We start from the raw sequence: 114,536 nt of genomic DNA on the forward strand, positions 1-114,536 counted from the left end.
GTTCGACATAGTGCCAGGGGGGTATGACAATTTAGAAGCGTCAAGCCTTGACTTATCTAAGCCGAGCCTTAAATATGCAGGTCATGCAGGTTTTCGACGTCCTCGGCGACCCGGTCCGCCGCCGCCTGCTGGAGCTGCTGGCCGACGGCGAGCGGACCTCCGGCGAGCTCACCTCGGTGATCCGGGGCGAGTTCGGCATCTCCCAGCCGGCCGTCTCGCAGCACCTGCGCGTGCTCCGGGAGAACGGCTTCGCCCGCGTCCGGCCCGAGGGCACCCGCCGGCTCTACAGCGTCGACGACCGGGGACCGCGCGAGGCGGCCGGGTGGCTGGAGCGGATCGGCGGCCGGTACGGGTGACGGGGTGCGGTTCGGCAGATCGTGGTTTCGACCCACTCCCCGGTGGCAACCCTGGGCTTCATGAGTAACACCCTGTGGGACGAATTCCACCAAGTAGTGAATATGACTTCCCACGAGCTCGAAGACTGGCTGCGCACCCGCTCGGCGGACGAGGAGTCCGAGACCCTCCCCGACCAGGCCGGCACCCCCACCGGCCAGGACGTGCTCCGGGTGTTGCGCAAGCGGCGGACCGACCTGACCACCGAGGACGTCCGGGTGATGCGCAAGGTGGTGGAACGGGTCCAAGCCCAGCGCCGGGACGACCTGGAGCCCACCGCCGGCGAGGCCCACTGGCGGCACCGGCTGATGTCCATCGGGCACGACCCGTTGAAGCCCGCCTGATCCGCCGCGCCGACGCACCGCGCCGACCTACCGCTTCACGCCCACCCGGCGTCCGCAGTGAGGACGTCGGCTTTGTCGCGTGCGCGGAGCGCCGGTCGTGCACACCGGGCCTCAGTCGTGCTTGGCGGCTCCCGCGTCCACCCGGTCCGCGTCCCCGAGCCGCACGCCCGCCGCCGGGACCAGGCCGAACTGCACGACCTGCCGCCGGGTGAGCAGCCCGGTCAGCCAGTCCGCCGCCACCCGCACCCGGTTGCCCGGCATCGCCAGCAGGTGGTAACCCCGGGCCACGACCTTCGCGGGCCACCCGGTCAGCGGCACGTGCAGCGGGTTCGCCACCGCCTGGCCACCGGCCAGGTCGACCACGAACCCCAGGTCGCGGTGCCGGTACTCGGCGGGGTGGCCGTGCCCGAGCGACGCGGCCAGGTTGCGGGCGGCCAGCTTGCCCTGCCGCTGCGCGTGCTGCGCGGTCATCGGCGTCGGATCACCGCCGTGGAACACGTCCGGCACGGCCGCCATGTCCCCCGCCGCGAACATGTCCGGCCGACCGGGCACGGCGAGGTCCGTGCCGACCGCGAGCCGGCCCTTCACCGTCGGCAGGTTGAACGACTCGACCAGCGGGTCGGGCCGCACGCCGACGCACCACACGGCGGTCCGGGTCGGGATCTCGGTGCCGTCGGTCAGCTTGGCGCAGGTCGGCGTGACCTCCGCCACGCTCGTCTCCAGCCGGACGTCCACCCCGCGCCGCCGCAGCACCTTCAGCGCGGGTCCGGAGAGCCGCTCGTCCAGGCCCGGCAGCACCCGGGGTGCCAGGTCGACCAGCACCCAGCGGATGGGCGGGACCTTCCGGCCGCGCGCCGCCGCCAGGGCCATCTGCTGCCCCTGGGCGACGAGTTCGGTGCCGGTGTACCCCGCGCCGACCACGACGAACGTGGTGCGCGCGGGGTCGCCGTCCTGCTCCGCGAGCTCGATCTGGCGCAGCACGTGGTCGCGCAGGTAGATCGCCTCGGCCACGGACTTGAACCCGAGCGCGTGCTCGGCCACGCCCGGCACGGACATCAGCCGGGTCACGCTGCCCGCGGTGAGCACGATCCGGTCCCAGTCGATCACCTGGGAGCGGCCTTCCACGTCGATTGCCGTGCACGTGCGGGCGTCCGGGTCCACGCTGGTCGCATGGGCCAGCACGAGCCGCGTCCGGGGCAGCGCGGGCCGCAGCGGTACGGCGACCCTGCGCGGGTCCAGGCTGCCCCCGGCCACCTCCGGCAGCAGCGGAACGTAGAGCATGTAGTCGGTGGGGTTGACCGCGACCAGGTCCGCCGCACCCGGCGGCAACGCCTTCTCCAGCGCGCGCAGGCAGTGGAAGCCCGCGAAGCCCGTCCCGACCACCAGTACCCGTGGCCTGCCCATGGTGCGACCACCTCCCGGATCTCCGGGTACCCCACGACGCGAACGGGTAGACACCGATCATGAACCTCGGTTTGCCGGACGGGATCACCGCCTGTCTCTTCGACCTGGACGGGGTGCTGACCAGCACCGCCGTCCTGCACCGCCGCGCGTGGCGGCGCACCTTCGACGACTTCCTCACCCCGCGCGGCGAGCCGCCGTTCACCGAGGAGGACTACGTCCGGTACGTGGACGGCCGGCCGCGCTACGACGGCGTGCGGTCGTTCCTGGCGTCGCGGGGCATCACGCTGCCCGAGGGCGCGCCGGCCGACCCGCCGGACGCGGACACCGTGCACGGCGTCGGCAACCGCAAGAACGAGCTGATCGACGCGATCATCCGGGACGAGGGCGTCTCCCCCTACCCCGGCTCGGTCCGCTACCTGGAGGCCGCCGCCCAGCGGCTCCGGATCGGCGTGGTGACGTCGTCGGCGAACGCCACCCGCGTGCTCGACGCCGCCGGGCTGACCCGGTTCGTGGAGGCCCTGGTGGACGGGGTGGTGATCAGCCGGGACGGGCTGCGCGGCAAGCCCGCGCCGGACTCGTTCACGGCGGGCGCGCGGCTGCTGGGCGTGGAGCCCGCGCGGGCTGCGGTGTTCGAGGACGCGCTGTCGGGGGTCCAGGCGGGCCGTGCGGGCGGGTTCGGGCACGTGGTGGGCGTGGACCGGGCCGGTCAGGCGGCGGCGCTGCGGGAGAACGGGGCCGACGTGGTGGTCGAGGACTTGGCGGAACTGCTGTGACGGGATACGACATCGGGCCCTGGTCGCTGCGGTGGCGCGGCATGTCCGTACCGGACCTGCGGCGGACGGAGTCGACCTTCGCGCTGTCCAACGGGCACATCGGGATGCGCGGCACGCTGGACGAGGGCGAGCCGCGCGGCTTGCCGGGCACGTACCTCAACGGGTTCTACGAGGAGCACTCGCTCCCCTACGGCGAGGCCGGTTACGGCTACCCCGAGGCCGGTCAGACGGTGGTGAACGTGACCGACGGCAAGGTGATCCGCCTGCTGGTGGAGGACGAGCCGCTGGACATGCGCTACGGCCGGGCTCTCGAACACGAGCGCGAGCTGGACTTCCGGACCGGCACGCTGCGCCGCCGCACGGTGTGGGAGTCGCCCACCGGCCGGAAGATCACGGTGACCAGCGAGCGGCTGGTGTCGTTCACCCAGCGCGCCGTCGCCGCGATCCACTACGTCGTGGAGCCCGAGGACGACCTCCAGCTCGTGGTGCAGTCCGACCTGCTGGCGAACGAGCCGGTGGAGGAGCGGTCGGGCGACCCCCGGGTCGCGGCGGCCCTGGACTCGCCGCTGGTGGCCGAGTACTCGTGGGCGGAGGGGAAGCGGGCGGTGCTGGCGCACCACACCCGGCACTCGGGGCTGCGGGTGGCCGCCGCGATGGACCACGAGCTGACCGTGGCCGACGGTCTGCGCGCCCACATCCACGCCGAGGACGACCTGGCCCGGTTCACCGCCGCGGCGGACGTGCCGGCCGGGGACTCGCTGCGGATGACCAAGTACCTGGGCTACGGGTGGTCGGCGCAGCGGTCCGTGCCGGCGCTGCGGGCGCAGGTCGAGGCGGCGCTGGCGGGCGCGCGGCAGACCGGGTGGGAGGGCCTGCTGGCCGAGCAGCGGGCGTTCCTCGACGACTTCTGGGAGGTCGCCGACATCGAGGTGGACGGCGACGACGAGTTGCAGCAGGCGATGCGGTTCGCGCTGTTCCACATCCTCCAGGCCGGGGCGCGCGGGGAGACCCGGGCCGTCCCCGGCAAGGGGCTGACCGGGCCCGGCTACGACGGGCACGCGTTCTGGGACAGCGAGATGTTCGTGCTGCCGGTGCTCACCTACACCGTGCCGGACGCCGCGCGGGACGCCCTGCGCTGGCGGCACTCCACCGTCGACAAGGCGCGGGAGCGGGCGCAGGTGCTGGGGCAGCGCGGGGCGGCGTTCCCGTGGCGGTCCATCAACGGCGCGGAGTGCTCGGCGTACTGGCCGGCCGGCACGGCGGCGTTCCACGTGTCCGGCGGCATCGCGCACGCCGTCGCGCAGTACCAGGCCGCGACCGGCGACGAGGAGTTCGACCGGGAGTGCGGCACCGAACTGCTGGTGGAGACCGCCCGGCTGTGGATGTCGTTGGGGCACCACGACAAGCACGGCGGGTTCCGCATCGACGGGGTCACCGGGCCGGACGAGTACTCGGCGATCGTGGACAACAACGTCTACACCAACCTGATCGCGCAGAAGAACCTGCGGGAGGCGGCCGAGGCGTGCGCGCGCAACCCCGCCACGGCGACCGCGCTGGAGGTGCACGCGGACGAGCGCACGGCCTGGCAGGAGGCCGCGATGCGGATGCGGATACCGTTCGACGCGCTGCTGGGCGTGCACCAGCAGGCCGAGGGGTTCACCGCGCACGCCGAGTGGGACTTCCCGGGCACCGCGCGCGAGGACTACCCGCTGCTGCTGAGCAAGCCGTACTTCGACCTGTACCGCAAGCAGGTGATCAAGCAGGCGGACCTGGTGCTGGCCATGCACATCCGGGGCGACGCGTTCACCGCCGCCGAGAAGGCCGCGAACTTCGCCTACTACGAGGCGCGGACCGTGCGCGACTCGTCACTGTCCGCCGGCACGCAGTCCGTGCTGGCGGCGGAGGTCGGGGCGCTCCAGCTCGCCTACGACTACCTGGGCGAGGCGGCGTTCACCGACCTGCACGACCTGCACGACAACGTCCACAACGGACTGCACATGGCGTCGCTGGCGGGTGCGTGGATCGGTGTGGTGGCCGGGTTCGGCGGGATGCGCGACCACAGCGGGCTCACCTTCGCGCCGCGCCTCCCGCCGGGTCTGGACCGGCTGGCGTTCCGGATGTCCTACCAGGGCACCAGGTTCTCGGTCGCGATCACCCGCGGCGAGGCGACCTACCAGATCGTCTCCGGCGGGCCGCTGCGCACCGCGCACCACGGGGAGACCGTCGTGGTCGAGCGCGGCGTGCCGGTGACCCTGCCCGTGCCGGACCCGCCGACACCGCCGGAGGTCCGCCAGCCGGCGAACCGGGAGCCCGTGCGGCGGGTGCCGGGGTGACGTCGTGCGTGACCTCTCACCCGGTGAACCTTCCCGCCGCCCAACGAGTTCCCGGCGCGGCGGCCCGGATGTCCACAACGGTCTGAGGTGAGGGGTGCCCGGTCGGGGCTCCAGGGGGGAGTGGAGCTCCGACCGGGACTTCGCAGGCGGCCTCGGGGGGCGATGGCCGCCTACGCCATCATCGTGCGGACGGGGACCCCCGTTACGGAATGACCGGAGGACGGTTCGCCGTCCCGCGCCGTTCCACTGTGGTCAGGTCGGCGGTCGGGTCGGCCGGTCAATCAGCGGTCGGGTCGGCGGTCGACCCGGTCCGGCGGGTTCTCGACCGGCCCACCGACTCCGGCCGGCGGGGGCCCGGCGGGCCCGCAGCGGGTCCGGGAACCGGCCCGAGCACCTCGGCCGGCGACCGTGCGGGGGTGATCGTCTCCGCGAATGTGCGGCCCCGGGCCGTCGAGGGGTAACCCACACAGGTGAGCCGGGCAGCGCCGGAGCCCTCTGCCGGACAGTATCCCCGAACGTGAGTTCAACACCGATCTACGACGAGCTGGCGGCCACGTACCTCGTCGACGTCGCACCGCCGGGCCCCGCGCGCCCCGACGCCGGGGGCGAGCGGCAAGACCACCCGCCCGCCGCGCCGCCCGCGCCCGACGCCCGGCCGGGCGATCGGACGACGGTCCGATCTTGACACCCCGTCCCGCACCGGGGTAGGACGGCGTGACGTCCGATTGACGAGGCCGCCGCCTGGGTCGAAAGGTGCGGCATGAGTGTGCGGGCACTGCTCACGGCGGTCCTCCTGCTGGCCGTCGCGGCGTGCGGCGGCGGTGGCGGTCCTGAACCGGGCGGCAAGGTGACGCTGACCTGGTGGGACTACCTGGACCACTCCCCCATGGCCGACCAGGCGGTCGGCTACCTGGTCAAGCGCTACCAAGACGCCCACCCCGAGGTGGAGATCCGGCGGACCGCGATACCGCGGGCCGAGTTCGACGCCGAGCTGGCGCGGGCCGTCGCGGCGGGCACGTTCCCCGACATCGCCGCCGTGGACGTCTCGGCGCTGCCGCGACTGGCCGAGCAGGACGTGCTGGCGGACCTGACGCCCCGGTACTCGTCGTGGGAGGTGGAGGGCCACTTCCTGGAGCCGGTCCGGCAGAGCGTCCGGCACCGGGACAGGTTCTACGGCGTGCCGCTGCGCACCAGCACCACCGCCCTGCTCTACAACCGGGACCTGTTCGCGGCCGGCGGCGTCGCGCAGCCGCCCCGGACGTGGGAGGAGCTGCGCACCACCGCCCGAGCCCTGACCACCGCCGGGCGGTGGGGGCTGTGCTTCGCCGCCGGCGAGGGCGACCGGTCGACCGCGAACTTCCTGCCGTTCCTGTGGCAGGCGGGCGGGGACCTCCGGTCCGTCGGGGGTGATCCGTCCGTCCGGGCTTTGTCCTTTGTGGACGGCGTGCTCAACGTGGACCGCAGCGCACCGCCGGACGTGGTGCGGTGGAATGACTCCGACGTCGAGCGCGAGTTCGCGGCCGGGCGGTGCGCGATGATGGTCAACGGGCCGTGGACCGCGCCGGCGTTGAACTCCGCCGGGCTGGACTGGGGTTCCGCGCCGCTGCCCGCCGGGTCCGCCGGGTCCGGCGCGCTGCTGGGCGGCGAGGCGTGGGTGCTCGGGAAGTCCGGGCAGCACGCCGACCGGGCGTGGGACGTGCTGCGGTGGCTGGCCGAGGAGCGCGACAACGTGACCGAGTTCGGCGCGGCGCTCAACGCCCTGCCCAACCGGGCGGACACCGTCGACGAGCTCGCGTGGCGGTGGGACCCGAACGTGCCGGGGTTCGTCGGGCAGCTCGCCGGGGCGCGGGTGCCGTACGGGGCCCGGTACCCGGAGGTGTCGGCCGCGATCTCGACCATGGTGCGCCAGGTGCTCGGCCGCGAGCGCACGCCGGAGCAGGCGGCGCAGGACGGCCGGGCGGCGCTCGAACCGCTCCTGCGCTGACGGCACCTCCCACCACGCCCGCACCTGGATCTGTCCGAGCGCCGACCTGTCCGAGCCCCGACCTGTCCGAGCCCGACCGTGCCACGCAGTCGCGGCGACCACCCGGTCGGGGCGGGCCGGTCGGCCCTTCGCCGTACGGCCGGAAAGCCGCTCGGACCCGCTACCCGGCCCGGCCCCCGGCCACACCACCCGATGGGGCGCACGACCGGACCCCCTCAGGGGGAAGTTCCTGGTCCGGGCGTGCGGCGGCGGTGCGCCGGGGTATCCGGGAGCATGGAAGAACAGGCGACGGTGGACGACACCGCGCCGGCCGACGCCGAAGCGCGACCGAGCCGGGCACAACTGCTGGCACTCGCGGTGGGCACGCTCCAGGTCGTGGTGGCGCTGGTTCCCGTGCTGCCGCTGGGCACCGCCGACCAGGCTCTGCACGTGTGCACCGGCCTGCTCGGCGTTTTGCTCGCGTGCCGGCACGAGTACGCCCGCCTCTACGGCATCGCCCTCCTCCTGGTCTACGGCAAGCTCCTGGTCGGCGACATGGCCTCGTCGACCCGGTGGCTTCAGCTCCCCACGCTGGAGACCGTCGCGTACGGACGGGCCGAGCTCGCGGGTCTGGTCATCACGTTCGTGCCCGCCTTCGCCCGGCGGTAGTCGCCGGCGGTCATCGTGCCGTCGGGGTGGAACCTCAGCTTGGGGCTGGCGCTGCGGGCGATGGACTCGAACATGGACACGTCCGCCGGCGTGGTCGGTCGCCAGTACATGTGGGCCCCGTGGGTGACGCCCATGTCCAGGTCCATCATCGTGGCGACCGCCCGGTCGTAGCGGCCGGTGGTGAGCGGACGCCCGCCGGAGGCCCGGATGTCGAACACGTCGTGGTCCCCGGTCAGCGGTCGCAGTCGGCCGCGACGGTCGTACCCGAGCACCACGCCGTCCCGCACCAGGTACTCGTCGCGGCGTTCCAGCAGCGCCATCTTCGCGCCGAGCGCGTCGAACTCGTCGCACCGCTGGGTGAACCGGCTCCACAGCCGTTCGGTGACACCGTGGCGCGGTAACAACGGCCGGAAGAAGCCGACCAGGCCGCGATGCCGCGACCGCGCGCCCAACCGGACGTCGAGGTCGTCGATCGTCTTGGCCTTCACCGGCTCGGGTTTGGGCAACGCGCCGTCGCGCAGCCACGACACCGCGTGCGGGTTGGTGCCCCGCACGTCGATGACGAGGTCCTGCTCCGCGGCCACCTGCTGGAACTTGCGGGCGTGCTCGGTGGGCATGCCGAAAACGGGCTCCACCGACGCCGGGGGGAAGAGGTGATCAGTGCGCACGGGTATTAAGGTCCGCCCCTGACGGGCGGGCAACGGAAGGCCGGGTTCGGTCGGCTCTACCCGTGACCCCGGACGCGCTGATCGGGTTGCTCGCGGACCCCGTGCGACCACGTGTCGCGTCCGCCTCGGGCCCGGGTGCCCGCAGCCCCGGGGAAACCGCCGAGAAGGCCGGAGTGGACGTCCACCGGGTGGCGTCGCGCGGGCCGCGCGGGGCGGGCCCGGTCGTCGGCCCACGCGGCGGGATGGTGGTGCGGCAGGAGCTGGTCGACCGGCCCGCCCGCGTGGAGTGCCCGCCGCCGGGTCCGTTCGCGGGGGACGGTCGGCTGCTCAGGCCGCCGGGCCGGCGGCGCGCGGTGCGGGGGCTGGTGTGCACCGCGTTCGAACCGGGACGCGGCTATCCCGGGCGCGCGGTGGACGAAGGGCTGCCGGGCCGGCGGCCCGTGGCGGCGCGCCGGCGGCCCGGTCGAGGTGTGGAGACGCGGAGTGGACGCGGAGTGGACGCGGCCCGGTGCTAGGCGAACTCGTCCGGGTGCGGCCCGACCCGCTCGCCCGTCTCCAGGGTGGCGATGCGGTCCAGGTCGGCCCGGCCGAGCTCGAAGTCGGTCACCGCGAAGTTCTCCGCGATCCGGCTCGGCGTGACGGACTTGGGGATCACCACGTTGCCGAGCTGGAGGTGCCAGCGCAGCACCACCTGCGCCGGGGTGCGGCCGTGCTCGTCCGCGATGGCCGTGATCACCTCGTCGCGCAGCAGGTCCCCGCCTTGCGCGAGCGGGCTCCACGCCTCGGTGGCGATGCCGTGTCCGGCGTGGAATCGGCGCAGCTCCTCCTGCTGGAGCCGGGGGTGCAGCTCGATCTGGTTGACCGCCGGCACGGTGCCGGTCTCCTCGATCACCCGTTCGAGATGGGGCACCTGGAAGTTCGACACGCCGATCGCGCGCACCCGGCCGTCCGCGAGCAGCTTGCCCAGCGCGCGCCAGCTCTCCACGTACCGGTCACGGGCGGCGGCGGGCCAGTGGATCAGGTACAGGTCGAGCCGCTCCAGGCCGAGCTTGCCCAGGCTGGTGTCGAACGCGCGCAGCGCCTCGTCGTAGCCCTGATCGGTGTTCCACAGCTTGGTGGTGACGAACAGGTCCTCGCGCGGCACGCCGGAGGCGGCGACGGCCCGGCCCACGGGCTCCTCGTTGCCGTAGATCGCCGCGGTGTCGATGCTGCGGTAGCCCACCCGCAGCGCCTCGGCGACCGCGTCCTCCGTGTCCTGTGTGGACACCTGGAACACCCCGAAACCGAGCTGCGGCATGGTGACGCCGTTGTTGAGCGTGATGGTCGTCATGGGGCCATCATGCCCCGTGTCAACGGCTCCCACTTCCTGGACGGCGTTGACGCCCCTCCCGCGCGACTGCTGCGATCTCCCGGTGGCCGTCGTGAAGGCAATCCCCGGTGTGACGACCGTCGACGTGACGGTCCTCATCCGCCTCAGCGCGCCGACCGCCCGGGTGGTGGACACCGCGACGCGGCTCGCCGAGGCGTTGCGGGCCGTGCTGGACCTGCCCGAGGCGGACGTGGTGGTGGACCTGCCGGTCCCGCGCTCCGAACCCGAGCTGCGCATCCTGGCGGACTCCCGCCGGGTGCTGCACCGGGGGGTGAACGTGGAGCTGACCAGGTTGGAGTTCGACCTGTTGCTCCACCTGTGCGTCCACCCCCGGCAGGTGCACCGCCGCACCGCGCTGATGAACAGCGTGTGGGGCTCGACCAGTTTCGTGGACACCCGGACGGTGGACGTGCACGTGCGCCGGATCCGCCGGAAGCTGGGCGACGCGGCGGCCTTGATCGTCACCGTGCGCGGTGTCGGCTACCGGGTGGACAACCCCTTCGCGGTCTCCGTCGAGCACGACGCGCTCGCCGGCTGACGACCCACCGGGGAGGCGCGCTCCCGCCTCCCCGGTGCCACGGTGGACCCGGCCCCGGGCGGGCGGGGCGCGTGCCGGTCCGACCGGGGCCGCGTGAGGACGTGCCCGGCTACGTCCGCGCGTCCCACCGGAAGAACCGCACCGCCAGCGCGCAGCCGACCAGGGTCCACCCGAGCAGCGACAGCGCCGCCAGTTCCGGCCGCCCGGCACCGCCCCAGGCCACCCGCACCAGGTCCGCCACCCCGCCGCCGGGCAGCACCAGGCCGCGCACGTCGGAGGACGTCGCCGCCCACAGCCCGCCGGCGAACAGGACCAGGAAGAACGGCCCGGTGGTGATCTGGGCGAGCTCGGCGGTCGAGGTGACGCCGCTGGTCGCGACGCCCGCCGCCGCGCTCATCACGACACCGCCGACGACGGCGAGGACCAGCAGCTCCGGCCGGTCCGGGAACGGCGCGCCGGCGACCAGGCTCACGCCCAGCAGCAGCACCACCTGCACCAGCGCGAGCAGCACGGGCGGCAGCACGACGCCGGTCAGCACCACGGCGTCCGAGGCCGTGCCGGTGCGCAGCCGCTTGAGGTAGAGGTCCTGGCGGCGGGACGTGAGCGAGGTCGTGATCGTCACGTACGCGGTGAACCCCATGGTGCCCAGCAGTTGCAGCGTGATGGCCACCGGCCAGGCGTCGTCGCCCAGCGTCGCGGCGAAGTACAGGCCGGTCGCCAGCGGCATCGCGAACGCCAGCACGGCGGCGGTCCGGTTGCGCGACAACATCTTCAGCTCGGCCACGCCCAGTGCCGCGATCATGCCGCCGACTCCTGCCTCGCCGAGTGGAAGACGTCCTCCAGGGACGCGTGGTGCGCCCGCAGCCGGGCCAGCGCCAGGCCGTCCCGGCGCGCCCACCCCAGCAGCGCGTCCAGGTCGTCCTGGAGGTGCCGGGTGCGCACGTCCACCCGCCCGGACGGTACGTGCACGACGTCCCCGGCCAGCATCGGCAGCGCGGTCACGTCGAGCCCGACCGGCAGGTCGAACGAGATCCGGGCGGGCTGCGCGGCCAGCACGTCCACCAGCGCGCCGGACACCGCCACCTCGCCCCGGTGCAGGATCGCCAGCCGGTGCGCGAGCGACTCGGCCTCTTCCAGGTAGTGGGTGGTCAGCACCACGGTCGTGCCCTCCGCGAGCAGGCCGCGCACCACCTCCCAGGTGCGCTGCCGCGACTCCGGGTCCAGCCCGGTGGTGGGCTCGTCCAGGAACAGCAGCTCGGGCCGGCCGGACACGGCCAGCACCAGGTCCAGCCGCCGCCGCTCGCCGCCGGAGAGCTGCTTGATCCGCACGTCCCGCCGGTGGGCGAGGTCGAGTCGGGCCAGCGCGTCCCCGCGGTCGCCGCCGCGCCGCCACAGCCGCACCACCTCGCCCACCGTGAGGTCGGCAGGGAAGCCGCTCTCCTGGAGCACGATCCCGGTCCGCGCCCGGATCGACGCCCGGTCCCGCCGGGGGTCCAGGCCCAGCACCCGCACCCGGCCCGCGCTCGGCGCGCGCAACCCCTCCAAGGTCTCCACCAGGGTGGTCTTGCCCGCCCCGTTCGTGCCGAGCAGGGCGAACAGCTCGCCCCGCGCCACCTGGAGGTCGACCCCGCGCACCGCCTCGAAGTCCCCGTACCGGCAGCGCAGCCCCGTCACCTCGATCACCGGATTCCGCATGGCTGTAGATGCTCGCGGCGGGCCGGGCGCGGCGTCAGTGCCGCCGCGCACCGGTTCACGTGACAGATGTCAGCAGACACCGGGTGATCCACCTCGTAGATTCGGGGCGTGACGACGATGGGCTCGCTGCGCCGCTGGACCTGGTGGTCCGTCCTCGGTGCGGGGGCGATGGTCGCCGCGGTGACCGCCCTGGACCTGGCCTCCGGCCGCTACGGGCCCCTGGGGACGCCCCTGCTGGCGGTGGCGGTGGTCGTGGTGTGCGGGCAGCACGCGCGGTACCTGCGCCAGGCCATGGGCGGCCTGGGGCGGGGCGAGTGGCGCACGGCCGAGCACCTGGCGACGTTCGCGGTGGCCCTGGCGGCGCTGACCTACGCCGGCTTCCACACCGAGGTCCCGATGGCCTGGTACCTGCTCCCCGGTGCCGTGATCGCGCACGTGGTGGCCAACCGGCCACCGGGTTCGCGGCTGCTGGTCCTGCTCGGCGGCACGGCGGCGGCGGTCCTCGCGGGTGGCGTGCTGCGCTCGTCGGACCTGGTGGGCTCGCTGCTGATGCCGGTCCTGCTCCTGGTCCTGTTCGCGGTGACCGACCTGGCGCAGTTGTGGATCTGGGACGCCGTGCTCAAGATGGACCGGGGGCGGGAGGCGTCGGAGGCGCTGGTGGTGGCCGAGGAGCGGTTGCGGTTCGCGGCGGACCTGCACGACGTGCAGGGCCACCACCTCCAGGCGATCGCGCTCAAGGGCGAGCTGACCTCGCGGTTGATCGGCCGCGACGACGAGGCGGCCCGCCGGCACGCGGACGAGGTCGCGGAACTGGCCCGGACCGCGCTGCGGGACACCCGGGGGGTCGTGCTCGGCTACCGGCGGGCCAGCCTGGGCACGGAGGTCGCCAACGCGGTGGGCGTGCTGCGGGCCGCCGGGATCGAGACGGCGGTGTCCGGTGACGCCTCGGACGTGCCGCCGCCGTTGCAGCCGCTGTTCGGCGCGCTGGTCCGCGAGGGCACCACGAACGTGCTGCGGCACAGCCGGGCGCGGCACTGCGACGTGGCCATCCGGGTCGAGGACGGGCAGGTCAGCGTCCGGTTGCGCAACGACGGGGTGCGTCCGGACGAGCAGCCCGGCGACGACGGGTCGGGGCTCGCCGGGCTGCGCGAGCGGTTCGCCGCGGTGGGCGGCCGGGTCGAGGTCGGCTCGGCCGAGGACGCGTTCGAGCTGACCGGGTCGGTGCGGTCGTGATCCGGGTGGTGCTGGCCGACGACGAGGACCTGATCCGGGGCGCGCTGGCCGCCCTGCTGGAGCTGGAGGACGACCTGTCGGTGGTGGCGCAGGCCAGCGACGGCGACGAGGCCGTCGCGGCGGTCCGCGCGCACCGGCCGGACATCGCCGTGTTCGACCTGGAGATGCCGGGGCGCGACGGCGTGCGGGCAGCCGAGGCGGTGCGCGGGCTGGCCGGCGTCGCGGTGGTCGTCGTCACCCGGCACGCGCGGCCGGGCGTGCTGCGGCGGGCGTTGAGCGCCGGCGTGCGGGGGTTCGTGCCGAAGACCACCCCGGCCGCGAAGCTCGCGTCGATCCTGCGCGACGTGCACGCCGGCCGCCGGTACGTGGACTCCGAGATCGCCGCCGCCGCGCTGACCGAGGACGCCTGCCCGCTGACCGCGCGGGAGCTGGACGTGCTGCGGCACGCGCTGCACGGCGGCACGGTCACCGCCATCGCGGGCGAAGCGCACCTGGCCGCCGGGACGGTGCGCAACTACCTGTCGTCGGCGATGACCAAGCTCGGCGTGAGCACCCGCTACGAAGCCGCCCGCCGGGCGTGGGACGAGGGCTGGATCTGAGCATGTCCCCCGCCCACCCGGGGTACCCCTCCGGTACGGAGAGGAGGCGTCATGCCCGGAAGCAGGGAGTTGCCCGGCACGCTCGCACGGTCGCCCAAGAAGGCGCAGCGCACGTGGATCAAGGCCCACGACGCGGCGGTGGCCGAGTACGGCGAGGGCGAGCGCGCCCACCGCACCGCGTTCGCGGCGGTGAAGCGCGGGTTCGAGAAGGTCGGCGACCGCTGGGAACCGAAGAGCCACAAGGGACCGTCCGACCCGGGACCGACCCGCCGCTCCCCCCGGCGCGGGCGCACCGCGGGCGGGGTGAACGCCACCGCGACCAAGGCCCACCTGTACTCGGTCGCGCGCCGGCTCGACGTGCCCGGCCGGTCCACGATGACCAAGGACGAACTGGTCGACGCCATCGACCGCGCCAACCAGAGCCGCACGCGGGCGGCCGGCCGGTACTCGGCGGGGTTCTGACCCCGGGCGCGATCGCGGGTCAGCGGTCCCGCGCCCGCCACGGCAGCAGGAACCACAGGATGCCGAAGAACACCGCCGCCACCACACCCAGGACGATCGCCGGCCAGCCGCCCACCACGACCTCGGCGAGCAGCAGGATCGTCCCGGTCATCGCGAGCGCCAGACACACCAGGCCGAGCACCGCGAACCGGTTGGCCACCTCGATGACGTGTTCCCGCCGGCCCTGCCGGAACAGGATGCGGTGCCACGCGGCGGGTGCGGTCAACAACGCGACCGCGCCCGCCGCGAACAGGACCGTCACCAGGTGCGTGACCCGGATGTAGGCGTCGGCCGACGCGTAGCGCTCGGTGAACGCGATGGACAGCAGGAATCCGAAGAGGATCTGCACGCCACCCTGGGCGACCCGCAACTCCTGGAGCAACTCGCTCAGGTTGCGCGCCAAACGGCGCTCGTGGGAGGTCTCGGGTTCGCTCATCCGGAGAAGATAACCCGGCGCTCGGCCGGTGATCGAGGTGTGGGACCGGATTCGCGGGGGTAACCCGGTGTCGTACTCGAGATGAGGAAAGAGGTTGTTTTAGTGACGACGATCGAAAAGTCCGTAGACGTCGACGTGCCGGTCACCACCGCGTACAACCAGTGGACCCAGTTCGAGTCGTTCCCCCGCTTCATGGAAGGCGTCGAGAGCATCACCCAGCTCACGCCGACCCGTACCCACTGGGTGACGAAGATCGCCGGTGTGCAGCGGGAGTTCGACGCCGACATCACCGAGCAGCACCCGGACGAGCGGGTCGCCTGGCACTCCGTGGACGGCCCGTCGCAGGCCGGTGTGGTCACCTTCCACCGCCTCGACGACCGGACCACGCGGGTCCACCTCCAGATGGAGTTCGACCCGAGCACGCTGACCGAGAAGGCGGGCGCGGCGCTGGGCGTCGTCGACCACCGCATCTCCGGTGACATGAAGAGGTTCAAGGAGTTCATCGAAAGCCGCGGCGTCGAGACCGGCGCGTGGCGCGAGGACGTGAACCGTCCTCCGCAGGCCCGGTAACCCCCCGCTCCACCCACCGCGCCCGTCGCGACGATCCCTCGTCGCGGCGGGCGCGGTGGCGTGCACGGGCGTGTCCGGCGGCGGCACCACGCCACCGGTGCGCCGATCCGGTGCCGGGCGTTTCCAGTCCACAATGGACGCAGAGCGGACGTCCGGTCCCCGGCCGACCGGGCCGGTGTCGACCCCGGCCCGGGTGTCCGCCGATCCGACCCGCGCCGGGGTCGGCCGGCCTGGAAATCCACCGGACGACTCGAACGCGGAGCGGCCGGGGAGGCACACTGGTGGTCCTCGGGCGGGCGGAACCGGATCGGGCGCGGGCACACCGGCAGGTGGCCCAGGACCCGTTCACCCGGATGCGCGCACCCGGAGCGGCCGGAACCGAGATCGGGTCTGAAAGCCTGGACGGCACCCCGGACGCTGCGGAGAATCGGGGAACATCGTGGTCAGGGGGTGGAGCAGGTGCCGCGCGGAGAACGCCCGCTGGACGTCGGGGACGGCCCGCTGTTGAGGTTCGCGGCCGACCTCAGGTCGTTGCGCGACAAAGCGGGCGGGTACAGCTACCGGCAGCTCGGCGCTCGCGCGCACTACTCGGCGACGACCCTGTCCGACGCCGCCGGCGGCCGGAAGCTGCCCAGCCTCGCGGTGACCCTCGCCTACGTGCGCGCCTGCGAGGGCGACGTGGACGAGTGGGAGGACCGCTGGCACCAGGTGGCGGCCGAGGTCCTGCCGACCCCGGCGGCCTGCCCGAACGAGGCCCACCCGCCGTACGCGGGCCTGGCGGCGTACGGGACCGGGGACGCCGAGTGGTTCTTCGGCCGGGACCGCATCCTGGAGGACCTGGCGCACCGGATCGCCGACGGCCGCTTCGTGGCCGTGTTCGGAGCCTCCGGGGCCGGCAAGTCCTCGCTGCTCAAGGCTGGTCTGGTCCCCCGGCTGCCCGGTCCGGCCGTGCTCACCACGCCCGGCGAGGTGGACGTCCGGGCGGACGGCCTGGACCTCACCCGGGACCTGATCATCGTCGACCAGTTCGAGGAGGTCTTCACCCTCTGCCAGGACCAGGCGCGGCAGGCGGAGTTCATCGACGCCCTGCTGGACGCGGACTGCCGGGTCGTGCTGGGCGTGCGGGCCGACTTCTACAGCCACTGCGCGCAGCACCCGAAACTGGTCGAGGCGCTGACCGACGGGCAGCTCCTGCTGGGTCCGATGGGCCCGGAGGAACTGCGCCAGGTGATCATGCAGCCCGCCGTCAAGGCTTCCTGCACGGTGGAAACGGCCCTGGTCAGCAGGTTGATCGCGGACGCGACCGGCCAGGCGGGCGTCCTGCCGCTGATGTCGCACGCCCTGCTCGAAACGTGGCGGCGCAGGCGCGGCACCACCATGACGCTGGCCGGCTACGAAGCGGCGGGCGGGATCCAGCACGCCATCGCCCAGACCGCGGAGCGCACCTTCACCTCGCTGGAGAAGCAGCAGCGCACCCTGGCCCGCCAGGTGTTCCTCCGGCTGACCGCCCTGGGCGACGGCATCGAGGACACCAAGCGCCGGCTGCCCCGGGCGGAGCTCGACGAGGACGTCGACGTCGACGTGGTGCTGGACCGCCTGGCCCACGCCCGCCTGCTCACCCTCGACCGCGACACCGTGGAGATCGCCCACGAGGCCCTGATCCGCTCCTGGCCCCGGCTGCGCAACTGGCTGGCCACCGACCGCGACGGCCTGCGCACCATGCGCCGGCTCACCGAGGCCGCCGCCACCTGGGACTCCCTGGGCCGGGACCCCGACGCGCTCTACCGCGGCACCCGGCTGGACACCGCCGTCGAGTGGACCCGCCGCGACGGTGCGCGGACCAGCGCCCTTGAGCGCGAGTTCCTGGCCGAGGGCGAGGCCGCCCGGGACCGGGAACGCCACCTCGCCCACCGGCGCACCCGCCGGCTGCGCCAGCTCGTGGCCCTGCTGCTCGTGCTGCTGGTCCTGGCGTCGGGCGCGGTGGTGCTCGCCATCGGCGCGCAGAAGCAGGCGGCCACCGAGCGGAACCTGTCGGTGGCCCGCTACGTGGCCAACGAGGCGCAGAACCGCCGGACCGCGGGCGACCGCGTGCTGGCCAACCAGATGATCATCGCCGCCTACCGGCTGAGCGGTACGGACGACCTGCGCGACCTGGTGCTCAGCGCCCACGCCTCGACGGCCGAGGACATGGTGAGCCGCTCGGTCCTGTCCAACGGCTCCGCCCTGAGCCCGGACGGCACCCAGATCCCGACCGCCCGCGTCCCCTACAGCGCGGACGACCGCGTCTACAAGCGCCTCGGCGGCCTGCTGACCCCGCGCAACACCGTCACGTCCTTCGCGGTCACGCCCGCCGAACGCGCCTACGCCACCACGGCGGAAACCCCGGACGCCAAGATCTGGGACGTCACCGACGCCCGCGAGCCGGTGCCCACCTACACGTTCTCCGGTCCGGTCACCCGGATCGCCTTCGCGCCGACCGGCGGTCGGCTCCTGGTGACCGTGGAGGGCGCGTCGGAGGCCAAGATCTGGGACGCCTCCAACCCCCGGGAGCCCAAGGTGCTGGGCGTGCTGACCGGTCACCCGAGGTGGATCACCGACATCGCGTTCAGCCCGGACGGCCAGATCCTGGCCACCATCGACAACCAGAGCACGGTCCGGCTCTGGAGCCTGGCGGACCCCCGGGAACCGCGCCAGGTCGGCGAGCTGAAGGACGGCGAGGACGTCTCCACGCTGGCCCTGTCGCCGAACGCCAAGACCATCGCCGTCGCCGGCGCGAACGGCGCGATCCGCCTCTGGGACCTGGCCGACCCGTGGGTCCCGACCCGCCTCGCGCGCGTGGCCGGCCACTCGGACAAGGTCCTCGCCCTGGCCTTCCGCCGCGACGGCAAAGCCCTGGCCAGCACCGGCAAGGACGACACGGTCCGGATGTGGGACCTGGCCGACCACCACCGGCCGAGCCAGCGCGCCCGGGTCAGCGGTCCCACCGACGGCGTCTACGCCCTCGCCTTCGGCGACACCCCGAACTGGGTGGTCACCTCGAACGCGGACGGCACCACCCGGCCGTGGGAGTTCGACGTGGGCATCGCCATCGCCAAGATGTGCGAGTCGGTCGACCAGCCGATCACCCAGGAGGAGTGGCACCGCAACTTCGAGGGGATCGACTACCACCCGCCGTGCGCCTGATCCCGTAGCGGTCCCGCCACGGGATTCCTCGCCCGGTCGAGTGGCACCCAGGCCACCGGGGACCGATAATCACGGCGTGACCACTCCCCGTGACGAGGACCGCACCAGAGCGACTCCCGCAGCCCCGCTCCCGGACGGTCCGACCGGCACGTCGATCGATCCCCACCCCACCCCGACGACCCCGCCCGCGCCGACGACCCCGAAGACCCCGGCCGGCAAACCCCGCAAGGCCAGGCCCACCAGGATCAGCGGCACCTGGGTGGCCGTCCTGGCGTCGATCGTCGTCCTGATCTTCCTGCTGATCTTCATCCTGCAAAACCTGACCGACGCGACGATCCACTTCCTCGGCATCGCCAGCACGCTCCCCCTGGGCGTGGCCCTGCTCTTCTCCGCGATCGGCGGTGCGGTGACGGTCGCCCTGGTGGGCGCGGCGCGCATCCTCCAGCTACGCCGCCAGGCCAAGAGGGGTGGTCTTACGCGCTGACCCGGGTGACCATCGAGGTGGGCAGCAGCAGGAACGGCGGGAGGTTCTCCTCGCCCGCCAGTTCCGACATGAGCCGCCGGGTCATCGTCCGCCCCAGCCGTTCCACGTCCTGCCGCACGGTGGTCAGCGGCGGCACCGCCGTGGCGGCGATCACCAGGTCGTCGAACCCCACCACGGCCACGTCCTCCGGGACCCGCTTCCCGCGCGCGTGCAGCACCTGCAACGCGCCCAGCGCCATGATGTCGGCCGCGACGAAGACCGCGTCCAACGACGGGTCCAGCGCCAGCAGCTCCGCCATCGCCGCCGCCCCGCTCTCCGGCGTGAAGTCCCCGTGGGCCACCAGGTCCGCGGGAACCCGGGCCTGGCCCATCCCCCGCTTCCAGCCGGCCAGCCGGTCCATCCCGACCGCCATGTCGCGCGGCCCGGCGATGGTGCCGATCCGCCGACGCCCCGACGTGACGAGGTGCCGGGCCGCCTCCAGCGCGCCGGTGAAGTTGTCGGAGTCCACGTAGGGCACTCCGGCGGCACCCAGCGGCCGGCCGCCGACGACCGTCGGCAGCCCCGCGTCGGCGAGCACCCTCGGCAACGGGTCCTGGCCGTGCAGGCTGATCACCAGCACGCCGTCGACGTGCCCGCCGCACAGGTAGTTCACCAGGTCCTGCTCGTCGCCCTCCTTGCTCATCATCAGCACGAGCTGCACCCGCCGCCCGGCGAGTTCCGCGTGCACGCCGCGCAGCACCCCGGCGAAGAACGGGTCCGCGAGCACCCGGCTGCCCGGCTCGGACACCACCAGCGCGACGCAGTTGGCCCGGCTGCCCGCCAGCGTCCGCGCCGCCTGGTTGGGCGAGTACCCCAGGCGCGTGATGGCCTGGCCGACCGCCTCGCGCGCCCTGGTGCTGACGTAGGGCTCGCCGTTGATCACCCGGGACACGGTCGACTTGGACACCCCGGCAGCGCGGGCGACCTCTTCGAGGCGGGTCGTGGCCCGACGTGGCCTGGGCCGGTCGACGGCGTCGGTCACGGCGCGACCGTCGCGACGAGCGCGTTGCCCCGGGCAACCTGGGAGTACCACATGGCGTTCATCTTAGGAGTCCGCACCCGCGTGCCGAAGCCGATGTGCACGATCCCGAACCTCGTGGCGCGGCCCTCGGCCCACGCGAAGTCGTCCACCGACGACCAGGCGGTGCCCGGCCGCTCGCCGCTCCCCGAAGACCCCGGCGGATCGCTCCGCCGGGGTCGTGATGTCGAGCGGCCTAGCGGCCGTCCTCCAGGTCGCCCTCGGTCTGGAGGTACACCGCGCGCAGCGCGTCCAGCGTCGCCGCTTCGGGGTGCTCCCACATCCCCCGGTCCGCCGCCTCCAGCAGCCGCTCGGAGATCCCGTGCAACGCCCACGGGTTCGACTCGGTGAGGAACTTCTGGTTCTCCGGGTCCAGCACGTAGCTCGCCGCCAACTGCTCGTACATCCAGTCCGCGACCACGCCGGTCGTGGCGTCGTAGCCGAACAGGTAGTCGACCGTCGCCGCGAGCTCGAACGCGCCCTTGTAGCCGTGCCTGCGCATCGCGGCCAGCCAGCGCGGGTTCACCACGCGGGCGCGGAAGATCCGGTTCGTCTCCTCGTGCAGCGTCCGCGTGCGCACGGCGTCGGGCCGGGTGCTGTCGCCGACGTACGCGGCGGGTGCCTTGCCGGTCAACGCCCGCACGGTCGCGATCATGCCGCCGTGGTACTGGAAGTAGTCGTCCGAGTCGGCGATGTCGTGCTCGCGGGTGTCGATGTTCTTCGCCGCGACGGCGATCCGCCGGTAGGCGCTCTCCATGTCCTGGCGCGCCTCGACACCGTCGAGCTCGCGCCCGTACGCGTAGCCGCCCCACACCGCGTAGACCTCGGCCAGGTCGGCGTCGTCGCGCCAGTTCCGGCTGTCGATCAGCGGCAGCAGGCCCGCGCCGTACGCGCCCGGCTTGGAGCCGAAGATCCGCAGCGTCGCCCGCCGCCGGTCGCCGTGCGCCGCCAGCTCGACCTCCGCGTGCGCCCGCACGAAGTTGTCCTCGGCCGACTCGTCCAGCCCGGCCACGAGCCGCACCGCGTCGTCCAGCAACGCCACCACGTGCGGGAAGGCGTCCCGGAAGAAACCGGAGATCCGCACCGTCACGTCGATGCGCGGCCGGCCGAGCTCGGCGAGCGGCACGACCTCCAGGCCGGTCACCCGGCGCGACTGGTCGTCCCACACCGGCCGGACGCCCAGCAGCGCCAGCACTTCCGCGATGTCGTCGCCGGAGGTGCGCATCGCCGAGGTGCCCCACACCGACAGGCCCACCGACGGTGGCCACTCGCCGGTGTCCGCGCGGTAGCGCTCCAGCAGCGAGTCGGCCATCGCCTGACCGGTCTCCCAGGCCAGCTTCGACGGCACCGCCTTCGGGTCCACCGAGTAGAAGTTGCGGCCGGTCGGCAGCACGTTCACCAAGCCCCGCAACGGAGATCCGCTCGGGCCCGCCGGCACGTACCCGCCGTTCAAGGCGTGCAGCACGTTGGTCATCTCGTCGGTGGTGCGGGCCAGGCGCGGCACCACCTCCAGCGCGCCGAACTCCAGGATGCGCGCGACGTCCTCGTCGTCGGTCACCGTCCGGGCGACCGCCGGGTCCCAGTCCGCCGCCTCCATGGCCTCCACGAGTTCCCGCGCCCGCGCCTCGACGGCGTCGGTGGCGGTGCGGGTGTTGTCCTTGAGCCCCAGCGCTTCCCGCAGACCGGGCAGCGCGGCCACCTGGCCGGCCCACACCTGCTTGGCCTGGAGGATGGCCAGCACCAGGTTGACCCGGGCGGCCCCGGTCGGTGCCTCGCCGAGGACGTGCAGGCCGTCCCGGATCTGGACGTCCTTCACCTCGCACAGCCAGCCGTCCACGTGCAGGATCAGCTCGTCGAACTCGGCGTCGTGCGGCCGGTCGGCCAACCCGAGGTCGTGGTCCAGCTTCGCGGCCTGGATCAGGGTCCAGATCTGCGCGCGGATCGCGGGCAGCTTGGCCGGGTCCATCGCGGCGATGTTGCCGTGCTCGTCGAGGAGCTGCTCCAGGCGCGCGATGTCGCCGTAGCTGTCCGCGCGGGCCATCGGCGGCACCAGGTGGTCGACCAGGGTCGCGTGCGCGCGGCGCTTGGCCTGCGTGCCCTCGCCCGGGTCGTTGACCAGGAACGGGTAGATCAGCGGCAGGTCGCCCAGCGCGGCGTCCGGCCCGCAGCCGGCGGACATGCCGACCGTCTTGCCGGGCAGCCACTCCAGGTTGCCGTGCTTGCCGACGTGCACCACGGCGTCCGCGCCGAATTCGGCCTCCAGCCAGCGGTACGCGGCCAGGTAGTGGTGGCTCGGCGGCAGGTCCGGGTCGTGGTAGATGGCGATCGGGTTCTCGCCGAACCCGCGCGGCGGCTGGACCATCACCACCACGTTGCCCGACCGCAGGCCGGCCAGCACGATCTCGCCCTCGCGGTCCTTCGAGCGGTCCACGAACAGCTCGCCGGGCGCTTCGCCCCAGTGCCGCTCCATGTCCGCGCGGGTGTCGGCGGGCAGCGTCGCGTACCACTCGCGGTAGCGCCCGGCGGGCAGCCGCACCGGGTTGCCCTGGAGCTGCTCCTCGGTCAGCCAGTCGGCGTCCTGGCCGCCGGCCGCGATGAGCGCGTGGATCAGCGCGTCGCCGTCGAGGTCGGCCACGCCCGGCAGCCCGGTGCCGATGTCGTAGCCGTTGTCCCGCAACGCGGCCAGCAGCCGGACCGTGCTGGCGGGGGTGTCCAGGCCGACCGCGTTGCCGATCCGCGAGTGCTTCGTCGGGTACGCCGAGAGCATGACCACGATCTTGCGCTCGGCCGGCGGGATGTGCCGCAGCCGCCCGTGCCGCACCGCGATCCCGGCGACGCGCAGCGCGCGTTCCGGGTCGGCCACGTACACGGTCAGGCCGTCCTCGTCGATCTCCTTGAAGGAGAAGGGGACGGTGATGATCCGGCCGTCGAACTCGGGGATCGCCACCTGCGTCGCGGTGTCCAGGGGGGACAGCCCGTCGTCGTTGCCGTCCCACGCCGCGCGGCTGCTGGTCAGGCAGAGCCCTTGCAGGACCGGGACGTCCAGCTCCGCCAGCGCGCCCACGTCCCAGGCGTCGTCGTCACCGCCGGCCGACGCGGTGGCGGGCTTCGTGCCGCCCGCCGCCAGCACGGTGACCACCAGCGCGTCGGCCTTGCGCAGCTCGGCCAGCAACGCCGGTTCGGCGGTGCGCAGCGACGCGCAGTACACCGGCAGCGCCCGGCCGCCCTTCTCCTCGACCGCGTCGCACAGGGCGTGCACGAAGGCGGTGTTCCCGGCCACGTGGTGCGCCCGGTAGTACAGGACCGCGACCACCGGCCCGTCGCCCTCGACCGCCGGCCGCTCCAGCACGCCCCAGTTCGGCGCGGCCTCCGGCGGGTCGAAGCCGAACCCGGTCAGCAGGACCGTGTCGGACAGGAACTTGTGCAGCTCGGCGAGGTTCACCGGGCCGCCGTGCGCCAGGTAGGCGTGCGCCTCGGCGCAGACGCCGCCGGGCACCGTGGACAGCTCCATCAGCGGCGCGTCCGGGTTCTGCTCACCGCCCAGCACCACGACCGGGCGGGGACCGGCCAGCAGCCGGTCCAGGCCCTCCTCCCACATCCGCCGACCGCCCAGGATGCGCACCACCACCAGGTCGACGCCCTCCACCAGGGCGGGCAGGTCGTCCGGGGTCAGCCGGGCGGGGTTGCCCAGTCGGAAGTCGGCACCGCTGGAGCGGGCGGACAGCAGGTCCGTGTCGGAGGTCGACAGCAGCAGGATCACGTGCGGGCTCCATCCCTCGGGGGTCCTCGCCCCGGTCGTAGGGGACGGCGGGCGGAGTTCCTGACTCCCGGGCTCGCGCCCGGTCACAGTGGCGGGACCGCGCCGGATTCACACCGGCTTCCTCCTGTTGCTTCGCCGTTCGGAGGTCACCCTAACGGGCGGTTAGCATCCAGCCCATGCCCCAGGACCGCGAGCGCCCCGACGCCTGCCCCGGCGCGGTCGACGTGCACCGGGCCGCCGACGGCGGGCTGGCGCGGGTGCGGCTGCCCGGCGGCACGCTGACCGCCGCCCGGTTCGACGTCCTCCGGCGGGCCGCGCTGGAGCTGGGCGACGGCGGGATCGAGCTCACCTCGCGGGCGAACGTGCAGATCAGGGGCCTGGCCCCGGGTGCGGAGCACGAGCTGGGCGCACGCCTGCGCGCCGCCGGGCTGCTGCCCTCGCCGACCCACGAGCGGATGCGCAACATCATCGCCGCGCCGCTGGAGGACAACCAGGACCTGGTGGACGCGGTGGACGCCGCGCTGTGCCGGGTGCCCGGCCTGGCCGACCTGCCCGGCCGCTTCCTGGTCACGATCGGTGCGGCGGTGAGCGGTCTGGGCGGGGACATCGGCCTGGTGGGTGACGCGCTGTTCCTGGCCGGCCGCGACTCGGGACTGCGCGTGACGGACCCGGTGGCGTCCGTGGTCGCCGCCGCGCGCGAGTTCCAGGCGATCCGGGGCACCGCGTGGCGCTTGTCCGAAGTGGACGGCGGTGTGCGGCGGATCACCGCCGCGCTGGGCGTCCCGGGGCCAGCGGTCGTCGCGCCCGCTGTGATTCCGGTCGCACCCGGCCCGCACGGCGACCGGGTGGTGGCGGGTGTGCCGCTGGGCCGGTTGGACGCCCGGCTGCTGGCCGGCACGCCGGTCCGGGTCACCCCGTGGCGCAGCGTCGTGGTGCCGCCGGGGACGGACACGTCGGGCCTGTTCACCGACCCCGCGTCGCCGTGGCACGGGGTGTCCGCGTGCACCGGCCGGCCGGGCTGCGCGAAATCCCTGACCGACGTGCGGGCGGACGCGAGCCGCTGGATCGGCACCCCGCACCGGGGCTCGGTGCACTGGTCGGGCTGCGCCCGGCGGTGCGGCCGGCCGGCGGGCGACGTGGTGGAGTTCGTCGCGACCGGCGACGGGTACGAGGAGATCAGGTGACCAGCTACATCAGAGACGGCGCGGAGATCTACCGCCGGTCGTTCGCCACCATCCGGGCCGAGGCCGACCTGTCGGGTCTGCCGGCGGACGTCGCGCGGGTCGCGGTGCGGATGATCCACGCGTGCGGCATGGTCGACCTGGTCGACGACATCGGCCACTCCCCCGGCGTGGTCGCCGCCGCGCGGGGTGCGCTGCTGGCCGGCGCGCCGGTGCTGTGCGACGCGCGGATGGTCGCGTCCGGCGTGACCCGGGGCAGGCTGCCCGCCGACAACGAGGTGCTGTGCCTGCTCGGCGACGCACGGGTGCCCGCGCTGGCGCGGGAGATCGGCAACACCCGCAGCGCGGCGGCGCTGGAGCTGTGGGGCGACCGGCTCGACGGCGCGGTGGTCGCCATCGGCAACGCGCCCACCGCCCTGTTCCACCTGCTCGACCTCATCGCCGCGGGCGCTCCCCGGCCCGCCGCCGTGCTGGGCATCCCGGTCGGGTTCATCGGGGCCGCCGAGTCCAAGCAGGCCCTCGCGGAGAGCGGTCTGGAGCACCTGGTCGTGCGCGGTCGGCGCGGTGGCAGCGCGATGACCGCGGCGGCCGTCAACGCGATCGCGAGCGAGGACGAATGACCGGCAGGCTCTACGGCGTCGGGGTCGGTCCCGGCGACCCGGAACTGGTGACCGTGAAGGCCGCCCGGCTGATCGGCGAAGCCGACGTCGTGGTGTTCCACAGCGCCCGGCACGGCCGCAGCGTCGCGCGCCGGATCGCCGAACCGTACCTGCGCGGTGACCAGATCGAGGAGCAGCTCGTCTACCCGGTCACCACCGAGGACTCCGACGACTACCAGGGCGAGATCGACGCGTTCTACGCCGAGTGCGCCGCGCGGCTGGCCGCGCACCTGGACGCCGGGCGGACCGTCGTGGTGCTGGCCGCCGGCGACCCGTTCTTCTACGGGTCCTACATGCACCTGCACAAGCGGCTCGCGGACAGGTACCCGGCCGAGGTGGTCCCCGGCGTCACGTCGGTCAGCGCCGGTTCGGCGGTGATCGGCCGGCCGCTGGTGGAGCGGGACGAGGTGCTGACCGTGCTGCCGGGCACGCTGCCCGTGGACGCGCTGACCGCGCACCTCGCGACGGGCGACCCGGTGGCGGTGGTGAAGCTGGGCCGCACGTTCCCGCGCGTGCGGGAGGCGCTGGAGCGCGCCGGGCGGCTGGACGAGGCGTGGTACGTGGAGCGCGCGACGACCGGCGGCCAGCGCACCGCGCCGCTGGCCGAGGTCGACCCGGACGGCGTGCCGTACTTCTCCCTGGCCCTGCTGCCCAGCAAACCCGCACCCGCCGAAGCCGCACCCGCCGGGCACCCGCCCGCCGAAGCCGCACCCGCCGAGTCCGCTCCCGCCGAGTCCGCTCCCGCCGGGCACCCGTCGACCGGGCGCGGGCAGGTCGTCGTGGTGGGGCTGGGCCCGGCGGGTCCGGAGTGGCTCACGCCCGAGGCGCGGCAGGCGCTGGCCGAGGCCGAGGACCTCGTCGGGTACGTCACCTACCTCGACCGGGTGGCCGACGTCGCGGGGCAGCGCAAGCACGCCTCGGACAACCGGGTCGAGTCCGAGCGCGCCGCGTTCGCGCTGGACCTGGCGAAGCGCGGCCGGAAGGTCGCGGTGGTCTCCTCCGGCGACCCGGGCGTGTTCGCGATGGCCGGCGCGGTGCTGGAGGTGGCCGCCGAGGAGGAGTTCGCGGACGTCCCGGTCCGGGTGCTGCCCGGCGTGACCGCCGCGCACGCCGTGGCGAGCCGGGCCGGCGCGCCGCTGGGCCACGACTACTGCGTGCTCTCGCTGTCCGACCGGCTCAAGCCGTGGGAGGTCATCGCCGAGCGGCTGGAGGCCGCCGCGCGGGCCGACCTGGTGATCGCGATCTACAACCCGGCTTCGCGCAGCCGCCGCCGGCAGGTCGAGGCGGCGCGCGAGCTGCTGCTCCGGCACCGCTCGCCGGACACGCCGGTGGTGATCGGCCGGGACGTCGGCGGGCCCGAGGAGGACGTGCGGGTCGTGCGGCTGGCCGACCTCGACCCGGCGGCGATCGACATGCGGTGCCTGCTGATCATCGGCTCCTCGCAGACCCTGCGCACCGGGCGCGGCGTGGTGTTCACGCCCCGGCGCTACCCGTCCTGAGCGCCGCCGGCACCCGATCCGAGCCACGTCAGCGCCGCGTCGACCGTCGCCACGGTCGGCGCGGCGGGCGCGGGCGGGCGGCGGACCACCACCACCGGCAGCCCGAGGGCGCGCGCGGCGACCAGCTTGGCCGCCGTCATGTCGCCGCCGCTGTCCTTGGTGACCAGGACTTCCACGGCGTGGCGGCGCATCAGCGCGAGCTCACCGTCCACGTCGTACGGACCGCGAGCCAGCACGACCTCCAGCGCGGTGGGCCCGGCCGGCGGGTCGACGGTCCGCGCCACGCCGGCGGCGAACGCGCCCAGCCCGTCCCGCCCGGTGGTCACGAACGCCCGCCGGCCGCCGACCACCCGCGCCGCCTCCGCGACCGAGTCGACCCACGTCCAGCGGTCGCCCGCCCGCTCCGCCCAGCCCGGTCGGCGCAGCACCAGCAGCGGCACACCCGCCTCGGCGGTCGCGGCGAGCGCGTTGGCCGTGATGCGGTCCGCGAACGGATGGGTGGCGTCGACCACGGCGGCCACCCGCTCGGCCCGCAGGTAGGCGACCAGCCCGGCCACGCCGCCGAACCCGCCGACCCGCACCTCCCCCTCCGGCAACCGGGGCGAGGCCACCCGACCGGCCAGCGACGACACCACCCGGGCCAGGGGTGCGGCGCGCCGGGCGAGTTCCCGCGCCTCGCCCGTGCCGCCGAGCACCAGGACCGTCCGCGCCGGCTCCGCGAGCCGGTCCCCGCCGGACGTCACGGGCGGCAGCGGGCGGTGGAGTACAGGTGGCTGTCCGGGAAGCCCTCGGCGGCCAGCACCGCGCCCACGACGATGACCGCCGTCCGCTTCACCCCGGCGTCGGCCACCTGCCCGGCGATGGTGGCGAGCGTGCCGCGCAGCACGAGTTCCCCGGCCCGGCTCGCGTGCGCCACGACCGCCGCCGGGCAGCGCGGCCCGTAGGAGGGCAGCAGCTCGGCGACCACCTCGGCGATCCGCTGCACGGCCAGGTGCAGGACCATCGTGGCCCGCGACGCCCCGAGCGTCGCCAGGTCCTCGCCCGGCGGCATCGGGGTGGCGCGCGCGGACGTGCGGGTCAGGATCACGGTCTGGCCGACGCCGGGCACGGTCAGCTCGCGCTTCAGCGTGGCCGCCGCCGCCGCGAACGCCGGCACGCCGGGCGTCACGTCGTACGGGACGCCCAGGACGTCCAGCCGCCGCATCTGCTCGGCCATCGCGCTGTACACCGACGGGTCGCCCGAGTGCAGCCGCGCCACGTCCAGGCCCGCGCCGTGCGCCGCCGCCAGCTCCTCGGTGATCCGGTCCAGGTCGAGGTGCGCGGTGTCGACCAGCCGGGCGTCCGGCGGGCAGTGCGCGAGCACCTCGACCGGCACCAGCGCGCCCGCGTACAGGCACACCGGGGAGGACCCCAGCAGCCGCACGGCGCGCAGCGTGAGCAGGTCGGCCGCACCGGGCCCCGCGCCGATGAAGTGGACGGTCACCGGACCTCCTTCGTCATGCTCCAGACGGTCACCGGCATCTGCGGTCGCCACCCGGTGAAGCCGCCCACGGGGGTGTCCCGGCCGACCGCGAGCCTGGTCAGCGCCCCGCCGAGGGTGGCGTGGCACCGCGCGAGCACCACCTCGGACTCCAGCGTGACGGCGTTGGCCACCAGTCGCCCGCCGGGCCGCAACGCCGCCAGGCACCGCTCCACGACACCGGGCGCGGTCAGCCCGCCGCCGACGAACACCGCGTTCGGCGGCGGGAGGTCCAGCGCCGCCGGGCTCTCCCCCACCACCACCCGCACACCGGGCACGCCCAGCGCGGCGGCGTTGCGGGTGATCCGCGCGGCGCGCACCGGGTCGCGCTCCACGGCGACCGCCCGGCACGCCGGGTGGGTCCGGGACCACTCGACGGCGATGCTGCCCGAGCCCGCGCCGACGTCCCACAGCAGCTCGCCGGGGCGGGGCGCGAGCAGCGCCAGCACCACCGCCCGCACCTCGCGCTTGGTGAGCTGCCCGTCGTGCTCGTAGGCGTCGTCCGGCAGTCCCGGGACCAGCGCGAACCCGCCGCCGGCGCACTCGATCGCGAGCACGTTCAGCGGGTCGGCGGCGGTCAGGTCGTGGTGCACCCGCTCGGCCGGCCCGCCGAGCTGCTCCAGCACGGTGACCCGGGCGTCGCCGACCAGCGCGGACACCTCGACCGGGTCGCCGCCCAGCACCAGCACCCGCCGGCCGGGGTGCAGGTGGGGCACCAGCAGGTCGACGGGTCTGCCGACCAGGCTCACCACGGCCACCGAGTCCAGCGCCCACCCCAGGCGGGCGCACGCCAGCGAGACCGACGACGGGTGCGGCAGGACGCGCACGGCGTCCGCGCCGAGCAGCCGGACCAGCGTGGTGCCGATGCCGTGGAACATCGGATCGCCGCTGGCCAGCACGCACACCCGGCGGTCCCGGTGGTCCTCCAGCAACCCGGGCAGCGCGGGCAGCAGCGGTGCCGGCCACGCCACCCGCTCGGCGGTGACCGGGGCGGCGTCCGCGCCCGGCGGGCCGGCGGGCACCAGGTCGAGCTGCCGGGAGCTGCCCAGGAGCACCTCGGCGGAGGTGATCGCGCGGCGCGACGCGGGCGGCAGGCCCTCCCAGCCGTCCGCGCCGATGCCGACGACGGTGATCACACCGAACCCAGCGCGCGGGTCACCGCGATCTCGATCACGACCCGTTCGGGGTTGGGGCGCGGCTGCCGGTAGCGCTCGGCGTACCGGCGCACGGCCTCCGCGACCTCCTCGGCCGACTGCCGCACCACCGCGCGCCCTTCCAGCGTCGACCAGCGCCCACCGTCCACTTGGCACACCGCGACCAGCGCGCCCGCGTCGCCGGCGGCGAGCACGTTGCGCACCTTGCGCGAGCCGCGCGAGGCGATGACCCGGGCGGTCGCGGTGGCGAGGTCGAGCGTGACGCCGACGGGCACCACGTGCGGCGTGCCGTTCGGGCGCGGGGTGGTCAGGGTGCTCAGGTGGTACTCCGTCCAGAACGTCCGGAAGTCCTCGCCCTTGGTCGACAACATGGGTGCATCATGCGGCACGGGCCGCTGTGGTCGAAAACGTGACGCGTCGGTCCAGCCGCTCCCGGCCGTCACCCGTGACGCCCGCTACACGACCGAAGGCCGGATACCGCGCAAGGGAATTTCGGACATCCGGTTGCCGGCGTCCGACGATCGCGCGGGACGTGTCCCTCGCGGGTCGCGACGGCGGTGCTCAGTGACCGCGCACGCGTTCCGGGTGGAAGACCAGCGGCACGCTGTAGAGCTCGGAGAACTTCTCGTGCGAGCCGAACGCGTCGGCGGCGAGCTCGCCGTACTTCGCGGTGAACGCCTCGTGCAGGTGCGCGGGCGCGATGCCGTCCTCGCGGGTGAGCGTGCCGGTCAGCACCAGGACCTCCTTGCCCAGCCCCTCGTCGTTGAGGTTCAGGGAGGTGCGCGGGTTGGCCTTGAGGCGGTCCAACCGCTTGGCGTCGGGCCGGCTGTAGAACAGCGCGGTGTCGTTTTCCCACAGGAACCACACCGGCGCGGGCTGCGGCGTGCCCGCGCGGTCCACGGAGGTGACCCAGGCGATCATGTCCTCGCGCAGCTCGCGGGCGACTCGCGCGCCGAACTCCGTCGACGGGTCGGGCAGGGTGAACGTCATGCGGTCGTCTCCGCTCGTCGGGTGATCGACTCCTGGCAACGCGGTGGCGCACGCCACTATTCCGGCGTCACCGCGCCGACTGCGGTCGAGGTCGACCACCGCGACCACGGCGCGCGTCGGTGGTCCGTAGCGGGCGAAGACGAGGTACCCGACCGGTTCACGGCATTCCACCAGGTAACTCCCGGGAACGTCCGCGCCGCCGCGCCCGCGACTCCGCGACGACCCCCGCACCGCGTGGTTGGATGGAATTCACGGCGTGTCGCCTTCGTTGGACCGGGTAACCGAGGGCGGCAACGCCCATGCAGAGCGAGGAGAACCCATGACCACGGTGGAGCTGACCACGGAGAACTTCGACGAGGTGGTCGGCGGATCCGACATGGTCCTGGTCGACTTCTGGGCGGCGTGGTGCGGACCCTGCCGGCAGTTCGCGCCGACCTACGAGAAGACCGCCGAGAAGCACCCCGACATCGTCTTCGGCAAGGTCGACACCGAGGACCAGCAGCAGCTCGCGGCGGCCTTCGAGATCCGCTCGATCCCCACGCTGATGATCGTGCGGGACGGCGTCGTGCTCTACGCCCAGCCCGGCGCGCTGCCCGAGTCGGCCCTGGAGGACCTGATCGAGCAGGCGCGCAAGGTCGACATGGAGGAAGTGCGCAAGCAGGTGGCCGAGCAGCAGGCCTGACGCGCGAGAGCTCGCGGAGGGGCGGAGCGATCCGCCCCTCCCGCGCGTCCGGCTGACCGGTCGGGACTCATCCGTCCGGGGGCAGGGAGTCCGGCAGCCCGAACCGCCGGAAGTGCTCCGCGCCCTGGAACGACGTGACCCCGGCGATCAGCCCGTCGTGCAGGGTCAGGACGTTCACCGACCAGGCCGCGTACGGGCCCGTCCCGTCACCCGCCAGGTAGCACGCCACCGCCGGCTGCGCGTTCGCGACGGTCGTCAGGTGCCGCCACGACCCGCACCGGAACGGCACGGCGGTCACGAAGCCCATCACCGCCGACCGGCCCGCGTACCAGGCCGGCAGCGGCGGCATGGACCAGGTCACGTCCTCGGTGAGCAGCGCGACCAGGGCGTCCGCGTCGCCGCGTGCCAACGCCGTCGCGAAACCCTCGACGACCTCCCGCAGCCGCACGTCGTCCATCATCCGCAAGGTCCGCTGCTGGGTGGCCGGCGGCACCTTCTCCGCGACGATCCGCCGCGCCCGCGCCAGCGCCGAGTTCACCGACGTGGTGGACGTGCCCATGATCCCGGCGATCTCCGCGACCGGGAACCCCAGCACCTCGAACAGCACCAGCGCGGCCCGCTGGTTGCCGGGCAGGTGCTGCAACGCGGCGACGAAGGCGAGTTCCACCGCCTCGCGCTGCTCGTACCGCGCGCCCGGCCCGTCCAGCCCGGTGTCCGGGTACGGCCCGAGCCACGCCACGCCGGTCAGCGCCGCGTCCCCGACCACGACCCGGTCGCTGGACGGCCCGAGGTCCACCGGCAGCGCCCGCCGGCCCCGGTGCTCCACGACGTCCAGGCACGTCCGGGTCGCCACGCTGTACAGCCAGGACCGCAGCGAGCCGCGCCCCTCGAACCGGGCCAGCCCCCGCCACGCCCGCAGCAGGGCGTCCTGGAGGGCGTCGTCGGCGTCGTGCGCCGAGCCCAGCATCCGGTAGCAGTGCGCGTGCAGCTCACGACGCAGCGGTTCCACCAGCCGGGTGAACGCGTCGTCGTCGCCCGCGCGCGCCCGGTCCAGCTCCGCCGATGGGGGAAGAACTTCGCTCACGAGCGACGATTCTGCACCTCGGGGAGAGTCACCTACCTCCGAACGGACGAGAACCGACACCGGGAGGACCCCCATGACGACCACCACAGGCTCGCTCCGGGTCGACGACGCGGACCTGCACTACGAGCTGCGCGGCCACGGCCCGCTGGTGGTGCTGGTCGGCGCGCCGATGGACGCGCGGGCGTTCGAGCCGCTGGCCGACCTGCTGGCCACCGACCACACCGTGCTCACCACCGACCCGCGCGGCATCAACCGCAGCCGGGTGGACGACCGGGAGCGCGACTCCACCCCGGAGCTGCGCGCCGACGACCTGCACCGGCTGATCCGGCACGTCGACGCGGGGCCGGCCGCCGTGCTCGGCTCCAGCGGTGGCGCGGTGAGCGCGCTGGCGCTGGTGCAGGCCCACCCGGAGGTGGTGCGCACCGCGATCGCCCACGAACCGCCGCTGAACGAGCTGCTGGAGGACCGCGCGGAGCTGCGCGTGAAGACCGACGAGATCATCGCCATCCACCGGACGGGTGACCCGGTGGCCGCGTTCCGCAAGTTCTTGGAGGTGGCGGACATCGTCCTGCCCGACGAGGTGGTCGAGCAGATGCTGGGCGGTGAGCGCCCCGCCCAGGACGTCGCCGACGACGAGTACCAGCACAACCGGATGCTGCGGCCCACCACGCGCTGGCTGCCCGACCTGGACGCCCTGCGCGGCTCCCCGACCAGGGTCCTGGTCGGGCTCGGCGAGGACTCGACCGGCCAGTTGTGCGAGCGCACGTCCCGCGCGCTCGCCGCCGCGCTGGGCACCGGGCCGACCCCGTTCCCCGGTGGCCACATCGGGTTCGCGGAGGACCCGGTGGCGTTCGAGCCCCGCTTGCGCGCGGTGCTCGGGGGCTGAGCGTGAAGGGGGCCGCCGGCGGCAGGCGGGTCCACCCGTTCTCTGCTTCCGGCGTCACGGCGGTCACCGTGCCGGTGAAACCCGGTGCGACCTGCTCTCAACTACGGGTAGGCCGGCGGCCCCTCGCACCGAGGTTTCCCCGGCGGAAGCCGGACACACATCCATCGCCCGATTCGGCGATTTTTCGTCGACCCGACGCCGGAACCACCGGGAGAACAGCGACCACGCCACACGGACGGGGGCCGGCGCAGTGCCCGCACTGCACCGCGCCCGGCCCGGGGAGGGGTCGGGTTCCGGTTCGGGTGCCCGGAGCGCCGCACGTACGCGCTCGGCGAGTCCCCGGCGCGGGAGCGACCCCGCGCCGACCCCCGGAACGACGGCAGCCGGCCGCACCGTCAGAAGCGCGGCGAGCGCTTCTCCAGGAACGCCGCGACGCCTTCCGCGTACTCGGGGCTGTGCACGGCCTCGTCGTAGAGCGCCCGCACCGCGTCGTCGTCCTCGTGCTGCCCGTCGGTGATCCGCTCCACGATCGACTTCGCCCCGCGCACGCTCACCTGCGCCCGTGACGCGATCACCTCCGACAGCTCCTTCACCCGGGTGTCCACGTCGGCGTGCACCTCGTTGACCAGCCCGATCCGCAGCGCCGTCGCCGCGTCGATGATCTCCCCGCTGAACAGGATCTGCTTGGCCCAGGCGGGTCCGACGACGTCGACCAGCCGTTTGGTGGACCTCAGGTCGTAGACGATGCCGAGGTTCGCGGGCGTGATGCCGAACCGGGCACCGTCCGACGCGATCCGCAGGTCGCACGCCAGCGCGACCTCGCACCCGCCGCCGATGCAGAACCCGGTGATCGCGGCGATGGTCGGCTTGCCGAGCGTGGCGATCGCGCGCTCCCCGCCGTGCACCGCCTCGTGGTAGCGGGCCGCGCCGTCCGCGCCGCTGCGCAGGGTCGAGAACTCGCCGATGTCCGCGCCCGCCGAGAAGTGCTCGCCGCCCCGGACCACCAGCACCCGCACGTCGTCGGCGGCCTGGACCCGGGCCAGCAACCCCGGCAGCGCCGACCACATGGCGTAGCTCAGGGCGTTGCGCTTGGCGGGCCGGTCGATGGTCAGGGTGGCCACCGGTCCGGCCGTGTCCAGTCGAAGCGTCATATCACCGGAGGGTAAGGCGGACCCGGGTGGCGCGGGCCGTGAGCACCCTCACGCCAGCCACCAGAACGACAGACCGCCCACCACGAACCCCAGGACGGCACCGCCGACCACCTGTCCCACCGTGTGGTCCCGCAACGCCACCCGCGACCACCCGACCAGCGCCACGGCCGGCGCGAACACCAGCGTCCACAGCCCGAAGGTCACCACCGTCACCGCCAGCGCGCCGGACGCGGCCGAGGTGTGCACGGAGATCTTCCAGCCCCGCCCGCCGGGCACCGGCGCGGCGAACGTGATCGCGATGCTGACCACCAGGCTCAGGAACATCGCCAGCGCGAGCGCGACCATCCGGTCCGGCGCGTCGCCCAGCACCAGCGCCGCGATGCCCGCGCCCAGCGACAGCACGCAGGTGAGCAGCGGGACCCGGCGGCCTTCCCGGTCGGTCACGTGGTGGCTGCGCCACCGGCCGCGCCGCGCGCCCCGGACCACGACGAGCATCGGGATCACCGACCCGGTCACCGCGACCACCAGCCCCCACACCACGGTCGGCACGACGCTGCGCGTCGCGTGCCACGCCACCAGCACCGGCAGGAACGACACCAGGACCCACGGCGCGAAGACCTCCGTCACCACGCGGGCGAGTAACGGCGGCGTCTGAGTGGCCATGGCGGGAGCGTAGATCGAGATGGTCGCGGACGAGGTGGTGTTCCGCCCGTGACCACCGATTGGTGTGACGCCGTCCCACGTGGTGCGCCGGCCCCGCCGGCCCGCACGGACCGCCGACCGCGTCAAGGCGGCATCCGGGTTCCCCCGGACCCGGACACCGGACCCGACGGGCGGATTCCGGTGGACCGGCGCTAGCGGTAGGCGTTGCGGGTGTAGGTCAGGCTGAAGTCGCCCCGGTTCGCGAAGTACACCGACACCAGGTAGGCCGGGTCCATGGCGGGCAGGCCGCGCGGGAGGTCGGCACCGTCGTCGTCGTCGTCCCAGCCCCACGCGGTGTTGGCGGCGTCGTCCTTCCCGTTGTCGCCGCGCAACGTGCCCCAGCCCGCGAACGTCGCCGGGTCCGACCGGCGGGCCCACAGGCCGCCCGGTGCGAACGCGTCGACCAGGCGGTAGGCCACCGACCGGTCGTTGCCGCCCGACGGGACCTCGCCGGTCGGACCCGGCACGTAGACCACGCCGTCACCGCCCGGGAACTCCGCGCCGTCCCACGCGTAGAGCCCGTGCCCCTTGGCCTCCTGGCGCGTGGTGGGGCGCTGGTCCTGGACCAGCAGGGTGCCGTCGACGCCCTGCCGGCCGCCGGTGAACGTGCCGCCGGCGGGCACGTAGGAGTGGAAGTCCCGGTGCGCCACCGTGATCACGGCGTCGAGCCGGCCGAAGGAGGTGCCGTCCTTGCGGACCGCCGCCAGCAGTCCCTCCATGTCGTTCTCGTGCGTGAACAGGCCGAACGGGTCGGGGAAGTCCTCCCAGTCGCGCGGGTGGTAGAAGCTGTAGGTGATGAACCAGTGGGTCGAGGTCTCCACCACCGAGTAGTAGGCCGCGCCGGTCAGCCGGGCCGGGGCGTCGTCCTGGGCCTCCCAGTTGTTCCGGGTGTCCCAGTCGCCGTCGAAGTCCACAGTGGACAGGTAGTCCGCGTCGTAGTCGGAGGAATCGGTGTCCTGGTGGTGGATCGGTGCCCAGCGCGCCGCCAGCTCGGCATCGGTGGCGGCCGACGCCGGGGTCGCCGTGACGACCGCCAGCGCGCCGGCCGCGACCAGGGCCGCGACCGCTCGGCGGGCGGGGGACAGCCGTGCGGGGAACAGCATCGTGCTCCACCTTCCGTCGGGGGACGTGGCCCGCCGGTCGAGCCGACGGCCACGCGCCACCCTGGAGGTGACGGCGCGGCGCGCACAAGGTGCGTACCGGACCACGTGCCGCGAGTGGCTTCGGAACCCCGGATCAACCGGTGGGGAACATCCGGGCCATGCCCGGCGGCGGGGTGAACGGCGACCACTCGCCGGCGGGCTGCGCGAGCCGGTCGGCGACGACCCACCACACCGTCGAGTTGTAGCCGTAGCCGAGGTGGCTGGACGCGACCGCCACGTTCTCCCGGCGCGGACCGGGCTCCGAGACGCACGTCCGCCACGCCACGATGCCGTCGGACTTCGAGTACACCGAGGTGGCCGGGACCGGCATCGGCGGCCGGGTGTGCTCGGGCGGCGGCAGGTCCGCGCCGGCCACGTAGAACCGGGCCAGCAGCCGGTACACCGGGTTCACCCGGGTCTGCCGCAGGTCCGTCATCGCGTAGGGGCTGCCCAGCGTGACGACCTGGCGGACCAGGTAGGGGTGCTCACGCGCGAGTTCCCGGGCGAAGATGCCGCCCAGGCTCCAGCCGACCAGGCTGACCGGCCCGGCCCCGGCCAGGTCGCGCAGCAGCGCCCGCATCCCGTGCACGACCGCGACCGACGGCCCGATGTTGCGCCCCAGCCCCCACCCGCGCACGTCGTACCCGAGGCCGTGCAGGAACTTGCGCAGCATCGCGGTGGTCCCGTCCCCGCCGCCGAGACCGGGCAGCACGAGCACGGTGTGCCCGTCACCGCTGGGTGCCGCGCGCAGCAGGGACCGCGCCGCCGCGAACTGCCCGATGTCCACGACCGCGCGGGTCGGCTCGGTCAGGTACCAGAGCAGGCCCGGGGCCGCACCGGGCACCGGGTCCACGTGGTCCGCCGATGGGACGTCCGGTGGTGCCGACATGACCCCTCCCCGGCTCGTCGTCGAGCGCTCCTCCCCACCCATGATGTTTCCCCGGGACCGGTCGCACCAGTCCCGGACACGCCTCGACGTCCGCGAAGGCGCACAACTACCGTCGTCGGATGGACCGCATGAGCGCGATCGACGCCGGCTTCTACTTCGTGGAGGACGAGAACGCCCCGATGCACGTCGGCTCGGTCCTGGTCTTCGAGGGCCCCGTGCCGTCGTACGGGGACGTGGTGCGCCGGTTCGTGGCGAAGCTCGGCGAAGTCCCCCGCTACCGCCAGCGGGTGCGGGCGCTGCCGCTGCACCTGGGCCGCCCGGTGTGGGTGGACGACGAGCACTTCCAGATCCTCTACCACGTCCGGCACACCGCGGTCCCGTCGCCGGGCACCGACGACCAGCTCCGCAACCTGGCCGGTCGCCTGTTCGCGCAAGGTCTGGACCTGGCCAAACCCCTCTGGGAGGTCTGGCTGGTGGAGGGCCTGGCAGCCGGCCGCTGGGCGATCATCTCCAAGGTCCACCACTGCGTGGTCGACGGCATCGCGGGCACGGACCTGATGCGGGTGCTGCTGGACCGGCGGGCCGACACCGTCCTGCCCGCCCCCGAACCCTGGTCGCCGGCCCCGGCCCCGTCGACCCTGGACCTGGTGGTGGACGGGGTTCGCGACGCCGTGCGCACGCCGGTCGAGCGCCTGGCGGCGATCCCGGCGCTGGCCCGACGCCTGCGCAGCGGCGCGGAGCTCGGGGACGTCGGCCGGGCGGTGCTGGGCAGCCTCCCCGACACCGCCCGCCGGCTCGCGGTCGGCACGCCGAGGTCGTTGAACGGCCGCATCGGCCCGCACCGGCGGTGGCTGTGGGCCGATGCGGGCCTGCCGGAGGTGAAGAAGATCCGCAAGGTCACCGGCGGCACCGTCAACGACGTCATCCTGGCGGCCGTGACCAGGGGTTTCCGCGACCTCCTCGACAGCCGCGACGAGCTGGTGGCCGGTCGGGTGGTCCGCACGATGGTCCCGGTCTCGGTGCGCTCGCCGGCGGAGCGGGGCCGGCTGACCAACCGGGTCGGCGCGGTCCTGGTCAACCTCCCGGTGGCCGACCCGGACCCGCTCCGCCGCCTGGCGACGCTGCGGGCCCAGATGGACGACCTGAAGCGCAGCCGCCAGGCCACCGGCGCGGACGTCCTGACCAGCCTGGGCGACTTCGCCGCCCCGTCCCTGCTGGCGCTCGGCTCCCGGACCGCCTTCCGGTTCCCGCAACAGCTCCTCCAGACGGTGACCACGAACGTCCCCGGCCCGCGCGTCCCGCTCTACCTGCTGGGCCGCGAGCTGGTCGCGATCCACCCGTACGTGCCGATCGCCGGCACGGTCCGGACCAGCATCGGGATCTTCTCCTACCGGGACCGGATCACGTTCGGCGTGACGGCGGACTTCGACGGCGTCCCGGACGCCCAGGTCCTCGCGGACGGCATCGGCGCGGGCTTCGACGAGCTGACCGCCGCCACCGCCCGCTGACGGCCGGGCGGGTGCGGCAGCGCCAAGCCCGCGCACCCGGCCAGGCCGGGCGCGATGCGCGTCGACCGCACGCGAGCAGTCCACTGTGGACGAGCGGCTCCGATCGGCCGGTGCGCGGCGGTCGCGGATCGGGGTGGGTCCGGCGGCGGCGGCCGGCACGCCGCCTGACCCGCGCGTTTCCGCCCCTGACCCCTCGCGCCGGGTGCGTGCGGGCACAATGCCCGGGTGACCACAGCCATCCACCAGAGGATCGCCGACGAGCTGGGCGTGCGCGCCGGGCAGGTCGGGGCCGCCGTCGAGCTGCTCGACGGGGGCTCCACCGTGCCGTTCATCGCCCGTTACCGCAAGGAGGCGACCGGCGCGCTGGACGACACCCAGCTCCGCACACTGGAAGAGCGGCTTGGCTACCTGCGCGAGCTGGAGGAGCGCCGGGCCGCGGTGCTGGAGTCGATCCGGTCGCAGGGCAAGCTGGACGACGCGCTGGAAGCCTCGATCCTGGCCGCCGACTCCAAGGCGCGCCTCGAAGACCTCTACCTGCCCCACAAGCCGAAGCGCCGCACCAAGGCGCAGATCGCGCGCGAGCAGGGGCTCGAACCCCTCGCCGACGGCTTGCTGGGCGATCCGACGACCGACCCGCAGGAGGCCGCGCGGGCCTACCTGACCGAGGAGGTCGCGGACGTGGCCGCCGCGCTCCAGGGTGCCCGCTCGATCCTGGTCGAGCGGTTCGGCGAGGACGGCGACCTGATCGGCGACCTGCGCGAGCGCATGTGGGGCCAGGGGCGGGTCGCCGCCAAGGTCCGCGAGGGCAAGGAGGAGGACGGGGCCAAGTTCGCCGACTACTTCGACTTCTCCGAGCCGTTCACGAAACTCCCCTCGCACCGCATCCTCGCGCTGTTCCGCGGGGAGAAGGAAGAGGTCCTCGACCTCCAGTTCGAGGACGGCGACGACGAGCAGCCCACCGGCTACGAGGCGCGCATCGCGTCCCGGTTCGGCGTCGACGACCGGGGCCGCCCGGCCGACCGGTGGCTGTCCGACACCGTGCGCTGGGCCTGGCGCACCCGCATCCTCGTCCACCTGGGCATCGACCTGCGCTCCCGGCTGCGCCAGTTCGCCGAGGACGAGGCGGTCCGGGTGTTCGCGTCCAACCTGCGCGACCTGCTGCTGGCCGCGCCCGCCGGCACCCGCGCCACGATGGGCCTGGACCCCGGTTTCCGCACCGGCGTGAAGGTGGCCGTGGTGGACGCGACCGGCAAGGTCGTCGCCACCGACACGATCTTCCCGCACGTGCCCGCGAACCGGTGGGACGAGTCGATCGCCAAGCTCGCCGCGCTCGCGACCGCGCACGACGTCGAGCTGATCGCGATCGGCAACGGCACCGCGTCGCGGGAGACCGACAAGCTCGCCGGCGACCTGCTCAAGCGGCACCCCGACCTCGACCTCACGAAGGTGGTGGTGTCCGAGGCGGGCGCGTCGGTGTACTCCGCGTCGGCGTTCGCCTCGGCCGAGCTGCCCGGCCTGGACGTGACGCTGCGCGGTGCGGTCAGCATCGCCCGCCGCCTCCAGGACCCGCTGGCCGAGCTGGTCAAGATCGACCCGAAGTCCATCGGCGTCGGCCAGTACCAGCACGACCTGTCCGAGGCGAAGCTCTCCCGCTCGCTCGACGCCGTGGTCGAGGACTGCGTGAACGCGGTCGGCGTCGACCTCAACACCGCGTCCGCGCCGCTGCTGACCCGCGTTTCCGGGATCACCGCCGGTCTCGCGGAGAACATCGTGCACCACCGGGACTCCCACGGCCCGTTCCGGTCGCGCAGGGCGCTCAAGGACGTGGCGCGCCTGGGTCCCAAGGCGTTCGAGCAGTGCGCGGGCTTCCTGCGCATCCCCAACGGCGACGACCCGCTGGACGCGTCGTCCGTGCACCCCGAGGCGTACCCGGTGGTGCGCCGCATCCAGCAGCACGCCGCGACCGAGCTGATCGGTAACACGGCGGTGCTGAAGTCGTTGCGGCCAGCCGATTTCGTCGACGAGAAGTTCGGTCTGCCGACCGTCACGGACATCCTGCGCGAGCTGGAGAAGCCGGGTCGGGACCCCCGGCCGGCGTTCAAGACCGCGACGTTCGCCGACGGCGTGGAGAAGCTGGGCGACCTCCGGCCGGGCATGGTGCTGGAGGGCGTGGTGACGAACGTGGCCGCGTTCGGCGCGTTCGTCGACATCGGCGTGCACCAGGACGGCCTGGTGCACATCTCCGCGCTGTCGGACACCTACGTCAAGGACCCGCGCGACGTCGTGAAGTCCGGTGACGTGGTGCGGGTGAAGGTGCTGGAGGTCGACATCCCGCGCAAGCGGATCGGCCTGACGCTGCGGTTGCAGGACGAGCCGGGCCGCAAGGCACCGCAGGAAGGCCGCCAGCAGCGCGGCGGTGGTGGCGGTACCGGCGGTGGTGGTGCCGGTGGCGGTGGCGGCGGACGACCCCGTCAGCAGCAGCGACCGCAGCGACAGGAACACCAGCCGGCCAACGGTGCGATGGCCGAGGCGCTGCGCCGCGCCGGACTCGGCGACGGCTCGAAGTAGCCTCCCGGAGCAGGTGGGCCCGCTGCCCCGTCCCCCGAGGGCGTGGCAGCGGGCTCTTCGCCGTTCGCGGCGGCCCCGAACAGCGCCTCGACCGTCCACTGTGGTCGTTCCGGCACACCGGCGGCGGTATCGGCGGCGTTCCGGCACACCGTGGCGCGGGCAGTGGTGTCCGACCCGAGCGGGCAGGCCCGTCAGGCGCGGCACGGCGGTCGGGCCGACGGCGGACTTGCCGCGAAAGATGCCGGACCACGGGTTACCGAGGAGTAGAGGCATTCGGCTAACCGGCCCTCATCGCCTAATGTTGTGACCTGACCCACGATCCGCGCACCAACGCCGGGAGGAGCCGTACCGCGCGCGACGCGAGGTGGCCGCGGAAGGCATTCCGCAGTGCCCTCCGGCACCCCGTCGCGCCGAACGGGGCAGTCCGCCGCCCGGCGGCGGAGCTGTGCGAACGCGGGGGTGCTGTCCGTGAACGATCCGGGTCCCACCACCGGGTCGGCCGATGACCGGGAGTCTCCGCATGACGCCACCGCGCACCAGTTCCCCCGTCCTGGTCGGGCGGGTGGCCGAGCTGGCCGCGCTGCTCGGAGCGGTCGCCGCGCAGCCCTCCGTCGCGCTCGTCGAGGGTGAGGCGGGTGTCGGGAAGAGCCGGTTGGTCCGCGAGCTGCTGCACCGGCCGGAGGTGGCCCCGCTGCGCGTGCTGACCGGCTTCTGCCAGCCGCTGCGCGAGCCGTTCCCGTACGGGGCGGTGCTGGACGCGCTGCGCACCGTCGGCGGGGTGCTCGGCCGGGTGCCGCTGAGCCCGGTGACCGGTGTGCTGCGCCCGCTGCTGCCCGAGATCGCCGACCGGCTGCCCGACCAGCCGCCGCGCCCCGAGGACCCCCGCCAGGAGCGGCACCACCTGTTCCGCGCGGTGCGCGAGGTGATCGCCGCGCTGGGGCCGGTGCTGCTGGTCGTGGAGGACCTGCACTGGGCCGACGACGGGTGCCGGCACCTGCTGCGGTTCCTGATGGCCGACCCGCCGGCGAACCTGACCGTCCTGGTGACCTACCGGCGCGAGGACGCGCCCGGCGGGATGCCGCTGGGCAGCGCCTACCGCCCGCCGGCCGGCGTGACCGGGGTCGTCGTGGAGTTGAGCCCGCTCGACGTCGCGCAGGTGCGGGACCTGACCGCCGCGATCCTGGACGTGGAGGGCGTGCCGGTGGAGTTCGCCGCGCGGCTGCACGAGCGGACGGCCGGCATCCCGTTCGTGGTGGAGGAGATGCTGAGGTCGCTGCGCGACCCGGACTGGCGGCTGCTGGACGAGGTCGAGGTGCCCGCGCTGCTGCGCGACGCCATGGCCGAGCGGCTGGACCGGCTGCCCACGACCGGGCGGCGGATCGCGCACGCCGCCGCCGTGCTCGGGGTGCCCGCGAGCGAGGCGCTGCTCGCCGAGGTCGGCGCGGTGGAGCCGGACCGGGCGCGGGCGGCGCTGACGCACGCCCTGCACAGCGGTGTGCTGCACGAGGCCGAGGACGCCCGGTACGGGTACCGGCACTCGCTGGCGCAGCAGGCCGTGTACGACACGATGACCGGCCCGGAACGGCAGCGGCTGCACCTGCGGGCGCTGGCGGCGCTGGAGGGCGCGGTGCCCCGGCCGTTCATGCAGCTCGCCGAGCACAGCCTCCGGGCCGGGCGGCTGCCCGACTGGCTGCGGCACGGCGAGGCCGCCGCCGACCGGGCGCTGGAGGTCGGCGACGCGTCCACCGCGACCCGGCTCTACCAGCGGCTGCTGGACGAGGCCACCCTGACCCCGGCCGACGTGGACCGGCTGGCGGTGAAGCTGGGCCAGGTCGCGCGCGGCGGCGTCGACCAGCACGACCCGCGCACCACGCTGGAGTGGCTGCTCGACGACCGGCGGCTGTCCCGGGCCGCGCGCGGCGAGGTGCGGATGAACCTGGGCTTCCTGCTGATCAGGCAGTTCGAGAGCACCCTCCAGGCGCGGGTCCAGCTCGAACAGGCGGTGGAGGAGCTGACCGACCGGCCGAGCCTGGCGATGCGGGCGCGGGCCGTGCTGGGGCAGCCGTTCATCGGCAGCACGCCGATCGCCGAGCACCTGCGGTGGATGCGCGTGGTGGACGACTACATCGCGGCGGCCGAGGACCCGGAGGTCCGGTACTCGCTGCTGGCCAACGAGATCGGCTCCCGGCTGTCGATCGGCGACGCGTCCGTGGTCGGCGAGCTCGACGGGCTGCCCGCGACCTCGCCCGACGTGGAGATCCGGCGGCACCTGGCGCGGGCCCACTGCAACGTCGCCGACGCGGCCATGCTGGTCGGGCACTTCGAACTGGCCCGCGACTTCCTGACCCGGGGCCTGCGGCTGACCGTGGGCGCGGGCGTGCCGTTCACCGCGAGCACCGGCCAGTCGACCCTGATCCACCTGGACTGGTACTCCGGCGACTGGGGATCGCTCGCGGCGCGCTCCACGCGGCTGCTGGAGGAGTACCGCGAACTGCTGCCGGTGGCCAGCGAGGCCTCGCTGGTGCTGGGCGGCCTGGCGCTGGCGCGCGGCGACTGGGACACCGCGGAGCGGTTCCTGGCCGACAGCGGCGTGCGGTCGGTGGAGAACGCGATCACGCCGGTGGCGTTGAACGGGTTCGCCGCGCTGTCCCGGTTGGCGTTCGAGCGCGGCGACCTGTCCCGGGCCTGCGCGGAGGCGGACAACGGCCTGGACCTGATGCGGCGCAAGGGGGTGTGGGCGTGGGCGGGCGAGCTCGCACCCGCCGCCGTGGACGCCTACCGCGCCAACGGGCGGGTGGGGGACGCGGCGGAGGTCGTGGAGGAGTTGTCGGCCGGCATCGCCGACCGGGACGCGCCGCTGGCGCTCGTGGCGCTGAAGATCTGCCGGGCGCTGCTGGCCGTCGGGCGCGACGAGGACGCGGTGCCCTTGCTGCGGGAGGCGCGCCGGGCGGCGGACGCGCTCGGGCTGGCGTACTACTCGGCGCTGCTGTCCGAGCGGATCGCGCTGTGCGGGCTGGAGAACGGCGACGAGGCGGCGGCGGTCGCGCTCGGCGAGGTCGGCGACCGGTTCGACGCGCTGGGCGCGAGCCGGGACGCGGCGCGGTGCCGGCACCTGGTGCGCGGGGCGGGTGTGGCGACGCCGTCACGACGGGGCCGGCGCGGGTACGGCAACGCGCTGTCCCCGCGCGAGCAGGACGTGGCACGGCTGCTGGCCCGGGGCCGCACGAACCGGGAGATCGCCGACGTGCTGTTCCTGTCGCCCCGGACCGTCGAGCAGCACGTGGCGCGGGTGCTGCGCAAGCTGGGCGTGACGTCCCGGGCCGAGCTGCTCACCTGACCCGCGGGCGGACGGACGAGGGTCCCGGCGGCGGTGCCGTCGAGACCCCCCGGGAAGCTCCCGTCACAGGTACGAGCGCTGACCCCACGGCATCGCGGCGGCCAACTGGGCGCGCCGGCCGATGTCGAGCTTGCGGTAGATGCGGGTGATGTGGAGTTCGACCGCCCGGGTGGACACCGAGAAGTGCTCGGCGATCTGCCGGTTGGTCATGCCCTCCAGCATCATCAGGGCGATCCGGTGCTCGTGCGGCGTCAACGGCTCACGAGCCCGGGAGTCGGCGCTCTGACCGTCGCGCGGCCGGACCATGCCCGGCACCCGCTCCCCCTCGGGCACACCCAGCAGCACGTGCCACTGCCGGATGCGCACCTCGGCGATCGACTGCGACCGCACGTACGGGTCGCCGCGCACCAGATCGCGCGCCGCGGCCTCGTCCGGCACCTGGCAGATCAACAACACCCCGGACCCGTCTGCCCACGGTCCGGTTCCCACCAGCACGCCCTGTTCGGCGAGCGGGCGCCAGTATTCGCGATGGGCCAGATGAATGGATCTACGCACCTGCCGCGCATCACGAAATGTCAACTCAACGGCGAAAGCCACTGGACTGATCCCCATTTCATATCCGCGGCCGACTTCGCCACATACTCAACTGGGGACATTATTCACTGTCAAGTGGGAGAGGTCACAGGGGGGATGTCGAAACCTGATAGCTGCTATAGCCGCTTGGCAAACCAGTGCTCCGCATAGCGGTCGTCGCTGAAGGGTGCTACCTCACAGTAACCGTGCCGCTCGTACAACTTCCGGGCTTCGACCAGGTCAGAGCGGGTGTCGAGCCGAATGGACGAAGCGCCAGTTGAGACAGCAGCCTCCTCGACCGCTGTCAACAGCGCTGCTCCACCACCCCGCCCGCGTGCGTCCGAATGGACGAACACCCGTTTCAGCTCGGCTGTTTCCGAATCCACCATCCGGAACCCGGCGCAGCCCAGCGACCGGCCGTCGAGGCGGCCGACGAAGAACGCGACGAGGTCGTCGGCCGGGTCGTCGGCGAGCGCCTGGTCGACCTCGCCGGCGACCGCCGGACGGCCGTAGTAGCGACCGATGATGTCCTCCAGGTAGCTGCGGACGAGGGCGCGCGCCTCGGCGCTGTCGACGGGCACGGGGTGCACGGTCCAGGTGGCCACCCGACGATTCTGGGCGGGCCCGAGCCGTTCGGACACCCGGTTTTCGGCCGGTCGGCCGGGTGTAAAGTCCCCGCCCGTGGCAGCGCAACAGGTCCGCGTCGAACGGGACGCGGCGGGTCTGGCCGTGCTCACCGTCGACGCTCCCCCGCTGAACCTCTACACCGCCGAGCTCCAGGACCTGCTCGACGACGCCGTCGGCGACCTGGAGGACCGGCCCGCGCGGGCGCTGCTGATCCGCGCCGAGGGCGCGGTGGTCAGCGGCGGGGTGGACGTGCGGCTGTTCGCCGCGCAGGAGACCCGGACCAGGGCCAAGGCGCTGTTCGACCAGATGCTGGACCTGCCGGAGCGGGTGGCCGCGCTGCCGTTCCCGACCGTGTTCGCCGCGCACGGGCTGTGCCTGACGTGGGCGTTCGAGGTCGCGGTGGCGTGCGACGTCCTGCTGGCCGCCGAGCGGGCGACGTTCGGGTTGGTGGAGAAGGTGGTCGGGCTCACCCCGACCATGGGCGGCACGCAGCGCCTCGCCGCGCGGGCCGGCGTGGGGCGGGCCAAGGAACTCGTGATGACCGGCGAGCGCTACGACGCGGCGACGCTGGAGCGGTGGAACGTGGTCAACCGGGTGCTGCCCGACGCCGGGTTCGACGACGCCGCGCTGCGGTTCGCCGAGACCCTCGCCGCCGGCCCCACCGTGGCGCACGCGGCCACCAAGCAGGTGCTGGCGCACTACGAGCGCGGCGGGGTCGCCGAGGCGAACGAGCACGTCACGGCCATCGCCGCCGACCTGTTCGAGACCGAGGACCTGCGGAACGGCGTCCGGTCGTTCCTGGCCGACGGTCCGGGCCGGGCGACGTTCACCGGCCGCTGAGCCGCCGCCGCCCGGCCGGCCGCTACTTGGGGTCGTAGGCGGTGGGTGCGTACCAGGCCAGCGCGGACCGCACCTCGGCCACGTCCCGCTCGCGCCGCTTGCGGTAGCGCTCGTGCGAGATCGGGTAGACCCGCACCCCGCCCTTGTGGGTCTGGAAGCTGCCGCGCCCCAGCGTCTCCGGCACCTGCGCCGCGCCGACCAGCCACACCGTCACCCACGGCCGCGCGCCCTGGCCGTCCACCTTGATCCGCGAGATCGCGTACCAGGGCAGCCGGCGCTTGTCCTCGCCGCTGGTCAGGGTCAGGCCGTCCGGCCCGATGTCCACCTCCAGCGGTCGGCGCAGCGCGTCGACCAGCAGCCGGACCGCCAGGACCGCGAAGACCACGAACGCGACGGCGGCGGCGACCCGCACGCCGGTGGCCGCGCCGGACGCCCGGTCCGCAACCGAGCCGCACACCAGGGCCGCGAACGCGTGCGCCGCCATCCACCCCAGGCCCACCACCCGCGACGTCCGGAAGCGGACACCGCTCTTCTTCAGCGGCGGCGTGTACGGCCGGATCGCGCCGCCGGCCGGCACCGCGCCGGAGGGCACGACCGGCGGCGGGGCGGCGGGCGGGTCCTCCACGAGCAGCCTGGTCGGCGGTTTGCGCTCCTCGGCGAGCGCGCGGGTCGGCGGTTTCGCGGGCAGTTCCCGCAGCTCGGTGTGCCGCTGCTCGACCAGCGTGCGGACCTGCGCGGGCAGCCAGGACGGCTCGTGGGACGGCGGTCCGATCAGCTCCAGCAGCCGGGCCGGGGTCGGCCGGTTCCCGGGGTCGCGGACCAGGCACGGCACGATCAGCGGCACCAGTCCGGGCGGCACCCGCGACAGGTCCGGCTCCTGGTGCACGACCCGGTAGACCAGCGCGGAGGTGGCACCCTCGCCGAACGGTCCGGCCCCGGTCGCGGCGTAGACCAGCACCGAGCCGAGCGCGAAGATGTCGCTCTGCGGGGTGATCGCCGACCCGACGACCTGCTCCGGCGAGAGGTAGCCGGGGGTGCCGAACACGATCCCGGCCTCGGTCAGCGCGGAGTGCTCCAGGGCGCGCGCGATGCCGAAGTCGATGACCCGGGGCCCGTCGTTGGCCAGCAGCACGTTCGACGGCTTCAGGTCGCGGTGCACCAGGCCCGCGCCGTGGATCGCGACCAGCGCCTCGGCCAGCCCGGCGGCGAGCCGCCGCACGGCCCGCTCGGGCAGCGGCCCGAAGTCCTGCACGGCCTGCTGGAGGGTCGGTCCGGGCACGTACTCGGTGGCCATCCACGGGTGGTCGGCGTCCGGGTCCGCGCCGACCACGGTGGCCGTCCAGAACCCGCCGACGGACCGGGCCATCTCGACTTCCCGGCGGAAGCGCTCGCGGAACTGCGGGTTGTCGGCGAGCTCGGCACGGGCGACCTTGACCGCGACCGGGCGTCCGCCGAGCGACCTGGCCAGGTACACCGAACCCATCGCCCCGCGGCCCAGGGCGGCGAGCAACGTGAAGTCGCCGATCCGCGGTGGGGCGTTCGGAGGCAGTGGTTGCACGACACCCACATTAGAGGCGTCGGCGACCGGTGTCGGCCAAGACGGGTAGTTCTACTCGGTCACCCCTCGGCCAACCCGACCAGTTCGGCCGCCCGCGAGTGCCACGAGAACCGGGTCACCGACGCGCGCAGCGCCGAGGCCGGGCGCGGTCCGCCCTCGGCCAGGGTGCGGCGCACCGCCGCCACGAACTCGCCGTGCCCGGTCGTCGCGCGCACCCGGTCGGTGTAGGTGGCGAGCTCGGCGAAGTCCGTGCTGACCACCGGCAGGCCCAGGGCCAGGTACTCCTTGAGCTTGATCGGGTTGGAGTGCTTGATCCAGTTGTTGTCCTGCCAGGGCATGATCGCCACGTCGAACGCCGACCCGTAGGCCGGGATCGTGTCGTAGGGGCGGAAGCCCAGCCAGTGCACGTTGGGGTGCTCGTCGAACCGCTCCATGGGGTGGGTGGCGTCGCCGATGAGCACCAGCGACGCCCCGGGCAGCTCGACGGCCACCCGTTCCAGCAGGTCGAAGTCGACCACGAAGTCGTCCAGCGCCCCGAAGAAGCCGATCCGCGGGCTGTCGATCGACCGGATGTCGTCCGGCCACTCGGCCTCCGGGCGCGCGGTGAAGTGGTCGAGGTCCACGCCGTGGTCCAGGAAGTGGGCCCGGTCACCGGTGCGCGGGCGCTCCTCGTCCATCAGCGCGTGGCTGACGTAGACCACGTGGTCGGCGTGCGCGAGCAACTCGTGCTCCAGGGCCTCGATGGAGGCGCGGTCGGCCTCCGGGAAGTCCGAGTGCCGGTCCGAGCGGTTGAACACCAGGCTGCGCTTGCGCATCGGCGCGACGACGTCCCAGGCGGTCGGGATGGTGACCATGATCACGGGTGTGCGCATCCCCAGCGCGGTGGCGACCAGCCGGACCTGCGCGCGCACCAGGACGGCGCTGACCTTGCGCAGGAAGGGCGAACCGTAGAAGGGCAGCGGCAGCGGCGACATCACGTAGAAGCCGGGCAGCGGCCTGCGCACGAACTTGGCCACGCTGCGGAGCTTGCGCAGGATGCGCCGCGCCACGTGGGTGCTGTTGCCGGGCGTGGGCATCCGCATCCCGATGCTGTTGACCACCAGCACCTTGCGGCGTTCGGCGACCGACCTCATGAGCTGGAAGTCCGAGTGCGCCCGGTTGTGGTACCACCAGTCCTGCGCGGAGAAGCAGATCCAGCCCTGGTCCTCGCCCGGTCGCGCGGGCCAGCGCCGCCACCGCAGCAGGTCGCCGAGCGCCTTGCGGTGCTTGGGTTCGCGCGGCGCGCGCAGCAGTTCGTTGAGCAGCACGGCCCACCACATCGCGAACGCGGCCAGGCGGCCGTGGCGCTCCCGGATCACCCGGACGCGGTTGGTGGTGGCCAGCGACCAGAGGACGGGCGAGGTGGACTGCTCGCCGCCCAGGTGCACCGCCCGGGAGCGCGGCTCGAAGCGGATGGCGAACCCGCGCTCGCCGGCGCGCACCATGTACTCGGTCTCCTCCGAGTACAGGAAGTACTTCTCCTCCAACGTCCCGATGGCGTCCCGGCACGCGCGGGAGACCAGCCACGCGGCACCGGTCACCCAGTCCGCGGTGCCGGTCCGCCGGTAGGCGCGCTCGGCGACCACGAGTTCGCCCAGCGGCGCGAGCCGACCGGCGCGGGTGCCGCCGAGCAGGGCTTCGCCCAACGCGCGCAACGGGTTCGGGGCGCGCCGCAACGAGAGCTGCTGACTGCCGTCCGCGTTGAGCAGCCGGGGCGCGGCGATGCCGACGCCCGGCTGGGCGAGCGCTTCGCGCAGCGGCCCCAGGGCACCCGGTTCGAGGCGGACGTCCGGGTTGAGCACGAGGACGTCGCACTCCGGCGCGGCGGCGAACCCCGCGTTCACCCCGGCCGCGAAGCCGTCGTTGGTGGTCCGCGCCACGATCTGCGCGTTCGGCGCGGTGCGGGCCACGACGGCGAGCGTGTCGTCGGTCGAGGCGTTGTCCACCACGACCACCCGCCCGTCCGGAATGGACTCCAGGGCGACGGCGACCGACTCCAGGCACTCCTGGACGACGTCGGCGCTGTGGTAGGTCACGATGACCACGGCGAGCGGCACGGTCACTTCTCCCGGGTACGGCGGGCGCGGAGCGCGGAGGACAGCAGGCGGAACGCGAACGGCAGGTCGTCGCGCAGGTAGCGCTTGGCCAGCCGGCGGGGTTCGAGGGCGAGCCGGTGCAGCCACTCGGCCCCCACCTTCTGCACCACGCCGGACGCGCGGCGGAACTCGCCGGCCGCCATCGGGATGCCCGCACCGCAGCCCAGGAACCAGGTGCCGGGCAGTTCCGCGCGGAGCAGCCGGATCAGGCGCTCCTGCTTGGGGAAGCCGAGGCCGACCAGCACCAGGTCCGGTGTGGCGGCCACCACGCGCGCCACCACCTCGGCGGTCGCGGCCGGGTCGGTGTCGAACCCGAACGCGGGCGAGTCGGTGCCCGCCACCCGCAGCCCCGGGAAGCGGTCGACCAGCACGCCGGCCGCCTTCTCCGGGATGCCGGGGTTGCCGCCGAGCAGGTAGACCGAGCGGCCCGCGCGGGCGGCGGCCCCGGACAGCGTGAACACCAGCGACGAGCCGGTGACCCGTTCCGGGACCCCGACGCCGGCCAGCCGGCCGGCCCACACCACGGGCATCCCGTCCGCGACCACCAGCTCCGACTCGGCGATCAGCGCGGCCAGTTCCGGCGACCGGGTCGCGGCGCGGACGATGTCCACGTTCGCGGTGACGATCGCGCCGCCCTCGCCGCGCTCCCAGGACTCCGCGACGTGGTCGGCGACGCCGGCTTCGCTGACGGACCACACGTCGACGGCACCCACCCGGACCACGGGCGGAGAGATCTGCGGCATACCCGCGTCATCGGGTTCCGGGTGGTCCCCGTTACCGGCGGGGGCTGTGACCGGGAACGCCCCCGCACCTGCCGTAACGGCTACCGCCGGTGACCGATATCGAAGTCATGTACGTCGCGTCCGTCCGCCCGTCCGAACGGGTCAAGGGCAAGGTCCCCGGCACCGTCGTCGCCCTGGGCACGGTGAGCCTGCTCACGGACGTCTCGGCCGAGATGATCACCGCGTTCATGCCGGTCTACCTGCTGGTGACCCTCCAGATGGGCTATGCGCAGTTCGGCATCCTCGACGGCCTCTACACGGGCGCGACGGCGGTGCTCCGACTGGTGGGCGGCCACCTCTCCGACCGGACGCACCGGCACAAGGCGGTGGCCGCTGTCGGTTACGGGCTGTCGGCGGTCACCAAGCTCGTCTTCCCGGCGGTGGGCGCGAACGCCTTCGGCATCGGCGCGACCATGGCCGCCGACCGCGCGGGCAAGGGCCTGCGCACCGCGCCCCGCGACGCGCTGATCTCGCTGTCCACGCCCCCGGAGCGGCTCGGCACGGCGTTCGGCGTGCACCGCAGCATGGACACGGTCGGCGCGCTGCTGGGCCCGCTGGTGACGTTCCTGCTGCTGGCCAACATCGGCATCGTGGCCGGCCCGGTGTTCGTGGTGAGCGCCTGCTTCGCGGTGGTCGGGCTGATCGTGCTGATCGCGTTCGTGCGGGAGAACCGGGCCGCGCCGAAGACCGGCCCGAAGCCGTCGGTCAAAGCCGGGCTGGCGCTGCTCAAGGACACCGACTTCCGCCGGGTGACGATCGCGGCGGCCGTGCTCGGCCTGGCCACGCTGTCCGACGCGTTCGTGTTCATCCTGGTGCAGAAGGCGACGGACGTGTCGCTGGCGGTGCTGCCGCTGATGCCGCTGGGCACCGCGCTGGTGTTCCTGATCGCGGCCGGCCCGGTCGGGCGGCTCGCGGACAAGGTCGGCCGGTGGAAGGTGTTCCTCGGCGGGCACGTGCTGCTGCTGGCGGTGTACGTGATGCTGCTCGCACCCGGCACCGGTTACGTCGGCGTCGGCGTCGCGCTCCTGCTGCACGGCCTCTTCTACTCGGCCACGGATGGCGTACTCTCCGCGCGGGTGAGCCCCCTGGTGCCCGAATCCCTGCGGGCTTCCGGGCTCTCGGTGGTCCAGACGGGGCAAGCCCTCACCCGGTTGGTGTCCTCGGTCGGTTTCGGTTTCCTGCTCCAGTACGCCGCGTTCGGCACCGCCGTGTACGCCGCGATCGGCGCATTGGTGCTCTCCGTCGTGGTGGCCTGGCGAATTACCTGAAAGTCCCGCGCCGAACCGATATCGTGGCCGCTTCCGACGGAGTGATCCGGAGCGGCCCGTGAAACGACCGTGGTGGGCGACTCAACTGCTGTGGGCGGTACCGCTGCTGCTCGGCGTGTCAGGTTTCGTGGTCTGGTTGTTGTTGCTGGGCAACAAGGGGCAGGGCATCGCGGACGCGGTGTCGCTGCTGGTCGGGACCACCTCGCTGGTCGTGGCGGTGTTCGGCCTGCAAAATTCCACAATCCGCAGAAAAGCGGAGAACGCACCCCGCAAACCGCTGCCCCGCTGGGCGTTCGCCGGAATCGGCGCGGCGGTCGGTGCGATCGGCGGCGCGTTCTTCTGGTTCATCGTGGTGAAACCGGACGTGCCGGTCACCGATCTCGTCGAGATGTCGAACGCCGAGCGGATGACCGACGGCGAGCAGGCGTCCTTCCCGGTGCCCGGCCGGCCCCCTGGACGCCGGTACCTGTACTTCGTCCCGTCGCTGGTCAACCACGAGGCGGTCGGCGACTGCGTCGGCTCCGCGCGGCTGACCGTCACGCTCGTGCGCGACGGCCGCAAGGACCCGCTCCGCGAGGAGCTGCGGTCCGACCGGGAGGTCCGGCTGGACCTCGACGGCACGACCCGCGAGGCGCGGGTGCTGGTCGTCCTGTCCGTGCCGGACCCGGCGTGCGCCGTCGACCTGAGCGTCACCGAGGCCGTGCTCTACAACTGAGGAGTACCAGGATGTCCCGCCGCATCACGGCCGCGCTCGCCGCGGTGGTCGTGGTGGCCGCCTGCCAGGGACCGGCCACCAGCCCACGTCCGACGGTCAGCTCCGGGAGCTCGCCGCTGCCGCCGGTCACCATCGGGGTGGGCACCGACATCCCGGGCCTGGCCCTGTTCAACCCCGACACCCAGGAACGCCGGGGCTTCGACGTCGACCTCTACCGCTGGCTGGCCAACAACACCGAGCCGAAGTTCACGCCGGTCGAGGTCAGCGTGCTCATCGGCAACCGCGTCGACGAGCTGACCCTGGGCCGCGTGCAGCTCGTCGTGCACGGGTTCTCGATCACCGACAAGCGGCGCGAGGAGATCGGCTTCGCCGGTCCGTACCTGATCTCGCAGCAGGGGTTCCTGGTCCGCGCGGGCGAGGAGGGCACCGTCCGGTCGTTGGACGATCTGGTCGGGAAGAACCTGTGCACGCAGGCCGGCAGCACCTCGCTCAGCCAGCTCACCCTCGGTCCGCTCAAGTCGAAGGTCACGGTGACCAGCGAGGTGGGCACCCGGCAGTGCGTGGACCGGTTGCTGCGCGAGGAGGTCGACGCGGTGTCGACGGACCAGATCATCCTGCTCGGGTTCGCCCGGCAGGACCCGGGGGTCAGGGTGGTCCCGCTGACCTTCGGCACCCAGGAGCGCTACGGCATCGGGCTGCCCAAGGGGGACCGGGCGCAGTGCGAGCGGATGACCCAGGGGATCAGGGAGTTCATCACCAACGGCTACTGGGACCAGTTCTTCCGGTCCAACTTCGGCGACCTGCCGCCGGAGGGCTACCGGCCGGACCCGTACCACCTCGACCCGTGCCGGTGACCCGCCGGAGGCGCGGTGGCCGTGTCGCCGGGTGCGGTCGGGGCGTTCGGTTCTGCCGTTGGCCCGGGGGCGGCCGGGGTCGGTGAAGCGGCGGCGGGTGCCCGGGGCGGGGCAGACCGCCTGCCGGTTCCGGCCGATGCGGTGGACCTCGGCGCAGGACCCGTCCGGCGGTGGAGGCGGGCGGGCGGCGCGGAGGCGGGCGGCACGGACGCGACCTGGGGCCGACTGGACCTCTACCACCTCGACCCGTGCCGGTGACCCGCCGGAGGGGCGGTGGCCCCTCCGGCGGTGCCCGCCTAGAGCAGGCCGCTCCAGCCGTGGGCGCGGGACGGGCCGTGCGCGCCGTCACCGGGGTACGCGGCGGTGTAGCCCCGCAGCAGCGTCGCCAGGCCGACCAGCAGCGGCACGTCGGCGTCGCACCTGGCCTTGCCCGACGAGTTGGTCACCGCCGTGCACAGCGGGTGGCCCTTCATGGTCCGGAACGCGACCGTCCTGCCCACCACCGGCTTCCCGGTGTGCGACTCGGTCAGCGTCGCGTTGAGGCCGCGCACCGTCAGCCCGGACCGCCGGAGCTGGAGCGACGCGTACCCGGTCCCCAGCTTGGTCGGCGCGGGCGGCACGGCGTGGACCGCCACGCCGACCGGGTTGGTGCCCACCGGCACGGTGTTCACCACGGCCAGCGACCCGGTGTCCACGACGGACACCGTGCCGCTGCCGAAGTTGGTCACGTAGGCCTTGCGGCCGTCCGGGGTGAGCGCGACGCCGATCGGCCGGTTGCCCACCGGGATCGTGGTGACCGCGGCCAGCGCCGGGATGTCCAGCACGGACAGGGAGTGGCCCTCGCTGTTGGTGACGAACGCCCGGTTGCCGTCCGGCGAGATCGCGATGCCGTGCGGGATGAAGCTGACCGGGATGGTGCCGAGCACGGCGTTCGTGGCCACCGAGACCACGGCGACGTTGTTGGAGAACTTGTTGACCACCAACAGCTTCTTGCCGTCCGGCGTCACCGCGACGGCGGTCGGCGTGTGGCCGGTGGGGATCTCCGCGATCTCGGCGTTGGTGGCCGTGTCGACCACCGACACCGTGCCCGCGCCGACCACGTCGTGCGCCACGTAGAGCCGGGAGCCGTCCGGGGTCAGCGCGACACCGTCCGCGTTCGGGCCCACCGGGATCGTCTCGGTCGCGGTCAGCGTCGCCGCGTCCACCACGGACACCGTGCCCGCCCGGTAGTTCGAGACGTAGACGTGGCCGCCGCTGGGCGACACCACGACCCCCGCCGGCCCGTCGCCGACCGGCACCGCCGCGTCCACCGTGTTGGTGGGCGTGTCGATGACGGTCAACGTGTTGTTCCGGACGTTGGTCACGTACCCGCGCGAGCCGTCGAACGCGACGCCCACGCCGTACGGGGAGTTGCCGCTGGAGTCGGACAGCGTGCTGGTGACGGCGTCGGTGGCCGTGTCCAGCACGGAGACGCCGCCGCCGTTGTTCGCGACGTAGCCGAGCACGCGGGTGGGGGCGGCGACCGCCGACCCGGTCGGGACGAGCACCAGCGCCACGCCCAGCGCGACCGCACCGCCCAGGGCGGTCGACCGGTGGAACGTGCTGCGTCGGTTGGTTCTGGGCATCGGGCGGCCTCCATGTCCGCGGGGTGTCCCGCACTGCCCCAATCGCGGGAAACCCCCCGTCCGTTAGCGCCGGCCCCGTTCCCCCGCCGGGCCGACACGGCGTGCGTCGGCCCGGTGACCGTCCGGAGTGGACGGCGGGGGTCAGAAGCGGTAGACGTGCACCTGGTACGCGCCGAAGTCGTCGACGATCTTCCCGTTCTCGATGGGAACGGTGCGGTTCTCGTCGACGACGGTGGCCGTGCCGGATTCGACCGGCACCGCGACCTCCACCCGCGCCGGGCCGCTTCGGGGAAGCGAAGTGCTCCCGTCGGTCTGCGCGATCACCCAGCGTGCGTTCTCGGCTTCCTTGTGCAGCACCGAAACCGGTACGCCGTTGTCGCTCGTCGCGGTGACGCCGGGCCGGTTCGCCGCGTTCAGCACCGGCGCGAGCGACTTCAGGCGGGCGTTGACGGCCTTGACCCTCGCGGTGATCTCCGGCCGGGTCAGCACGCTGGAGTACTCGCCCCTGCCCTCGGTGTAGAAGCTGTGCGCGAAGTAGTTGATGCCCGTCGCGCCGTGCAGGATCGTGTTCCACACGGCGGATTCGAGCTGGTCCGGCGTGATGGTCTCGCCGTGCGTGTGCGGGTGCCCGGTCTCGACGAACCCGTACAACGGCTTGTCCGGCCCGCACCACTTGCGCATGGTGTCGATGACCTCGCCGTAGCTGAACGCCCCCACCTTGTTGCCCCGGTCGGGGTGGGTCCACCCGTAGTAGTCCGCCGACGCGATGTCCGCCGCCGAGCAGTAGGTGCGCATGTCCTCTTCGTAGGTCTTCTCGATGTGGCCGTACCCGACGCCGCCGCCGGGCGTGCCCATCCACACTCCGAAGTTCAGGTAGGTCGGCCGCGACGGGTCCTTGGCCCGCACCCCGTCGGCCTTGGCCAGGATCGCGGACGGCTGCATGTCGGGGTGGAACACGTCGCCGTAGACCTTGTTCATGTCCGGTTCGTCAGCGATCAGGTACCCCACGTAGTTGCGCGCGTTCGCGGTGTCCTTGAGCACGTCGTCCACGCGCTTGGCGTCGGGGTAGACCCGCCAGTCGGTCTCCAGCAGGCCCTCCTTGCGGAGGTACCACCACTCGTCCTCCCAGAGCCCGAGCCCGGCGTCGATGCCGATCTCCTGGTAGGTCCGGCCGATCTTCGCGCCGTTCTCGATCGACGACGGGTCCTGCATCCAGACGGTGATGGGGAAGACCTTCGGGTCCCCGGTGGGGTTGGGCCCGTTGGCCCACTTCTTGTAGTGGTCGACCACCGGGGCGGACGACGGGGCGGGGGCGGGGGCGGACGACGGGGGCGGCTCGGCCCCCGTCGTGCAGGCGGCCGTGAGAAGCACCACAGCCATTGCCAGTCGGGCACGAGCCATTGGTTTCGACGTCCTGTTCAGCTCGGCGACTTGGCCCGGCCACGGGCGGCGAGGACCTGCTTGGCCTTCTCGAAGCCGTTCGGTCCGAGCACCTTCATGGCGGCCGTCTTGGCCAGGTATCGGGCTCCGTCCCGCGCGACCCGCGCCGGACGTCCCACGAACCGGTCCCGGGCCAGCACCCGGCCGTCCGGCTCGGGCACGTCGTCCAGCGACTCGCCGAACAGGGCCCGGTAGGGCGCGGGGGCGACCAGCCGGCCCCGGGTCCGGTTGCTCACGTTGCCGCCGTGCACGACCTGGAGCCAGCCGGGCGCACCGCCCAGCGAGACCACCTCGGCGTGCCGGCCCAACCGGTTGTGCCAGTCCGCCCAGCACGTGACCGGGGCGTCCCAGCTCTCCCGCATGGAGGCGAAGGCGTTGTCCCGGTCGTGGTGCGCGAACAGCCCACCCGGGCTCTTGACCAGGCCGTTCGCCAGGTAGAGGGCGGTGCGGCGGCCGGTCGGGGGGTCCGCCTGGAGGCGGGCGACGAAGTTCGCGGCCAGGCCGTCGTCGTTGTCCAGGTTGGTGGTGATCAGCGCCTCGCCCCGGGTCGGGAACAGCGCGCCGAGGTCGTCGACGAGCTCCGCGCGGCCGACCTGCTCGCGGAAGACCGGCGTGTAGGCGTCGCCGTGCTCCCCGATCCGGTCCTTGAGCCACGCCGGGCTCTCCGGGTCGAAGTAGATGAGCCACTCGAAGTTCGCGGACGTCTGCGCGCGCACCGACGGCAGGCAGTACCGCTCGAACAGCCCGACGCGCTCGGTCAACCACCCCTCCCGCGCCCGCACGATGCTCTCGGCACCCACGGACGGCAGGTTGAAGCGCGTCAGAATGACGTGGTCCATCACGACCCCTTCCCGTTGACCGGTACATCGGGATACCGGGCCCATCGTTATCCGCGCGCTGTGACGATCCGTGACGGGAGTTGTCGGCGGGCGGTTAACGATCCGACGCCGTCACCGATGTCTAACACGTGACTCAAGCCCCGACACGACCCACGGTCGACGTCGTCATACCCTGCTACAACTACGCGAGGTTCCTCGGAGCGTGCGTGCGCAGCGTGCTCGACCAGCCCGGCGTGGACGTGCGCGTGCTCATCATCGACGACACGTCGACCGACGACACGCCCGAGGTGATGGCGGAGCTCACCAAGGACCCGCGTGTCGAAGGTCGCCGCCACGAGGTGAACCAGGGCCACATCGCCACGTACAACGAGGGCCTGCTGGAGTGGGCCAAGGCCGACTACACCGTGCTGCTGTCCGCTGACGACCTGTTGGCACCGGGCGCGCTGGCCCGCGCCGCCGAGGTCTTCCAGGCGAACCCGAACGTCGGCATGGTGTACGGCCGGGTCGTGTACTACGCCGACCACGACGACCTGCCCTCGATCGTGACGCCGCCCGCCGGCCGCACCGTGTGGTCCGGAGTGGACTGGATCGAGAACCGCTGCCGCACCGGGCAGAACGTGCTGTCGTCGCCGGAGGCCGTGGTGCGCACGTCCGTCCAGCAGCGGGTCGGCGGCTACCGGCCGGACCTGCCGCACGCCGGCGACCTGGAAATGTGGATGCGCATCGCGGCCGTCTCCGACATCGGGTACGTGCGCGGCAAGCCCGCCGCGTACTACCGGGTCCACCAGCAGAGCATGTTCCGCACCCAGTTTTCGTCGGTGTTCGCGGACCTGGAGCAGCGGCAGGCCGTGTTCGACCGGTTCTTCGCCGAGCACCCGGACCTCCCGCCGCGCCTGAAGAACCTCGCCAACCGGTCCATCGCCAAGGACGCCCTGTGGCGCGCGGTGCGGGCGTACGACCGGGACAAGCTGGCCGAGATCCCCACCGAGGAGCTGGTGGAGTTCGCCCGCGAGGTCTACCCGCACGCCGAGCGACTGCCCGAGTACCGGGCGTTGGGGCGGCGCAAGGCGCTGGGCCCCGCGCTGTGCAGCCGCACGCAGGTGTTCGTCGGCGCGCACCTCGCCAAGCGCGGGCGCGGGCTGATCGGCAAGCAGGTCTGGAAGTGGCGCGGACAGTGACCACCCTGGAGGGCAAGGTCACCAGGGCGATCCGCTGGAGCGCCGTCAACAGCCTCCTGCAACGGGTGTCCCAGGTCGGCATCGGCGTCCTGATGGCGTGGCTGATCGCGCCCGAGCAGTTCGGCGTGTTCGCCGTCGCGCTCGTGGTGCTCAACATCGTGCTCAGCGTGAGCGAGATGGGCGTGAGCGTCGCCCTGGTGCGCACCGACCAGCCGGTGGCGAAGCTCGCGCCGACCGTCACCACGCTGTCGGTCCTGTCCGGCTGCCTGCTGTGCGGCATCTGCGTGGTCGGCGCGCCGTGGTTCGCCGACGCGATGAGCACACCGCAGGCCACCGGCGTGATCCAGCTCATGTCGGTGGCGCTGGTGATCGCGGGCGCGTCGGCCGTGCCGGGCGCGCTGCTCCAGCGGGAGTTCCGCCAAGACCACAAGTTCGCCGCCGACACGTCGGCGTTCGTCGTGGGCACGACGGTCGTGGTCGTGCTCGCGCTGATGGGCTTCGGCGCGTGGAGCCTGGCCTGGTCCCGGATCGCGACCAACCTGACCGCCGCCGTCGTGATGTTCGCCTTCACCAAGGAGCGCTACCGGCCGGGCTTCGACCGCCGCCAAGCGCGCGAGCTGCTCGACTTCGGCCTGCCGCTGGCGGGCGCGTCGCTGCTGGTGTTCGGCGTGCTCAACGTGGACAGCATCATCGTCGGCAGCGTGCTCGGCACCGTGCCGCTCGGCTACTACCTGCTGGCCACCAACCTGGCGAACTGGCCGGTGGGCGCGTTCTCCCAGCCGGTGCGCAGCGTGTCGCTGGCCGCGTTCTCCAAGGTCCGCGACGACCCGGACCTGTTCCAGCGGACGTTCACCAGGGCCCTGGGCCTGCTGGCGCTGTTCACCGTCCCGGCCTGCGTCCTGCTGGCGTCCCTGGCCGACCCCCTGGTCCGCACCGTCTACGGCGAGCGCTGGGCACCCACCGCCGCCGCCCTGGCCGCCCTGGTCCTGCTGGGTGCCATGCGGGTGGCCCTGGAGCTCGGCTACGACTACCTGGCCAGCGCCGGGCGCTCGCGGGCCATCCTCGTCATCCACGCCATCTGGCTGGTCGCCCTGGTCCCGCTGCTCGCGCTCGGCGCGCACCTGGACGGCATCCGCGGCGTGGCGCTGGCGCAGAGCGCCGTGGTGCTGGTGCTGATCGTGCCCGCGTACCTGATCGCGTTCCGGCCCTACGGCGTCAAGGTCAGGGCGCTGGGCGCGGCCGTGGCCCGGCCCGTGCTGGGCGGGGCCGTCATGGTCGTCGTCGCGCTCACCGTGCAGTGGTTCGTCCCGAACTCGTTGTGGCGCTTGATCATCGGCGGCGCGCTGTCGCTGGTGGCCTACACCGCCGTCGTCTTCCCCCTGCGCCACGAGGCGCTGGGACTGCTGCGAAGGGGTTAGCGTGAGGGCAATCCGGGTGTTCCGGCGGAGGGCGCACCAGATGTCCAGGATCGTCCAGGAGGAGGGCGTGCGGCAGTTGGGCGCACGCGCGCTGCGCAACGCGGCCAAACGCCTGGGCGCGGACTCCGAGGTGTTCCCGGTGCGCCTGGAGGACGTCCGGGCGGCCGACATCAGCCTGCGCAAGCCCCTGGTCGTCCCCCCGATCCCCGCCGACGGCTCCCTCACGATCAACTGGGTGAGCACCCCGCCGGCACCGGGCTCGGGCGGCCACACCACGATGTTCCGGCTGATCCACCACCTGGAGTCGCTGGGCCACACCTGCCGGCTGTACCTGTACGACGTGTACGGCAGCCGCGCCGAGGACCACGAGCCGGTGATCAGGAGCTCCTACCCGGCCTTCCGGGGCCCGGTGCTGGACGTGACCGAGGGCATGGCCGACGCCCACGCCGTGTTCGCCACCGCGTGGATGACGGCCTACCCGGTGTTCAACGACCCGTGCGCGGGCAAGAGGTTCTACCTGGTCCAGGACTTCGAACCGTGGTTCTACCCGGTGGGCGGCCTGTCCGCGCTGGCGGACAACACCTACCGGATGGGCTTCCACGGCTTCACCGCCGGCCGATACCTGGCCGAGAAGCTCCGCGCGGACGTGGGGATGCCGGCGGACTGGTTCGACTTCGGCTGCGACGCGGACCGCTACCACCTCAAGGAGAACTCCCGGCGGGACGGCGTGGTCTTCTACGCGCGCCGCCTGGCCCCCCGCCGGGCGATCGAGATCGGCCTGCTGGCGCTGGAGATCTTCGCGGAACGCCACCCGGACGTCGACATCCACACCTACGGCGAGAAGATCGGCTCGATCGGCCCCCGCCACACCGATCACGGCCTGGTGACCCCGGACCAGCTCAACGACATCTACAACAGGTGCTACGCGGGCCTGACCCTGTCGATGACGAACGTCTCGCTGGTGCCGCACGAGATGCTGGCCGCCGGCTGCCTGCCGGTGGTGAACGAAGCGCCGCACAACCGGGTGGTGCTCGACAACGACCACGTCCGCTACGCCCCCGCGACCCCCCACGACCTGGCCCGCGAACTGTCCGATGTGGTCACCACGCCGAACTTCGCCCAGGTGGCCGACACCGCGTCCGCCAGCGTCTCGGGCCGCTCGTGGGACGCCGCCGGCCACGAACTGGACAAGGTCCTGAGGCGGGAACTACAGGTCTGATCCCCTCACCGCCGCCTCACCGCTGTTCCCGCCGCCGAAGCGTGATCTCACGCCAGGCGGACCGGGCGGCGGCGTGGGCCGAGGACCGCCGCGCCCCTTCCGCGACCCGCCGCAGGACGCGGAAGCGGGCGGCGTAGCGGACAGGACCGAAGTGCGGCGACCCGGCGGGCCGGACCACGATCCCCGCGGAGCCGTCCCCGATACCCGAGCGTGCTGACAATGCGGTGCCTCCGCGCTAGAGCCGGTCGCGCCGTGCCGTGCCACAAGCACCATCGTCGAAGCCCGCCGCACCGTTAGCCGCAATGCCGCTCGGTCAAGGGCTGGGTGTGCCGGTCAAGGCTGGTCAGGCGGCAACGGAGTTCCGCTGGAACAGCGTCGGCCAAGATCACCGAAGTGCGGGAACTCCGTTGGGAGATCAGTCCGGGTGGTGGTCCGACTGCTGCCGGCGGCCGGGTTGTTCAGCGGGTTGAGCCATCGGCGGGTGTGGGCCGGGTTGGTCTCGGGCCTGGACGGACTGCCGGCGGCGATGCCGACGTCCACGGCGTCGGCATCGCGCCGACCGCGACTTCGCCGCCGCCGACCTGGGCCGCCTGCCCGACGGCTCGCGGCGCACGACACCGGGCGGGGTCGCGGTCCGGGTGGTCGACGCCGAGATCACCGCCGTCCTGAGCGGACGTAACCGGCACACCGGCCGTTACCGGCCGGTCACGACCCTGCTCGACAGCCGCCGCACCGCCTTGGCTGAGCGGCACTGCCGTCAGCCGGCCGCGAACCGGTACACGTGGACCTGGTAGGGCTCGAAGTCGTCGACGAGGACCCCGTCCACCACGGGCGCGGTCCGCCCTTCGTCCAGCACCTCGGCAACCCCGCCACGCACCGGCAAGGACAGCTCGACCCGCGTACGGGCGCTGCCGGGCCGCGCCTCGTCGCCGTCGGCCTGGGCGAACACGTAGTGCCACCCGTCGACCACCTTGTGCAGCACGGCGACCGGCACCGCTCCCGTCCCGCGCACACCGCCCGCAGAAGGCGCGTTCAACACGGGTGCGAGCGCCTGCAACCGCGCGTTGACCGACTTCAGCCGCTCGGCGACATCACCCCGGCTGATCGCGCTGACGAAATCGCCCCGCCCCTCCGGGTAGAAGCTGTGCGCGAAGTAGTTGATGCCGTTCGCGCCGTGCACGATGCAGTTCCAGACCGCCGACTCCACCTGATCAGGTGAAATCAATCCGCCGTCCTCATAAGGGTGCCCGGTCTCGACGAATCCGAACACCGGCTTGTCCACCCCGCACCACCGCCGCATGGTGTCGACCACCTCGCCGTACCGAAATGCGCCCACCACGCCGGACCCCAGGTCCGACCACCCGTAGTAGTCGGCCGATGCGATATCGGCCGCCGCGCAATAGGTGCGCATGTCGTCCTCGTAACTCTTCTCGACGTACCCGTAGCGCTCGCGCCCCCGGGGCGTCCCCATCCAGGCCCCGAAGTTCACGACCGTGGGCCGGGAGGAATCCTTGCCCCGGACCTCCTCGGCCAGCCGCAACACCGCCGATGGCTGGAGTTCGGGGTGCAGCCGCCCACCGTGGGCCTTCTGCATGTCGGGCTCGTCGGCCACGAGGTACCCGAGGAAGTGCCGGGCGCGCCCCGGATCGGCCAGCACGGCGTCGACCTTGCTGTACGAGACGTAGGCGGCCCACCCGGTGGCGGACAACCCGTCACGCCGCCGTGACCAGGACTCGTCGTCCCAGAGCCCCAACGTGGCCGAAACGCCGATCTCCTGATAAGCGGTTCCGGCCAACTTCCCCCCGACCACCTCGGACGGGTCCTGCATCCACACGTTGACCGGGAAAACCGACGGGTCCCCACCGGGATTGGGCCCATTCGCCCACCGGCGGTAATAGTCGGCCGTAGGCCCACCGACCAATTCCACGGGCACCACCGGAACGACCGCCGGGGCGCACGAAGACAACAAGACCACTACCCCGCCGACCAAACCCACGGCACGACCGAACCCCACCGCACACCCCGCCCACCGCATCGTGTCGTCCTCGACGGCCGGCCCGTCCGGCGAGGACGCCCCGGCCCTCCGGTCCCGGCCCCGAACCCCGATCACACGGGCGACGGCGACGTGGCGTCCCGGATCAGCACCTTGGCCTCGGCGGACCCGTCGGCGGGCACCTCGTGGATCGCCGCCAGCTTCGCGTCCTTCGGCACCGCCGAGAACACGAGCCGCCCGTCGTCCAGCCAGGTCGCCTGGTCGTCGATCCCCGCCGTCCCGGGCAGGCGGCGCTCCTCACCCGTCCGCAGGTCCAGCACCGCGAGGTCCCACGGCCCCAACCGCCCGATCCGCTTCTTGTAGGCGATCTTGGTCCCGTCCGGCGACAACGACGGGCACTCCGCGTCACGCCTCAGCGACGTGAGGCGTCGGTCGACCAGGTCGCCCTTCACCAGCCAGGTGAACCCGCCCGAGGCCAGCGTCGCGTAGAAAGTCCGGTCGTCCGAGGCCACGGTGAGTCCCCAGTAGTTCACGTCCTGTGCCGTGTGGACGTTCCCCTCGATCTCCGCCGTGAAGCCCTCCAACGACTCCACCGCCGTGCCGGACCTCACGTCGAAGTACCCCGTCCGGGTCGAGAACCCGCCCGGCACGGCGTACGAGTCGCCCGTCACGAATGACGTCCACGACACCACCTGGCCCGACGTGGACACCTTCGCCCGACTGGGCACGCCGGGCAGCGCCACCGAGCGCGAGGTACCGTCCCGGGTGACCTCGGCGGCGTACGTCGGCCCAGGTCCGGCCAGTTTCAGGCACACCGTCGTGCCCGCCGCCCGGTAGACCCGCTGGCAGGCCAGCGGGGTGCCGCTGCGGGCGTCGGGGGACGCCAGCGCGACCTCCTCGACCCGGCTCCGGCCGTCGGCCAGCTCGACGAACATGAGGTCGGCGTCCACGGCGGCCACCGGGGCGGCCGGTTGCTCCTGGACGACCCTCGCCACATACACCACACCGGCCGCGACGACCAGTACGATGGCACCGACGGCAATCGCGACACGTCGCGAGCCCAAGTCCATCACCACCTGTAACGACAAGGCGCGAGTCGGCCGATTTCAGAGTAACAAGCCCTCGTGGTGTCGCACCCGGGGTTGACACGGATCGAGGAGCGGATGGATTTCTGGGGTGCCGTGCGCACGCTGCGGAGACGGTGGTACATCGCCGTGCCCTCAGCGGTGGTCGCCGTCGCGGTGGCCGCCGGCATGTTCCTGTCGATCCCGACCCGCTACCAGTCCACGGGTGTGATGGTGCTGACCACGCCGGCGGCGGGTGGCACCTTCTCGCAGAAGGTCACGCCCGAAGAGGCCGTGAAGATCAACCCCCTGCTGGCGTTCGACGGCAGCCTGGCGACGACCTCGCAGATCCTGGCGCAGATCCTGGCCGACCCGAAGACCCGCGAGTCGCTCGGCATCACCAAGGGCTCGGTGCTGAACTACACCGCCACCGGCGGTGGCCAGAACGGCCCGTTCCTCTTCATCACCGGTGACAGCGAAGACCCCGAGACGGCCGAGACGATGGTCACCACGGTCATGGAGTTCGCGTCCAAGGAGCTCGAAGACCAGCAGCGCAAGCTGAAGGCCCCCGAGTCGACGTTCATCACCTCGCAGGTGATCGTGAACCCGACCGAGGCCGAGGCGCAGATCGGCGGGAAGGTCCGGTACGCCGGCGCGGCCTTCGTGCTGCTGATGCTGCTGACCACCGCGGCGACCTTCGGGGCCGACAGCATCATGAACAACATCAAGCGGCGCAAGGAGAGGGAGAAGGCCGCGGCCGCCGACGAGGACGAGCCGGAGCCGGAACCGGCCCAGGAGCCCCGGCAAGCGGTCAACGGCGCACCCCGCCGCACGCCGACGCCTCCCCTGCCGAAGTCCGCGCAGACCGCTCCCCCGACCCCTCCCGCGCCGACCCCTCCCGCGCGCCGCGCGCAGCCCACCGCCAGCGAGCAGACCGTCAAGGTGAAGGTCCCCGGCACGCCCACCGGCATCCCCGCCGCGAAGATCGGTCAGCGCGGCCAGGCGAAGCCCGGTGGCCTCACCGCGGCCCAGCAGGCGCAGCCCGGCACTCCCCCCGGCGGGGTGCCGGTCGGGAAACCGGGCCAGCCGCCGCAGAACACCGCGCAGAACACCCCGGGCAAGCCCCCGCCGAAGCCGCAGCCGACCGCCAGTGAGAAGACGGTGAAGATCGCGGTCCCGCCGCCCGCCCCCACCTGGCCGAGCAACGAAGACAGATCTTGACCGAGCGGCTCCAGCGGATCAGACAGCGAGCGGACGGCGCGACCCTCGTCTGCGTGTACCTGTTCGCCCTGCTGATCATCCCGGCCCGGCTGGTGCTGTCGTTCGTCCCGATGACGCTCCCGCCGGCCCTGGTGTTCGCACTGCTGCTCGGCGTCGTCTGGCTGGCCGCCCAGATGGTCGACACGCTCGGCATGGGCAAGGGTCGCAACGTCGTGCGCACCGCGCTCGGCCTCTACCTCGCCTCGCACCTCGCCACCTACGGCATGGCGACCAGGCGCTGGCTGCCCATCGACGAGCTCACCGTCGCCGACTCCAGCATCATCCGCATCCTCGCGACCCTCAGCGTGGCGGTCTTCATCTGCGACGCCGTGCGCACCCGGGAGCGCCTGGACAAGGTCCTGAAGCTGATCGTCGGCTGCTCGGCGATCATCGCGTTCGTCGGGTTGGTGCAGTTCGGGCTGGGCGTCGACCTGGCCGGGTACGTGAGCATCCCGGGTCTGCGGGCGCAGGAGAACGGCTACGCGGTGATGGAGTCGCGGTCGATCTTCCGCCGTCCCACCGGCACCACGAATCACCCGATCGAGTACGGCCTGATCTGCGCGATGGCGGTGCCGATGGCCACGCACTACGTGTTCAAGGCGCGGGACGACGGCACGCCGTACCAGCGGTGGCTGATCTGCCTGGCCCTCTGCGGCCTGGGCGCGATGACCGCGCTGTCGCGGACCGCGATCCTGGGCATGACGGTCGCCGGCATCGTGATGATCTTCACCTTGCCGCGCAAGCGGAAGATCACCGCCATGCTGGTGGGCGGCGGGTTCTTCCTCGGCGCGAGCCTGGTGGTGCCCGGCCTGTTCGGGACGCTGCGCGGCATGTTCTCCAACATCGAGGACGACCCGAGCGTGAAGGCGCGCACCGCGGACTACGCGGCGGCGGCCGAGCAGATCGACCTGAACCCGTTGCTGGGCCGCGGTTTCGGCACCTTCCTGCCGACCAAGTACACGATCCTCGACAACCAGTTCCTGCTGACGCTGATCGAGAACGGCTACCTGGGCGTGTTCGCCCTGGTCGGGCTGTTCCTGGCGGCCGGGTACGCGGTGCTCAACGTCCGCGTGATCAGCCAGGACGAGCATCTGCGCGGCGTCGCGGCGGCCGTGCTGTCCGCCGTGCTCGCCGGCGGGATCGCGGCGATCACGTTCGACCTGCTCGGCTTCGGCGTGGCGACCGGGATGGTGTTCACCATGGTCGGCTTGTCCGGGGCGATGCTGCGCATCGCCCAGCAGGAAGCCGCCGCCGAGGAGCGCACGCGGACCCTCAAGTCCCTGCTCACCCTGCGCCGACGCCCCTTCGCCAAACCACCCCGCCCCTGAACGCCGAACGGGCCCCGAGCCGACGCCCGGAGCCCGCCTCGCCGCGTGGCCCGGCGCTCAGCGCGCCACCAGCCCCTTGTCCCCCTCCGCGAACCGGTTCCCGCAGTCCGGGCACACCAGCCCCGCGTCCAGCCGCTGACCGCAGGAGCACACCCACCCCTTGTGCCGCGCGGGGTTCCCGGCGACGAACGCGTGCGCCGGCACGTCCTTGGTCACCACGGACCCGGCCGCCGCGAACGCGTGCCCGCCGATCTCCACGCCGCACACCACCACCGTCCCCGCGCCCAGCGACGCACCGCGCCGCACGACCGTGGCCAGCAGGTCGTCGCCGGTCCGCCGGATCGCCGCGCGCGGCCGGAGGTCGTTGGTGAACAGCACGTTCGGCCCGAGGAAGACCTCGTCCTCGCACACCACGCCGTCGAACACCAGGGTCCCGTTCTTCACGGTCACCCGGTCCCCGAGCACCGCCTTGCCCTCCACGAACGCGTTGTCGCAGATGTTGCAGTCGCGCCCGATCCGGGCTCCGGGCAGCACGTGCGCGAAGGCCCACACCCGGGTACCGGCCCCCACGTCGTCGCTCTCGCACAAACCTTTGGGGTGCACGAAAACGCTCATCGCACCGCCTCGGCCAGCGCCGCCACGACCCGCTCCTGCTGACCGGCCGTGATCTCCGGGAACAGCGGCAGCGACAGGATCTCCCCCGCCACCGCCTCGCTCACCGGGAAGTCGCCGCGGGCGTGGCCCAGCGAGTCGAACGCCCCGGTCAGGTGCACCGGCGTCGGGTAGTGGATGCCCGCGCCGATCCCGGCCGCGTGCAGCGCCGCGAGCACCCGGTCGCGCTCCGCGACCCGCACCACGTACAGGTGCCACACGGGGAGGTTGCCCTCCAGCACCACCGGCGGGGTCACGCCCGCCACCGGTTCCAGCAGCGCCGAGTACCGCGAGGCCGCCGCGCGGCGGGCCGTGTTCCAGCCCTCCAGCCGGCGCAGCTTCGCCGACAGCACCACGGCCTGCACCGTGTCCAGCCGGCTGTTGAACCCGAGCACGGTGTGCTCGTACTTGCGCGGCGACCCGTGCTCGCGCAGCAGCCGCACCGCCGAGGCCAGCTCGTCGGACGAGGTCAGCACCGCACCGGCGTCGCCGTACGCACCCAGGTTCTTGCCGGGGTAGAAGCTGGTCGCGGCGATGTCGCCGAGGCCGCCGACGGCCACCCCGTTGCGCCGCGCCCCCTGGGCCTGCGCCGCGTCCTCCACGACGGGCACGCCGAAGGACCGGAGCTCCTCCACCGCCGCCGCCTGGCCGTAGAGGTGCACCGGCACGATCGCCTTGGTTCGCGCCGTGAGCGCGTCGGCCACCAGGGAGGTGTCGATGAGCCCGGTGTCGGCGACGCAGTCCACCAGGACGGGCGTCGCGCCGGTCCGGGCCACCGCCTCGGCGGTGGCGATGAAGGTGTTGGCGGGCAGCACGCACTCGTCGCCGGGTCCGACCTCCAGCGCGCGCAGCGCCAGTTCGATCGCGTCGGTGCCGTTGCCGACCCCGACGCAGTGCGCGACCTCCTGGTAGGCGGCGAATTCCGCCTCGAACGCGGCGACCTGCCTGCCCCCGATGAACGCCGTGGTCTTGAGCACCTCGGCCCAGCCCTCGGCGACCTCGTCGGCCACCTGTTCGTGTTGCGCACGCAGGTCCACCAGCGGGATGTCGATCACGAACCGTTCCCCTCTCGCAGTCGTCCGGCCGGCACGCCCGCCCAGACCTCACCCGCGGGCACGTCGGTGAGCACCACCGAACCCATGCCCACCACCGCACCCGCGCCGATCGCCACGCCTTCCCGGACCGACGAACCCTGGCCCAGGTAGGCGCTCTCCCCGACGCGAACCGCACCGCCCAGCGACGCCCGGCCGGCGAGGGTGACCCCGTCGCCGACCTCGTCGTCGTGGGTGACCAGCACGTGGGGCATCGCGACGACGTGCGCCCCCAGGCGCAGCGGCGTCGTCACCACCACGCCCGCCAGCAGGACCGTCCCCGGCCCCACGACGGCCCCCGGCGGCACCGAAGCCGCCGGGTGCACCACGGTGGCCCACCGATCCTCCGGCAGGCCCAGCCGCCGCACCACGGTCATCCGGCCCAACGGCCGGCGCGCGCTCGCGACGCACACCAGCACGGCGGCGTCGGTCCGCTCGTGCACCAGCTCCGAACCGCCCAGCACGGGCAGACCGTCGAGGTCCGCGCCGTGCCGGGACGGGTCGTCGTCCAACGCGCCCACGGGGGTCCACCGCGCCGGCAGGAGCCGGACCGCCGCGAGCACCTCGCGCGCGAGCCCTCCCCCGCCGACCAGCAGCAGCGGCCGTGGTGTCATGCCATCCCCCCGAACGTAGGCCGGCCGGGTCCAGTGTGGACCCGGCCGGCGGTCTCAGCCGGTCGTGAAGACCACGTCGACCCAGTAGTGGTTGCCCTGGTAGCTGTTCGTCGGGAACCCGGGACCGACCTGGTACAGGCCGTTCGGGGCCCCGTCGGCCGTGGCCGGCGAGGTGAGCGGCGGCGAGGTCGCGGTGTAGCCCGCGAAGTAGCCGTGGTTCACCGCGTAGTGGCCGTTCGGCGCGGTGTAGGAGGCCACATAGGTCGTGCCCGCCGTCACCGCCAACGGCGTGTCGAACGTCAGCGTCTGCCAGCCGGTGGCCGTCTCGCCGCTGAACGTGCCGGTCTTCAGGGACACGCCGTCCCCGGACCACACCGTGCCGGTGTGGGTGCCGGTGTTGCCGGTGCCCTTGTAGAACTTCACGCCGGTGACCGACCCGTTGGTCGACGGGGTGAACCGCACGCCGAGCTCGTACGACCCGTTGTCGTCGGCCGACGTGGTCGTCGGCACGGTCGCCGAGCTGAACAGCGAGCACGGGCACGTCTGATCGGCGGTCGCGGTGAACGACCAGGTCAGCGGCGTGGCCATGATGTTCCCGCCGGTGTCGGCCGCCCGCACGCTCGCGGTGTACCTCGTGGTCGCCGCCAACGGCTCGGCGGGCGTCCACAGCACCGTCTGCCGGTCCGCGGACCTGGTCAGCGCGCCGTCGACCTTCGCGCCGCCGGGGTCGCTGACCGAGAACTGCGTGTTGGTCAGGTCGACCGGCTCGTCGAAGCTCGCCGTCACCTGGGTGGTGAGCGGCACGTCGACCGCGTCGGTCAGCGGGGTGTGGCCGGAGCTGATCGGTGCCGAGGTGTCGGCGTTGGGCGTGTAGACGACGTCCACCCAGTAGTTGTTGCCCTGGTGGGACGTGGTCGGGAACCCGCCGCCGGTCTGGAACACCCCGTTCGGGTTGCCCTCGCCGGTCTGCGGCGCGGTCAGCGGCGGCGCGTTGACGCCGGTCGCCTGGAAGTAGCCCTGGTCGATCGCGTAGTGGCCGTTGGGCGCGAAGTACGAGGCCGTGTAGACCAGGCCCGGTGCCACCGTGACCGGCGCGGCGAAGGTCAGCGTCTGCCAGCCCGACACCGTCTCACCGGTGAACGTGCCCGTCGCCAGGCGCACGCCCGCCGAGGACCACAGCGACCCGGTGTGGGTGCCGGTGTTGCCCTCGCCCTTGTAGAACTTCACGCCGGTGATCTGGCCGCTCTGCGTCGGGCTGAACCGCACGCCCAGCTCGTAGGAGCCGCCGTCGTCGGCCGAGGTGGTCGACGGCACGGTCGCCGAGCTGAACAGCGAGCACGGGCACGTCGCCGTGGTCGACGTGGTGAACGACCACGTCTGCGTGGACGCCATCGCGTTGCCGTTGACGTCCGCGAGCAGCACGCTCGCCGTGTAGCGGGTGTTGGGCCTCAGCGGACCGGTCGGCGTCCACGTCACGGTCTTCTGGTCGCCGGACAGCGCGACCGTGCCGTTCAGCTTCGCGCCGCCCGGGTCGGTCAGCCAGATCTGCGTCGACGCCGGGTCCATCGCCTCGGAGAACACCAGCGACAGCGAGGAGTTCGGCCCGACGTTCGTGGCGTCCGTCCCCGGCGTGCGGGTGGTGAGGGTCGGCGGCGTGGAGTCGCCGTTGAGCCCGTTCTTGTAGATCACGTCGACCCAGTAGTTGGCCGCGTTGTACGAGGTCGTCGGGAACCCGCCGCCCGCGCCGTAGCGGTACAGGCCGTTCGGGCCGTCCGTGCCGTTGGACAGCGCGCGCAGCGCGCCGTAGCTGGCGCTCTGCCCGTCGAAGTAGCCCGGCGTCACGGAGTAGTGCCCGTTGGGCGCGTAGTACGACACCACGTAGGTGGTGTTCGCCTGGACCACGACCGGGGAGGCGAAGGTCAACGTCTGCCAGCCGCTCGCGGTCTCGTTGCCGAACGTGCCGGTCGCGAGCAGCAGGCCGTTCGCCGACCACAGCGAACCCTTGTGGGTGCCGGTGTTGCCCGCGCCCTTGAAGAACCGGACGCCCAGCACCTCGCCCTTGCCGTTGAAGCGGACCTTGGTGCCCACCTCGACGGCGGTGGCGTCGTCCGCGCTCGGCGTGACCGGTGACGCGAAGTCGTCCCAGATCGTGCACGGGCACGTCGCCGGGCGGTTCGCGCCCGTCGTGAAGGTGAAGTCGTGCTGCGGCGTCTGGTTGCCCGCCGCGTCCTTCACCCGGACGCTCGCCGAGTAGCCGGTGCCGGCGGTGAGGGCGGCGTTCGGCGTGAACTGGGCGGTCTTGCCGTTGCCGGTCACCGAGGTGGTGCCCGCGACGTTCACGCCGCCCGGACCGGTCAGCGTGAACTGGAGCGAGCCCGGGTTGACCGCCTCGTCGTAGGTCGCGCTGAGGGTCGGGGTGAGCGCGACGCTGGCGGCGCTCGCCGGCGGTGTGGTGGTGACCAGTTCCGGCGCGCGGGTGTCGGGGCCGGGGTCCGGTGCCCACACCACGTCGACCCAGTAGTTGCTGTCCTGCGACGACCGGTCGGGGAAGCCCGTGCCGGAGCGGAACACGCCGTTCTTGCCGTCCACGTCGGTCTGGAGGCCGGTCAGCGGTTCCAGGTACTTCGAACTGCGGCTGAAGTACTCGGTGTCGACCGAGAAGTGCCCGGTCGGCGACACGTAGGACACGACGTAGGTCGTGTTGCCGGTGACCGCCACGGGTACCGGGAACAGCAGCGTCTGCCAGCCGCTCGCGGTCTCGTTGACGAACGTGCCGGTCGCCAACTGCTGGCCACCCGCCGTCCACAGCGTCCCGGTGTGCGTGCCGGTGTTGTTGGGCCCCTTGTAGAACTTGACGCCCCGGACGTAGCCGTCGGTGTTGGACCGCCACTTCACGCCGAGTTCCAGCGCCGAGCCGTCCAGGATGTCCGGGGTCTTCGGCGTCTCGCCGGCCGCGAAGATGCCGCACGGGCACGTGCGCGCCGCCACGCCGGGAGAAGCGGACTTGGGGGTGGAGAGGTTCAGCGAGTCGTCCACCGCGCGCACCCGCAACTGCGCCGGCCCGGACGACGGGGGCGTGTAGGTGTAGGTCCAGGACGTCTGGCCCGCCTGCCACACGGCCGGGTGCCAGCGGATGCCGCCGTCGGTGGACACCTCGACGCCGGTCACCTGACCGGAGTCGGTGACGGTGCCGGAGAACGTGTAGGGCTGGCCCACGCCGGAAACCGCCGGCACGGTGGTGTAGGTCACGTTCGGCGGCGTCGTGTCACCGGTCGCGGTCGCCTGCACCAGGCCGGGCATCAGGGTGGTGGCCTGGACGCCCATGTCGGCCAGGAAGTTCACCGTCGCCTGCTGCATCCGGACGTCGGAGGTCGGCGTGTTGGTGAGGAACGCGTGCTCGTCGTCCAGACCCCACGCCCACTGCACCGTGCCCGCGCCGAAGACCAGCGAGCCGGACGGGTGCTTGTAGTAGGTCAGCGCGTGGGTCTTGGTGTCCGGCGTGTAGTGGTCGCCGTGGTTCTGGAGCACGTACGGGCCGTCGAGCATGGCGACCGTGGTGCGGGAGAACTGGCCGACGCCCGCCGGCTGGTAGCCGTTGTCCTCCACCGAGTTCCACTCGTAGCCGAGCGTGCCCGGTTGGAACGTGTACGTGGAGCCGGTAGCCATGCTCTGCAACGACGTGTGCCGCCAGAGTCGCATCTTGCCGTACGCGGCCGGGACCTGGAGGGAGTCGTCGCGGCGGCCGTTGACCGTGAAGATGTTGCCCAACAACGAGTTCTCCGGGCGTCCACCGTCCTGCTCGGGGTAGCGCGGGTCACGCCAGGTGCCGGTCCAGTCCGGCAGGCCGTCGCTCTGGGTGCCCTTGGTCTCCTTGTAGGAGGCGACCGTGCGCCAGTCGGTCGCGGAGGAGTCGATGCTCTTCTCCCACCGGGTCTTCCAGAAGATCTCGTTGCCGGTCAGGAACGCCAGGTGCACGCCGGCGTCGCGGGCCGCCTCGACGTTCGCGCGCTGCTCGTTGGACCAGTACTCGTCGTGCCCGACCGCCATGAACACCTTGTGGTTCTTGATCAGGTGCCCGCGACGCGCGCTGTCCACGTCGGTGGTGTAGCTGACGTCGTAGCCGTTGCGCTCCATGAAGCGCAACATCGGGTACTCGGCGTTGAAGATGAAGTTCTCGTCGCCGTCACCGCCGGTGTACGGGCGGTTGTAGCTCACCTTGTACGCCTGACCGCCCTGGCCGGGACCGTCGCCGAAGTACAGCGAGTTGCCGCCGTAGCGGTTGTAGGCGACCCAGGTCGAGTCCGACGTCTGGAACAGGACCTTCGAGGTGCTCGTGTCGTCGCGGAGGACGAACGCGATCTCGTTGCGGAGGCCGTTGTCGTTGCGGGTGACGCGGGCGTAGTAGATGCCCGAGACCGCGTTGGCCGGCACGTTCCAGGTCAGGGACACGGCCCAGTTGCCGCAGTCGATGAGGGCGCTGGGGGTGTCGCGCAGGCACGGCGGCTGGTTCTGCGGCGTGTTGCGCGAGATCGAGTCGACCTGCCGCGCGCCGACGCCGTTGTACCAGCCGAGCCGGAAGATGTCGATCGTGTACGAGGAGGCGTTGGTCAGCATCTTGAACGCGACCTGACCACCGGGAGTGGCGCTGATGTCCGTGGTGTAGCCCAGGATGGAGTCGTCCCGGGACGACACCTGCCAGTCCGGGGTGCCCGGTTTGGTGTTCTCGCAGAGCACCTTGTTGACCACGGGCGCGTCACACGGGGCGGCGTTCGCGACCGTCGCGGTGAGCAGCACCAGGGGGGTGACGCAACCGGCCACCATCAACACTGCGCACAGAGCCCTGACAAGACGTCTTGCGGGCGACGCCATAGACCACTCAACTCCTCGAACGCACTCCGTAGCGCGGCAGTCACTACTCCCCGTAGTGCAACCTTGTTGCTCCGAACGTCGGCTTTCCGTACCAAGCCGTTAGCCCGGTGGATATCTCTTTTGGATGACAATGCCGAACCCGGGGGCCGTAGTCACTCAGCGTGACCACTGTGGGCACGCCGAGGCCCGGTGGCCGGGCCCTGCTCCCGGCCACCGGGTTTCCGGCCGACGCCGGCCGCCCCCGCTAGGCGGTGGCGGCGTTCAGCGCTTCGACGACCTCGTCCTGCTCCTCGTCGGTCAGACCCACGAAGTGCGGCAGGAGGATGTGGTCCGCCGCCACCCTCTCCGTCACCGGCAGCGACGGCGTGGCGTCGCCCGCGTGGTACACGGGCTCCAGGTGGCACGCGGTGATGCGCCGGGTGGCCACGCCGCGCTGCGCCATCGCGTTCATGACGTCGATCCGGGCGTGGTCGGTCAACCGCACCAGGTACGACTGGTAGACGTGCCCGAACCCGGCCGGCTCGTGCGGCAGGACCAGCGACCTGTTGCCCGCCAGCAGCTCGTCGTAGCGGGCCGCCAGCGCGCGGCGGGACTTCACGACGTGGTCCAGCTTGCCGAGCTGCACCACGCCGACCGCGGCCTGGATGTCGGTCATCTTGTAGTTGAAGCCGACCTCGTCGTAGCTCTCCGCGATCACCGCGGTCGACGTGTGCCGGGTGAGCGTGGAGATCGAGGCCGCGTGCGCGCGCAGCGCCCTCAGCTTCGCCGCCACCTCGGAGTCGTCCGTGGTGACCACGCCGCCCTCGCCCGTGGTGAGGATCTTGCGCGCGTCGAAGGAGAACACGGTGATGTCGCTGATCGTGCCCAGCCGGACGCCGTCGATGGTCGCGCCGTACGCGGGCGCGGCGTCCTCGACCAGGTGCAGGCCGTGCTCGCGCGCGATCTCGCGCAGCGCGTGCAGGTCCGCCGGCAGGCCGATCTGGGACGCGGGCATGATCGCCTTGGTGCGCGGCGTGATGAGCCGCTCGACGTGCGCCGGGTCGATGTTGTAGGTGCGCTCGTCGATCTCCGCGAACACCGGCGTGGCACCGGTGTAGCGGATCGAGTTCGGCGTCGCGATGAAGGTGAACGACGGGCAGATCACCTCGTCGCCCGCGCCGATGCCCAGCGCGGCCAGCGCGAGGTGCAGGCCGGTGGTCGCGCTGTTCACGGCCACCGCGTGCTTCGCGCCGACCTGCTCGGCCACCAGCTCCTCGAACTTCGCCGCGCGCGGGCCGACCGACAGCCACCCGGACAGCACCGCCTCGGCGGCGGCGTCGGCCTCTTCCTGGCCGACGTAGAGGCGGGTGATCGGGATCATGCCTGGGCTCCTCGGAGGTTGGGGTTGCCCGCGGCGGTCTCGACGCGCCACCACTCGACGAGGTTCTCCAGACCCTCGTGGAGGGACACCGTGGACTCGAAGCCCAGCTTGGTGCGGGCGGACTCGGTGCTCGCCAGCCGGCGCGGCACGGCGTTCACCTTGCGCTCGGGGCCGTGCTCGGGGCGCAGGTCGGTGCGGCCCATGACCTCCAGCAGCGCGTCGGCGAGCTGGGCCAGGCTGGTCTCGGTGCCGGAGGCGACGTTGAACACCTCGTCGGACACGTCGCTCTTGGCGGCCAGCACGTTCGCGCGGGCGATGTCGGAGATGTAGACGAAGTCCATGGTCTGGCTGCCGTCGCCGAGGATCAGCGGCGGGGTGCCGGCCGCGATGCGCTCCATCCAGCGCACCAGGACCTCGGTGTACACGCCGAACACGTCCATGCGCGGGCCGTACACGTTGAAGTACCGCAGGGCCACGTAGTCCAGCCCGTACATCTCGTTGAAGCTGCGGAGCAGGCCCTCGTTGTAGACCTTCGCCGCGCCGTAGAGCGTGCGGTTGGCGTAGGCGTGGTGGCTCTCCTCGGTCGGGAAGACGTCGGCCAGGCCGTAGACCGACGCGGACGACGCCGCGACGACCTTGTGCACCTTCGCCTCGACGGCGGCCTCCAGCACGTTGAACGTGCCGGTCGCCAGCACGTCGTGCGCCAGGCGGGGCTCCTCCGCGCACTGCGTGATGCGGATGGCGGCCTGGTGGAAGACCAGGTCCACGCCGTCCACGGTGGACTTCACCAGGTCCACGTCGCGCAGGTCACCTTCGACGAACTTCACCGCGCCGGCCGCGAGCGGGGCCGCCAGGTTCTCCATCCGGCCGCGCACGAGGTTGTCCAGCACGACGATCTCGGCGACGCCCTCGTCGAGGAGCTGGTCGGCGATGGTCGAGCCGATCAGGCCCGCACCGCCGGTGATCAGGACACGTGCGTCACGCAGGTTCACGCTGATTCTCCGTAGTGGAACGCCGGGTTCTCCAGGTAGGTCGCCAGGCTGGGGTTGGCACTGTCCTTCGCGGACAGGGTCGGGTCCTCGATCGGCCACGGCACGCCGACGTCCGGGTCGTTCCACGCCAGCAGGCCCTCGGCCGCCGGGTTGTGGAAGCCGGTCGTCTTGTACTGCACCTCGGCGATGTCCGAGAGCACCGCGAAACCGTGCGCGAACTCCGGGCCCATCAGGAGCTGGGTGCGGTTGGTCGCGGAGAGCTCGATGCCGAACCACTCGCCGAAGGTCGGCGAACCGACCCTGATGTCGACCACCACGTCCCAGATCGCACCGACCGTGCAGCGGATCAGGCGGTGCTGCGGGGCCAGGCCGTTCTGGAAGTGGAAGCCGCGCAGCACGCCCGCGGACGACCGCGAGTGGTTGTCCTGCACGAAGTCCAGATGCAGGCCGTGCTGCTCCCAGCGCCGCTTGCTGTAGGACTCGAAGAAGAAGCCGCGCTCGTCCTCGAACCACTCGGGCTGGACGACGAACACGCCTTCGATCCCGGTCGGCGTGACCGTCATGTCCATGCCCTGCTTCGGGGCCGCTACCCCAGTCATGCAACCGCCTCTTCCCAGTTGGCCGGACGAACGTCCCGCACCGTCACAAATTCCCCGCCGGCGGCCAGGCTCGCCGACGCCGCCTCCAGGATGGCCAGCACCCGCAGGCCCGACCACCCGTCGGTGAGCGGGGCGCGCTTCTCCGTGATGGAGGCGGCGAACTCCGCCATGACCCCGCGCAGCGCCTCGCGCTCGGGCAGCGCGGGTGCCACCGTGTCGCCACGGCGGTAGGACACGATCGCCTGCGTGCGCGCCTCGTCGCCCTCGATCACGTCCGCGCCCCGGTCGTGCACCGACAGGCGCTGCACGACGTTCAGGTCGTCCCACACGACGGTGCGGCGCGAGCCGCCCACGATCATCGTGCGGATCTTGGTCGGCGACAGCCAGTTCACGTGCACGTGGGCCTGGACGCCGTCGGACAGGCCGAGCGTCAGGTGGCCGACGCAGGCCCGGCCCGCGCCGATCGGGTCCGACCCGTGCGCCGAGACCCGCGTCACGCGCACGTCGTCGGGCAGGATCGCGTCGAAGATCGACAGGTCGTGCGGCGCGAGGTCCCAGAACACGTCCACGTCGGGCTGCACCAGCCCGAGGTTGACCCGCACCGAGTCCAGGTACTGCACGGTGCCGAGCTCGCCGGCGCGCACGAGCTGCCGCAGGTGCCGCACGACCGGCGTGTAGACGAAGGTGTGGTCGAGCATCAGCACCAGGCCGCGGTTCTCCGCTTCCCGCACCAGCTCCAAGCCCTCCGCGTAGCCGGCCGCCAGCGGCTTCTCCACCAGCACGTGCTTGCCGGCCCGCAGCGCGGCCATCGCCACCGGGAGGTGGGTGGCCGCCGGGGTGGCGATGGCGACCGCGTCGACCGCGGGGTCGGCCAGCACGTCGTCCAGCGAGCCGGAGACGCGCACGGTCGAGTAGTCGCCGAGCACCCGGCGGGCGCGTTCGGTGTCCAGGTCGCACAGGTACCGCAGCTTGAGGCCGGGGGTGGCCTGGGCGTTGCGCACCAGGTTCGGCCCCCAGTACCCGGCACCGATGACGGCGACGCCGATCGGCTGGTCCATCTCGCTCCTCATGTCAGTAGGCCCCCTGACCGCCGAAGACGGCGCGGAAGGTCTTCCACAGGATCAGTGCGTCCAGCGCCAGCGACCAGTCCTCGACGTAGCGCAGGTCCAGCCGGACGGATTCCTCCCACGACAGGTCGCTGCGCCCGGAGACCTGCCACAGGCCGGTGAGGCCGGGCTTGACCATCAGGCGGCGGCGCACGTCGGGGGCGTACTTCGCGCTCTCCTCGGGCAGCGGCGGACGGGGTCCGACCAGCGACATCGACCCGGAGAGCACGTTGAACAACTGCGGCAGCTCGTCCATCGAGTAGCGGCGCAGCACCCGGCCCACGGCGGTGACGCGGGGGTCGCGCTTCATCTTGAACAGCACGCCCGCGCCCTCGTTCACCGACTCCAGCTTCGCGCGCAGCGCGTCGGCGTTGGTGACCATGGTGCGGAACTTGACGATCGTGAACGGCTTGCCGCCCTTGCCCACCCGGCGCTGCTTGTAGAGCACCGGCCCCCGGGTGTCGACCATGATCGCCACGGCGACCGCGAGCAGCACCGGCGACAGCAGTCCGATCAGCAGGAACGAGCCGACCTTGTCCACCATCGCCTTGATCACCCGGCGGAACCCGGTGAACGACGGCTCGGTGACCCGCAGCAGCGGCATCCCGAGCACGCCGGTGACGTGCAGGCGCGGGCCGGCGAAGTCCATCAGGGCGGGCGCGACGACCATCTCGGTGCCGGTGCCCTCCAGGTCCCACGCGAGCTGCTGGAGCCGGCGCGGCGTCCAGTAGGCGTCCGGGGTGACCGCGACGATCCGGTAGCCGCCCCGGCGGACCTGCTCGGCGAGCTCGCCGAACCGGCCGACGACCGCGATGCCGTCCAGCTCGACGCCGACCTCCGCGCGTCCGTCCACTGTGCACACCGCGTCGACCCGCCAGCCGAGGTGCGGCGCGCGGCGGGTGCGCGAGATCAGGTCCTGGACGGTGTCCACGTTGCCCGCCGCGAGGACCGGCAGCAGGCACTTGCCCTCGCCCCGGGCGCGATGCAGCGGGCGGCGCAGCGCGTAGCGGACCGGGAACGCCACGAGCGCGATCGCCGGGCCCACCACGAACACCCACAGGCGGGCACCGGGCATCCCGGCGGCCAGCGCGCCCAGGCCGAGCGCGACGACCGAGCCGAACAGGCCCCGGCCCAGGCGGCGGAACTCCTCCGCGCCCTGGCCGAGCACCGAGGTGTTCCAGACCCGGTTGAGGAACAGCGATCCGAGCACGACACCGACCGTGACCGCTTCCAGCACGAGCAGCGGCAGCGGGCCGAAGGTCAGGTGGTTGGCGGACAGCACCGCGCCGGCGAGCACCACCACGAGGAGGGTGCACATGACGTCGGCGGCGATGACGCCGTACCGGTAGGCGGGCTCCCACGTGCTGACGGTGGGATGGGTGGTGCGGTTGGTCGTCCTCACCCCCGCGACAGGTCTGCGTCGCGTGGGTTGGGCCTGCTCGCTCATCGCTGTGCTCCCCGGTTCGGCCGGTTCGGACGTGCAACATCGCAGGGCATCCCCGACGGACCCGCGTGTGGTGTGTGGCAAATGTGCGGTCGGCGTTTTTTCTCGCCTGCACAAACCGTCATTCGTCGAGCCAGGGCGGCGCGTTACACACACAGTGAACAGCTTCCTCGAACGTGATTCGCCACGCTCCCCGACCGTGCACACACGAGGACGGCCGCGTGACGTGCGGTTACCGAAGAAGTGTGCCAAAAAAGCCCAGGAAGTGGTGGGCGAAGGCCGTCCACAGTGGCCGGTGCTCCCCGCCACGCACGAGCGGCGACATCCATCGATCCTGGGAGCCCGTCCGTTACACCGCGCTTCCGACCGGGGTCGGAACAGGCCCCGGCAGGTCCGAAAAGGGCCGAAAGACCCTGAGGGCCGGCGGTGCGGGTGGCACCCCGTTGTCACCCATTCACAGACCGGAAGCGACTATTCGGCGCAACGGTCCGGGCACTTCCCGTCACCACCGGACGAAATGGGCGGGCCCGACCGCCGGATCGGGAGTGACTCATTTCACGTCGCCCGCGGAATGGTCCCGCGCGGGGTGGCGGCGGCGGTCGGCGCACCGGCGGGTGCGCTCCACGGCGCAGGATCCGGCGCACCCGGCCGCACCCGCGTTCGTCGCGCGGCGTCCGACCGGCGTGAGCGGCTTCACGTAGAGCCTGCCGGCGTGCTGAGGGGCGTGCCGTGGTGGATGTCCGCCTTGGATCGTGCGGAGTCCGCCGATTTCGCGTCGGCCCGGTGCCGGGCAGCGCCGGGCTCGCGAGGTGCCGAGACTTCGGGATCGGTTCGGGGTCGGCGGGGTCGGGAGGCCGCGAGTCGATTCCAGGGGTGCCCGGAGCCGGGGCGGGGTGGCCCTAGCCGGTGGCGACCAGCCGGGTCTTCTCCTCGCCGACCGCGATCACGTCGCCGTCGTGCAACTGCGCGCCCCGGCGGGACTCGACCCGGCCGTTGACGGTCACGTCGCCCTCCTCCACGAGCTCGCGCGCGTGCGCGCCGTTCTCCGCCAGGCCGGCCAGCTTGAGGAACTGACCCAGCCGGATCATGTCGTCGGAGATCTCCACCTCGCGGATGCGCATGACGTCATCATCCCGCAGCATCATCCCGCAGCGCGGCCGGTGCCGGGTGATCGGCTCGACAGGTGCCCGTTCGGGGGGCTCCGCGCGTCGCCGAAGTCGTGCGGATCGGGTCGGTGGCCTGCTCGGACGCCCTCGGGCCGGCCGATCGCGGGCGGCGATCCGGGTGGCGGTGGCGATCACGGCGCGCGAAGCTGGGTGCGATCCGGGTGCGACCCGGGTCCGCGCGTCGCGGCGGCGTCCGGACGGGAGTCCGGAGGACCTGCCGGACGCGGGTGATCTGCGGGATGCTGGGCGGGTGTGGGACGTGGAGCGCGGGTTGGAAGCGGAGCTCGGGACGGCGACCGGGCGCTGGGTGGAGGCCGAGCGCGAGGCGGGAGCCGGGCGCTGGGTCGAGGCCGGGCGTGCGGGGGGTGCCGGGAGCTGGGTCGACGCCGGCCGCTGGAGCGGTGCGGCGGGCCGGGAGGACGCCGAGGCGCTGGTGGAGGAGACGGCCCCGTTCAGCGGGCAGTTCGAGGACGAGTGGGTCCCGGGCCGCGCGCCGGAGGTCGAGAAGGAGTGGAACGGTTCCCTGGTGCGGCCCTACGCGTGGACGGGTGGGCGGACCTCGTCCGACTACGACCTGAGGTTGGAGACCCTCGTGTCGTTGGAGACGAACGGGGTCGCGATCGCCATGCGGGACACCGGGCCGGAGCAGCGCTCCATCGTGGAGCTGTGCGCCTCCCCGCGCTCGGTGGCCGAGGTGTCCGCGCTGCTGGCGCTGCCGCTGGGGGTCGTGCGGGTGCTGCTCGGCGACCTGATCACGATGGGGGTCGTGGGCATGCACGACAACGCCACCGCCGCGAGCGGGCCGGACCAGGTACTGCTGGAGCGGGTGCTGGTGGGGCTGCGCAACCTGTAACCGCAGGTCGCGGCGCTGCCGCGCGAGGCCGTGGGGTGCTGCCGGGTCACCGGCGGTCCGGCCGGGTCTCGGCGACCGCCAGGCGCAGCTCGCGGAACACGTCGGCCAGGTCGGCCAGTCGGTAGTGCGCGTTGAGCCCGCTCGGGTTGGGCAGCAGCCACAGCCTGGCCGGGCCGATCGGCTCCGGTTGCGGGCCCACCTTCGCGGTCCGCCTGCCGAACGCCGTGCGGTAGGCGGTGATCCCGACGACCGCGACGAACCTCGGGCGCTGGGCCTCGACCAGTGCGGTGAGGACGGCCGCGCCCTCCCTGAGCTCGGCGGCGGACAGCTCCTCGGCCTTCGCGGAGGGGCGGGCCACCAGGTTCGTGATGCCCAGGCCGTGAGCCGGCAGTTCGTCCTGTTCGCCCGGGGCGAGCCTGCGCGGGGTGAAACCGGACTGGTGCAGGGCGGGCCAGAAGCGGTTCCCGGGACGGGCGAAGTGGTGCCCCGTCGCCTCCGACAGCAGGCCCGGGTTGATGCCGCAGAACAGGACGTCGAGGTCCGGTGCGATCACGTCGGGGATCATCGGAGGACCACCGGGGTCCCGTGGACCACGAGTCGCCAACTGGGGATCTCGAACACCGCCGGGTCCACGCCGCCCGCCGCCCCCACCCAGTCGATCAGCAGGCGGCGGATCTCCTCGTGCCGGTGGTGCAGGACGGGAGCGGTCGAGATGTGGGGGAAGTTCCCGCCGCCGGACTGGCGGTAGTCGTTCACGGCCACGGCGAAGCGGTCCTCCGGTCGGATCGGGGTGCCGGCGTGGTGCAGGTTCGTGATGCGGTCGCCCGGCGGCCTGGCCAGGTCGATGTCGTAGGTCAGCGGGTCGGTGTGACCGGTCGCCACGTCGTAGAGGTAGTCGGGCAGGTCGTCGGCGTTGGTCAGCTCGTCGGGGTGGTGGGGGCCGGCGGTCGTGTGGTGCCGGAAGTACCGCGCGGACCGCTCCAGGTAGTCCTTGAGCTGCGCGCCGGTCAGCTCCACGCCCACGAGGGTGTTCTCGAACGGGTAGAGGGCGGCGACGTCGCGCACCGACACCTCGCCGGCGGGGATGGTGGCGTTCCTGGTGAACGGGCAGGCCAGGGAGAGGACGGGGATGCGCCCGCCGAGCGCGGCGCGGAGGGTGGCCGCTTGGACGTGGTTGACGAAGTCCAGGGCGGCGGTGCGCTCGTAGCGGGCGGTGCGGACCGACATCTCCGCGCGGCAGGTGCCGATCCGGGAGTTCGCGTAGGTCACCACGCGGTCGTGGGCCTCGCGCAGGAGGCTCGTGATGGCGGGGTCCTCCGGGACGGTGGTGGTGCTGCGGACGTGGGAGCGGGAGTCGGTGACGTGCCAGCCGTCGCCGGTGTCCACCAGGTCGAACTCCAGGACGCTGAGCCGCTTGCCCCAGTAGAGCGGTTCGGTCAGCAGCACCTTCCGCCCGGTCACCCGGTTGGTGACGTACCGCTGCGCGATCTCCACGTGCGCGTGGCCCACCAGGACGGCGTCGATGCCCGGCACCTCCTCTGCCACCAGGGCGGCGCAGTTCTCCGGGAACGGGAGCAGGTCCCCCACGGACGACGACAGGTCCGCGCCCGAGTGCGCGGCGACGATCACCAGGTCGCACCTCGCGCGCAGCGGCGGGACGTGGGTCCGCGCCCCCTCCACCAGCCCCGGGAACGTCAGCCGACCCGCGACGTGGGTCTTGTCCCAGACCGCGACGCCCGGGTTGGTCAGGCCGAGGATGCCGACCCGCAGCGGTGCCGAACCGGTGTGGACGGTGACCGTGGTGTGGGCGCGGAAGGCCTGCTCCCCCGCGACCGTCAACGCGTTCGCCGCCAGCAGGGGGAAGTCCAGTTGCCGCTCGAACGCGCGTAAGTGGGGGATGCCGTAGTTGAACTCGTGGTTGCCGACGGCGGCGGCGGTGTAGCCCATGGCGTTCATCGCCACGGCCATGGGGTGCGGGCGCTCGGGCTCGATCGCCGCGTAGTAGTGGCCGAGCGGGGTGCCCTGGATGGTGTCGCCGGCGTCGATCAGGAGGGTGCTGTGCGGCGGGCGTGAGCGGCGCAGTTCGCGGACGAGGGTGGCGATCTTGGCCAGGCCGACGTCGTCGTGCTCCGGGTCGTCGTACTCGCGGTCGGCGTAGTAGTCCCAGTTGAAGACGTGGGCGTGCAGGTCGGTGGTGCCCAGCACGGTGAGGGTGAAGTGCGCGCCGGGCCCCTGGGTCATGACTCGACCCTATTCGGAAGGCGCTCCGGGGTGTCTTCGGTGGGCGGGGCGCTCTCGGCGGGCACCGGGTCGCCGCCGGGCGGTCGGGTGTGGGCGGACGCCGTGGGAGTTGCCGTGAGCAGGGCGGACGTGACCGGGAACGCCGAGAGCGCCGATCGCTTCAGGCCGGACAGCGGTGCCCGGACGGTCGTACCGGGTTCAGCGGGTGGGCGGCTGCCCCGGCTCGTCGCCCTCCCCGTCGGGGGCACCCGGGTCGTCCTGGCCGCCGGGCGGCTGCGGCCGGTCACCGCGCCGGACGCGGTCGCCCTCCGTGATGCCGGTGGCGGTGCCCTCGGTGGCGACCAGCAGGACGGTGTCGCCCTTGGCCAGGCCGGCGGTGCCCTTGGTGCCGTTGACGGTGGTGTTCTCGTCGATCTTGTAGGTCCGGGTGTGGCCGTCGGTGCTCTTGACGGTGATGGAGGAGTCGTCGAGCTCGGTGACCTCGCCGTTCTGGAACTCGCCGTGCGCGGTGTCGCCGAACGGTCCGCCCGTGATCATCATGCCGGGACCGCCGCCGCGCGGGCCGCCCGTGCCCGACTGGGCCGCCTCGGAGTTGCTCGCGGCGTAGATGACGCCGCCGCCGGCGGCGGCGATGCCCACGGCGATGGCCGCCGCGACCACGGTCTTCCGACCGGACCAGCGGGGGCCGGGAGCGGCCTGCGGTGGTGGTTGTCCACCCCAGGTCGGGTGCTCGGTTTCGGTAGTCATGCGACCACCGTGGCCGGGGATTCTGTGCGTGGGCTGTGCGGTCGTTGGGGGGTGGCTGTGCGTGTGCGGACCGGATGGTTCGAAAGGGGACGGTCGCCGCCGGGCAGAACACGACGCGGGGTTTGTAGGGGGTGGGTGCGGGGTTTTAAGGGGTGCGTTGCGCGTTGCTGCCGGAGGTGTTCACAGGTGGTACACAGGGGTCGCACAGGGTGGGCTCACGGCCCGTTGTGACGATGGGGGTATGCGCGCGGTGACTGCTCCTGAGCTTCGGCGGGCCGACGGGAGTCCGGTTCGGGTTCTCGTGGTCGACGACGAGTCCACTCTGGCCGAGTTGATGTCCATGGCCCTGCGGATGGAGAAGTGGGAGGTTCGCACCGCCCTGGACGGGACTTCGGCGGTTCGGGTGGCCCGGGAGTTCCGGCCCGACGTCGTGGTGCTGGACGTGATGCTGCCGGACTTCGACGGGCTCGAAGTGCTGCGGCGGCTGCGGGCCGAGTCGCCCGCGTTGCCCGTGTTGTTCCTGACCGCCAAGGACGCGGTCGAGGACCGCATCGCGGGGTTGACCGCCGGGGGCGACGACTACGTCACCAAGCCGTTCAGCCTCGAAGAGGTCGTCCTGCGGTTGCGGGGGCTGCTGCGGCGGACCGGGGTTTCCGAGGCCGGCGCGGGAACCGGGTTGGTGGTGGGCGACCTCGTGCTGGACGAGGAGACCCGCGAGGTGCGGCGGGGCGGGGTGTCGGTCGAGCTGACGGCCACCGAGTTCGAGTTGCTGCGGTTCCTGATGCGCAACCCCAAGCGGGTGCTGAGCAAGGCGCAGATCCTGGACCGGGTGTGGAGCTACGACTTCGGCGGCCAGGCGAACATCGTCGAGCTCTACATCTCCTACCTGCGCAAGAAGATCGACGTCGGGCGCGCGCCGATGATCCACACGATGCGGGGCGCGGGCTATGTCCTCAAGCCCGCACCGTAAGCGCTGGCCGCTGCGGACGCGGCTGATCGTCGAGCAGGTCGTGCTGATCGCGATCGTGTGCGCGGGCATCGGGATCGTCACCGTGTTCGCGTTGCGGGACTTCCAGGTCAACCAGCTCGACCAGCGGCTGCGCGAGGCGTCCGGCCGGGTCGAGCGGGGTGGGCCGCCCATTCCCGGGATGATCCCGGAGAACCCCCTCGACCGGCCCGGGTTCTCCACGGGGACGCTGGTCGTGGTCTTCCGGCCGTCGGGCGTCGACGGGACGCAGATCAAGCCCGGCAAGGACGCGCCGGTCGACCTGCCGACCGACGAGGTGCGGGCGCTCGCCTCGGTGCCGGCGGACGCCGACGCCCACACCGTCGGCCTGGGCCCGGAGCTCGGCGACTACCGGGTGGTGGCGGTGCGCGGGCGCGACGGCAGCGTGGTGGTCACCGGGCTGCCGATGTCCGACGTGGACGTCGTCGTGCTGCGGATGGGGTTCATCGTCGGCGCGGTGGCGCTGGCCGGGCTGGTGGCGGTGTCGCTGGCCGGGGCGCTGATCATCCGCAAGACGTTGCGGCCGTTGGAGAGGGTCGCCGCCACGGCCGGGCGGGTCGCGGAACTGCCCCTGCACCGGGGGGAGGTGGCGCTGGCCGAACGGGTGTCCGCCGGGGACGCCGATCCCGACACCGAGGTGGGGCAGGTCGGGCTGGCGCTGAACGCGATGCTGGACCACGTGGGCGAGGCGTTGTCGGCCCGCCACGCCAGCGAGACCAGGGTTCGGCAGTTCGTCGCCGACGCGAGCCACGAGCTGCGCACGCCGTTGGCCGCCATTCGCGGGTACGCGGAGTTGACCCGGCGCGGCTCGGCCGAGGTCCCCCCGGAGATCGGGCACGCGATGCGGCGGGTGGAGTCCGAGGCGGTGCGGATGACGTCGCTGGTGGAAGACCTGCTGCTGCTGGCCCGGTTGGACGCGGGACGTCCGCTCCGGCGGGACGCGGTGGACCTGTCCCGGGTCGTGGTGGACGGCGTGAGCGACGCGCGGATCGCGGGCCCGGACCACGACTGGCGGTTGGAGCTGCCGCCGGAGCCGGTGACGCTGCCCGGGGACGCGCACAAGTTGCAGCAGGTGCTGGTGAACCTGCTGTCGAACGCGCGGGTCCACACCCCGGCCGGGACGACCGTGACCACGTCGCTCCGACAGGAGGGCGGGGACGTGGTGCTGACCGTCGCGGACGACGGGCCGGGCATCCCGGTGGAGCTCCAGGGCGAGGTGTTCGAACGCTTCTCCCGAGGGGACACCTCGCGGTCCCGTGCCGCCGGCAGCACGGGGTTGGGGCTGTCGATCGTGTCGGCCGTGGTGGCCGCGCACGAGGGGGACGTGTCGGTGGACAGCCGGCCCGGCCGCACCCGGTTCGTGGTGCGCCTGCCCGGCTGAGTCGCACAGGCCGCTCACAGGGAAGGCACAACGACCGCCCAGGCGCGGGCACCACCCTGTGCTCCATGCGAGCGCGACTACCCCTGGTGCTGCTGCCGGCCGGAACGGCCGTCCTCTACCTCTGGCACCTGGGCGACTCCGGGTGGGCCAACGCGTACTACTCCGCCGCCGCCCAGGCGGGTGCGCGGAGCTGGTCGGCCTGGTTCTACGGGGCCACCGATCCCGCCGGTGCGATCACCGTCGACAAGACACCGGCCTCGGTGTGGGTGATGGGGCTGTCCGCCCGGCTCTTCGGCGTCGACCCCTGGAGCATCCTCGTTCCCCAGGCCCTGATGGGCGTGGGCAGCGTGTGGCTGCTGTTCGCGACCGTCCGACGGGTCGCGGGGCAGGCGGCCGGGTTGATCGCGGGCGCGGTGTTGGCGCTGACCCCGGTGGCGGTGTTGATGTTCCGGTTCAACAACCCGGACGCGTTGTTGGTGCTGCTGCTGATCGCGGGGGCCTACTGCACGGTCCGGGCCGTCGAGAAGGCGTCGTGGACGTGGTTGGCGCTGGCCGGTGCGGCGATCGGGTTCGCGTTCCTGGCGAAGATGCTCCAGGCGTTCCTGGTGCTGCCCGCGTTCGGCCTGGTCTACCTGGTGGCCGCGCCGACGCCGCTGCGCCGGAAGGTGCTCCACCTGGCGGGTGCGCTGGCGGCGGTGGTGGTCGCCGGTGGGTGGTGGGTGCTGGCGGTCGAGCTCGTCCCCGGTGACGCGCGGCCCTACATCGGGGGCTCGCAGGGTGACAGCGTCCTGGAAATCACGTTGGGCTACAACGGTTTCGGCCGGTTGACCGGTGACGAGGTCGGCAGCGTGGGCGGCGGTCGCGGGTGGGGGTCCACCGGGTGGAGCCGGTTGCTGGGCAGCGAGATGGGCAGCCAGATCGCCTGGTTGTTGCCCACCGCCGTGGTGCTGCTCGTCGCCGGGCTGTGGGCCGGTGGCCGGCGGGAGCGGATCGGGTTGGGGTTGTGGGGTGGGTGGCTGGTCGTCACCGCCGGGGTCTTCAGCTCCATGAGCGGGATCATCCACGCCTACTACACCGTGGCGCTCGCGCCGGCGATCGGGGCGGTCGTCGGGATCGGCTCCGTCGTGCTCTGGCGTCGGCGGGCGGAACCCGGTGCGGCGGCGGCGCTCTCGGGGGCCTTGGCGGTGACCGCGTTGCAGTGCTCCCTGTTGCTGGCGGGGTGGTCGACGGGGTTGGCCGTGACCGTGCTGGTGCTGGGGTTGACGGCGGCGGTCGGGGTGTTCCTCTCGGCGGTCGCGCCGGCGGCGGTCGTGGTCCCGGTCGCCGTCGTGGCGGCCTTGGCGGGGCCCGGCGCGTTCTCGGTGGCGACGGCGTCCACCCCGCACTCCGGTGCGATTCCCAGTGCCGGCCCGGAGAACGGGGTGCGCGGCGGGGCGGTGTTCCCGCTGGGCGGTGGTCGCGGTGGCGGGCTGTTGAGCGCCCCCGCGCCGGGAGCCGCGATGGTGGCGTTGCTGCGGGGCGACAGCGGGGAGTACCGGTGGGCGGCTGCGGCGGTGGGGTCCAACAACGCGGCCGGGTACCAGTTGGGCAGCGGGGTGCCGGTGATGGCCGTCGGCGGGTTCAACGGCACCGATCCCGCGCCCACGCTGGAGGAGTTCCGGGAACTGGTCCGCGACGGGCAGGTCCACTACTTCGTCGGCGGGGCGGGGATGCCCGCCGAGACCGGTTCCGACGCCTCCGCGCGGATCGCGGAGTGGGTGGCCGACACCTTCGTCGCGGTGACGGTGGACGGGACCGCCACCTACGACCTCACCGCGGCGGCACGGCGATGACACCCCCGGTGCCCGGTCGGCGCGGTCCGCACGGCGGCCGACCGGTGCTCCACGTGCGGGGTGCGCGGCGGCCACGGGACCGGACCGGCCGCCGTCGCGGGCGTGAACCCGCTCACCACCGTCCTGCGGTTCCCGTTGCCGCACAACCGGAATTCCCGACACCGTCCCCTGGAGCCCACGTCATGACCGCCACTCTCGCGACACCCGCGCCGGTGTCGACCACGCCGGCACCGCAGCGCTCCCGGACCACGCCGGCGCTGGTCGTCCTGCTGGTCGGCACGGCGGCGCTGTACCTGTGGAACCTCACCGATTCCGGCTGGGGCAACGCCTACTACGCCGCCGCCACCCAGGCCGGGGCGCAGAGCTGGACGGCGTGGCTGTTCGGCGGGTTGGACGCGGGCGGGGCCATCACCGTGGACAAGCCGCCCGCCGCGCTGTGGGTGAGCGGGCTGTTCGCCCGGGTCTTCGGGTTCTCGTCCTGGGCGGTCCTCGCGCCGCAGGCGGTGGAGGGCGTGCTGGCGGTGTGGCTGCTCCACGCCACGGTGAAGCGCACGTCCGGACCGGTGGCCGGGCTGCTGGCGGGGGCCGCGCTCGCGGTGACCCCGGTGGCGGTGCTGATGTTCCGGTTCAACCTGCCGGACGCGCTGCTGGTGCTGCTGCTGGTGGCGGGCGCGTATTGCACGGTCCGGGCGCTGGAGAACGCGTCCTGGAAGTGGTTGGCGCTCGCCGGTGTCGCGATCGGGTTCGCGTTCCTGACCAAGATGGGGCAGGCGTTCCTGGTCCTGCCCGCGTTCGCGGTGGCCTACCTGGTGGCCGCGCCCACCTCGCCCGGCAGGCGCTTGCTGCACCTGGTCGGCGCGGGCGTCGCGGTGGTCGTGTCGGCCGGCTGGTTCATCGCGCTGGTCGAGCTCTGGCCGGCCGCGTCGCGCCCCTACGTCGGCGGTTCCACGAACGACTCGCTGTGGCAGTTGGCGATCGGCTACAACGGGCTCGGCCGGATCTTCGGCGGCGGGCGGGGCGGCGGCGGCGGCACGGGCACGGTCCTGGGCGCGGGCAACGGGAACGTCGGCTTCGGCGGCGGCACCGGCCCCGACCGGCTGTTCGGCGCGAGCATGGGCGCGGAGATCTCGTGGCTGCTGCCCACCGCGATCATCGGCCTGGTGGCCGGGCTGTGGTTCACGCGCCGCGCGCCGCGCACCGACCGCACGCGGGCCGCGTTGCTGCTGTGGGGTTCGTGGGTGCTGGTGAACGGCGTGGTGTTCAGCTTCATGAGCGGCATCACGCACCCGTACTACACGGTGGCCGTCGCACCGGGCGTGGCCGCGATCGCGGCCATCGCGGGTCGGGAGATGTGGCGGGGCCGGGCGCACCTGCCGGTGCGCACGGCGCTCGCCGTGGTGGTCGCGGCGGCCGGGTTCTGGGGTTTCGCGCTGCTGGCCCGCTTCTCCGACTGGGCACCGGCCCTGGGCTGGGTGGTGCTCGCGCTGACGCTCGTGGTCACCACGGCGATCGTGATGGGCGTGCGGCGGATCGCGGCGCTCGCGGTCGGCGCGGTGCTGCTCCCGTCGACGGCGTTCGGCGTCGCGACGGCGGCGACCACGCACTCCGGCTCCATCCCGATGTCGGGCCCGGCCGGGCACTCCGACGGGATGGGCGGCGGCATGGGCGAGGCGAGCACCTCCGCCGAGCTCGCGGACCTGCTCAGGGCCACCACCGGCACGTGGGCGGCGGCGACGACCGGCGCGCAGGGCGCGGCGAGCCTCTCCCTGGCCTCCGGCCGGGCGGTCATCGGCATCGGCGGCTGGAGCGGCGGCGACCCCGCGCCGACGTTGGAGGAGTTCCAGCAGTACGTGCGGGACGGTCGGGTCGGCTACTACGTGTCCGGCGGGCGGGCCGTGGGCGGCCCCGGCGGCGACACCGGGATCGGTGACTGGGTGGCCGAGAACTTCACGGCCACGACCATCGGCGACTGGACGGTCTACGAGCTCGGCTAGGACACCGGTGCGCCTCGCCGGGGCGGTGGCCGCCGGCCCGGCGCGCTACCGGAACGCCGGGTACAGCGGCAGCTCGGTGACGTCCTCGCCGTACCGGGACACCAGCGCCGCGATCACCGCCTCGGCGTGCACGACGACCGGCTTGACGCCCTGGGCCAGCGCGTCCGCGCGCAACCGCACCCAGCGCGACGCGAGCACGGTGCTGCGCGGCGGCGAGTCCAGCGGGCGGTGCCCGGACGGCAGCGCCGAGTCCAGTCCCGGCAGGCCGCGCCACGTGGCCAGCCACACCCACAGGAGCTGGGACTCCAGCAGCCGGGGCAGGAGCACCGCGTCGTCGTCCAGGTCCGGCCACACCGAGCCGACCTCGGCCCGCCACGCGGCCACCATCGCCTCGGACATCCCGGCGGGCAGCCCGTAGCCGCACCAGCACGACGGGAACGGCACCCGCAGGCACGCGGCGTCGAACACGATGTCGCGCACGCAGCCGCCCTCGAAGTCGAGGAACCGCACGCCCCGGCTGGTCACCAGGTGGTTGTCCGGGCAGGACGTGGACGGGCTGAACGCGCGCCGCCGGGAGGTGGCGAACCCGCGCACGGCCCGCTCCGCGAACTCCACCGCGGCGGGCGGCGTGTCGACCCCCCACGATTCGGCGAGCAGCTTCGGCAACCCGGCCAGCGCGGCGTGCACGTCGACCGCGACCGGGTCCGCGCAGCACTGGCTGCCCTGGCGGCGCATCAGCGCGTCGAAGTCCGCGTCGCGGCCGGCCGTGGTGGCGTGCAGCCGCCCCATCGCGTGCGCCCACGACAGCAGGCCGCGTTCGGCGGCGCGCGCGTCGGGGCCGAGCAGCTTCTCGGCCAGCCGGGGGGCCTTGCCGAGGTCTTCGAGCACGACCAGCCGCTTGCCGTTGTCCTGGGCGACGAGCTCCGGGGTCAACCGGTCCTCGCCGGGCAGCGCGGTCAGCAGCTTGTGCGAGACGACCTCGTGCGCGAACGGGTCCCGGTCGGCCACCGCCGACGGGTAGCGCTTGACCACGAGCGTCCGGGGCAGCGAGAACGGGGTCGACGCCACCCGCACCCGCACGACCACGGACCGGCCGGCTCCGCCGAGCCGTTCGGGGTCGGCCAGTCGCACCGGTGCGCCGAAGCGCCCGCTCAGCACCGATTCGGCAGCGGCCATCGCCGCGTGCAGGTCCGAGTGGTCGGCGTCGTCGATGTCCGCCGGGTCGGCGGTGATCTCCACGCTCATCCCCTCCGACCCTACCCCGGTGGTCACCGACCTGACAGAACCCGTCCGGGCACCGTGACGGTAGTGCTCAGGTGCGCGGTCGGACCACCACTTGTCGATACTGCAACCAAGTCTGCACAGTGGCATCCGCGTCCCAACTGGCGGGAAAGAGCGGGGTGCTCAGCCGTGCGAGAGCGGTCGTCGCAGGTCACGGGTGTGACCTCGGCGGTGGCGCAGCGCGAGCACCACTCCGGCGGCCACCACGATCCCGACCAGGTTCACCCCCAGTTGGAGCACCGACAACCCGCAGATGGACCACTCCCCCAGCACCGCCGCGACCGCCGCGAACCCGGCGGCGGGCACGGTGGTGACCGAGATGAACACCCCGACCAGCGCCGCCGACTTCGCCGAGGTCATGGACAGCATCCCGGCCGCGCCCGCCAGCAGCGCCACGATCAGCGAGAAGGGGCCGACCCGGAACACGAAGTCGGCCTCGTGCGCGCCGAGCACCATGCTCCGGTCGAACAAGCCGGTGTAGGAGCCGACGACCGCGCACGCGAACGTGACCAGCATCGCCGCCGGGAACCCGACGGCCAGCGCCAGCGCGGCCCGGCGCACCAGGTCCCGGCGGCGCAGCACGATCCCCACCGCGATCGCCGCCAACGGCCCGAACTCGGGTCCGACGACCATCGCACCGACGAGGGTGACCGGCGAGTTGGTCACCACCCCCACCGCCGCCAGCAGGCACGCGATGGTGAGGAACGCCAGGAACGTGACGTTGAGCCGCGACTCCTCGCCGGTGCGGGAGAGCAGCTCCTCCCAGACCACGGCGTCCGCGCCCTCGCCCGGCGCGGCCTCCTCGGCCCGGTCGGCGGCGTCGGACAGGGAGGTGTCGATCTGCTCCAGCGTCACACCGCCGGTGCGGTCGACGCCCAGCCCGCACAGCGCCGAGAGGACCTCGTCGGTGGCCTCGCGGGCGAGGTCGGCCTCGACCACGTCACCGGCGGGCTCGATGGCGGCACCGGGGAACGACAGGACGTGCGTGACGCCGGGGTGCTCCTTGAGCACGGCCAGCACGGCGTCCGTCGCGTCGACGGGGCACACGGCCCGCAGGTGCAACATGCCCACTACTGTGCCCGACCCGCCGTGGCCGTGCTCACGTCCACCCACCGAACGCACGTCGGCCGCTCCCGGGCTGTGCGCCTGGGAGCGGCCGACGGGTGCTTCGGGGGTGCCGCGCGGGAGCTACGGGGGTGCGCGGGGGGGGGTGCTACGCCTTCGCGCCCGGGGACTTGGCCTCTTGGGGCTTCGCGTCCGGGGACTTGGGCTCCTGGGGCTTGGCGTCCACCCCGGCCTCCTTGCGCTGCTGCGCCGAGATCGGCGCGGGCGCGGAGGTCAGCGGGTCGAAACCGCCACCGGACTTCGGGAACGCGATGACCTCGCGGATCGAGTCCGCGCCGGCCAGCAGCATGGCGATCCGGTCCCAGCCGAACGCGATGCCGCCGTGCGGCGGTGCGCCGTACTTGAAGGCGTCGAGCAGGAAGCCGAACTGCTCCTGGGCCTGCTCCGGCCCGATGCCCATGATCTCGAAGACCTTCTGCTGCACGTCGGCCCGGTGGATTCGGATCGACCCGCCGCCGATCTCGTTGCCGTTGCAGACGATGTCGTAGGCGACGGCCAGCGCGTTGCCGGGGTCGGTCTCGAACTTGTCGATCCACTCGCTGTTGGGCGAGGTGAACGCGTGGTGTAGCGCCGTCCACTGGCCGGTGCCCAGCGCGATGTCGTCGCCGATCTTGTCCACGGCCTCGAACATGGGCGCGTCCACGACCCACACGAACGACCAGGAGCCCTCGTCGACCAACCCGGTCCGGTGCGCGATCTCCACCCGCGCCGCGCCGAGCAGCGCACGCGCGCCGTCCGGCTCGCCCGCGCCGAAGAACACGCAGTCGCCGGGCTTCGCGCCGACGGCCTCGGCCAGGCCGGCGCGCTCCTGCTCGGAGAGGTTCTTGGCGACCGGGCCGCCCAGCGTGCCGTCCTCGGCGACCAGCACGTACGCCAGACCGCGCGCGCCGCGCTGCTTGGCCCAGTCCTGCCACGCGTCGAGCGTGCGGCGGGGCTGGTCCGCGCCGCCGGGCATGACGACCGCGCCCACGTACGGGGCCTGGAAGACGCGGAACGGCGTCTCGCGGAAGTACTCGGTGAGCTCGGTCAGCTCCAGGCCGAACCGCAGGTCGGGCTTGTCGGTGCCGTACTTGGCCAGTGCCTCGGCGTAGGTCATCCGCCGGATCGGCCGGTCGATCTCGTAGCCCGCGAGCCCGCGCCAGAGACCGCCCAGGATCTTCTCGGCGAGCGCGATGACGTCGTCCTGCTCGACGAAGCTCATCTCGATGTCGAGCTGGGTGAACTCGGGCTGCCGGTCGGCGCGGAAGTCCTCGTCCCGGTAGCAGCGCGCGATCTGGTAGTACCGCTCCAGGCCGCCCACCATGAGCAACTGCTTGAAGAGCTGCGGGGACTGCGGCAGGGCGTACCAGGAGCCGGGGCGCAGCCGCGCGGGCACCACGAAGTCGCGCGCGCCCTCCGGCGTGGACCGGGTCAGCGTGGGGGTCTCGACCTCCACGAAGTCCTCGGCGTGCAGCACCTCGCGCGCGATCCGGTTCGCCTCGCTGCGCAGCCGCAGCGCCTTGGCCGGGCCGGAGCGGCGCAGGTCCAGGTAGCGGTGCCGGAGCCGGGCCTCCTCGCCGACCTCCAGGTGGTCGTCGAGCTGGAACGGCAGCGGCGCGGACTCGTTGAGCACCTCCAGCGAGGAGGCGTAGACCTCGATCGCGCCGGTGGCCAGCTCGGGGTTCTCGCTGCCCTCGGGCCGGCGGGTGACCTCGCCGACGACCTTGACGACGAACTCGGAGCGCAGCCGGTGGGCGCGCTCGGCCATCTCGCCCTCGCGGAACACCACCTGCGCGATCCCGGAGGCGTCCCGGAGGTCGATGAAGATCACGCCACCGTGATCGCGCCTGCGGGCCACCCACCCGGTCAGGGTGACGGACTGCCCGGCGTGCTCGGCGCGGAGCGTCCCGGCCTCGTGCGTGCGCATCACGGGTACTGCACTCCTCAGGTAGCGAAAAGGGGATGGCTGACCACCGCTCGGTCGCCAAGGCTAGCCAACGACCCCCCGGAACCCGCCACCAGGTTTGCTTCGGCCTCCTGCGCGGTCCGGCGGGTGCCTATGATCACGCGGTGGTCAGACCTCTTCTCGCGGGTGCCGTGCTCGTCCTGCTGACCAGCGGGTGCGCGTACACCGTCCACGGCACGCCGGTCGCGGGGCCGCTGCCCCCGGTCCCCACGGTCGGGTGCACCTACGTCGACACGTCCGGGGAGCCGAACACCAAGGCCGTCGAGCCACCGCCGGGCGCGGAGGTCCCGTCCGCCGGGCGGGTCGTGCTGCGGCTGGACACCGCCCTGGGCGAGTTGGAGTTCACCCTGGAGGCGGCTTTCGCGCCGTGCTCCGTGCACAGCTTCCGGCACCTGGCCGAGCAGCGCCTCTACGACGGCAACTCGTGCCACCGGCTGGTGACCTCGGGCATCTGGATCGTCCAGTGCGGTGATCCCACGCCCAGCGGCGTGGGCGGTCCCGGCTACCGCTACGACGACCCGGGTGCCCGGACCGGCGGCTACGGGCGCGGCGTGATCGGCATGGCGAACCGGGCCACGGCGGGCACCAACGGCAGCCAGTTCTTCATCGTCTACAAGGACAGCGAATTCCCGCCGGACTACCCGGTGATCGGCGAGGTCAGCCGGGGGATGGACGTGATCGACCGGGTGGCGGCGGGCGGTGTCGTGCCGGTGGCGGGCGAGTCCGACGGGAAGCCGGTCACCGAGCTGAAGTTCACCGAGGTCGTGGAGAAGTAGCGGGGACGTGCCCGGCCGCCCCCGGCGGGAAGCCGGGGGCGGCTGGGTGGATCAGCGGATCACGCGCCGGGTGCCAGGTACAGCAGGCGGTTCGGCGAGCCCGAACCCGGGCTGGTCACCTTGCCGGCGGTCGACTGGCCGACCAGGTACGACGCGACCTGGGCGGGCGTGGCCGAGCGGTTGTTCTGGAGGTACCGCGCCGCCGCGCCGGCCACGTGCGGCGTGGCCATCGAGGTGCCCGAGATGGTGTTGGTGGCCGAGTCCGAGGTGTTCCAGGACGAGGCGATGCCCGACCCCGGCGCGAAGATGTCGAGCACCGAGCCGTAGTTCGAGTAGCTCGCCCGAGCGTCGTTCCGCTCCGTCGCACCGACCGTGATCGCCTCGGTGACGCGGGCGGGCGAGGTGCTGCCCGCGTTGGTGTTGCTGTTGCCCGCGGCGATCGCGTAGGTGACGCCCGCCCGGATCGACCTGCGCACCGCGTCGTCGATCGTCGTGGACGCGCCGCCGCCGAGGCTGAGGTTCGCCACGGCCGGCTTGACGTGGTTGGCGGTCACCCAGTCGATGCCCGCGACCACACCGGCGGTCGTGCCGCTGCCGGCGTTGTCCAGCACGCGCACGCCGTAGATCGTCGCGCCCTTCGCGACGCCGTACTGGCTGCCCGCGACGGTGCCCGCCACGTGCGTGCCGTGCCCGTGGCCGTCCTGCGCCACGTTGTCCTTGTCCACCGCGTCGTAGCCGTTGCGCGCCTTGCCGCCGAACGTGGAGTGGCTGATCCGCACACCGGTGTCCACGACGTAGACGTTCACGCCCGTGCCGGTCGAGGTGTAGCTGTACTTGGTGTCCAGCGGCAGGTTCTTCTGGTCGATCCGGTCCAGCCCCCACGACGGCGGGTTGTTCTGCGTCGTCCGGATGTGGAAGACCTGGTCCTGCTCGACGTACTCGACGGCCGGGTTGGCCGCCAGCCGCTTCGCCGCCGACTCGGACAGCGACACCGTGAAACCGTTGAGGGAGTTGCTGAACACGCGGTCGACCCGGCCGCCGTACCGCGCGGCCAGGGCGGTCGCGGAGTCCGCCGAACCGTCCTTGAGCTTCACGATGAAGCTGTTGGGCACCTTCTCGGCCGCGTTCGCGGCGCGGATCTCGCCCTCGGCGGCCTGGGCGGGGGACGCCGCCAGGGCGGACGCGGCGGCGGTGATGGCCACCGCGCCGACGCCGGCCAGGAACCGGACCTGTCGTGACTGTCGCATCAAGTTTCCCGTTCTCGAAGCGATGACCTCGTCGTCCACCCACCGGGACGGAACCGCAGGGAGTGGGTGTGACGCTGGGCCACCTAGCCCTCGCTGACAGTCACCAACTCAAGCAGGCCGGGCACACGTGGGCCAAGGGTGAAAGATTGCCGGTTATCACGCAGCGTCAAGAATCTGCGTGACCAGCGCTTTCCCGAATTCCGAACGCCCTGGTACAAGGCGGGCGCTACCTTGCCCGACATGCGATTGGAACCCGTCACCGAGGACAACTACCGCGCCGTCATCGCGCTGGAGGTGCACGAAGAGCAACGGAGTTTCGTGGCCACCAACCTCAAGTCCATCGCGGACTCGTGGATTCACCGGCCCCGGATGGAACCGCTGGCGCTGTACTCCGGGGACGACCTGGTCGGCTTCACCCTGCTCTTCCGCGAGCAGCCGCACGACCTGCACATCGTCCGGTTCATGATCGACCGGCGGGCGCAGGGCCGGGGGCTGGGCCGCAAGGGGCTGGCCGCGATCGCCGAGGTGGCGCGCGCCGAGCGGCGCACCCGGCTGTCGCTCAGCCTGGTGCCCGGCAACGCGGTCGCGCGCGGCCTGTACAAGGCGTTCGGCTTCGAGGACACCGGGGAGGTGGACGGGGACGAGGTCGTCATGAAGCACGACCTCGTCCCCGTTCCCTGATCGGCCGGGCACGCCCCGGCGGGCATCACCGCGACGGCGACCAGTACAGCAGCGGCCCCCACGGCAACGGCGTCGCCTCCTTCACGATCGCGGCCTGCACCTGGGCCGGGGTCGCGGTCGGGTTGCGTTGCAGGTACCGCAGCGCGACCCCGGACACGAAGCCCGTCGACATCGACGTGCCGCTGAGCGTGTTGGTCGCCGTGTCGCCGGTGTGCCACGCCGACGCGATGTTCTGGCCCGGCGCGTAGACGTCCACGACCTTGCCGAAGTTGGAGAACGTCGTCTTGGTGTCGGTGGCGGTCGACGACCCGGACGTGATCGCCTCGACCACCCGCGCCGGCGACGAGTTGACCGCGTCGGCGTTGCTGCCGCCCGCCGTCACCGAGGCCGTGACCCCGGAGCGGATCAACGCGAGCACCGCGTCGTCCAGCGCCGTGGACACGCCACCACCGAGGCTCAGGTTCGCCACCGCGGGCTTCACGGCGTTGCGCGCCACCCAGTCGATGCCCGCGACGACGCCCGCCGTCGTGCCGCTGCCCGAGCCGTTGAGCACCCGCACGCCGCACACCCTGGCCTGCTTCGCCACCCCGTAGGTCTTGCCCGCGACCAGGCCGGCCACGTGCGTGCCGTGGCCGTTGTCGTCCTGCGCGACGTTGTCGTTGTCGACCGCGTCCCACCCGTTGCAGGCCCGGCCGCCGAACTCCTGGTGGGAGGTCCGGATGCCGGTGTCGATCACGTACGCGGTGGTGCCGCGCCCGGTGGTGGTGTAGCTGTACCCGGTGTCGACCGGCAGCTTCCGCTGGTCGATCCGGTCGAGCCCCCAGGGCGCGTTCTGCTGCGTCGAGTGCGCCCGCACCACCTGGTCCTGCTCGACGTACTCGACCGCCGGGTCGGCGGCCAACCGCCGCGCCTCGGCCGCGCCGAGCTTCGCCGAGAACCCCCGGAACGGTCCGGAGAACACCCGGTCGACGCCGGCGAACCGCGCCGTCACGTCACCGAGCGCCGCGACGTCCTTCAGCTTCACGAGGTAGCTGCCGGGCACCGCGGACGCGGAATTCGCGTGCAGCACCGCGCCTTCGGCCTGTGCCGGTGTCGACACGGCCCCCAGGGCCAGGGCGGTGACGCCCAGGCCGACCACTAGTGTGCGCATGGCTGTTTTCCTTTGCAGGGAGAGGAATCCCGGGTTGACGGGACCGGTGTCACCTCGTGGGCGACCAGTGCAGGAGCCGCCCCCAGGGCAGCGGCGTCGCCTCGTTCACGAGTTCCGCGTGCACCTGGGCCGGTGACGCGGTGGGGTTGTGCTGGAGGTACCGCACGGCCACCCCGGACACGAAGCCCGTCGACATCGACGTGCCGCTCAGGGTGTTGGTCGCGGTGTCGGAGGTGTGCCACGCGGCGGTGATCCCGATGCCCGGCGCGAACAGGTCGACGGCCGGGCCGTGGTTGGAGAACGCCGCGCGCGCGTCGGTCCGCGTGGACGAACCGGACACCAGCGCTTCGACGACCCGCGCGGGCGAGGTGTCGACCACGCCGCCGCCGCTGCCACCGGCCGTCACCGACGCCGTCACCCCGGAGCGGATCATCGCCCGCACCGCGTCGTCCAACGCGGTGGACACCCCGCCGCCGAGGCTGAAGTTGGCCACCGCGGGCTTGCGCGCGTTGCGGGTCACCCAGTCCACGCCCGCGATCACGCCGGCCGTGGTGCCGCTGCCCTGGCCGTTGAGCACCCGCACGGCACCCACGGCGACGCCCTTGGCCACGCCGTGCACGCGGCCCGCGATGACGCCCGCCACGTGCGTGCCGTGACCGTTGTCGTCCTGGGCGACGGTGTCGCCGTCCACCGCGTCCCACGCGTGGAACGCCCGGCCGCCGAATTCCCGGTGCGTCGTCCGGACCCCGGTGTCGATCACGTACACCGTGACCCGCTCGCCGTTCGAGCTGTAGCCGTACCCGGTGTCCAGCGGCAGGTTCCGCTGGTCGATCCGGTCGAGCCCCCAGGGCGGGTCGTGCTGCGTGGTCGGCGACGACGCCCCCGGCCCGGCGGACGCGCCGGGAGCCGCCGAGTGGGCCCGCACGACCTGGTCCTGCTCGACGTACTCGACCGCCGGGTCGGCGGCCAGCCGGCGGGCCTGGCGCTCGCTCAACCGGGCCGCGACACCGTGGAACGGCCCGGCGAACACCCGGTCGACGCCGGTGATCCGCGAGCCGAGCGCCGCCACCGGTGCGCCGTCCTTGAGCTTGACCAGGTAGCTGCCCGGCACCGCCCGCGCCGAGCCGGCGTGCCGCACCTCGCCCTCCGGCGCGGCCGACACCGGCGTGGCCACGACCGCGACGAGCAGCGCGGCGGCGACCAGGGCGGGCGGCAGCACGCGCGTTCCCCTCTGTGTGCGCATGAGTGCTTCCTTCGCGGGAACGGGGAGAACCCCGGCGCGGGTCGCGCGCCGGGGTTCTCCCGCACGGGGAGCGTCAGGCCGTGGGGGCCCAGTGGAGCAACCGGTTCGGCGAGCCCGAGCCGGGGTTGGTGACCTTGCCGGTGGTCGCCGCGTTCACGATCGCGGCCTCGGCCTGCGCGGGCGTGGCCGCCCGGTTGGCCTGGAGGTAGCGGGCCACGACGCCGACCACGTGCGGGGTCGCCATCGAGGTGCCGCTGATCGTGTTGGTCGCGGTGTCGCTGGTGTGCCAGGTGGACAGGATGTCCGAGCCGGGCGCGAACACGTCCACCAGCGAACCGTAGTTGGAGAAGCTCGACCGGGCGTCGGTCTTCGTCGTCGAACCGACGGTGATCGCCTGGGACACCCGTGCGGGCGAGTAGCCGGAGGCGTTGGCGTTGCTGTTGCCCGCCGCCACGCCGTAGACGACGCCCGCGGTGATGGACTTGCGCACCGCGTCGTCCAGCGTCGTGGACGCGCCGCCGCCGAGGCTCATGTTGGCGGTGGCCGGCTTGACGTGGTTCCTGGTCACCCAGTCGATACCCGCGACGACACCGGCGGTGGTGCCGCTGCCGTTGTTGTCCAGCACGCGGACCGCGTGGATCGTGACGCCCTTGGCGACGCCGTGGATGGTGCCCCCGATGGTGCCGGCGACGTGCGTGCCGTGGCCGTTGCCGTCCTGGGCGACGTTGTCCTTGTCGACCGCGTCGTAGCCGTTCTTGGCCCGGCCGCCGAAGTCGCGGTGGCTGATCCGCACGCCGGTGTCGATGACGTAGGCGTTCACGCCCGCGCCGGTGCTGTTGTAGGTGTACTTCTGGTCCAGCGGCAGGTTGCGCTGGTCGATGCGGTCCAGGCCCCACGGCGGGTTGTTCTGGGTCGCGGCGAGCCGCACCACCTGGTTCTGCTCCACGTAGTCGACCGCCGGGTCGGCGGCGAGGCGCTTCGCGGCGCGCTCGGACAACGTCGCGGAGAAGCCATTCAACGCTGTGGAGAAAATGTGGTCCACCCGCCCGCCGAAGCGCGCGGCGAGCGAGTCGGCACTCGCCGCGGAGAAATCCTTCAGCTTCACCAGGTAGCTGTTCGGGATGGCCTCGGCGGACCCGGCGGAGAGGATCGCGCCCTCCGCGGCCTGTGCGGGAGGGGCGACCAGGGCGAGCGCGACCGCGCCCACGGCGGCCCCGGCGGTCAGGTTCAGCTTGCGCATACTCGTGTCCGTTCTTCGCAGGGAACGGTCGTCGGACTCCCGCGAGCGGCAGGGAGCGGGGCCGCGACCGCGCGGGGTGTGCCAGACATCACCCCACGTCTTCGAGGCTATGCGGCGGTTCGGGTACCGGGAAGCGACCAGACGTCCCAGTGCGGGTGGGACGATCGCCCGGACCGCGCCTTCACAGCGCTGCTGTTAATGAGAATTCAAACATTCCACGGCCGACCGGATTTTGCCCGCCGATTCGGTTAAATTCACGTCGGGAAACCCGATCGGCTGTACCCCTGGGAGGATTTCCCACGATAACGTCGCTCGCCTTGTCCTCGGGAGAACGGAGCGGAGATGCCTACGCCAGTCGTCGGACCGGAATCGCGGGTGCGCGATCCCCGACGCATCGACGCAGGAGCGGACCCCTTCGCGGACGCATTGCGATCGGCGATCCGCGCGAAAGGGCTCAGCCTGGAACGCATCCAGCACAAGCTGCGGTCACGCGGCGTGGCGGTCAGCATCGCCGCGCTGAGCTACTGGCAGTCGGGGCGACGCCGACCGGAGCGGCCCGACTCGCTGACCGCGGTCGGCCACCTGGAGGAGATCCTGGAGGTCGGCGAAGGCGGCCTGAGCACCCTGCTGGGCCCACCTCGACCACGCGGGAAGGCACGACCCCGGATGCGGTTGGCCGGTCCCGAGGGGTGGGCCCACGCGAGCGACTACGAGTCCGTGGCCGAACTGCTGGCGGACGTGGACACCACCACCGATCAGGACCTGACCCGGCTCAGCCTGCGGGACCAGGTGGAGCTGGCGATGGACGGCAGCACCCGCCGGGTGCGGTCGCGGCAGGTGCTGCGCGCCGAGCGGGCGGGGGTGGACCGGGTGCTGCTGGGCTACGACACCCGGCTGCCCGGCGACCCGCTGCCCGTCATCGGCACGCTGCGCTCGTGCAGACTGGGGCGGGTCTCCGCCGACCCGCGCAACGGTCTGATGATCGCCGAGCTGTTGTTCGACCGGCCGCTGCGCAGGGGAGAGCGCACCGCCGTGGAGTACGAGCTCATCCACGTCGCGCCGCACCACCCGACCTACGACAACACCCACTCGCGCCGCTTCCGGCACCCGGTCCGGGAGTACGTGCTGGAAGTCCGGTACGACTCGCGGTGCCGCCCGATCCGGTGCGAGCAGTTCACGACCGACCTCTCCGGTGGCCAACCCGCCGACGTGCGCGAAACCCCGGTGGACACCTGGGGCTACGCGTACGCCGTCGCCCTGGACTTCGGTCCGGGAGTGGTCGGACTCCGCTGGCAGTGGACCTGATCCAGTAGGAGCGCGGCAGCCCGAGGGTGTGCTGCGCCACGAAGTTCAGGATCATCTCGCGGCTCACCGGGGCGATCCGGGACAGCCGGGACGCGGCGAGCGGGGCACCGAGTCCGTACTCGGACACCGGCCCGTTCCCGCCGTGCACCTGGATGGCCTGGTCCACCACCGCCTCACCCGCCGCGTACTCGGCCATGTCGGCCGCCTCACCCGCAGCCCGGTCTTCTCCGGCGTCGTAGAGAGCCGCGGCCTTCCGGGTCATCAGCCGAGCGGGTTCGACCTGGAGCGCGCACTGCGCCAACGGGTGCGCGACGCCCTGGTGCGCGCCGATCGGCGTGTCCCGCACCGCACGGGTGCGGGCGCAGTCGGTCGCCTGGCCGAGCGCGCGGCGGGCCAGGCCGGTGGCGAAGGAGGCCACCACGACCCGTTCCGGGTCGAGCCCCGCGAAGAGCTGGGCCAACCCGGCGTCCTCGGCCCCCACCAGCGCGTCCGTCGGCACGACCACCGGCGACGGCGTCGGCCGCCGCCCGGGTTCGCGAACGCCATCCTGGTCGTGCCGTCCGCGAACCCGGGCAGCCACCGCCGCCGCACTCCTCCGGCACGGTCACGCCCAGGTAGCCCAGCCGCCCCGCGCACCGCCCGCCGCTCGTCGCTCTCCACGAAGTCCGTCACGACCGGTCCTCCACCCCGACCGGTCCCGCCGCCGGCTCCACCACGGCGAGCACGTCGACCCGCTCCCCCGCCGCCACGAGGACTTCGGCGACCGTGCCGCCGGTCGTGGCGAGCACCGGACGACGGTGCCCGGGACCGGGGCTCCGGTCCCGCCCTCGATCACCCGGGGACCCGGCTCGGGGAACCTCGTGCACGGCCACCCGCACGGTCCGCCGCACCCCGTCCCGCTCCAGCACGACTGCGCTGCGTGACGTCGACACCACGTGCACGCCGGGATCGGTCACCACCCCGCGCCGGGTGTGCCGGTAGGCCACTCCCACGGTTTCACCGTGGAATTCGAACACGGTTTTCTGCGGTTGGGACGGAAGATTCCGCCACCCGAGCGGTGGGTTCGTCCGACGAATTGCGGTCAGCTCCAACGCGGCGGCCGGCGCGGCCGGCCGAACGTCCACCACCGGGGGTTCGGTGAGCCCGTGCCGGTCCAGGAACCCGGTGTGGGTGGCACCGGCGGCGAAGGCCGGATGGCGCAACACCCGCACGAGAAGTTCGCGGTTGGCGACCAACCCGTGCGGGACCGACCGGTCCAGTGCGGTGACCGGTTTGCGAATCACGGCTTTCCGGGTCGGTGCCGACGCGATGACCTTGGCCGACAGGGGGTCGTAGTGCACCCCGACCACGCTGCCGTCCTCCACACCGCTGTCGGTTCTTACGCCGTCCGGCACGTGGAAGCGGTGCAGGGTGCCGGTCGACGGCCGCCAGTCGTGCGCCGGGTCTTCCGCACAGAGGCGGACTTCCTCCAGCAGCGGTTCGCAGAAGACCGCACCGTCGCCGAACGCGGCTTCGGCTTCCCGCCGCGCCGAGGCCACCCGGTCAGCCGGCTCGTCCGCCGAACGGCGAGCACGGCGGAGGGGCGGGCTCCTATGGGAATCCCGCCCCTCCGGATCAGCCCGGGTCGTCCGGGCCGGCGTGCGCCCCGGTCGCGGACGCGCCCGCCGTCACCAGCCGCCCTGGACCATGGTCTGGAACAGCCACCGGCCGTCCTTCTTCACCAGCAGGTCGCCGTACCGCGCGACCTGCGAGAACTCCCCCACCGTGATGGTCGCGTCGGTGACCACGAACACGAGGCCGGCGTTGAGGAAGATCGGCGTCCGCACCGACTCCATCCCGACCTCGCCGTCGCCGAGCTGCTCGGCCATGTCCTTGAGGAACCGCGCGCGGTCCCACGACTCGGCCGACCCGTCGGTCACCGCGTTGACCGGGAACAGCGCCATCCCGGCCATCGCCTCGACGTCCTTCGCCACCGCCAGCGCGTCCCACCGCGCGAACCACTCCAACACACCCGAGACGTCGTCGTCGGTCGGCACGAACCCAGCCCCGCTACCCGGCACAGCACTCATGTCGTACATCGTACCGTACGACGTACGGTGACTGCTGGAGCCCGGTCCGGCAACCCCCGGCCGGGCTTTGACGTGCGCCACAACCGCTGGTCCGAGGGGTTGGTGCCACCACCGCCGGGTACTCGCCGGGGAGTGGCCGGCCGCTGATCGGACCGGCCCACGTGCGGAGAGAGGTCTCGTGTCGGGTTCCGGTGCCGTGGTCTACACCAGTGTCGGTGTCGCCACCCTCATGGCCGCTCTGCTGCCCCGGGTACTGGGTCGGTTGCCGATCTCGATGCCCATGGTGTTCCTGGGCGCGGGCGCGCTCGCGTTCACCACCCTCGACGCACTGCCCGATCCCGACCCCGTGCACCACGGGTCCATCACGCTCCACCTGACCGAGCTGTGCGTGATCATCTCCCTGATGGGCGCGGGGCTCGCGCTGAACCGGCCGGTCGGCCTGCGCCGCTGGTCCACCACCTGGCGGCTGCTGGCCATCACGATGCCGCTCTCCGTGCTCGCCATCGCGCTGCTGGGGTGGGGCGTGCTCGGGTGGAGCGTGGCGTCGTCGGTGCTGCTCGCGGCGGTGATCGCGCCGACGGACCCGGTGCTCGCCGGCGAGGTCCAGGTCGCCGAGCCCGCGGAGAACCCCGACGACGCCGAGGAGGGCGAGGACGAGGCGCGGTTCGCGTTGACCTCCGAGGCGGGCCTCAACGACGGCCTGGCGTTCCCGTTCACCTACGCGGCGGTGGCCATCAGCATCGTGGGCGCGGCCCCGGACGCCTGGCTGCCGCACTGGGTCGCCGTGGACGTGGTGTGGCGGCTCGCGGCCGGCCTCCTGGTCGGGCTGGTCGCCGGGTGGGGGCTGCGCAAGCTGTTCTTCGCCGCGCCGTCGGAGAAGTTCCGCCTGGCCGAGCACGCGGAGGGGTTCGTGGCGCTCGCCGCGACGTTCCTCGCCTACGGCCTCACCGAACTGGTCGGCGGCTACGGCTTCATCGCGGTGTTCGTGTGCGCCTGCACGATCAGGGCGGGCGAGCGGTCCCACGGCTACCACCGCGTCCTGCACCAGTACGTCGAGCAGATCGAGCGGATGCTCACCGTGCTGATCATCTTCCTGCTCGGCGGCGCGGCCGTCACCGGCCTGCTGGCGGGCACCGGGTGGCGGGAGGTGCTGGTGGCGCTGCTCGTCCTCCTCGTCGTGCGGCCGGTGACCGGCCTGGTCGCCCTGGCCCGCGGCAAGACGGGACCGCGCGAGCGGTTCGTCATCTCGTTCTTCGGCGTGCGGGGTGTCGGGTCGCTGTTCTACGTCGCGTACGCGCTCCAGGCCGGGCAGTTCGTCGATCCGGAGGCGATCTGGCGGGTGGTCGGGCTGGTCGTGATCGGCTCGATCGTGCTGCACGGGATCACCGCGACCCCGGCCATCAGGTTCCTGGACCGCCTGCGGCTGCGCGCGGCACGGGATCGGCACGGTGACCCGGACCAAGCACCGCAGACGCCGGTGTGACCGCAGGCCGCCGTGTCCGCGACGTGCTTGCCCCCGGCTACAACAGGGTGAGCTGCTCGCGGTCCACGCCGCGCGGGTGCGGTGCGGTCGACGGCAGGCTGCCTTGCGGCCACACACCCTCGTCGTCACCCGGCACGCCCACCGCGTCCAGGCTGCCCTTCGCCACCAGACCGTGCCGGTGCAGCAACGGCCGGACGCGGGCGGCGAGCCACCGCCGGTACCGGGCGTCGACGTGGGAACCGCGCCCGTAGAGCCGGCGGTAGCGGTCCGCGAGGTCGGGCCGCTCCCGCACCAGCCACCGGGTGAACCACTCGCGCGCGCCGGGCCGCAGGTGCAGCGGCAGCACCGTCACGCCGGTCGCGCCGGCCGCCGCGATCTCCGCCAGCAACGCGTCCAGGCCCTCCACGTCGTCGGTCAGGCCGGGCAGCACGGGCGCGACGAACACCCCGCACGGCAGACCGGCTTCCCGCACCGCGCGCACCAGCTCCAGCCGAGCCCGCGGGCTCGGCGTGCCCGGTTCCAGACCGGCTTGCAGGTCCCGGTCCAGCAGCGCGATCGACACGCCGACGCCCACCGGCACCTGCCGCGCCGCCCCGGCCAGCAGCGGGATGTCGCGCGACAGCACGGTTCCCTTGGTGAGGATGGAGAACGGCGTGCCCGAGCCGGCCAGCGCCTCGATGATCCCGGGCATCAGCCGGTAGCGGCCCTCCGCGCGCTGGTACGGGTCCGTGTTGGTGCCCAGGGCCACGTGGTCGCGCCGCCACGTGCGGGATTTCAGTTGCGCGGCCAGGTCTTCCGCCGCGTTGACCTTCACCACGACCTGCGTGTCGAAGTCGTGCCCGGCGTCCAGGTCGAGGTAGGTGTGCGAGTTGCGGGCGAAGCAGTTGTGGCTGACCAGGCCGTTGGCGACGAAGTCCCCGGTACCGGTGGTGATGTCGTAGAGCGTGCGCGACACGCCCAGCGCCTCGACCGCCACCACCGCGAGCCGCGCCCGGCGCGGAACCGCCGTGCCCGCCACGGCGTTCCCGCGCGCCGCCACCGGTGCCACCAGGTGCAGGAACCGCAGCCGCTCGGCGAGCCCACCGGTGATCCGCACGCCGCGCACCTCCACGACGTGACCGATCCTCAACCGCATCAGCGCGAGCACGGCCGCCTCGAACACCGAGCTGTCCGAACTGGACAGCACCAGGCCCTCGCCGGTCGCGGTGCCGCGCGAGTCGAACAGCCCGGCGAGGAAGCCCTTGGACCAGTCGTCGTCGGGCGTCGTCGGCCACTCGACCAGTTCGCTCTCGCGCGGGATGCGACCGGTGGAGTACTCCTTCGCCCGCGCCAGCACGTCCGGGTCGCCGGGCAGCCCGCCGCGCACCACGCCCCAGAGGTAGCCGCGCCGGTAGTCGTCGTTCACGGTCGGCGGTGCGGCGAAGCGGCCGGTGCCGACCAGCCGCGCGCCCTTCGCGAGGAAGGGCCGCTCCTCGAAGTCATCGCAGCGACCCGGGGTGAGGTGCCGCCAGCCGTCCTCGGCGAGGAACCGGTGGTCGCCGCTCGCGACCATTTGCGTGCCGTCCTCCAGGGTCAGCCGGTAGGCGGGCTTGACGGTGGTCCAGAGCGCCCGCACGCGGGTCCGGACGTACCGGCCCTCGGCCGTGCCGAAGACCTCCTCGCCCACGGCCAGCTCGGCGATCGGCTTGGTGCGGCCGTCGGCCAGCAGCACGGGGGTGTCGCCGGCCAGGCAGTAGGTGCACCCGTGCGTGCAGCCCCGGTACGGGTTGACCGTCCACCCGAACGGCAGGCCGTCGCCGGCGACCTTGGTCAACACCGACTTGGCGCGCACCTCGTGGAACACGACGTCGGCGAACTCCGGGGTGCGCACGCTGCGGACCAGCCCCGGCAACCCCGGCAGGACCTGCTGCCGGTCAGTCCCGTCCTTCTGCCCGTCCCATCGCATGTCCACATTCGAACACGTGTTCGAAAACCCGTCAAACGGACTACCGGCGTCACTGCCGGACATCGTTTTCCGACCCCGCACCACCTTCGCGGCGGCCGTCGGCGGTGTCGCCACGAGCTGGAGCGAGATGGCGGTTTTCGTCATGGGCGCGCTCTGCGTGTGGCTGGCGGCCTGGCAGAGCCCGGAGAACCGGCCGATCGGGATTTTCGACAACATCGCCTTCCTGGTGCTGTTCGTGACCGGCGGCCCGTACGCGGACTCGGGGCTCCAGGTCGTCTACCCGGCACTGGCCGCGTACGGGTGATGGGCGTGATCGCACAGGGGTGTCGAGCGCGCTGCCGGTCAGCCGCACCACGCCGGTCCAGTGGGTGACGCCGTCGTGGACATGATCTACGTTCCGTTGTACGCCTACCGGGGCATGCGGCCCACCGCCGTGCTTTACCTGGGGTTTACCGTGCCGCGCGTGCTGGGCCTGCGGAATTGGACCCGTGTCGTCGCGCGGGAAGCCGATGGCGGCATGACGGAATTCACACCCTCGTCGGTGCCGGGCGAGTTCTCCCGCCGCCGATCCGACAGCGTGCGGGCACCACCTGGCCCCCGCGACCCGGGCGGGGTGGTGCGCCCGGGTCGTGGTGGCCGGGGCCGAGAGCACCGGCACGACGACGCTGTCGCGAGAACCAGCGGCGCACCTCGGCACACCCCGGGTACCCGGGTACGGCCGCATCCACACCGGGGCCGAGCTCGCCGCCGCGCGGGCGCTCGACCCGGCCGCCGACCCCGACTGTCCGTTGTGGACGGTCGGCGACTTCCGGGACGCGGCCGTCGGGTCGTGTCAGACGGTGACCACGACCTGGTCCAGCGTCTTGCGGACCAGGTTGGGCACCACGCAGTCGTCGGCCGGGTAGCCGATCGGGATGACCGCGAACGCCTTCTCGTTGCGCGGCCGGTGGAGCACCTCGCCGAGGAACTTCATCGGCGAGGGCGTGTGGGTGAGCGCCGCGAGCCCGGCCAGGTGCAGCGCGGTGAGCAGCATGCCGACCGCGATGCCGACCGACTCGTCGACGTAGTAGTGCTTGCGGCTGCTGCCATCGGGCTCCAGGTAGAACCGCTGCTGGAACACGACGAGCAGTTCGGGGGCGTCGGTGAGGTGGGGTTTCACGTCGTCGGTGCCCAGCGGGCGCAGCGCGTCGAGCCACTCCTCGCCCAGCCGGCCGTCGTAGGAGATGCGCTCCTCGTGCTCGGCGGCGGCGCGGATGGCCTTGCGCACCTCGGGGTCCACCACGCGGACGAAGGTCCACGGCTGCTGGTGCGCCCCGCTGGGCGCGGTCGAGGCGACGGCGATCGCGTCCAGCACGACCTGGGTGGGCACGGCGTCCGGGGAGAACATGCGCACGGTGCGCCGCTCGTCCATCCGGGCGCGCAGTTCGGCCGCCGTGCGCAGCGACTGCCCGGCGGACATCCGCGCGGGCCGGTAGGGCACGGGTTCGAAGTCCTGGCCGTGGTTGGGAGTCCAGTTGGTCACCCCAGGGACTGTGGCACCGCGACCCGGCGGGTTGAAGACCCCGACCCGAAATTCGCACCGAAGTGTCCGCATGTCGGACACCGGGACCACTACCGTCCACTGTGGACCGGAGTGCGCGCCGGTGCGCGCTCCGTCCCCGGCCGGCCCGGCTCGACGCGAGCCGGGCCCGGTGATCGGGCAGGATGTGCGCCGTGCACGCCAAGGACCAGACCACCGCACACGGGCACGGCCATGGCCACGGCCGCCACGCCGCGCCCGCCTCCGCACCGGTCCGCAGACTCCTCTTGGTCCTGCTGCTGCCGCTGGTGCTGGCCACGGTGGTCGGCGCGCTGGTGCTCTACCCGTTCGACCACGACCAGCCCACCGGCGCGGAGGCGGGCCTCGCCCAGGTGCCGGTGCGCGGCGAGGTGACGGCCGTGGTGCGCGGCGGGTGCGGCCCGGACGCCGACCAGCCCGGCGCGACCGGGTGCGTGCTGGTGACCGTCCGGATGGCCGACGGCTTCGCGCCCGGCCGCGACGTGCGCATCCCGGTGCCGGACCAGCCGTCCTCGCCGACGTTCGCGGTGGGCGACGCCGTGGTGCTCTCCTACGGCGGCGGCGATCCGAACGCCGGCCAGTCCTACCAGCTCGCGGACTTCCAGCGCGGGTTCCCGATGCTGCTGCTGGCCGTGCTGTTCGTGGCGGCCGTGCTGCTGCTCGGCCGCTGGCAGGGGTTGGCGGCGCTGGGAGCGCTGGCCCTGAGCTTCGTGGTCCTGGTGCTGTTCGTGCTGCCCGCGATCCTGGCCGGCGAGGACCCGCTGGCCGTGGCCGTGGTCGGGGCCGGCTTGATCATGTTCGTGGTGCTGTACCTGACGCACGGGGTGTCCGCGCGGACGTCCACGGCGGTGCTGGGGACGCTGGTGAGCCTCGTGCTGATCGGCGTGCTCGGCGTGCTGTTCTCGGCGCTGGGCAAGCTGACCGGGCTCGACGAGGACACCGCGAACCTGGTGTCGCTGCTCGGGCACGGCATCGACACCCGGGGCCTGCTGCTCGCGGGCACGATCATCGGCGCGCTGGGCGTGCTCGACGACGTGACGGTGACCCAGACCAGCTCGGTGTGGGAGCTGCGCCGGGCCAACCCGGCGCTCGGGTTCCGCGAGCTGTACGCGGCCGGCTCGCGGATCGGCCGCGACCACCTGTCCTCCGTGGTGAACACGCTGGTCATGGCGTACGCGGGCACGGCGCTGCCGCTGCTGCTGGCGTTCTCGCTGTCCGGCCGGGACCTGGGCGAGATCCTCACCGCCCAGCAGGTCGCCCAGGAGATCGTGCGAACCCTGGTGGGCAGCATCGGCCTGGTCGCGGCGGTGCCGGTCACGACGGCGCTGGCGGCGTACCTGGCGAGCCGGGAGACGGTGCCCGAGCCCGAGCCCGAGCCTGAACCGGAACCCGAGCCCGACGACGACGCCGCCGCCGGGGAAGACGAGTACGACGACTGGGACGAACCCGCCTGGGACGAACCGCAGGAGCCGGCGTGGCGGCGGCGGGTGACCGGTGACCTGCGCACCGGCTACGACCCGGCCAAGGGACCGTGGCGACGGCCGGGCCGCCCGGTCCCCCGGCCGGGGGACCGGGGCCTCGGCTGACCCGCCGGGAAGCCCTGGTAAGGGCCCTGGTCGTCGCCCGCGTCGCGGACGGACCGCCCTCCGGCGACCGGCGGCGGCGCGGCCGGCGGCCACCGGGATAATCGGGGGCGTGGGACGCACCCGGAAAGCCGACGAGACCATCACCAGGGAGGTCGACTCGGGTATCGCGGAACTCGTCCCCGACCCGGACGTGCCGCGCGCGTGGACGTTGCGCCTCAACGGCACGCCGCAGTCGCACGTGGACCTGGACGACCCGCGCCACCTGGAGTTCGAGTACCTGCGCCGGCTCGGCCACGTGGCCGACCTGATCGCACCCGACGACGAGCCGGTCCGCGCCCTGCACCTGGGCGGCGGCGGGCTGTCGCTGCCCCGGTACATCGCCGCCACCCGGCCGCGTTCGACGCAGCAGGTCGTCGAGGTCGACGCGGCGCTGATCGACCTGGTCCGCGGCCTGCTGCCGCTGGACCGGGGGTGGCGGGTGAAGATCCGCCACGGCGACGCGCGGGCGGTGCTGGAGAAGGCCCCGGAGGACACCTTCGACCTGGTGGTGACCGACGTGTTCGCGGGCGCGCGGACGCCGGCGCACCTGACCTCCGCGGAGTTCGTGGAGCTGGCCGCGCGCACCCTGCGCGGCGGCGGCGTCTACGCGGCCAACATCGGCGACGGCGGCGGGCTCGCGTTCGCCAAGGCCCAGGCCGCGACCGTCCGCGCGGTGTTCCGGCACGTGTGCGTGATGGCCGAGCCGGCCGTCTTCCGGGGCCGGCGGTTCGGCAACTTCGTGCTGCTGGGCTCCCACCTGGAACTGCCGATCGCCGACTTGGTCCGGCGCACCGCGGGCGACCCGTTCCCGGGTCGCGTGGAGCACGACGAGTCCCTGGTCCGCTTCATCGGCGGCACCCCGCCGACCACCGACGCCACCGCCACCCAGTCCCCCTCGCCGCCGAAGGGCACGTGGGGCCTGCCGGACGACTGACCGCGCGCCGACGTCCCCGGACGGTCCGTCCCGAGCAGGACACTCCTCTGACGCGTCGAGTGCTTGTGGTGGGTTTCGAGTTGTCGGCAGAGCTATCGGGCGATGCAGCGCTTAAGGCAGCGTTTGATCTCGCGGGCGGACCGGTCTGCCGACAGCGGTGGGCGGGCAAGTCCCGCGCAGAGCATCACGTCGGTCAGTCCAGGGTCGAGACGAACCGCGACACGGCGTCCGGGTTGAGCTTCTGCGCCAGCCGCCCGGTCGGGGCCAGCGAGCCCAGCCGGTAGAGCGGCCGGTCGGCGGCGGCCACGCCACGCGCCTCCGCGCGCAGTTGCGCCACGAGCAGGTCGGCGAACACCAGGCCCTGCGCGTCGCCGCGACCGGCCAGGACGTCCGCCAGCTTCCGCAGCCCGAACACGCCCTGCTCCCGGCCGCCCGTGCCCGCGTAGATCGCCAGCGCCAGGTTGATCGCCTTGCCGCCGCCGCGCACGAGCAGCCCGACGGTCCGGCTGCCGCGCAGGTCGGTCACCAGCAGGTCCACCTGGTCGGCGGCGTGCAGGTCGACCGAGCGGGTGCCGAAGGCGCGCACGGACAGCACGTGGCCCGCCAGCCACACCCGCCGCCGCGCCTCCGACCACGCCAGCAGCAGCAGCGGCACGGCGAACACGGCCGCCGTGACCAGCCCCGCGGTCCGCCCGGCGAGCAGCCCCAGCAACCCGCCGAACGCGGCGGCCACCATCACCGCGCCGATCCCCACCGTCCGGGCGCGCTTGCGCACCGCGGCGGGGTCCAGCAGGTCCAGGGGGATCTGCTCCTCGCTCACCGGCCCAACGCCTCCCGCACCGAGTCCACCACGTCCGCGAGCGGCACCTCGCGCTGCTCGCCGGTGGCCAGCTCCTTGAGCTGCACGACGCCCGCCTCGATGTCCCGCTCGCCCAGCACGAGGGCGAACCGCGCACCGGACCGGTCGGCACCCTTCATCGCGCCCTTCAGGCCCTTGCCGCCGTACGCCAGGTCGTACCGCACGCCCACCGCGCGCAGCGCGGCGGACAGCGCCACCAACCGGGTCTTCGCGGCTGCCCCCAGCGGCACGCCGTACACGTCGCACCGCGTCAGGTCGCCCAGCCGCAGGCCCTCGACCTCGCACGCCAGCAGCGAGCGGTCCACGCCCAGGCCGAACCCGACCCCGGACAGCGGCTGCCCGCCGAGCTGCTCCATCAGGCCGTCGTACCGCCCGCCGCCGCCGATGGCGGACTGCGCGCCCAGGCCGTCGTGCACGAACTCGAAGCACGTCTTGGTGTAGTAGTCCAGGCCGCGCACCATCCGCGGGTTCTCCACGAACTTCAC

Annotated in this window: 98 protein-coding genes, 2 pseudogenes and 1 riboswitch (1 of these 101 cut by a window edge); of the genes and pseudogenes, 44 read left to right on the top strand and 56 right to left on the bottom strand. The window is 73.0% G+C overall.

All coding sequences use genetic code 11. From position 1 onward, the window contains the following. Positions 1 to 83: 83 nt before the first annotated feature. Together AB0G01_RS20740 and AB0G01_RS20745 are read left to right on the top strand one after the other, a co-directional pair. Positions 84 to 335 (top strand): annotated as a pseudogene (locus tag AB0G01_RS20740) (metalloregulator ArsR/SmtB family transcription factor); the annotation flags it as partial. A gap of 81 nt (positions 336 to 416) precedes the next feature. Then, on the top strand, positions 417 to 737 hold the full coding sequence (locus AB0G01_RS20745; RefSeq protein WP_360947802.1) for a DUF3140 domain-containing protein: 321 nt from the start codon (positions 417 to 419) through the stop codon (positions 735 to 737). A 111-nt stretch (positions 738 to 848) separates the two neighbouring features. Here the strand turns inward: AB0G01_RS20745 and AB0G01_RS20750 are convergent, their stop codons facing one another. Further along, a complete protein-coding gene (locus AB0G01_RS20750; RefSeq protein WP_360947804.1) occupies positions 849 to 2,141 on the bottom strand; it encodes an NAD(P)/FAD-dependent oxidoreductase in 1,293 nt (430 codons plus the stop codon). A gap of 59 nt (positions 2,142 to 2,200) precedes the next feature. Here AB0G01_RS20750 and AB0G01_RS20755 point away from each other — a divergent pair, with 59 nt between their 5' ends. The 5 genes from AB0G01_RS20755 to AB0G01_RS20775 all read left to right on the top strand — a co-directional run bounded on the left by AB0G01_RS20755 (position 2,201) and on the right by AB0G01_RS20775 (position 7,879). Next, positions 2,201 to 2,914 (top strand): beta-phosphoglucomutase family hydrolase, encoded by a 714-nt coding sequence (locus AB0G01_RS20755; protein ID WP_360947806.1) that lies wholly within the window; start codon positions 2,201 to 2,203, stop codon positions 2,912 to 2,914. Positions 2,915 to 2,955: 41 nt separating this feature from the next. Then, complete coding sequence (locus tag AB0G01_RS20760) at positions 2,956 to 5,247, top strand: glycosyl hydrolase family 65 protein (protein WP_360948138.1); 2,292 nt, start codon at positions 2,956 to 2,958, stop codon at positions 5,245 to 5,247. A 517-nt stretch (positions 5,248 to 5,764) separates the two neighbouring features. Continuing rightward, positions 5,765 to 5,932: a hypothetical protein gene (locus AB0G01_RS20765; protein WP_360947808.1), complete on the top strand. Its 168-nt coding sequence runs from the start codon at positions 5,765 to 5,767 to the stop codon at positions 5,930 to 5,932. Positions 5,933 to 6,007: 75 nt separating this feature from the next. Then, a complete protein-coding gene (locus AB0G01_RS20770) occupies positions 6,008 to 7,231 on the top strand; it encodes a sugar ABC transporter substrate-binding protein (protein ID WP_360947810.1) in 1,224 nt (407 codons plus the stop codon). A gap of 273 nt (positions 7,232 to 7,504) precedes the next feature. Continuing rightward, on the top strand, positions 7,505 to 7,879 hold the full coding sequence (locus tag AB0G01_RS20775; RefSeq protein WP_360947812.1) for a hypothetical protein: 375 nt from the start codon (positions 7,505 to 7,507) through the stop codon (positions 7,877 to 7,879). On the opposite strand, the gene AB0G01_RS20780 is transcribed toward AB0G01_RS20775, so the two are convergent. Further along, positions 7,789 to 8,547, bottom strand: coding sequence for a hypothetical protein (locus AB0G01_RS20780; protein ID WP_360947814.1), 759 nt, complete (start codon positions 8,545 to 8,547; stop codon positions 7,789 to 7,791). The genes AB0G01_RS20775 and AB0G01_RS20780 overlap by 91 nt on opposite strands. Before the next feature lie 62 nt (positions 8,548 to 8,609). Here AB0G01_RS20780 and AB0G01_RS20785 point away from each other — a divergent pair, with 62 nt between their 5' ends. Then, positions 8,610 to 9,062 (top strand): hypothetical protein, encoded by a 453-nt coding sequence (locus AB0G01_RS20785; protein ID WP_360947816.1) that lies wholly within the window; start codon positions 8,610 to 8,612, stop codon positions 9,060 to 9,062. Here the strand turns inward: AB0G01_RS20785 and AB0G01_RS20790 are convergent. Next, the gene (locus AB0G01_RS20790; RefSeq protein WP_360947818.1) at positions 9,059 to 9,877 is read right to left on the bottom strand and encodes an aldo/keto reductase; all 819 of its coding nucleotides are present in this window, start codon (positions 9,875 to 9,877) and stop codon (positions 9,059 to 9,061) included. The genes AB0G01_RS20785 and AB0G01_RS20790 overlap by 4 nt on opposite strands. 82 nt (positions 9,878 to 9,959) lie before the next feature. Between AB0G01_RS20790 and AB0G01_RS20795 the strand changes: the two genes are divergently transcribed. Then, positions 9,960 to 10,454 carry a winged helix-turn-helix domain-containing protein gene (locus AB0G01_RS20795; RefSeq protein ID WP_360947820.1) on the top strand — a complete coding sequence of 165 codons (495 nt, stop codon included), beginning with the start codon at positions 9,960 to 9,962 and terminating at the stop codon, positions 10,452 to 10,454. Positions 10,455 to 10,563: 109 nt separating this feature from the next. On the opposite strand, the gene AB0G01_RS20800 is transcribed toward AB0G01_RS20795, so the two are convergent. Next, on the bottom strand, positions 10,564 to 11,256 hold the full coding sequence (locus AB0G01_RS20800) for an ABC transporter permease (RefSeq protein WP_360947822.1): 693 nt from the start codon (positions 11,254 to 11,256) through the stop codon (positions 10,564 to 10,566). Further along, positions 11,253 to 12,149 carry an ABC transporter ATP-binding protein gene (locus tag AB0G01_RS20805; protein ID WP_360947824.1) on the bottom strand — a complete coding sequence of 299 codons (897 nt, stop codon included), beginning with the start codon at positions 12,147 to 12,149 and terminating at the stop codon, positions 11,253 to 11,255. The genes AB0G01_RS20800 and AB0G01_RS20805 overlap by 4 nt, the downstream gene beginning before the upstream one ends. Positions 12,150 to 12,266: 117 nt before the next feature. Here AB0G01_RS20805 and AB0G01_RS20810 point away from each other — a divergent pair, with 117 nt between their 5' ends. Genes AB0G01_RS20810 through AB0G01_RS20820 form a run of 3 tightly spaced genes read left to right on the top strand, consistent with a single transcriptional unit; the run spans position 12,267 to position 14,443 of the window. Next, positions 12,267 to 13,382, top strand: coding sequence for a histidine kinase (locus tag AB0G01_RS20810; RefSeq protein WP_360948140.1), 1,116 nt, complete (start codon positions 12,267 to 12,269; stop codon positions 13,380 to 13,382). Further along, positions 13,379 to 13,981 carry a response regulator transcription factor gene (locus tag AB0G01_RS20815; RefSeq protein ID WP_360947826.1) on the top strand — a complete coding sequence of 201 codons (603 nt, stop codon included), beginning with the start codon at positions 13,379 to 13,381 and terminating at the stop codon, positions 13,979 to 13,981. The genes AB0G01_RS20810 and AB0G01_RS20815 overlap by 4 nt, the downstream gene beginning before the upstream one ends. 51 nt (positions 13,982 to 14,032) lie before the next feature. Next, entirely contained in the window at positions 14,033 to 14,443 is a 411-nt protein-coding gene (locus tag AB0G01_RS20820; RefSeq protein ID WP_360947828.1) for a ChaB family protein, read from the top strand. A 19-nt stretch (positions 14,444 to 14,462) separates the two neighbouring features. Here AB0G01_RS20820 and AB0G01_RS20825 read toward each other — a convergent pair whose 3' ends face one another. Beyond that, on the bottom strand, positions 14,463 to 14,918 hold the full coding sequence (locus AB0G01_RS20825) for a DUF6328 family protein (protein WP_360947830.1): 456 nt from the start codon (positions 14,916 to 14,918) through the stop codon (positions 14,463 to 14,465). A gap of 102 nt (positions 14,919 to 15,020) precedes the next feature. Here AB0G01_RS20825 and AB0G01_RS20830 point away from each other — a divergent pair, with 102 nt between their 5' ends. The 3 genes from AB0G01_RS20830 (at position 15,021) to AB0G01_RS20840 (ending at position 19,155) form a co-directional block, all read left to right on the top strand. After that, positions 15,021 to 15,488: an SRPBCC family protein gene (locus AB0G01_RS20830; protein ID WP_360947832.1), complete on the top strand. Its 468-nt coding sequence runs from the start codon at positions 15,021 to 15,023 to the stop codon at positions 15,486 to 15,488. 459 nt (positions 15,489 to 15,947) lie between these two features. Beyond that, on the top strand, positions 15,948 to 18,671 hold the full coding sequence (locus AB0G01_RS20835; protein ID WP_360947834.1) for an XRE family transcriptional regulator: 2,724 nt from the start codon (positions 15,948 to 15,950) through the stop codon (positions 18,669 to 18,671). Positions 18,672 to 18,825: 154 nt separating this feature from the next. Further along, positions 18,826 to 19,155, top strand: a complete 330-nt coding sequence (locus AB0G01_RS20840) for a lipopolysaccharide assembly protein LapA domain-containing protein (RefSeq protein WP_360948142.1) — start codon at positions 18,826 to 18,828, stop codon at positions 19,153 to 19,155. On the opposite strand, the gene AB0G01_RS20845 is transcribed toward AB0G01_RS20840, so the two are convergent. From AB0G01_RS20845 to cobN, 3 genes are read right to left on the bottom strand one after another with little or no spacing between them, the layout of a single operon-like run. After that, positions 19,145 to 20,176: a LacI family DNA-binding transcriptional regulator gene (locus tag AB0G01_RS20845; protein ID WP_360947836.1), complete on the bottom strand. Its 1,032-nt coding sequence runs from the start codon at positions 20,174 to 20,176 to the stop codon at positions 19,145 to 19,147. The two genes, AB0G01_RS20840 and AB0G01_RS20845, sit on opposite strands and share 11 nt — an antisense overlap. Next, positions 20,173 to 20,493: a family 1 glycosylhydrolase gene (locus tag AB0G01_RS20850; protein ID WP_360947838.1), complete on the bottom strand. Its 321-nt coding sequence runs from the start codon at positions 20,491 to 20,493 to the stop codon at positions 20,173 to 20,175. Before AB0G01_RS20850 ends, AB0G01_RS20845 begins: the two co-directional genes overlap by 4 nt. Then, the gene (gene cobN, locus AB0G01_RS20855) at positions 20,409 to 23,972 is read right to left on the bottom strand and encodes a cobaltochelatase subunit CobN (protein ID WP_360947840.1); all 3,564 of its coding nucleotides are present in this window, start codon (positions 23,970 to 23,972) and stop codon (positions 20,409 to 20,411) included. The genes AB0G01_RS20850 and cobN overlap by 85 nt, the downstream gene beginning before the upstream one ends. A gap of 33 nt (positions 23,973 to 24,005) precedes the next feature. Next, positions 24,006 to 24,140: riboswitch (cobalamin riboswitch) on the bottom strand. Between the two features lie 8 nt (positions 24,141 to 24,148). Here cobN and AB0G01_RS20860 point away from each other — a divergent pair. The 3 genes from AB0G01_RS20860 to AB0G01_RS20870 are packed head-to-tail and all read left to right on the top strand — an operon-like array spanning position 24,149 to position 27,311. Next, positions 24,149 to 25,156, top strand: a complete 1,008-nt coding sequence (locus AB0G01_RS20860; protein ID WP_360947842.1) for a hypothetical protein — start codon at positions 24,149 to 24,151, stop codon at positions 25,154 to 25,156. Continuing rightward, on the top strand, positions 25,153 to 25,773 hold the full coding sequence (locus AB0G01_RS20865) for a precorrin-8X methylmutase (protein ID WP_360947844.1): 621 nt from the start codon (positions 25,153 to 25,155) through the stop codon (positions 25,771 to 25,773). The genes AB0G01_RS20860 and AB0G01_RS20865 overlap by 4 nt, the downstream gene beginning before the upstream one ends. After that, positions 25,770 to 27,311: a precorrin-2 C(20)-methyltransferase gene (locus tag AB0G01_RS20870; RefSeq protein ID WP_360947846.1), complete on the top strand. Its 1,542-nt coding sequence runs from the start codon at positions 25,770 to 25,772 to the stop codon at positions 27,309 to 27,311. The genes AB0G01_RS20865 and AB0G01_RS20870 overlap by 4 nt, the downstream gene beginning before the upstream one ends. Here AB0G01_RS20870 and AB0G01_RS20875 read toward each other — a convergent pair. From AB0G01_RS20875 to AB0G01_RS20895, 5 genes are all read right to left on the bottom strand, one after another. After that, positions 27,299 to 28,054: a cobalt-precorrin-6A reductase gene (locus tag AB0G01_RS20875; RefSeq protein WP_360947848.1), complete on the bottom strand. Its 756-nt coding sequence runs from the start codon at positions 28,052 to 28,054 to the stop codon at positions 27,299 to 27,301. The genes AB0G01_RS20870 and AB0G01_RS20875 overlap by 13 nt on opposite strands. Further along, on the bottom strand, positions 28,051 to 28,794 hold the full coding sequence (gene cobM, locus AB0G01_RS20880) for a precorrin-4 C(11)-methyltransferase (RefSeq protein ID WP_360947850.1): 744 nt from the start codon (positions 28,792 to 28,794) through the stop codon (positions 28,051 to 28,053). The genes AB0G01_RS20875 and cobM overlap by 4 nt, the downstream gene beginning before the upstream one ends. Then, complete coding sequence (cbiE, locus tag AB0G01_RS20885; RefSeq protein WP_360947852.1) at positions 28,791 to 29,966, bottom strand: precorrin-6y C5,15-methyltransferase (decarboxylating) subunit CbiE; 1,176 nt, start codon at positions 29,964 to 29,966, stop codon at positions 28,791 to 28,793. Before cbiE ends, cobM begins: the two co-directional genes overlap by 4 nt. Continuing rightward, positions 29,963 to 30,355: a pyridoxamine 5'-phosphate oxidase family protein gene (locus AB0G01_RS20890; RefSeq protein WP_360947854.1), complete on the bottom strand. Its 393-nt coding sequence runs from the start codon at positions 30,353 to 30,355 to the stop codon at positions 29,963 to 29,965. The genes cbiE and AB0G01_RS20890 overlap by 4 nt, the downstream gene beginning before the upstream one ends. A 190-nt stretch (positions 30,356 to 30,545) precedes the next feature. Then, complete coding sequence (locus AB0G01_RS20895) at positions 30,546 to 31,145, bottom strand: TIGR03667 family PPOX class F420-dependent oxidoreductase (RefSeq protein ID WP_360947856.1); 600 nt, start codon at positions 31,143 to 31,145, stop codon at positions 30,546 to 30,548. 148 nt (positions 31,146 to 31,293) lie between these two features. Here AB0G01_RS20895 and trxA point away from each other — a divergent pair, with 148 nt between their 5' ends. Beyond that, positions 31,294 to 31,656 carry a thioredoxin gene (gene trxA, locus AB0G01_RS20900; protein ID WP_360947858.1) on the top strand — a complete coding sequence of 121 codons (363 nt, stop codon included), beginning with the start codon at positions 31,294 to 31,296 and terminating at the stop codon, positions 31,654 to 31,656. 67 nt (positions 31,657 to 31,723) lie between these two features. Here the strand turns inward: trxA and AB0G01_RS20905 are convergent, their stop codons facing one another. Further along, positions 31,724 to 32,740: a sigma-70 family RNA polymerase sigma factor gene (locus tag AB0G01_RS20905; protein ID WP_360947860.1), complete on the bottom strand. Its 1,017-nt coding sequence runs from the start codon at positions 32,738 to 32,740 to the stop codon at positions 31,724 to 31,726. 73 nt (positions 32,741 to 32,813) lie between these two features. On the opposite strand from AB0G01_RS20905, the gene AB0G01_RS20910 reads away from it, so the two are divergent. Continuing rightward, a complete protein-coding gene (locus tag AB0G01_RS20910) occupies positions 32,814 to 33,626 on the top strand; it encodes an alpha/beta hydrolase (protein ID WP_360947862.1) in 813 nt (270 codons plus the stop codon). Positions 33,627 to 34,021: 395 nt separating this feature from the next. On the opposite strand, the gene AB0G01_RS20915 is transcribed toward AB0G01_RS20910, so the two are convergent. From AB0G01_RS20915 to AB0G01_RS20930, 4 genes are all read right to left on the bottom strand, one after another. Next, entirely contained in the window at positions 34,022 to 34,777 is a 756-nt protein-coding gene (locus tag AB0G01_RS20915; protein ID WP_360947864.1) for an enoyl-CoA hydratase-related protein, read from the bottom strand. Between the two features lie 48 nt (positions 34,778 to 34,825). Further along, on the bottom strand, positions 34,826 to 35,440 hold the full coding sequence (locus AB0G01_RS20920) for a hypothetical protein (protein WP_360947866.1): 615 nt from the start codon (positions 35,438 to 35,440) through the stop codon (positions 34,826 to 34,828). A gap of 191 nt (positions 35,441 to 35,631) precedes the next feature. After that, positions 35,632 to 36,582, bottom strand: a complete 951-nt coding sequence (locus AB0G01_RS20925) for a hypothetical protein (protein ID WP_360947868.1) — start codon at positions 36,580 to 36,582, stop codon at positions 35,632 to 35,634. Between the two features lie 133 nt (positions 36,583 to 36,715). Continuing rightward, complete coding sequence (locus AB0G01_RS20930) at positions 36,716 to 37,510, bottom strand: alpha/beta hydrolase (protein ID WP_360947870.1); 795 nt, start codon at positions 37,508 to 37,510, stop codon at positions 36,716 to 36,718. A 119-nt stretch (positions 37,511 to 37,629) separates the two neighbouring features. Here AB0G01_RS20930 and AB0G01_RS20935 point away from each other — a divergent pair, with 119 nt between their 5' ends. The 3 genes from AB0G01_RS20935 to AB0G01_RS20945 all read left to right on the top strand — a co-directional run bounded on the left by AB0G01_RS20935 (position 37,630) and on the right by AB0G01_RS20945 (position 44,923). Continuing rightward, positions 37,630 to 39,018 (top strand): wax ester/triacylglycerol synthase family O-acyltransferase, encoded by a 1,389-nt coding sequence (locus AB0G01_RS20935; RefSeq protein WP_360947872.1) that lies wholly within the window; start codon positions 37,630 to 37,632, stop codon positions 39,016 to 39,018. A 225-nt stretch (positions 39,019 to 39,243) separates the two neighbouring features. Continuing rightward, positions 39,244 to 41,586 (top strand): Tex family protein, encoded by a 2,343-nt coding sequence (locus tag AB0G01_RS20940; protein WP_360947874.1) that lies wholly within the window; start codon positions 39,244 to 39,246, stop codon positions 41,584 to 41,586. A gap of 520 nt (positions 41,587 to 42,106) precedes the next feature. Continuing rightward, a complete protein-coding gene (locus AB0G01_RS20945; RefSeq protein WP_360947876.1) occupies positions 42,107 to 44,923 on the top strand; it encodes an AAA family ATPase in 2,817 nt (938 codons plus the stop codon). A 63-nt stretch (positions 44,924 to 44,986) separates the two neighbouring features. On the opposite strand, the gene AB0G01_RS20950 is transcribed toward AB0G01_RS20945, so the two are convergent. Then, the gene (locus AB0G01_RS20950) at positions 44,987 to 45,535 is read right to left on the bottom strand and encodes a LuxR C-terminal-related transcriptional regulator (RefSeq protein ID WP_041312653.1); all 549 of its coding nucleotides are present in this window, start codon (positions 45,533 to 45,535) and stop codon (positions 44,987 to 44,989) included. 98 nt (positions 45,536 to 45,633) lie between these two features. Next, complete coding sequence (locus AB0G01_RS20955) at positions 45,634 to 46,101, bottom strand: GNAT family N-acetyltransferase (protein WP_360947878.1); 468 nt, start codon at positions 46,099 to 46,101, stop codon at positions 45,634 to 45,636. Positions 46,102 to 46,177: 76 nt separating this feature from the next. Between AB0G01_RS20955 and AB0G01_RS20960 the strand changes: the two genes are divergently transcribed. Next, entirely contained in the window at positions 46,178 to 46,963 is a 786-nt protein-coding gene (locus AB0G01_RS20960) for an enoyl-CoA hydratase/isomerase family protein (RefSeq protein WP_360947880.1), read from the top strand. Positions 46,964 to 46,985: 22 nt separating this feature from the next. Here AB0G01_RS20960 and AB0G01_RS20965 read toward each other — a convergent pair whose 3' ends face one another. From AB0G01_RS20965 to AB0G01_RS20975, 3 genes are read right to left on the bottom strand one after another with little or no spacing between them, the layout of a single operon-like run. Beyond that, positions 46,986 to 48,521 carry a serine/threonine-protein kinase gene (locus AB0G01_RS20965; protein ID WP_360947882.1) on the bottom strand — a complete coding sequence of 512 codons (1,536 nt, stop codon included), beginning with the start codon at positions 48,519 to 48,521 and terminating at the stop codon, positions 46,986 to 46,988. A gap of 59 nt (positions 48,522 to 48,580) precedes the next feature. Beyond that, positions 48,581 to 50,623, bottom strand: a complete 2,043-nt coding sequence (locus AB0G01_RS20970; protein WP_360947884.1) for a glycosyltransferase — start codon at positions 50,621 to 50,623, stop codon at positions 48,581 to 48,583. Continuing rightward, on the bottom strand, positions 50,620 to 51,399 hold the full coding sequence (locus AB0G01_RS20975) for a WecB/TagA/CpsF family glycosyltransferase (RefSeq protein ID WP_360947886.1): 780 nt from the start codon (positions 51,397 to 51,399) through the stop codon (positions 50,620 to 50,622). The genes AB0G01_RS20970 and AB0G01_RS20975 overlap by 4 nt, the downstream gene beginning before the upstream one ends. An 89-nt stretch (positions 51,400 to 51,488) precedes the next feature. Between AB0G01_RS20975 and AB0G01_RS20980 the strand changes: the two genes are divergently transcribed. From AB0G01_RS20980 to AB0G01_RS20990, 3 genes are read left to right on the top strand one after another with little or no spacing between them, the layout of a single operon-like run. After that, positions 51,489 to 52,706 (top strand): MFS transporter, encoded by a 1,218-nt coding sequence (locus AB0G01_RS20980; protein ID WP_360947888.1) that lies wholly within the window; start codon positions 51,489 to 51,491, stop codon positions 52,704 to 52,706. Positions 52,707 to 52,764: 58 nt separating this feature from the next. Continuing rightward, on the top strand, positions 52,765 to 53,421 hold the full coding sequence (locus AB0G01_RS20985) for a hypothetical protein (protein WP_360947890.1): 657 nt from the start codon (positions 52,765 to 52,767) through the stop codon (positions 53,419 to 53,421). Between the two features lie 11 nt (positions 53,422 to 53,432). Next, positions 53,433 to 54,275: a transporter substrate-binding domain-containing protein gene (locus AB0G01_RS20990; protein WP_360947892.1), complete on the top strand. Its 843-nt coding sequence runs from the start codon at positions 53,433 to 53,435 to the stop codon at positions 54,273 to 54,275. 296 nt (positions 54,276 to 54,571) lie between these two features. Here the strand turns inward: AB0G01_RS20990 and AB0G01_RS20995 are convergent, their stop codons facing one another. The 3 genes from AB0G01_RS20995 to AB0G01_RS21005 all read right to left on the bottom strand — a co-directional run bounded on the left by AB0G01_RS20995 (position 54,572) and on the right by AB0G01_RS21005 (position 58,179). Further along, a complete protein-coding gene (locus tag AB0G01_RS20995) occupies positions 54,572 to 55,900 on the bottom strand; it encodes a YncE family protein (RefSeq protein ID WP_360947894.1) in 1,329 nt (442 codons plus the stop codon). Positions 55,901 to 56,041: 141 nt separating this feature from the next. Further along, on the bottom strand, positions 56,042 to 57,280 hold the full coding sequence (locus AB0G01_RS21000) for a hypothetical protein (RefSeq protein WP_360947896.1): 1,239 nt from the start codon (positions 57,278 to 57,280) through the stop codon (positions 56,042 to 56,044). 38 nt (positions 57,281 to 57,318) lie between these two features. Next, positions 57,319 to 58,179, bottom strand: a complete 861-nt coding sequence (locus AB0G01_RS21005; RefSeq protein WP_360947898.1) for a glycosyltransferase — start codon at positions 58,177 to 58,179, stop codon at positions 57,319 to 57,321. 128 nt (positions 58,180 to 58,307) lie between these two features. On the opposite strand from AB0G01_RS21005, the gene AB0G01_RS21010 reads away from it, so the two are divergent. From AB0G01_RS21010 to AB0G01_RS21020, 3 genes are read left to right on the top strand one after another with little or no spacing between them, the layout of a single operon-like run. Beyond that, positions 58,308 to 59,357 (top strand): glycosyltransferase, encoded by a 1,050-nt coding sequence (locus AB0G01_RS21010; RefSeq protein WP_360947900.1) that lies wholly within the window; start codon positions 58,308 to 58,310, stop codon positions 59,355 to 59,357. Further along, entirely contained in the window at positions 59,342 to 60,775 is a 1,434-nt protein-coding gene (locus tag AB0G01_RS21015; RefSeq protein WP_360947902.1) for a lipopolysaccharide biosynthesis protein, read from the top strand. Before AB0G01_RS21010 ends, AB0G01_RS21015 begins: the two co-directional genes overlap by 16 nt. Positions 60,776 to 60,815: 40 nt before the next feature. Beyond that, positions 60,816 to 61,994: a glycosyltransferase family 1 protein gene (locus tag AB0G01_RS21020; protein WP_360947904.1), complete on the top strand. Its 1,179-nt coding sequence runs from the start codon at positions 60,816 to 60,818 to the stop codon at positions 61,992 to 61,994. A gap of 757 nt (positions 61,995 to 62,751) precedes the next feature. Here the strand turns inward: AB0G01_RS21020 and AB0G01_RS21025 are convergent. Then, a complete protein-coding gene (locus AB0G01_RS21025) occupies positions 62,752 to 63,822 on the bottom strand; it encodes a hypothetical protein (protein ID WP_360947906.1) in 1,071 nt (356 codons plus the stop codon). 278 nt (positions 63,823 to 64,100) lie between these two features. After that, positions 64,101 to 64,982, bottom strand: coding sequence for a hypothetical protein (locus tag AB0G01_RS21030; protein WP_360947908.1), 882 nt, complete (start codon positions 64,980 to 64,982; stop codon positions 64,101 to 64,103). 168 nt (positions 64,983 to 65,150) lie between these two features. On the opposite strand from AB0G01_RS21030, the gene AB0G01_RS21035 reads away from it, so the two are divergent. Both AB0G01_RS21035 and AB0G01_RS21040 read left to right on the top strand, forming a co-directional pair. Further along, entirely contained in the window at positions 65,151 to 66,272 is a 1,122-nt protein-coding gene (locus tag AB0G01_RS21035; protein ID WP_360947910.1) for a hypothetical protein, read from the top strand. Beyond that, positions 66,269 to 67,639 carry an O-antigen ligase family protein gene (locus AB0G01_RS21040; protein WP_360947912.1) on the top strand — a complete coding sequence of 457 codons (1,371 nt, stop codon included), beginning with the start codon at positions 66,269 to 66,271 and terminating at the stop codon, positions 67,637 to 67,639. Before AB0G01_RS21035 ends, AB0G01_RS21040 begins: the two co-directional genes overlap by 4 nt. 57 nt (positions 67,640 to 67,696) lie before the next feature. Here the strand turns inward: AB0G01_RS21040 and AB0G01_RS21045 are convergent, their stop codons facing one another. The 10 genes from AB0G01_RS21045 to AB0G01_RS21090 all read right to left on the bottom strand — a co-directional run bounded on the left by AB0G01_RS21045 (position 67,697) and on the right by AB0G01_RS21090 (position 81,486). Beyond that, positions 67,697 to 68,254 carry an acyltransferase gene (locus AB0G01_RS21045; RefSeq protein WP_360947914.1) on the bottom strand — a complete coding sequence of 186 codons (558 nt, stop codon included), beginning with the start codon at positions 68,252 to 68,254 and terminating at the stop codon, positions 67,697 to 67,699. Then, a complete protein-coding gene (locus AB0G01_RS21050) occupies positions 68,251 to 69,345 on the bottom strand; it encodes a DegT/DnrJ/EryC1/StrS family aminotransferase (RefSeq protein ID WP_360947915.1) in 1,095 nt (364 codons plus the stop codon). Before AB0G01_RS21050 ends, AB0G01_RS21045 begins: the two co-directional genes overlap by 4 nt. Next, the gene (locus tag AB0G01_RS21055) at positions 69,342 to 69,995 is read right to left on the bottom strand and encodes a NeuD/PglB/VioB family sugar acetyltransferase (protein WP_360947917.1); all 654 of its coding nucleotides are present in this window, start codon (positions 69,993 to 69,995) and stop codon (positions 69,342 to 69,344) included. Before AB0G01_RS21055 ends, AB0G01_RS21050 begins: the two co-directional genes overlap by 4 nt. A gap of 54 nt (positions 69,996 to 70,049) precedes the next feature. Further along, a complete protein-coding gene (locus AB0G01_RS21060; RefSeq protein WP_360947919.1) occupies positions 70,050 to 74,816 on the bottom strand; it encodes a DUF4082 domain-containing protein in 4,767 nt (1,588 codons plus the stop codon). A 292-nt stretch (positions 74,817 to 75,108) separates the two neighbouring features. Continuing rightward, entirely contained in the window at positions 75,109 to 76,224 is a 1,116-nt protein-coding gene (locus tag AB0G01_RS21065) for a DegT/DnrJ/EryC1/StrS family aminotransferase (protein ID WP_360947921.1), read from the bottom strand. Then, positions 76,221 to 77,216 (bottom strand): NAD-dependent epimerase/dehydratase family protein, encoded by a 996-nt coding sequence (locus AB0G01_RS21070; RefSeq protein WP_360947923.1) that lies wholly within the window; start codon positions 77,214 to 77,216, stop codon positions 76,221 to 76,223. Before AB0G01_RS21070 ends, AB0G01_RS21065 begins: the two co-directional genes overlap by 4 nt. Continuing rightward, complete coding sequence (rfbC, locus tag AB0G01_RS21075; RefSeq protein WP_360947925.1) at positions 77,213 to 77,815, bottom strand: dTDP-4-dehydrorhamnose 3,5-epimerase; 603 nt, start codon at positions 77,813 to 77,815, stop codon at positions 77,213 to 77,215. Before rfbC ends, AB0G01_RS21070 begins: the two co-directional genes overlap by 4 nt. After that, on the bottom strand, positions 77,812 to 78,873 hold the full coding sequence (locus AB0G01_RS21080; protein ID WP_360947927.1) for a Gfo/Idh/MocA family oxidoreductase: 1,062 nt from the start codon (positions 78,871 to 78,873) through the stop codon (positions 77,812 to 77,814). The genes rfbC and AB0G01_RS21080 overlap by 4 nt, the downstream gene beginning before the upstream one ends. Before the next feature lie 13 nt (positions 78,874 to 78,886). Beyond that, positions 78,887 to 80,368, bottom strand: a complete 1,482-nt coding sequence (locus AB0G01_RS21085) for a sugar transferase (protein ID WP_360947929.1) — start codon at positions 80,366 to 80,368, stop codon at positions 78,887 to 78,889. An 896-nt stretch (positions 80,369 to 81,264) separates the two neighbouring features. Next, on the bottom strand, positions 81,265 to 81,486 hold the full coding sequence (locus AB0G01_RS21090; protein WP_360947931.1) for an RNA-binding S4 domain-containing protein: 222 nt from the start codon (positions 81,484 to 81,486) through the stop codon (positions 81,265 to 81,267). A gap of 295 nt (positions 81,487 to 81,781) precedes the next feature. On the opposite strand from AB0G01_RS21090, the gene AB0G01_RS21095 reads away from it, so the two are divergent. After that, positions 81,782 to 82,384 (top strand): DUF742 domain-containing protein, encoded by a 603-nt coding sequence (locus AB0G01_RS21095; RefSeq protein WP_360947933.1) that lies wholly within the window; start codon positions 81,782 to 81,784, stop codon positions 82,382 to 82,384. A 46-nt stretch (positions 82,385 to 82,430) separates the two neighbouring features. Here AB0G01_RS21095 and mug read toward each other — a convergent pair whose 3' ends face one another. The 3 genes from mug to AB0G01_RS21110 form a co-directional block, all read right to left on the bottom strand. Then, positions 82,431 to 82,949: a G/U mismatch-specific DNA glycosylase gene (mug, locus tag AB0G01_RS21100; protein WP_360947935.1), complete on the bottom strand. Its 519-nt coding sequence runs from the start codon at positions 82,947 to 82,949 to the stop codon at positions 82,431 to 82,433. Continuing rightward, positions 82,946 to 84,625 (bottom strand): 5'-nucleotidase C-terminal domain-containing protein, encoded by a 1,680-nt coding sequence (locus AB0G01_RS21105; protein WP_360947937.1) that lies wholly within the window; start codon positions 84,623 to 84,625, stop codon positions 82,946 to 82,948. The genes mug and AB0G01_RS21105 overlap by 4 nt, the downstream gene beginning before the upstream one ends. 198 nt (positions 84,626 to 84,823) lie before the next feature. After that, a complete protein-coding gene (locus AB0G01_RS21110) occupies positions 84,824 to 85,372 on the bottom strand; it encodes a hypothetical protein (protein ID WP_360947939.1) in 549 nt (182 codons plus the stop codon). A gap of 241 nt (positions 85,373 to 85,613) precedes the next feature. On the opposite strand from AB0G01_RS21110, the gene AB0G01_RS21115 reads away from it, so the two are divergent. From AB0G01_RS21115 to AB0G01_RS21130, 4 genes are all read left to right on the top strand, one after another. Beyond that, on the top strand, positions 85,614 to 86,342 hold the full coding sequence (locus AB0G01_RS21115; RefSeq protein ID WP_360947941.1) for a response regulator transcription factor: 729 nt from the start codon (positions 85,614 to 85,616) through the stop codon (positions 86,340 to 86,342). Then, positions 86,320 to 87,759 (top strand): HAMP domain-containing sensor histidine kinase, encoded by a 1,440-nt coding sequence (locus AB0G01_RS21120; protein ID WP_360947943.1) that lies wholly within the window; start codon positions 86,320 to 86,322, stop codon positions 87,757 to 87,759. The genes AB0G01_RS21115 and AB0G01_RS21120 overlap by 23 nt, the downstream gene beginning before the upstream one ends. Before the next feature lie 65 nt (positions 87,760 to 87,824). Beyond that, a complete protein-coding gene (locus AB0G01_RS21125; protein WP_360947945.1) occupies positions 87,825 to 89,591 on the top strand; it encodes a glycosyltransferase family 39 protein in 1,767 nt (588 codons plus the stop codon). Positions 89,592 to 89,773: 182 nt separating this feature from the next. Further along, a complete protein-coding gene (locus AB0G01_RS21130) occupies positions 89,774 to 91,585 on the top strand; it encodes a glycosyltransferase family 39 protein (protein ID WP_360947947.1) in 1,812 nt (603 codons plus the stop codon). 45 nt (positions 91,586 to 91,630) lie between these two features. On the opposite strand, the gene AB0G01_RS21135 is transcribed toward AB0G01_RS21130, so the two are convergent. The 3 genes from AB0G01_RS21135 to aspS all read right to left on the bottom strand — a co-directional run bounded on the left by AB0G01_RS21135 (position 91,631) and on the right by aspS (position 95,900). Continuing rightward, the gene (locus tag AB0G01_RS21135) at positions 91,631 to 92,830 is read right to left on the bottom strand and encodes a hypothetical protein (protein WP_360947949.1); all 1,200 of its coding nucleotides are present in this window, start codon (positions 92,828 to 92,830) and stop codon (positions 91,631 to 91,633) included. A gap of 159 nt (positions 92,831 to 92,989) precedes the next feature. Beyond that, positions 92,990 to 93,931: a DUF389 domain-containing protein gene (locus AB0G01_RS21140; RefSeq protein ID WP_360947951.1), complete on the bottom strand. Its 942-nt coding sequence runs from the start codon at positions 93,929 to 93,931 to the stop codon at positions 92,990 to 92,992. Positions 93,932 to 94,079: 148 nt separating this feature from the next. Then, complete coding sequence (aspS, locus tag AB0G01_RS21145) at positions 94,080 to 95,900, bottom strand: aspartate--tRNA ligase (RefSeq protein ID WP_360947953.1); 1,821 nt, start codon at positions 95,898 to 95,900, stop codon at positions 94,080 to 94,082. A gap of 140 nt (positions 95,901 to 96,040) precedes the next feature. Between aspS and AB0G01_RS21150 the strand changes: the two genes are divergently transcribed. After that, positions 96,041 to 96,712 (top strand): peptidylprolyl isomerase, encoded by a 672-nt coding sequence (locus AB0G01_RS21150; protein ID WP_360947955.1) that lies wholly within the window; start codon positions 96,041 to 96,043, stop codon positions 96,710 to 96,712. A 59-nt stretch (positions 96,713 to 96,771) separates the two neighbouring features. Here AB0G01_RS21150 and AB0G01_RS21155 read toward each other — a convergent pair whose 3' ends face one another. Then, positions 96,772 to 97,959, bottom strand: a complete 1,188-nt coding sequence (locus AB0G01_RS21155; protein ID WP_360947957.1) for a S8 family peptidase — start codon at positions 97,957 to 97,959, stop codon at positions 96,772 to 96,774. 240 nt (positions 97,960 to 98,199) lie between these two features. On the opposite strand from AB0G01_RS21155, the gene AB0G01_RS21160 reads away from it, so the two are divergent. Further along, positions 98,200 to 98,640, top strand: a complete 441-nt coding sequence (locus AB0G01_RS21160; RefSeq protein WP_360947959.1) for a GNAT family N-acetyltransferase — start codon at positions 98,200 to 98,202, stop codon at positions 98,638 to 98,640. A gap of 25 nt (positions 98,641 to 98,665) precedes the next feature. Here AB0G01_RS21160 and AB0G01_RS21165 read toward each other — a convergent pair whose 3' ends face one another. From AB0G01_RS21165 to AB0G01_RS21175, 3 genes are all read right to left on the bottom strand, one after another. Further along, entirely contained in the window at positions 98,666 to 99,790 is a 1,125-nt protein-coding gene (locus AB0G01_RS21165; protein ID WP_360947961.1) for a S8 family peptidase, read from the bottom strand. Between the two features lie 49 nt (positions 99,791 to 99,839). Next, positions 99,840 to 101,033, bottom strand: a complete 1,194-nt coding sequence (locus tag AB0G01_RS21170; protein WP_360947963.1) for a S8 family peptidase — start codon at positions 101,031 to 101,033, stop codon at positions 99,840 to 99,842. Positions 101,034 to 101,106: 73 nt separating this feature from the next. Continuing rightward, positions 101,107 to 102,273 carry a S8 family peptidase gene (locus AB0G01_RS21175; RefSeq protein WP_360947965.1) on the bottom strand — a complete coding sequence of 389 codons (1,167 nt, stop codon included), beginning with the start codon at positions 102,271 to 102,273 and terminating at the stop codon, positions 101,107 to 101,109. 342 nt (positions 102,274 to 102,615) lie between these two features. On the opposite strand from AB0G01_RS21175, the gene AB0G01_RS21180 reads away from it, so the two are divergent. Next, a complete protein-coding gene (locus AB0G01_RS21180; RefSeq protein ID WP_360947967.1) occupies positions 102,616 to 103,578 on the top strand; it encodes a hypothetical protein in 963 nt (320 codons plus the stop codon). A gap of 4 nt (positions 103,579 to 103,582) precedes the next feature. On the opposite strand, the pseudogene AB0G01_RS21185 reads toward AB0G01_RS21180, so the two are convergent. From AB0G01_RS21185 to AB0G01_RS21195, 3 genes and pseudogenes are all read right to left on the bottom strand, one after another. Further along, a pseudogene (locus AB0G01_RS21185) lies at positions 103,583 to 104,083 on the bottom strand (acyl-CoA dehydrogenase); the annotation flags it as partial. Positions 104,084 to 104,246: 163 nt separating this feature from the next. Continuing rightward, positions 104,247 to 105,116 (bottom strand): hypothetical protein, encoded by an 870-nt coding sequence (locus AB0G01_RS21190; RefSeq protein ID WP_360947969.1) that lies wholly within the window; start codon positions 105,114 to 105,116, stop codon positions 104,247 to 104,249. Between the two features lie 129 nt (positions 105,117 to 105,245). Continuing rightward, positions 105,246 to 105,647, bottom strand: coding sequence for a nuclear transport factor 2 family protein (locus AB0G01_RS21195; protein WP_360947971.1), 402 nt, complete (start codon positions 105,645 to 105,647; stop codon positions 105,246 to 105,248). Positions 105,648 to 105,825: 178 nt separating this feature from the next. Here AB0G01_RS21195 and AB0G01_RS21200 point away from each other — a divergent pair, with 178 nt between their 5' ends. Further along, positions 105,826 to 107,130, top strand: coding sequence for a cation:proton antiporter (locus tag AB0G01_RS21200; protein WP_360947973.1), 1,305 nt, complete (start codon positions 105,826 to 105,828; stop codon positions 107,128 to 107,130). Between the two features lie 37 nt (positions 107,131 to 107,167). On the opposite strand, the gene AB0G01_RS21205 is transcribed toward AB0G01_RS21200, so the two are convergent. Then, positions 107,168 to 109,075 carry an intein-containing Rv2578c family radical SAM protein gene (locus AB0G01_RS21205; protein WP_360947975.1) on the bottom strand — a complete coding sequence of 636 codons (1,908 nt, stop codon included), beginning with the start codon at positions 109,073 to 109,075 and terminating at the stop codon, positions 107,168 to 107,170. A 127-nt stretch (positions 109,076 to 109,202) separates the two neighbouring features. Between AB0G01_RS21205 and AB0G01_RS21210 the strand changes: the two genes are divergently transcribed. Continuing rightward, entirely contained in the window at positions 109,203 to 109,379 is a 177-nt protein-coding gene (locus tag AB0G01_RS21210; protein WP_360947977.1) for a nicotinamide mononucleotide transporter, read from the top strand. A gap of 528 nt (positions 109,380 to 109,907) precedes the next feature. On the opposite strand, the gene AB0G01_RS21215 is transcribed toward AB0G01_RS21210, so the two are convergent. Beyond that, complete coding sequence (locus AB0G01_RS21215; RefSeq protein ID WP_360948144.1) at positions 109,908 to 110,534, bottom strand: nitroreductase family protein; 627 nt, start codon at positions 110,532 to 110,534, stop codon at positions 109,908 to 109,910. Positions 110,535 to 110,779: 245 nt separating this feature from the next. Between AB0G01_RS21215 and AB0G01_RS21220 the strand changes: the two genes are divergently transcribed. Then, positions 110,780 to 112,219 (top strand): YibE/F family protein, encoded by a 1,440-nt coding sequence (locus AB0G01_RS21220; RefSeq protein ID WP_360947979.1) that lies wholly within the window; start codon positions 110,780 to 110,782, stop codon positions 112,217 to 112,219. 109 nt (positions 112,220 to 112,328) lie between these two features. Then, positions 112,329 to 113,192, top strand: coding sequence for a fused MFS/spermidine synthase (locus AB0G01_RS21225; RefSeq protein WP_360947981.1), 864 nt, complete (start codon positions 112,329 to 112,331; stop codon positions 113,190 to 113,192). A 193-nt stretch (positions 113,193 to 113,385) separates the two neighbouring features. On the opposite strand, the gene AB0G01_RS21230 is transcribed toward AB0G01_RS21225, so the two are convergent. Together AB0G01_RS21230 and hisS are read right to left on the bottom strand one after the other, a co-directional pair. Beyond that, on the bottom strand, positions 113,386 to 114,012 hold the full coding sequence (locus AB0G01_RS21230; protein ID WP_360947983.1) for a hypothetical protein: 627 nt from the start codon (positions 114,010 to 114,012) through the stop codon (positions 113,386 to 113,388). Then, positions 114,009 to 114,536, bottom strand: the end of a protein-coding gene (hisS, locus tag AB0G01_RS21235) for a histidine--tRNA ligase (RefSeq protein ID WP_360947985.1). The gene runs 735 nt beyond the window's last position; the window shows 528 of its 1,263 coding nt (coding positions 736-1,263); its start codon lies beyond the right edge, outside the window; its stop codon occupies positions 114,009 to 114,011. The genes AB0G01_RS21230 and hisS overlap by 4 nt, the downstream gene beginning before the upstream one ends.

It is taken from the genome of Actinosynnema sp. NPDC023587 (genome assembly GCF_040640215.1).
Taxonomy (GTDB): Bacteria; Actinomycetota; Actinomycetes; order Mycobacteriales; family Pseudonocardiaceae; genus Actinosynnema.

Coding starts and splice junctions, on each gene's coding strand:
- AB0G01_RS20745 (WP_360947802.1), top strand. CDS start 417: ATGAGTAACACCCTGTGGGACGAATTCCACCAAGTAGTGAATATGACT.
- AB0G01_RS20750 (WP_360947804.1), bottom strand. CDS start 2,141: ATGGGCAGGCCACGGGTACTGGTGGTCGGGACGGGCTTCGCGGGCTTC.
- AB0G01_RS20755 (WP_360947806.1), top strand. CDS start 2,201: ATGAACCTCGGTTTGCCGGACGGGATCACCGCCTGTCTCTTCGACCTG.
- AB0G01_RS20760 (WP_360948138.1), top strand. CDS start 2,956: ATGTCCGTACCGGACCTGCGGCGGACGGAGTCGACCTTCGCGCTGTCC.
- AB0G01_RS20770 (WP_360947810.1), top strand. CDS start 6,008: ATGAGTGTGCGGGCACTGCTCACGGCGGTCCTCCTGCTGGCCGTCGCG.
- AB0G01_RS20775 (WP_360947812.1), top strand. CDS start 7,505: ATGGAAGAACAGGCGACGGTGGACGACACCGCGCCGGCCGACGCCGAA.
- AB0G01_RS20790 (WP_360947818.1), bottom strand. CDS start 9,877: ATGACGACCATCACGCTCAACAACGGCGTCACCATGCCGCAGCTCGGT.
- AB0G01_RS20800 (WP_360947822.1), bottom strand. CDS start 11,256: ATGATCGCGGCACTGGGCGTGGCCGAGCTGAAGATGTTGTCGCGCAAC.
- AB0G01_RS20805 (WP_360947824.1), bottom strand. CDS start 12,149: ATGCGGAATCCGGTGATCGAGGTGACGGGGCTGCGCTGCCGGTACGGG.
- AB0G01_RS20810 (WP_360948140.1), top strand. CDS start 12,267: ATGGGCTCGCTGCGCCGCTGGACCTGGTGGTCCGTCCTCGGTGCGGGG.
- AB0G01_RS20820 (WP_360947828.1), top strand. CDS start 14,033: ATGCCCGGAAGCAGGGAGTTGCCCGGCACGCTCGCACGGTCGCCCAAG.
- AB0G01_RS20825 (WP_360947830.1), bottom strand. CDS start 14,918: ATGAGCGAACCCGAGACCTCCCACGAGCGCCGTTTGGCGCGCAACCTG.
- AB0G01_RS20860 (WP_360947842.1), top strand. CDS start 24,149: ATGCCCCAGGACCGCGAGCGCCCCGACGCCTGCCCCGGCGCGGTCGAC.
- AB0G01_RS20870 (WP_360947846.1), top strand. CDS start 25,770: ATGACCGGCAGGCTCTACGGCGTCGGGGTCGGTCCCGGCGACCCGGAA.
- AB0G01_RS20890 (WP_360947854.1), bottom strand. CDS start 30,355: ATGTTGTCGACCAAGGGCGAGGACTTCCGGACGTTCTGGACGGAGTAC.
- trxA (WP_360947858.1), top strand. CDS start 31,294: ATGACCACGGTGGAGCTGACCACGGAGAACTTCGACGAGGTGGTCGGC.
- AB0G01_RS20910 (WP_360947862.1), top strand. CDS start 32,814: ATGACGACCACCACAGGCTCGCTCCGGGTCGACGACGCGGACCTGCAC.
- AB0G01_RS20915 (WP_360947864.1), bottom strand. CDS start 34,777: ATGACGCTTCGACTGGACACGGCCGGACCGGTGGCCACCCTGACCATC.
- AB0G01_RS20920 (WP_360947866.1), bottom strand. CDS start 35,440: ATGGCCACTCAGACGCCGCCGTTACTCGCCCGCGTGGTGACGGAGGTC.
- AB0G01_RS20925 (WP_360947868.1), bottom strand. CDS start 36,582: ATGCTGTTCCCCGCACGGCTGTCCCCCGCCCGCCGAGCGGTCGCGGCC.
- AB0G01_RS20930 (WP_360947870.1), bottom strand. CDS start 37,510: ATGTCGGCACCACCGGACGTCCCATCGGCGGACCACGTGGACCCGGTG.
- AB0G01_RS20935 (WP_360947872.1), top strand. CDS start 37,630: ATGGACCGCATGAGCGCGATCGACGCCGGCTTCTACTTCGTGGAGGAC.
- AB0G01_RS20945 (WP_360947876.1), top strand. CDS start 42,107: ATGACGCCACCGCGCACCAGTTCCCCCGTCCTGGTCGGGCGGGTGGCC.
- AB0G01_RS20950 (WP_041312653.1), bottom strand. CDS start 45,535: ATGGGGATCAGTCCAGTGGCTTTCGCCGTTGAGTTGACATTTCGTGAT.
- AB0G01_RS20975 (WP_360947886.1), bottom strand. CDS start 51,399: ATGCCGCAGATCTCTCCGCCCGTGGTCCGGGTGGGTGCCGTCGACGTG.
- AB0G01_RS20990 (WP_360947892.1), top strand. CDS start 53,433: ATGTCCCGCCGCATCACGGCCGCGCTCGCCGCGGTGGTCGTGGTGGCC.
- AB0G01_RS20995 (WP_360947894.1), bottom strand. CDS start 55,900: ATGCCCAGAACCAACCGACGCAGCACGTTCCACCGGTCGACCGCCCTG.
- AB0G01_RS21000 (WP_360947896.1), bottom strand. CDS start 57,280: ATGGCTGTGGTGCTTCTCACGGCCGCCTGCACGACGGGGGCCGAGCCG.
- AB0G01_RS21005 (WP_360947898.1), bottom strand. CDS start 58,179: ATGGACCACGTCATTCTGACGCGCTTCAACCTGCCGTCCGTGGGTGCC.
- AB0G01_RS21020 (WP_360947904.1), top strand. CDS start 60,816: ATGTCCAGGATCGTCCAGGAGGAGGGCGTGCGGCAGTTGGGCGCACGC.
- AB0G01_RS21025 (WP_360947906.1), bottom strand. CDS start 63,822: ATGCAGGACCCGTCCGAGGTGGTCGGGGGGAAGTTGGCCGGAACCGCT.
- AB0G01_RS21035 (WP_360947910.1), top strand. CDS start 65,151: ATGGATTTCTGGGGTGCCGTGCGCACGCTGCGGAGACGGTGGTACATC.
- AB0G01_RS21045 (WP_360947914.1), bottom strand. CDS start 68,254: ATGAGCGTTTTCGTGCACCCCAAAGGTTTGTGCGAGAGCGACGACGTG.
- AB0G01_RS21055 (WP_360947917.1), bottom strand. CDS start 69,995: ATGACACCACGGCCGCTGCTGCTGGTCGGCGGGGGAGGGCTCGCGCGC.
- AB0G01_RS21060 (WP_360947919.1), bottom strand. CDS start 74,816: ATGGTGGCCGGTTGCGTCACCCCCCTGGTGCTGCTCACCGCGACGGTC.
- AB0G01_RS21065 (WP_360947921.1), bottom strand. CDS start 76,224: ATGATCCCGATCACCCGCCTCTACGTCGGCCAGGAAGAGGCCGACGCC.
- rfbC (WP_360947925.1), bottom strand. CDS start 77,815: ATGACTGGGGTAGCGGCCCCGAAGCAGGGCATGGACATGACGGTCACG.
- AB0G01_RS21080 (WP_360947927.1), bottom strand. CDS start 78,873: ATGGACCAGCCGATCGGCGTCGCCGTCATCGGTGCCGGGTACTGGGGG.
- AB0G01_RS21085 (WP_360947929.1), bottom strand. CDS start 80,368: ATGAGCGAGCAGGCCCAACCCACGCGACGCAGACCTGTCGCGGGGGTG.
- AB0G01_RS21090 (WP_360947931.1), bottom strand. CDS start 81,486: ATGCGCATCCGCGAGGTGGAGATCTCCGACGACATGATCCGGCTGGGT.
- mug (WP_360947935.1), bottom strand. CDS start 82,949: ATGATCCCCGACGTGATCGCACCGGACCTCGACGTCCTGTTCTGCGGC.
- AB0G01_RS21105 (WP_360947937.1), bottom strand. CDS start 84,625: ATGACCCAGGGGCCCGGCGCGCACTTCACCCTCACCGTGCTGGGCACC.
- AB0G01_RS21110 (WP_360947939.1), bottom strand. CDS start 85,372: ATGACTACCGAAACCGAGCACCCGACCTGGGGTGGACAACCACCACCG.
- AB0G01_RS21115 (WP_360947941.1), top strand. CDS start 85,614: ATGCGCGCGGTGACTGCTCCTGAGCTTCGGCGGGCCGACGGGAGTCCG.
- AB0G01_RS21120 (WP_360947943.1), top strand. CDS start 86,320: ATGTCCTCAAGCCCGCACCGTAAGCGCTGGCCGCTGCGGACGCGGCTG.
- AB0G01_RS21125 (WP_360947945.1), top strand. CDS start 87,825: ATGCGAGCGCGACTACCCCTGGTGCTGCTGCCGGCCGGAACGGCCGTC.
- AB0G01_RS21130 (WP_360947947.1), top strand. CDS start 89,774: ATGACCGCCACTCTCGCGACACCCGCGCCGGTGTCGACCACGCCGGCA.
- AB0G01_RS21135 (WP_360947949.1), bottom strand. CDS start 92,830: ATGAGCGTGGAGATCACCGCCGACCCGGCGGACATCGACGACGCCGAC.
- AB0G01_RS21140 (WP_360947951.1), bottom strand. CDS start 93,931: ATGTTGCACCTGCGGGCCGTGTGCCCCGTCGACGCGACGGACGCCGTG.
- AB0G01_RS21155 (WP_360947957.1), bottom strand. CDS start 97,959: ATGCGACAGTCACGACAGGTCCGGTTCCTGGCCGGCGTCGGCGCGGTG.
- AB0G01_RS21160 (WP_360947959.1), top strand. CDS start 98,200: ATGCGATTGGAACCCGTCACCGAGGACAACTACCGCGCCGTCATCGCG.
- AB0G01_RS21165 (WP_360947961.1), bottom strand. CDS start 99,790: ATGCGCACACTAGTGGTCGGCCTGGGCGTCACCGCCCTGGCCCTGGGG.
- AB0G01_RS21170 (WP_360947963.1), bottom strand. CDS start 101,033: ATGCGCACACAGAGGGGAACGCGCGTGCTGCCGCCCGCCCTGGTCGCC.
- AB0G01_RS21175 (WP_360947965.1), bottom strand. CDS start 102,273: ATGCGCAAGCTGAACCTGACCGCCGGGGCCGCCGTGGGCGCGGTCGCG.
- AB0G01_RS21180 (WP_360947967.1), top strand. CDS start 102,616: ATGCCTACGCCAGTCGTCGGACCGGAATCGCGGGTGCGCGATCCCCGA.
- AB0G01_RS21195 (WP_360947971.1), bottom strand. CDS start 105,647: ATGAGTGCTGTGCCGGGTAGCGGGGCTGGGTTCGTGCCGACCGACGAC.
- AB0G01_RS21205 (WP_360947975.1), bottom strand. CDS start 109,075: ATGCGATGGGACGGGCAGAAGGACGGGACTGACCGGCAGCAGGTCCTG.
- AB0G01_RS21210 (WP_360947977.1), top strand. CDS start 109,203: ATGGCGGTTTTCGTCATGGGCGCGCTCTGCGTGTGGCTGGCGGCCTGG.
- AB0G01_RS21215 (WP_360948144.1), bottom strand. CDS start 110,534: ATGTCCGCCGGGCAGTCGCTGCGCACGGCGGCCGAACTGCGCGCCCGG.
- AB0G01_RS21220 (WP_360947979.1), top strand. CDS start 110,780: ATGTGCGCCGTGCACGCCAAGGACCAGACCACCGCACACGGGCACGGC.